This is a genomic window from Pedobacter sp. CFBP9032, from assembly GCF_034045265.1.
GTDB lineage: Bacteria > Bacteroidota > Bacteroidia > Sphingobacteriales > Sphingobacteriaceae > Pedobacter.
On sequence record NZ_JAXCWE010000002.1, the window covers coordinates 461,374 to 576,716 of the forward strand.

At 39.6% G+C, this 115,343-nt stretch carries 98 protein-coding genes and 1 tRNA gene (2 of these 99 only partly in view); 47 read left to right on the top strand and 52 right to left on the bottom strand.

From position 1 onward, the window contains the following. The 4 genes in view from SOM16_RS05780 to SOM16_RS05795 are tightly spaced (at most 43 nt apart) and all read right to left on the bottom strand, a layout consistent with a single transcriptional unit that may run on beyond the window. Positions 1-994 carry the 5' end (the start) of a metallophosphoesterase gene (locus tag SOM16_RS05780; RefSeq protein ID WP_320463038.1) on the bottom strand. It extends 2,615 nt beyond the left edge of the window, so the window shows 994 of its 3,609 coding nt (coding positions 1-994); the start codon lies at positions 992-994; its stop codon lies off the left edge, out of view. A 43-nt stretch (positions 995-1,037) separates the two neighbouring features. After that, positions 1,038-1,952: an SdiA-regulated domain-containing protein gene (locus SOM16_RS05785; RefSeq protein ID WP_320463039.1), complete on the bottom strand. Its 915-nt coding sequence runs from the start codon at positions 1,950-1,952 to the stop codon at positions 1,038-1,040. An 11-nt stretch (positions 1,953-1,963) separates the two neighbouring features. Beyond that, positions 1,964-3,994, bottom strand: a complete 2,031-nt coding sequence (gene ppk1, locus SOM16_RS05790) for a polyphosphate kinase 1 (protein ID WP_320463040.1) — start codon at positions 3,992-3,994, stop codon at positions 1,964-1,966. Positions 3,995-4,005: 11 nt separating this feature from the next. Then, on the bottom strand, positions 4,006-5,229 hold the full coding sequence (locus tag SOM16_RS05795; protein WP_320463041.1) for a Pycsar system effector family protein: 1,224 nt from the start codon (positions 5,227-5,229) through the stop codon (positions 4,006-4,008). 342 nt (positions 5,230-5,571) lie between these two features. Here SOM16_RS05795 and SOM16_RS05800 point away from each other — a divergent pair. Both SOM16_RS05800 and SOM16_RS05805 read left to right on the top strand, forming a co-directional pair. Then, positions 5,572-5,645, top strand: a tRNA-Ile gene (locus SOM16_RS05800). A gap of 171 nt (positions 5,646-5,816) precedes the next feature. Then, positions 5,817-5,957, top strand: a complete 141-nt coding sequence (locus SOM16_RS05805; protein WP_320463042.1) for a hypothetical protein — start codon at positions 5,817-5,819, stop codon at positions 5,955-5,957. Positions 5,958-6,049: 92 nt separating this feature from the next. Here the strand turns inward: SOM16_RS05805 and SOM16_RS05810 are convergent, their stop codons facing one another. The 4 genes from SOM16_RS05810 to SOM16_RS05825 form a co-directional block, all read right to left on the bottom strand. Further along, positions 6,050-6,733, bottom strand: a complete 684-nt coding sequence (locus SOM16_RS05810; protein WP_320463043.1) for a hypothetical protein — start codon at positions 6,731-6,733, stop codon at positions 6,050-6,052. A 216-nt stretch (positions 6,734-6,949) separates the two neighbouring features. After that, positions 6,950-7,474, bottom strand: a complete 525-nt coding sequence (locus SOM16_RS05815) for a hypothetical protein (RefSeq protein ID WP_320463044.1) — start codon at positions 7,472-7,474, stop codon at positions 6,950-6,952. Continuing rightward, complete coding sequence (locus SOM16_RS05820) at positions 7,471-9,102, bottom strand: hypothetical protein (RefSeq protein ID WP_320463045.1); 1,632 nt, start codon at positions 9,100-9,102, stop codon at positions 7,471-7,473. Before SOM16_RS05820 ends, SOM16_RS05815 begins: the two co-directional genes overlap by 4 nt. 241 nt (positions 9,103-9,343) lie before the next feature. Further along, on the bottom strand, positions 9,344-10,234 hold the full coding sequence (locus tag SOM16_RS05825) for a winged helix-turn-helix domain-containing protein (RefSeq protein WP_320463046.1): 891 nt from the start codon (positions 10,232-10,234) through the stop codon (positions 9,344-9,346). A 183-nt stretch (positions 10,235-10,417) separates the two neighbouring features. Here SOM16_RS05825 and SOM16_RS05830 point away from each other — a divergent pair, with 183 nt between their 5' ends. After that, positions 10,418-11,572, top strand: coding sequence for a ligand-binding sensor domain-containing protein (locus tag SOM16_RS05830; RefSeq protein WP_320463047.1), 1,155 nt, complete (start codon positions 10,418-10,420; stop codon positions 11,570-11,572). A 1,479-nt stretch (positions 11,573-13,051) separates the two neighbouring features. Here SOM16_RS05830 and SOM16_RS05835 read toward each other — a convergent pair. Further along, positions 13,052-13,732 (bottom strand): aspartate/glutamate racemase family protein, encoded by a 681-nt coding sequence (locus tag SOM16_RS05835; protein WP_320463048.1) that lies wholly within the window; start codon positions 13,730-13,732, stop codon positions 13,052-13,054. A gap of 529 nt (positions 13,733-14,261) precedes the next feature. Between SOM16_RS05835 and SOM16_RS05840 the strand changes: the two genes are divergently transcribed. The 3 genes from SOM16_RS05840 (at position 14,262) to SOM16_RS05850 (ending at position 17,374) form a co-directional block, all read left to right on the top strand. After that, a complete protein-coding gene (locus tag SOM16_RS05840) occupies positions 14,262-15,065 on the top strand; it encodes a porin family protein (protein ID WP_320463049.1) in 804 nt (267 codons plus the stop codon). A gap of 29 nt (positions 15,066-15,094) precedes the next feature. After that, positions 15,095-16,525, top strand: coding sequence for a hypothetical protein (locus SOM16_RS05845; protein ID WP_320463050.1), 1,431 nt, complete (start codon positions 15,095-15,097; stop codon positions 16,523-16,525). 471 nt (positions 16,526-16,996) lie between these two features. Continuing rightward, positions 16,997-17,374 carry a hypothetical protein gene (locus SOM16_RS05850; RefSeq protein WP_320463051.1) on the top strand — a complete coding sequence of 126 codons (378 nt, stop codon included), beginning with the start codon at positions 16,997-16,999 and terminating at the stop codon, positions 17,372-17,374. Between the two features lie 313 nt (positions 17,375-17,687). Here the strand turns inward: SOM16_RS05850 and SOM16_RS05855 are convergent, their stop codons facing one another. The 4 genes from SOM16_RS05855 to SOM16_RS05870 form a co-directional block, all read right to left on the bottom strand. Further along, positions 17,688-18,449 carry a DUF72 domain-containing protein gene (locus SOM16_RS05855; RefSeq protein WP_320463052.1) on the bottom strand — a complete coding sequence of 254 codons (762 nt, stop codon included), beginning with the start codon at positions 18,447-18,449 and terminating at the stop codon, positions 17,688-17,690. Between the two features lie 151 nt (positions 18,450-18,600). Further along, entirely contained in the window at positions 18,601-19,803 is a 1,203-nt protein-coding gene (locus SOM16_RS05860; RefSeq protein WP_320463053.1) for an efflux RND transporter periplasmic adaptor subunit, read from the bottom strand. Further along, positions 19,803-24,176, bottom strand: coding sequence for a CusA/CzcA family heavy metal efflux RND transporter (locus SOM16_RS05865; RefSeq protein ID WP_320463054.1), 4,374 nt, complete (start codon positions 24,174-24,176; stop codon positions 19,803-19,805). Before SOM16_RS05865 ends, SOM16_RS05860 begins: the two co-directional genes overlap by 1 nt. 72 nt (positions 24,177-24,248) lie before the next feature. Further along, positions 24,249-24,575, bottom strand: coding sequence for a hypothetical protein (locus tag SOM16_RS05870; RefSeq protein WP_320463055.1), 327 nt, complete (start codon positions 24,573-24,575; stop codon positions 24,249-24,251). 103 nt (positions 24,576-24,678) lie between these two features. On the opposite strand from SOM16_RS05870, the gene SOM16_RS05875 reads away from it, so the two are divergent. Together SOM16_RS05875 and SOM16_RS05880 are read left to right on the top strand one after the other, a co-directional pair. Beyond that, on the top strand, positions 24,679-25,539 hold the full coding sequence (locus SOM16_RS05875; RefSeq protein WP_320463056.1) for an alpha/beta hydrolase: 861 nt from the start codon (positions 24,679-24,681) through the stop codon (positions 25,537-25,539). Positions 25,540-25,869: 330 nt separating this feature from the next. After that, a complete protein-coding gene (locus SOM16_RS05880; RefSeq protein ID WP_320463057.1) occupies positions 25,870-26,346 on the top strand; it encodes a GNAT family N-acetyltransferase in 477 nt (158 codons plus the stop codon). 249 nt (positions 26,347-26,595) lie between these two features. Here the strand turns inward: SOM16_RS05880 and SOM16_RS05885 are convergent, their stop codons facing one another. Next, positions 26,596-27,603 (bottom strand): AraC family transcriptional regulator, encoded by a 1,008-nt coding sequence (locus SOM16_RS05885; RefSeq protein WP_320463058.1) that lies wholly within the window; start codon positions 27,601-27,603, stop codon positions 26,596-26,598. 172 nt (positions 27,604-27,775) lie between these two features. Here SOM16_RS05885 and SOM16_RS05890 point away from each other — a divergent pair, with 172 nt between their 5' ends. After that, the gene (locus SOM16_RS05890; RefSeq protein WP_320463059.1) at positions 27,776-28,432 is read left to right on the top strand and encodes a class I SAM-dependent methyltransferase; all 657 of its coding nucleotides are present in this window, start codon (positions 27,776-27,778) and stop codon (positions 28,430-28,432) included. 327 nt (positions 28,433-28,759) lie between these two features. Here SOM16_RS05890 and SOM16_RS05895 read toward each other — a convergent pair whose 3' ends face one another. The 3 genes from SOM16_RS05895 to glf are packed head-to-tail and all read right to left on the bottom strand — an operon-like array spanning position 28,760 to position 32,321. Further along, positions 28,760-30,025 carry an amine oxidase gene (locus SOM16_RS05895; protein ID WP_320463060.1) on the bottom strand — a complete coding sequence of 422 codons (1,266 nt, stop codon included), beginning with the start codon at positions 30,023-30,025 and terminating at the stop codon, positions 28,760-28,762. Further along, on the bottom strand, positions 30,025-31,170 hold the full coding sequence (locus SOM16_RS05900) for a glycosyltransferase (protein ID WP_320463061.1): 1,146 nt from the start codon (positions 31,168-31,170) through the stop codon (positions 30,025-30,027). The genes SOM16_RS05895 and SOM16_RS05900 overlap by 1 nt, the downstream gene beginning before the upstream one ends. 14 nt (positions 31,171-31,184) lie before the next feature. Then, positions 31,185-32,321, bottom strand: a complete 1,137-nt coding sequence (gene glf, locus SOM16_RS05905; protein WP_320463062.1) for a UDP-galactopyranose mutase — start codon at positions 32,319-32,321, stop codon at positions 31,185-31,187. A gap of 357 nt (positions 32,322-32,678) precedes the next feature. Between glf and SOM16_RS05910 the strand changes: the two genes are divergently transcribed. The 4 genes from SOM16_RS05910 to SOM16_RS05925 all read left to right on the top strand — a co-directional run bounded on the left by SOM16_RS05910 (position 32,679) and on the right by SOM16_RS05925 (position 36,501). Further along, positions 32,679-33,167 carry a CinA family protein gene (locus SOM16_RS05910; protein WP_320463063.1) on the top strand — a complete coding sequence of 163 codons (489 nt, stop codon included), beginning with the start codon at positions 32,679-32,681 and terminating at the stop codon, positions 33,165-33,167. A gap of 8 nt (positions 33,168-33,175) precedes the next feature. After that, a complete protein-coding gene (locus SOM16_RS05915; protein WP_320463064.1) occupies positions 33,176-33,853 on the top strand; it encodes a DUF6766 family protein in 678 nt (225 codons plus the stop codon). Positions 33,854-34,011: 158 nt separating this feature from the next. Then, entirely contained in the window at positions 34,012-35,550 is a 1,539-nt protein-coding gene (locus SOM16_RS05920) for an FAD-dependent oxidoreductase (protein WP_320463065.1), read from the top strand. A 96-nt stretch (positions 35,551-35,646) separates the two neighbouring features. Continuing rightward, positions 35,647-36,501: a cyanophycinase gene (locus SOM16_RS05925; RefSeq protein ID WP_320463066.1), complete on the top strand. Its 855-nt coding sequence runs from the start codon at positions 35,647-35,649 to the stop codon at positions 36,499-36,501. A 94-nt stretch (positions 36,502-36,595) separates the two neighbouring features. Here the strand turns inward: SOM16_RS05925 and SOM16_RS05930 are convergent, their stop codons facing one another. Then, positions 36,596-37,246, bottom strand: a complete 651-nt coding sequence (locus SOM16_RS05930) for a response regulator transcription factor (protein ID WP_320463067.1) — start codon at positions 37,244-37,246, stop codon at positions 36,596-36,598. A 236-nt stretch (positions 37,247-37,482) separates the two neighbouring features. Here SOM16_RS05930 and SOM16_RS05935 point away from each other — a divergent pair, with 236 nt between their 5' ends. Genes SOM16_RS05935 through SOM16_RS05945 form a run of 3 tightly spaced genes read left to right on the top strand, consistent with a single transcriptional unit; the run spans position 37,483 to position 41,154 of the window. Next, positions 37,483-39,258, top strand: a complete 1,776-nt coding sequence (locus tag SOM16_RS05935) for a carbamoyltransferase family protein (protein WP_320463068.1) — start codon at positions 37,483-37,485, stop codon at positions 39,256-39,258. Next, positions 39,200-40,171: a glycosyltransferase family A protein gene (locus SOM16_RS05940; protein ID WP_320463069.1), complete on the top strand. Its 972-nt coding sequence runs from the start codon at positions 39,200-39,202 to the stop codon at positions 40,169-40,171. The genes SOM16_RS05935 and SOM16_RS05940 overlap by 59 nt, the downstream gene beginning before the upstream one ends. A gap of 2 nt (positions 40,172-40,173) precedes the next feature. Next, positions 40,174-41,154, top strand: a complete 981-nt coding sequence (locus SOM16_RS05945; protein ID WP_320463070.1) for a glycosyltransferase family 9 protein — start codon at positions 40,174-40,176, stop codon at positions 41,152-41,154. Here the strand turns inward: SOM16_RS05945 and SOM16_RS05950 are convergent. Genes SOM16_RS05950 through SOM16_RS05970 form a run of 5 tightly spaced genes read right to left on the bottom strand, consistent with a single transcriptional unit; the run spans position 41,146 to position 47,175 of the window. Continuing rightward, positions 41,146-42,204 carry a glycosyltransferase family 9 protein gene (locus tag SOM16_RS05950; RefSeq protein ID WP_320463071.1) on the bottom strand — a complete coding sequence of 353 codons (1,059 nt, stop codon included), beginning with the start codon at positions 42,202-42,204 and terminating at the stop codon, positions 41,146-41,148. The genes SOM16_RS05945 and SOM16_RS05950 overlap by 9 nt on opposite strands. A gap of 15 nt (positions 42,205-42,219) precedes the next feature. Further along, complete coding sequence (locus SOM16_RS05955) at positions 42,220-43,707, bottom strand: PfkB family carbohydrate kinase (protein WP_320463072.1); 1,488 nt, start codon at positions 43,705-43,707, stop codon at positions 42,220-42,222. After that, positions 43,661-44,266, bottom strand: coding sequence for an HAD family hydrolase (locus SOM16_RS05960; RefSeq protein WP_320463073.1), 606 nt, complete (start codon positions 44,264-44,266; stop codon positions 43,661-43,663). The genes SOM16_RS05955 and SOM16_RS05960 overlap by 47 nt, the downstream gene beginning before the upstream one ends. After that, positions 44,256-46,187 (bottom strand): glycosyltransferase, encoded by a 1,932-nt coding sequence (locus SOM16_RS05965; RefSeq protein ID WP_320463074.1) that lies wholly within the window; start codon positions 46,185-46,187, stop codon positions 44,256-44,258. Before SOM16_RS05965 ends, SOM16_RS05960 begins: the two co-directional genes overlap by 11 nt. A gap of 10 nt (positions 46,188-46,197) precedes the next feature. Then, positions 46,198-47,175 carry a glycosyltransferase family 4 protein gene (locus SOM16_RS05970; protein ID WP_320463075.1) on the bottom strand — a complete coding sequence of 326 codons (978 nt, stop codon included), beginning with the start codon at positions 47,173-47,175 and terminating at the stop codon, positions 46,198-46,200. Positions 47,176-47,198: 23 nt separating this feature from the next. Here SOM16_RS05970 and SOM16_RS05975 point away from each other — a divergent pair, with 23 nt between their 5' ends. Further along, positions 47,199-47,444, top strand: a complete 246-nt coding sequence (locus SOM16_RS05975) for a hypothetical protein (RefSeq protein WP_320463076.1) — start codon at positions 47,199-47,201, stop codon at positions 47,442-47,444. On the opposite strand, the gene SOM16_RS05980 is transcribed toward SOM16_RS05975, so the two are convergent. The 4 genes from SOM16_RS05980 to SOM16_RS05995 form a co-directional block, all read right to left on the bottom strand. Continuing rightward, complete coding sequence (locus tag SOM16_RS05980; RefSeq protein ID WP_320463077.1) at positions 47,409-49,610, bottom strand: hypothetical protein; 2,202 nt, start codon at positions 49,608-49,610, stop codon at positions 47,409-47,411. The genes SOM16_RS05975 and SOM16_RS05980 overlap by 36 nt on opposite strands. A 93-nt stretch (positions 49,611-49,703) precedes the next feature. Further along, positions 49,704-50,405, bottom strand: a complete 702-nt coding sequence (locus tag SOM16_RS05985) for a DUF421 domain-containing protein (RefSeq protein WP_320463078.1) — start codon at positions 50,403-50,405, stop codon at positions 49,704-49,706. 1 nt (position 50,406) lies between these two features. Beyond that, complete coding sequence (locus SOM16_RS05990; protein ID WP_320463079.1) at positions 50,407-51,102, bottom strand: DUF421 domain-containing protein; 696 nt, start codon at positions 51,100-51,102, stop codon at positions 50,407-50,409. 35 nt (positions 51,103-51,137) lie between these two features. Next, on the bottom strand, positions 51,138-51,563 hold the full coding sequence (locus SOM16_RS05995) for a BON domain-containing protein (protein ID WP_320463080.1): 426 nt from the start codon (positions 51,561-51,563) through the stop codon (positions 51,138-51,140). A 476-nt stretch (positions 51,564-52,039) separates the two neighbouring features. Here SOM16_RS05995 and SOM16_RS06000 point away from each other — a divergent pair, with 476 nt between their 5' ends. Both SOM16_RS06000 and SOM16_RS06005 read left to right on the top strand, forming a co-directional pair. Further along, the gene (locus SOM16_RS06000) at positions 52,040-52,798 is read left to right on the top strand and encodes an SDR family oxidoreductase (protein WP_320463081.1); all 759 of its coding nucleotides are present in this window, start codon (positions 52,040-52,042) and stop codon (positions 52,796-52,798) included. A 76-nt stretch (positions 52,799-52,874) separates the two neighbouring features. Further along, complete coding sequence (locus tag SOM16_RS06005; RefSeq protein ID WP_320463082.1) at positions 52,875-53,942, top strand: zinc-dependent alcohol dehydrogenase; 1,068 nt, start codon at positions 52,875-52,877, stop codon at positions 53,940-53,942. Between the two features lie 175 nt (positions 53,943-54,117). On the opposite strand, the gene SOM16_RS06010 is transcribed toward SOM16_RS06005, so the two are convergent. The 4 genes from SOM16_RS06010 to SOM16_RS06025 form a co-directional block, all read right to left on the bottom strand. After that, positions 54,118-54,996 carry a manganese catalase family protein gene (locus tag SOM16_RS06010; RefSeq protein ID WP_320463083.1) on the bottom strand — a complete coding sequence of 293 codons (879 nt, stop codon included), beginning with the start codon at positions 54,994-54,996 and terminating at the stop codon, positions 54,118-54,120. Positions 54,997-55,087: 91 nt separating this feature from the next. Continuing rightward, entirely contained in the window at positions 55,088-55,321 is a 234-nt protein-coding gene (locus SOM16_RS06015) for a hypothetical protein (RefSeq protein WP_320463084.1), read from the bottom strand. 7 nt (positions 55,322-55,328) lie between these two features. Next, complete coding sequence (locus SOM16_RS06020; RefSeq protein ID WP_320463085.1) at positions 55,329-55,598, bottom strand: hypothetical protein; 270 nt, start codon at positions 55,596-55,598, stop codon at positions 55,329-55,331. A gap of 9 nt (positions 55,599-55,607) precedes the next feature. Further along, positions 55,608-56,138, bottom strand: coding sequence for a DUF4142 domain-containing protein (locus tag SOM16_RS06025; RefSeq protein ID WP_320463086.1), 531 nt, complete (start codon positions 56,136-56,138; stop codon positions 55,608-55,610). Between the two features lie 566 nt (positions 56,139-56,704). On the opposite strand from SOM16_RS06025, the gene SOM16_RS06030 reads away from it, so the two are divergent. Further along, positions 56,705-57,082, top strand: coding sequence for an SPW repeat domain-containing protein (locus SOM16_RS06030; protein ID WP_320463087.1), 378 nt, complete (start codon positions 56,705-56,707; stop codon positions 57,080-57,082). Between the two features lie 79 nt (positions 57,083-57,161). On the opposite strand, the gene SOM16_RS06035 is transcribed toward SOM16_RS06030, so the two are convergent. Together SOM16_RS06035 and SOM16_RS06040 are read right to left on the bottom strand one after the other, a co-directional pair. After that, entirely contained in the window at positions 57,162-58,115 is a 954-nt protein-coding gene (locus tag SOM16_RS06035; RefSeq protein ID WP_320463088.1) for a TIGR03885 family FMN-dependent LLM class oxidoreductase, read from the bottom strand. Between the two features lie 357 nt (positions 58,116-58,472). Further along, entirely contained in the window at positions 58,473-59,087 is a 615-nt protein-coding gene (locus SOM16_RS06040) for a hypothetical protein (RefSeq protein WP_320463089.1), read from the bottom strand. A gap of 355 nt (positions 59,088-59,442) precedes the next feature. Between SOM16_RS06040 and SOM16_RS06045 the strand changes: the two genes are divergently transcribed. After that, entirely contained in the window at positions 59,443-59,901 is a 459-nt protein-coding gene (locus tag SOM16_RS06045) for a MaoC family dehydratase (protein WP_320463090.1), read from the top strand. 113 nt (positions 59,902-60,014) lie between these two features. Here SOM16_RS06045 and SOM16_RS06050 read toward each other — a convergent pair whose 3' ends face one another. From SOM16_RS06050 to SOM16_RS06060, 3 genes are all read right to left on the bottom strand, one after another. Next, a complete protein-coding gene (locus SOM16_RS06050) occupies positions 60,015-61,346 on the bottom strand; it encodes a PAS domain-containing protein (protein ID WP_320463091.1) in 1,332 nt (443 codons plus the stop codon). A 239-nt stretch (positions 61,347-61,585) separates the two neighbouring features. Further along, on the bottom strand, positions 61,586-61,975 hold the full coding sequence (locus SOM16_RS06055) for a hypothetical protein (protein ID WP_320463092.1): 390 nt from the start codon (positions 61,973-61,975) through the stop codon (positions 61,586-61,588). Between the two features lie 606 nt (positions 61,976-62,581). Continuing rightward, positions 62,582-63,520 carry an alpha/beta hydrolase gene (locus tag SOM16_RS06060; protein ID WP_320463093.1) on the bottom strand — a complete coding sequence of 313 codons (939 nt, stop codon included), beginning with the start codon at positions 63,518-63,520 and terminating at the stop codon, positions 62,582-62,584. Between the two features lie 236 nt (positions 63,521-63,756). Here SOM16_RS06060 and SOM16_RS06065 point away from each other — a divergent pair, with 236 nt between their 5' ends. From SOM16_RS06065 to SOM16_RS06075, 3 genes are all read left to right on the top strand, one after another. Beyond that, positions 63,757-64,116 carry a hypothetical protein gene (locus SOM16_RS06065; RefSeq protein ID WP_320463094.1) on the top strand — a complete coding sequence of 120 codons (360 nt, stop codon included), beginning with the start codon at positions 63,757-63,759 and terminating at the stop codon, positions 64,114-64,116. Positions 64,117-65,023: 907 nt separating this feature from the next. Then, positions 65,024-66,511, top strand: a complete 1,488-nt coding sequence (locus SOM16_RS06070) for an alpha-amylase (protein WP_320463095.1) — start codon at positions 65,024-65,026, stop codon at positions 66,509-66,511. A gap of 52 nt (positions 66,512-66,563) precedes the next feature. Beyond that, positions 66,564-66,773, top strand: a complete 210-nt coding sequence (locus SOM16_RS06075) for a hypothetical protein (protein ID WP_320463096.1) — start codon at positions 66,564-66,566, stop codon at positions 66,771-66,773. A gap of 128 nt (positions 66,774-66,901) precedes the next feature. On the opposite strand, the gene SOM16_RS06080 is transcribed toward SOM16_RS06075, so the two are convergent. From SOM16_RS06080 to SOM16_RS06090, 3 genes are read right to left on the bottom strand one after another with little or no spacing between them, the layout of a single operon-like run. Further along, entirely contained in the window at positions 66,902-68,296 is a 1,395-nt protein-coding gene (locus SOM16_RS06080; RefSeq protein ID WP_320463097.1) for an arylsulfatase, read from the bottom strand. Positions 68,297-68,327: 31 nt separating this feature from the next. Further along, a complete protein-coding gene (locus SOM16_RS06085) occupies positions 68,328-69,818 on the bottom strand; it encodes a RagB/SusD family nutrient uptake outer membrane protein (protein ID WP_320463098.1) in 1,491 nt (496 codons plus the stop codon). A gap of 11 nt (positions 69,819-69,829) precedes the next feature. Further along, a complete protein-coding gene (locus SOM16_RS06090; RefSeq protein ID WP_320463099.1) occupies positions 69,830-73,219 on the bottom strand; it encodes a TonB-dependent receptor in 3,390 nt (1,129 codons plus the stop codon). A gap of 545 nt (positions 73,220-73,764) precedes the next feature. Here SOM16_RS06090 and SOM16_RS06095 point away from each other — a divergent pair. The 3 genes from SOM16_RS06095 to SOM16_RS06105 all read left to right on the top strand — a co-directional run bounded on the left by SOM16_RS06095 (position 73,765) and on the right by SOM16_RS06105 (position 77,920). Continuing rightward, complete coding sequence (locus SOM16_RS06095) at positions 73,765-74,145, top strand: hypothetical protein (RefSeq protein ID WP_320463100.1); 381 nt, start codon at positions 73,765-73,767, stop codon at positions 74,143-74,145. After that, positions 74,117-75,511 carry a YihY/virulence factor BrkB family protein gene (locus tag SOM16_RS06100; protein WP_320463101.1) on the top strand — a complete coding sequence of 465 codons (1,395 nt, stop codon included), beginning with the start codon at positions 74,117-74,119 and terminating at the stop codon, positions 75,509-75,511. Before SOM16_RS06095 ends, SOM16_RS06100 begins: the two co-directional genes overlap by 29 nt. Before the next feature lie 75 nt (positions 75,512-75,586). Continuing rightward, on the top strand, positions 75,587-77,920 hold the full coding sequence (locus SOM16_RS06105) for a mechanosensitive ion channel family protein (protein ID WP_320463102.1): 2,334 nt from the start codon (positions 75,587-75,589) through the stop codon (positions 77,918-77,920). A gap of 93 nt (positions 77,921-78,013) precedes the next feature. Here SOM16_RS06105 and SOM16_RS06110 read toward each other — a convergent pair whose 3' ends face one another. Together SOM16_RS06110 and SOM16_RS06115 are read right to left on the bottom strand one after the other, a co-directional pair. Continuing rightward, complete coding sequence (locus tag SOM16_RS06110; protein ID WP_320463103.1) at positions 78,014-78,541, bottom strand: hypothetical protein; 528 nt, start codon at positions 78,539-78,541, stop codon at positions 78,014-78,016. Continuing rightward, positions 78,542-79,528: an AAA family ATPase gene (locus SOM16_RS06115; RefSeq protein WP_320463104.1), complete on the bottom strand. Its 987-nt coding sequence runs from the start codon at positions 79,526-79,528 to the stop codon at positions 78,542-78,544. It abuts the gene before it with no gap. Positions 79,529-79,895: 367 nt separating this feature from the next. Between SOM16_RS06115 and SOM16_RS06120 the strand changes: the two genes are divergently transcribed. Genes SOM16_RS06120 through SOM16_RS06135 form a run of 4 tightly spaced genes read left to right on the top strand, consistent with a single transcriptional unit; the run spans position 79,896 to position 84,358 of the window. Beyond that, the gene (locus tag SOM16_RS06120) at positions 79,896-80,366 is read left to right on the top strand and encodes a (2Fe-2S)-binding protein (RefSeq protein WP_320463105.1); all 471 of its coding nucleotides are present in this window, start codon (positions 79,896-79,898) and stop codon (positions 80,364-80,366) included. Next, positions 80,359-81,378: a xanthine dehydrogenase family protein subunit M gene (locus SOM16_RS06125; RefSeq protein WP_320463106.1), complete on the top strand. Its 1,020-nt coding sequence runs from the start codon at positions 80,359-80,361 to the stop codon at positions 81,376-81,378. The genes SOM16_RS06120 and SOM16_RS06125 overlap by 8 nt, the downstream gene beginning before the upstream one ends. Positions 81,379-81,397: 19 nt before the next feature. Continuing rightward, on the top strand, positions 81,398-83,635 hold the full coding sequence (locus SOM16_RS06130; RefSeq protein WP_320463107.1) for a xanthine dehydrogenase family protein molybdopterin-binding subunit: 2,238 nt from the start codon (positions 81,398-81,400) through the stop codon (positions 83,633-83,635). Positions 83,636-83,659: 24 nt separating this feature from the next. Further along, complete coding sequence (locus SOM16_RS06135) at positions 83,660-84,358, top strand: DUF2490 domain-containing protein (RefSeq protein ID WP_320463108.1); 699 nt, start codon at positions 83,660-83,662, stop codon at positions 84,356-84,358. 99 nt (positions 84,359-84,457) lie between these two features. On the opposite strand, the gene SOM16_RS06140 is transcribed toward SOM16_RS06135, so the two are convergent. The 4 genes from SOM16_RS06140 to modA form a co-directional block, all read right to left on the bottom strand. Further along, the gene (locus SOM16_RS06140; RefSeq protein ID WP_320463109.1) at positions 84,458-84,976 is read right to left on the bottom strand and encodes a hypothetical protein; all 519 of its coding nucleotides are present in this window, start codon (positions 84,974-84,976) and stop codon (positions 84,458-84,460) included. A gap of 318 nt (positions 84,977-85,294) precedes the next feature. Further along, a complete protein-coding gene (locus SOM16_RS06145) occupies positions 85,295-85,912 on the bottom strand; it encodes an ATP-binding cassette domain-containing protein (protein ID WP_320463110.1) in 618 nt (205 codons plus the stop codon). Further along, a complete protein-coding gene (modB, locus tag SOM16_RS06150) occupies positions 85,909-86,580 on the bottom strand; it encodes a molybdate ABC transporter permease subunit (protein WP_320463111.1) in 672 nt (223 codons plus the stop codon). The genes SOM16_RS06145 and modB overlap by 4 nt, the downstream gene beginning before the upstream one ends. Beyond that, complete coding sequence (modA, locus tag SOM16_RS06155; protein WP_320463112.1) at positions 86,581-87,324, bottom strand: molybdate ABC transporter substrate-binding protein; 744 nt, start codon at positions 87,322-87,324, stop codon at positions 86,581-86,583. A 200-nt stretch (positions 87,325-87,524) separates the two neighbouring features. Between modA and SOM16_RS06160 the strand changes: the two genes are divergently transcribed. The 14 genes from SOM16_RS06160 (at position 87,525) to SOM16_RS06225 (ending at position 101,548) form a co-directional block, all read left to right on the top strand. Beyond that, positions 87,525-88,709, top strand: coding sequence for an XdhC/CoxI family protein (locus SOM16_RS06160; protein WP_320463113.1), 1,185 nt, complete (start codon positions 87,525-87,527; stop codon positions 88,707-88,709). Next, positions 88,709-89,293: a nucleotidyltransferase family protein gene (locus tag SOM16_RS06165; RefSeq protein WP_320463114.1), complete on the top strand. Its 585-nt coding sequence runs from the start codon at positions 88,709-88,711 to the stop codon at positions 89,291-89,293. Before SOM16_RS06160 ends, SOM16_RS06165 begins: the two co-directional genes overlap by 1 nt. Further along, positions 89,293-90,273: a GTP 3',8-cyclase MoaA gene (moaA, locus tag SOM16_RS06170; protein WP_320463115.1), complete on the top strand. Its 981-nt coding sequence runs from the start codon at positions 89,293-89,295 to the stop codon at positions 90,271-90,273. Before SOM16_RS06165 ends, moaA begins: the two co-directional genes overlap by 1 nt. Then, positions 90,273-91,451, top strand: coding sequence for a gephyrin-like molybdotransferase Glp (gene glp / locus SOM16_RS06175; protein WP_320463116.1), 1,179 nt, complete (start codon positions 90,273-90,275; stop codon positions 91,449-91,451). Before moaA ends, glp begins: the two co-directional genes overlap by 1 nt. Before the next feature lie 155 nt (positions 91,452-91,606). After that, on the top strand, positions 91,607-92,104 hold the full coding sequence (locus SOM16_RS06180; protein ID WP_320463117.1) for a molybdopterin-binding protein: 498 nt from the start codon (positions 91,607-91,609) through the stop codon (positions 92,102-92,104). A gap of 1 nt (position 92,105) precedes the next feature. Beyond that, complete coding sequence (locus SOM16_RS06185; protein ID WP_320463118.1) at positions 92,106-92,339, top strand: MoaD/ThiS family protein; 234 nt, start codon at positions 92,106-92,108, stop codon at positions 92,337-92,339. Positions 92,340-92,343: 4 nt separating this feature from the next. Then, positions 92,344-93,450, top strand: a complete 1,107-nt coding sequence (locus tag SOM16_RS06190; protein WP_320463119.1) for a ThiF family adenylyltransferase — start codon at positions 92,344-92,346, stop codon at positions 93,448-93,450. 1 nt (position 93,451) lies between these two features. Then, positions 93,452-93,895, top strand: a complete 444-nt coding sequence (locus SOM16_RS06195) for a molybdenum cofactor biosynthesis protein MoaE (RefSeq protein WP_320463120.1) — start codon at positions 93,452-93,454, stop codon at positions 93,893-93,895. Between the two features lies 1 nt (position 93,896). Next, complete coding sequence (moaCB, locus tag SOM16_RS06200) at positions 93,897-94,805, top strand: bifunctional molybdenum cofactor biosynthesis protein MoaC/MoaB (protein ID WP_320463121.1); 909 nt, start codon at positions 93,897-93,899, stop codon at positions 94,803-94,805. A gap of 216 nt (positions 94,806-95,021) precedes the next feature. Beyond that, positions 95,022-95,417 (top strand): hypothetical protein, encoded by a 396-nt coding sequence (locus SOM16_RS06205; protein ID WP_320463122.1) that lies wholly within the window; start codon positions 95,022-95,024, stop codon positions 95,415-95,417. Positions 95,418-95,504: 87 nt separating this feature from the next. After that, positions 95,505-96,200 carry an ATP-binding cassette domain-containing protein gene (locus tag SOM16_RS06210; protein WP_320463123.1) on the top strand — a complete coding sequence of 232 codons (696 nt, stop codon included), beginning with the start codon at positions 95,505-95,507 and terminating at the stop codon, positions 96,198-96,200. A 13-nt stretch (positions 96,201-96,213) separates the two neighbouring features. Then, entirely contained in the window at positions 96,214-98,721 is a 2,508-nt protein-coding gene (locus tag SOM16_RS06215; protein WP_320463124.1) for a TonB-dependent receptor, read from the top strand. Further along, a complete protein-coding gene (locus SOM16_RS06220) occupies positions 98,721-100,166 on the top strand; it encodes a DUF3526 domain-containing protein (protein ID WP_320463125.1) in 1,446 nt (481 codons plus the stop codon). Before SOM16_RS06215 ends, SOM16_RS06220 begins: the two co-directional genes overlap by 1 nt. A gap of 5 nt (positions 100,167-100,171) precedes the next feature. Next, positions 100,172-101,548: a DUF3526 domain-containing protein gene (locus tag SOM16_RS06225; RefSeq protein WP_320463126.1), complete on the top strand. Its 1,377-nt coding sequence runs from the start codon at positions 100,172-100,174 to the stop codon at positions 101,546-101,548. Between the two features lie 109 nt (positions 101,549-101,657). On the opposite strand, the gene SOM16_RS06230 is transcribed toward SOM16_RS06225, so the two are convergent. The 7 genes from SOM16_RS06230 to SOM16_RS06260 all read right to left on the bottom strand — a co-directional run bounded on the left by SOM16_RS06230 (position 101,658) and on the right by SOM16_RS06260 (position 112,678). Next, on the bottom strand, positions 101,658-104,756 hold the full coding sequence (locus SOM16_RS06230; protein ID WP_320463127.1) for a glycoside hydrolase family 2 TIM barrel-domain containing protein: 3,099 nt from the start codon (positions 104,754-104,756) through the stop codon (positions 101,658-101,660). Positions 104,757-104,935: 179 nt separating this feature from the next. Beyond that, on the bottom strand, positions 104,936-106,204 hold the full coding sequence (locus SOM16_RS06235) for an NAD(P)/FAD-dependent oxidoreductase (RefSeq protein WP_320463128.1): 1,269 nt from the start codon (positions 106,202-106,204) through the stop codon (positions 104,936-104,938). Between the two features lie 1,117 nt (positions 106,205-107,321). Beyond that, positions 107,322-108,467: a PepSY-associated TM helix domain-containing protein gene (locus SOM16_RS06240; RefSeq protein ID WP_320463129.1), complete on the bottom strand. Its 1,146-nt coding sequence runs from the start codon at positions 108,465-108,467 to the stop codon at positions 107,322-107,324. A 2-nt stretch (positions 108,468-108,469) separates the two neighbouring features. After that, the gene (locus tag SOM16_RS06245; protein ID WP_320463130.1) at positions 108,470-110,791 is read right to left on the bottom strand and encodes a TonB-dependent receptor; all 2,322 of its coding nucleotides are present in this window, start codon (positions 110,789-110,791) and stop codon (positions 108,470-108,472) included. Between the two features lie 531 nt (positions 110,792-111,322). Continuing rightward, positions 111,323-111,691 carry a hypothetical protein gene (locus SOM16_RS06250; protein WP_320463131.1) on the bottom strand — a complete coding sequence of 123 codons (369 nt, stop codon included), beginning with the start codon at positions 111,689-111,691 and terminating at the stop codon, positions 111,323-111,325. Next, a complete protein-coding gene (locus SOM16_RS06255; RefSeq protein ID WP_320463132.1) occupies positions 111,673-112,029 on the bottom strand; it encodes a hypothetical protein in 357 nt (118 codons plus the stop codon). Before SOM16_RS06255 ends, SOM16_RS06250 begins: the two co-directional genes overlap by 19 nt. Before the next feature lie 19 nt (positions 112,030-112,048). Then, positions 112,049-112,678, bottom strand: coding sequence for an outer membrane beta-barrel protein (locus tag SOM16_RS06260; protein ID WP_320463133.1), 630 nt, complete (start codon positions 112,676-112,678; stop codon positions 112,049-112,051). A 656-nt stretch (positions 112,679-113,334) separates the two neighbouring features. Here SOM16_RS06260 and SOM16_RS06265 point away from each other — a divergent pair. Together SOM16_RS06265 and SOM16_RS06270 are read left to right on the top strand one after the other, a co-directional pair. Continuing rightward, the gene (locus SOM16_RS06265) at positions 113,335-114,822 is read left to right on the top strand and encodes an aldehyde dehydrogenase family protein (RefSeq protein WP_320463134.1); all 1,488 of its coding nucleotides are present in this window, start codon (positions 113,335-113,337) and stop codon (positions 114,820-114,822) included. Positions 114,823-114,934: 112 nt separating this feature from the next. Continuing rightward, positions 114,935-115,343, top strand: partial view of an NAD(P)-dependent alcohol dehydrogenase gene (locus tag SOM16_RS06270; RefSeq protein WP_320463220.1) — the 5' end (the start) only. 635 nt of this gene lie beyond the right edge of the window; the window shows 409 of its 1,044 coding nt (coding positions 1-409); it begins with the start codon at positions 114,935-114,937; its stop codon lies beyond the right edge, outside the window.

Consider the following 115,343-nt stretch of genomic DNA (forward strand, 5'->3'; position numbering starts at 1 on the left):
CAACAACATAGCCTTGTTGCATTTCCTGAAACAATGAATTCTTTCCCTTTTTATTTGGAGAAACCTTCGAGCCTGAACCACTGATAATCTGTAACTGTTTGCTCTTAATTAATTGCAAACCATGTTCATGACCTGCTACATAGGTAACATTTGGATAATCGCCAAAAACTCCATTTACCGACCTGATCATATCTTTATATGCTGGATGATTCAAATCTTCCGGACTTAAAAATGTAGACCTTAGGAAAGGATATACTGAACCTAAAACAGGCATTGGAATATACAGATTCTTCTTTAACGAAGTAAGTGGGAAAAGGTGATTTCGGAGGTTAAAATATCCGCCGTGCGGGCCATAACTTTGAAACGGATGGTGTGATGCCAATAGAATAACCTTATTTTTATTTTGCTCCAGCAATTCTTCCATTTTCACCAAGACATCATCTTTAGTAAGGCAATCGCACTCTCCTTGCGGATTAGACTTATTGTAAGGAAATAACCACCATTCACTATCATAAGCAATAATGGTTAATTTATCGGTTAGGTTTATGGCTACCGGATCAGGGCATCCATTAGCAGGGAGCAATTTTAACAGTGGATCATTCTGTGCTTTTAAATAATCATCCTGAGCTTTAATTTTTGCCAGGCCATTTGGTCCTGATTTATCCCAATCGTGGTTTCCTGGCACAAAATAAACCGAAGCACCCATTTTGCGCATCGGTTCGAACTGAGAACGTAAAATTTTCCTAGTATCTTCTTCATTTGCACTTCCAGGCAAACCCATCCCTGTTGGATAGATGTTATCGCCCAGGTAAACTACTGTCGTTTTTTTTGGAATAATTTGTTTCGCTGCGTTTTTCAGGTCCTGCATTTGCCCCGGATTCATCTCTCCGGCATCGCCGAAAAGAATGACACGGTATTTCACATCATTTTGAGCGAACGAATGAAAACCAAGCAAAAAAAAGAATGCAGCAATAAGGGTAAACGTCTTTATCATGTTTGTAGGTTATTGCTGATAAAGATAAGGAATTTCAATATCCCTATTTAGACTTGAACATTAAAATATTTCCGGCAGATAGTGTTCCACCTTCATTTGAAATGTACAAGTTATTATTTTTATCGAAAGCAATCCCTTCGGGCTGGTTAAAAGCACTTCCCTTTAATACCTGTGTTGATTTGATTTTGAAGTTTTCATCTGTAATAACCAATAGCTTATTCATAGAAGAAAGTACATACCACTCTCCCGTTTTAGGGTTTTTAGCTAAGGCAGAAGGACGGAAATTCATTTTTGATTCACCACCTACTTCAGCAATCATTTTGTGCGATAAGGAAAAAGTTCCGGCTGGTGTATAACTTCCCTCATTAAACTTAAATGCAAAAATTTCGGTTTCTCCTTTTTTACCTTTCTTCACCTCTTTGGTGAGCACATAAACAGTAGCCGTTTTTTCATCTACGGCAAGGCCTTCATATTCTGCTTTGGGTACCAGATCTTTAGTTTTAATTACATCTGTTACTTCTGGCTCATTAATTTTTGATATGGGAAAAGTATGTAATTCTCCGTTACTTTTTAAAACGATTACCTGATCACTTAAGATCGCGAGGTCTTCATAATCGCCTTTACTACCAAATTTGGTGTATTTTGCTTCTTTATCTCCTAAGCCTAGACGGAATAAATCACCATCTTCATCCTGAATCGCAAAAACTTGTTTGGGGTCGCCGTTATGAAAGGTAATTCCAGAAATTTCAAATAAGTTTTGGGGCATGTTATACTTTACAGGATTGTCAAGATCGTAAGGGAAATCCGTTTTTTCATTACTTGACATCGTATTTTCGGTAGCGGTTTCGGTTTTATCTGTAGCTTGATCATCATGTTTTTCATTTACACAGGATACGCCGATAAAGGCGATTACGAATGCAATTGTAATAGATGTCAATTTTATTTTATTATTATTCATAAACTAAAAATTTAATACTTGTCTTTTAAATATTGGTAAATCCCTTGTTGTGATGATACGGTATTTTTGCCTGCCGTAACGGGGATGTTATCCATTTTTTCATCAATTAAAACAGCCTGTACGTTATCTTGTTTCTGGATCTCGATAAGATTCAGAATTTCTGTTTTGATTTGTTCATCATAAATTGGAAAACATACTTCTATTCTTCGATAGATATTCCTGTTCATCCAATCTGCAGATCCTAAATAAAGATCTTGTTTACCCAGGTTATGAAAAACAAAAATCCGGCCATGCTCCAAATAACGGTCTACAATTCTCGTTACCTTTATATTTTCACTCATTCCTTTTACCCCTGGAATCAGCCTGCAAATACCCCTTACTATCATTTCTATTTTCACCCCGGAATTTGAAGCCTCGTAAAGTTTATTAATTAAGACTTTTTCCTCTAGGTTATTCATTTTAATGGTTATACCTGCTGGTTTCCCCTTTACGGCATGTTCAATTTCCCGATCAATTAAATCCAGAAAGCTTTGCTGCAAATTAAACTGCGCCACAAGCAAATGTTTAAAAGGAATCAGATCTGCTGAGCTTGGTTTAACGCGTTTTGCAAGGAAAATAAACAACAATTCTACCTCCCGCAGCATTTCCTTGTGTGCGGTCATTAAGATATGATCGGTATAAAATGAAGCTGTAGTTTCATTAAAGTTTCCGGTAGCAAACAGACCCACATATTGCATTCTGCCGTTAATTTTCCGTTTTACCAAGGCCACCTTTGCATGAACCTTAAGCGCAGTAACGCTATAAATAATCTCCACCCCGGCCGATTTCATCTTTTTAGCCCACTTCATATTGTTGGCTTCATCAAACCTGGCTTTTAGTTCCACCAAAACAGTTACTTTCTTTCCATTTTTTGCGGCACTAATTAAGGCATTAACAATTTTAGAATCGCTTGCTACGCGATAAAGGGTAATGTAAATTTCTTTTACCGTTTCATCTACGGCAGCCTCATTAAAAAACCGGAGCACACTTTCGTAGCTTTGATACGGGGTATGGATAATGATATCTCTTTCTGCAATGGCATCAGTAAGGGTGCCGGCTGCAAAGTCGGTATTACAAATTTTCCCCCAGGATTGATTAGAAAGCTGATCATTTTTTACCGGAAAGCCCATTAAATCTTTTAAATTATGGTACTGACCACCTTCTACCATGTTTGCTTTTTTGAGATTGAAAAGTTTTTTAACCACCTCAAAAACATTAGCTGGAATGCCCGGCTGATGAAGGAAGCGGGTAGCTAAACCCAGATCACGTTTCATCAGTTGCTTCTCCAGCTGATCGGATAAACTCCCGGAATATTCATCCTTTAAATCGATTTCGGCATCCCGGGTAATTTTAAAGCTAAAGCAACCTAAAACTTCATCATGAGGAAATAAACGATTTAAATGAAAGCGAACAAGATCATCCAGGAAAACGACAAATGTTTCCCCAGCATCTTCTACCTTATAAAATCTAGGCAATTCGTTTGATGGAATATTTAAGATTACAGCTTTGATATCACTTCCATTTTTCAACGTAATGAGGAAGTACAATTCATTATTTGCTGGAAAAAAATCAGTTTTATCATTCAGATAAACCGGCTGCAAAAACGCCATCACCTGACTGAGGAAATAACGTGTTAATGTTTTTTGAATCTGTTGTGGAAAGGGCTGACCGTAAAGCAGGTTAATATGATGCGTTTTAAGTTGTGGAATAATTTCCAGTTGTAACACCCTTCCATATTGTTGTTGCTGGCGGGAAATCATGTCATTCGCACTTTGAAGTAAATCTTCTTCGATGCGAATATTGTTACTCTCTTTGTTGCTTAATTTTTCCAGCGCGAGTAATACGGGCATCCTTACACGGTAAAACTCATCAAGGTTAGAAGAAAAAATCGAAAGAAATTTAATGCGTTCCAATAAAGGAACGGTATTCCGGCCAGCTTCAGTTAAAATGCGTTCATTAAACTTCAACCAGCTTAAATCCCTGTTAAAGAATGCTGTTTCCATCACCTGTTCCATTAAAGTTTTCCGTAAGCAGCGTAGGCAATAACGAAGGCAAATACCGCAGCTATTAATCCAAACATAAAAATATTGTAAGCCAAACGGATAAGTTTATATTTTCGTCCGAGTACAACACCCTGAGAATAAACATCGGTAATGAGCGTACCATAAAGAAAGTCCTTATCATTCATTACCTGGATCATTCCATCAGTATAGCTGGGTAAACTCATTTTATAGAAGTTACCAAAAAACAGCAGGTTCACTTTTTTATTGTCCATATCTTCCTGGGTAAATTCTCCCTTTGGGATGGATGGACGCGTTGATAAGATGGATACCACCACACAGGTTAAACTCACAATTAATAAAATAAACGTGGGAATAATCAGGTTGCCATGATCTTCCAGTCTCCTTAAAAGTAAACTTACAATTAAAGATAGCATGATGGAGTTTACCGTGATCAGAATATGCGCTTTGTTATCTGCCATATCGCTTAACCGCTGATTATTGGCTGATGTAATCCTGAACATGGTCTCTATGCCTTTTTCCGGGCGATCATCTTTACCTTTCTTTTTACTATTTTCAGGCACCAAATTTGGGGCGAAGTTCTTGGGTTCTTCCTGTTCTATTTTAATTTCTTCCTGCACGGTCAGTTTACGCTTTAGCTTACTGATGTTGGCTTGTTTCTGATCGCTCAGCAGCAACACCACATAGTCTGTTTGATAGCGGTGAGATTCCATAAACTGAATATCACGCTTGCGCCAATCTTGTTTGCTGATCTTTTTATCATAGATTAATTCCACTTCTTTATGCATCAGCTTGCCTTTCTCGCGAAAATCCGGTAAACCCAAATGGAATAAATCGGCATCACATAAAATTTTGTCGAGCTGATTTTTTGGGTTCTGTGGAATCTTTGTTGCTAAAATGGCACTTTTTACATTGTCTCTAACCTCTGCTCCTACCTGGTGTTCGCTTAAAAACTGGTCTGCCAGTTCTGCTCCTTTTTCTTCATGCTTTAATGCATCTTCGAAGTAACCCGTATCGTGAAAATAAGCAGCAACTGTGATGGTAAAAAAGTCTTGCTCATTTATTTGATAATGATTAGCGATTTGCTGTGCAGCATTTACCACTTCCTGAGTGTGTTCGAGGTTATGATAAACCAACCGCGGATCGTGATGCGTGCGGAAATAATTGCCAACATATTTTTCTACCTCTTGTTGCAATTGTTTATAGTCTGTAGGCATAGTGTGTGATATGATCTTTCTTTATGAAATGCTGAAGCAATTTTTTGATCGTTTAAAGCTAAAAATTTACCGTAATAACGGATATAAAACTACACTTATTTTGAATAAAAATTAGCATTTAAGCAGTTGGGTTAAATTTTGACTTATTGATTATACAACCATGAATTTCAATATTTTTAACATGCCTTAATGCGATGCTCTGTTAATGTTTACCTATTTAAGAAAATACATTAACCTGAAAACAAGGCTGATGCCAGATTTACGGAAATTTTTATTAAAAAGTTTTCAAAATTGAATGCAAATTAGTAACATTGCACTCGCAAAAAACAACTGTTTTTTTCGGGGCCTATAGCTCAGCTGGTTAGAGTAGAAGACTCATAATCTTTTGGTCCCTGGTTCGAGCCCAGGTGGGCCCACTGCTTTAAACCCCTTTAAGGATAACTTAGAGGGGTTTTTTGTTGCCTGAAATTTCATGAAGCATCATAACCCACTGGCTGTCAGCTCACCCACCAGCCTAAGTTTTACCTGGTTAATCTATAAGAAAAATTGAGTTAATTGATGATATGTTAGATGTTCCAATACATGATATGGGACGGACATTTGGCAGCTATCAGGCCATAAGTGGTGCAAGTTTGCCGATAATTGGTAAAAGTCTGGGGCCAAATCAGCGCAACGCCAGACTGAATGTTGACGCTGTACGGGAATTAATCAACAGAAGTCATGCTTAGTTTTTGATTTCTTTTTAGAAAGCAGAATATTCTAGAATAAAAACAAGAGGCTTTAATATTTTACAATAAGGCTTTAGAAAGTTATAATATTACTATTCTAACATTGGTGTATTAGACCATTTAAATAGCAACTCTTTACCATCTTTAGTTTTTAAGACAAACTCCTTATTAGAACTAGTTTTTATTACAAAGTTGCTTACGTAATTAACATCCTCGTCTGATTTTTTAACTTCTCTTAATGAAACTCCTATTGTAGCAATATTGCCTTTGATTTTAGAAATAGGAATTTTGACTGTTTGATAACCAAGACTGCTTATCATGATTGTTTCAAATGGTTTTAAATCATAAATCATAAGATTTACTTTTCCAAGAGCATCTGAAAAATTTGTTAAAATAGTACTTCCTTCCGAATTTGTTAAGCTACAAAATGCATTATTCATAGGCAGACTATTATTTTCTAGATCAAGAATAATTATCTTTAATCCTAGCGTATTTGGGTCTCGGATTTTATCCAACTTTAATTCGTATCTTGATGTATCTGATTCATTTGTTTTGCCAAAAAATAACGTCAGATTTTTATCTTTAAGTTCATAAGCACCGCTTCCTTCTGTTCTACTAATATTGCTATCTATATTTACCTGATGAAAATGGTCCCCCCGAAAAGATAACTTAATACTTCCACTTGTTGATTTGTGTATATATGTTCCATTCAATGTCTGTGCCTTAATTTGGAAGCTTATAAAAAACACAAATAAAATAATATATAATTTTTTCATCTTTTTCTAATCTATTTACAATTGGAACTATTTCCTCGTTTAGCTTTATAATTACCTTCAGAGTCTTTATTATATTGCTCGGCGTTTAATGTATCTTATATTCTATTTTTATTTATAGTTTCAAGTTGTTAAAATACAGAAGTTGCTTCTAAACCTCTAAAGCCATATTACAATAAAATTTATCTTTCCCAGATTGATTAGAAAATGTATTAGACGTTAATCAAAAAAAGGGATGTAATGAGCCGCCTGTGTCCAATTACCATTTTTCTTTTCAAAGAAAAAGAAAACGGTTGATTGTGCAATATTATTAGAGGTTCTACTATAAACCACAAATGCCTTATTATCATCTGGGGAAAACTGAACCGGACTAAAACGAACATCCTCACCTTTCTTTTTATTACTGATAATTTTCTTACCAGTAACAAATTTTGGAAGCGAAATTTCTTTCCAGTCTTTGGAGTATGAAACCCGTTTTTCATGCTGCAAATAATTCCATTTACCATTTATAAGTATAGTTAAAGAATCGTTCATTTTTTCACCTGTAAAATTCGTTAAATACCGATCAAAATTTGATAATAATTGCTCACCAATTAAAACAGATTTAGGTCGAACTTCATTTACATATACTATATCAATAATTTTATTGATAATTATACTCTGATCCTTTAATTCACCTTTATTCTGTATTGCTGTGCAGTAGAAACATGAGGCTATTGCTATACTATAGATTAAAATTTTCATAGACATTCTTTTTTACCCGTTGAACCGGATTGATTTTTATATTCCCTTTCCGAATTGGATTTCGATCTCGCCGCATTAGGCGAATCAAGTCCCGAAGTCTGTTGTAAACTACCCCAAAAGATATCACGACAGTATTCTTCGAGGCTAATAGACGTATCGGGAGAAGTTCCTATACCTTTAGAAGTTGCTACATTTACTAACAGATTCGCCATTGAATTTACATAGGTTTCGGCCATCTGCATATGTTGCATCGCCCCAAGCTCCGGGTAATTATAAGGATAAGCAGCTCCAGTTTCTTGGCTAAATAGATATCTGTTCAAATCACTAAAAGCCATCGCTTCTTCTCCTGAAAGATTATTAGCACCCCAAACAAAATAGGAATGCATCATTTCATGAATAAGTGTTGCTGCGATAGCGAGGTCTGATGCCTCATTCATAGTAATTGTGTTAAGTTTGATATTGCCTGTAATAGGATTAGTTTCACCGTGTGTTTCCTTTGCGATGGTTGATCCATCAGGATTTGTAATGGTTTCATACGGTATATTTTTTTCCCCGATAGTTATTGTCCGATCTGTATTATTTGCTAAGGCTAATACAGCATTTTGTGCTTTTGTATGATCGTTATTCACTTGTTTTAACAGATTAGCCATTGTAACAGAAAATTGAGCTGCATTCACTATTCCGTTTTTTAGACTTTCCAAGCATGGACGTGTGGTTGGTTCCATTGTTATCAAGGGATCAATGACAACTGGGCTAAACTCTCCACTATCTCCGCCACCAGTGCCATTTCCTGGATCTGGTGGATCAGGAAACCAAACATTTTCGCATACTACTGCTTCATCAGAATCTGTTAAGGAAAATGGATATCCACACATGGCCTGTGGCCATTGGCAATCAGCGCTAAAAGTAACCACTATACCACCACCAGCACAGGGAGGCACAGATAGTGTAGAATATGTACAATTTCTTACGATTGATTGACAGTTTTCTTGCCAATATGAAATGATACCCTTGTTCGACTGCAACTTTTTTACCGCCAAAACTCCTTTCTTCAAATAAGAGTCGCTAAGGTGACCATTGGTATAATCTAATAAATAATTCTGGCCATTTTGAAGACTAGATAATAATAAATTGCCAGTGAATTGATTCATATCAAATTCTTTTACTCCTTTATCACTCTGTGCATCATTATCTTTATAGTAAAAAGCTTTATAGAAATCTTTTTCATTTTTAACCATCAGGAATAACTTTCCATTCGTCGATTTCACATTTACATTTTTTCCGTCTACTTTTCCTAAAAACTCATAAAAAACATAAGAAACACTATCGTTTACAACCTGTATTTTAGGGTTTTCCCAGTCCGGATACCACAATAGCCTGTCGGTTTTTTTTGGTTTAATCTTTTCATCTAGCTTTTCCTGATAGAAAGATTTTTTAATTGCTTCTAAACGGGCTTGTAAATCAGGGGAATTCGTAGAAAGTGTTGTTGTGATACCTGGGTCTTTTATCAACGAATCTTTTGAGCAATGGGATAAAATTAAAACAATTAATAAAAGCGTAAAAACCTTTACTAATTTAAACTTTCCTTCGTTTTTACGATTAATGGAAACTGCGTTTAATTTCTTCATAAGATTCAGTTGTTTTATCGTACCCTTAAATATACAAACAACAAAATAGAAAAAATACCCTTAATAAAATTATAACATACACTAAACAGCATATTAACATGATGATTTATGTCTACCATTCTTTTAAATCAGCGCAAATAACGAAAATTCGCCAAACTAAATTTCAATGCGAATCGCTCAACACATCAACGGAAATTATGCTTAACTTTTAATTGCTCTAATTTTATAAAGCAGAATAGGCTTAAACGCTAATTTCAAGCTTATACCCTTTTCCACGGATCACAACAATATTGATGTTCGGATCAGATTCCAACTTTTTTCTAAGTTTTGAGATAAACATGTCCAGACTGCGGCCAACGATAACACCTTCATCTTCCCAGATCTCTTTTTGCAATCGGCTTCGCGCTATGGTCTCGTTGGGAGACCATGCAAAAATGAGCAATAAACGGGATTCAGTTCCAGTTAAGTCTATTGTATTTCCATTTACATTGAGCTTCCGATTCTTTGCGTCGAAAAACACCGAACCCAAAGTGAACATATCCGTATTTTTATACGCAGGTAAAGCTTTTCCTGGCTTAATAGATCTAAAAAAAATAAAACCAACAAATGCTAAAAATGGCAGACTGCCCAAAAGATAACCATTCTTTGCTGTAGCTATTCCTGTAGGTTTGAATTTAATATTAACCCGATAGCATGCACTGGGCTGCACTCTTCCTAAGCATGCTACAATATCATCTTTTTTATTTTTGGATATCGCGTATCCATAGGTGACACTGCTATTGCTACAGTTTACTACATTAACTACATATTCATTAGCAAGCGGATCATGAATTAACAAACGCTGTGTAGTATTCACGAGGGAATCTGTTTGAAATGTTAGATCATGCTCAAACCTGATCTGGTATTCATTTTCGGCGATCTTTTCCACCGGAAGTACTCTTGATGTACTATCGCCCGATTGTAAAAGTAGTTCATGTCCGATTCTGCGAAGTAAAACTTCCCTTCTGGAAATATCGAAATCGTCATTATCCTTCATGCTGAAAGCTGCACAAATTACAGCAGTAAACAAGAGTAAAATCAATCCGAACAAGTATTTACCATTCCCGGAGAGGAGATTTCGGCTAAGATGCATAGTGTCAAGTTTTTATTTACAAAGTTTACATTTTTATTTACAATCCAAATTCCTCAAGCCGAAAGTTATCAAAGTAATTTCGCTGCATCAATTAGACACGATATGAAACTATCAGGAGCAAACATCCATAAACAGTAATGGATATTGCTCCTGATGCTTCACCACCGTCAAAAAAAATATATAATGATGAAAAATAGAAGAAATGTTTTGTACAGCCTCATGATCATGCTGACGGGAATAAGCAACTTCCCCGTAGTGGCCCAACAAAAACATGGCACTCAGCAGGCCGTTGAAACCAAAGAAACATCCACTCCTCACGGCCCCAACGGTATTGTTCGTACCATTAAGCAAGATCGAAAGGGCAATGTTTGGATTGCTTCATGGGAAGGGGTTTTTAAATATGATGGAAAATCCTTTGTCAATATCACCCGCAAAGTGAGTTCAGCACGTTTCTTTTCTGTTTTAGAGGATAGAAAAGGAAATTTTTGGTTCGCCTCTATTGGCTCTGGTGTGTACTACTATAATGGAAAATCTTTCCGACATTTTACTACCAGAGAAGGACTTATCAATGACCGGGTTACTAATATTTATGAAGACAAAACCAGCCACATTTGGTTTGGTACTGAAGGCGGAGCAAGCCGTTATGATGGGAAATCCTTTCAAAATTTTAAAATGAACGAAGCCCCTTTCGTTACCGAGGCTGATTCTGTCTATACCGGCGCTGAACCTATTCATAATGAAGTCGACTCTGTCCATGTTTCATTTTACAAACATCAGCTTCCAAAAAATCATTGGTCGCATAATGATATTAACGCAATCATTGAAGACAAAACTGGAAAGCTCTGGTTTGGTACCAGGGGCTACGCTACCGTTTATGACGGAAAGACATTTACCACTATCAATAAAGATGGTAAACCTTTTACAAACGTTCGTTCGATAATCAGCGATAAAAAAGGCAATATCTGGCTTGGCGGTGCTGATGGCCTTTGGCGCTATGACGGCAAAACATTTACCAATTTCACTCAAAAATTTGTTGGTTACATCTACGAAGATAAAGAAGGCAATATTTGGACGAGTTCAGAAAGTGATAATAAGATTGGGAAGATACCTTCTGGTAATAACACCACATCTTGGACACTTTCCCGTTATGATGGAAATTCCTTATTTAATAAAAAGCCAAAGGTAACTGAGATAACAATTAAAGGAATGATCTTCGGGATTTTAGAAGATAATAAAGGAGGTATTTGGTTTGGGTCTATGAACGGAGTGCATCGTTACGATGGAAAGACGATCAAAGACTTTAACGATCCTAAAAGTGCATGGTTGGACGCACAATAGTTCGGTATACCGAGGCTTAATGAAATAAAATTTAGCCTAACCTTACTGGTTGGTGGCTCATCAACCAGCATAAGTTTTTATCTCTTCAATCTGTTAATAAAATAGAATATATAGGTGCGAATTTTTCGGTTGGTGAGACACCAACCGATACATGAAAAAAGTCTCTAATAACAAGGTATAGTTTAACTTGAGCGATATTATTACCTACAACTATTGTAAATCTTTAAGCGATTGTAAATATGGGATTGTCCCGCAGATCTAAATGATCACCGCTGATTTATTCCTGGATCAGCGGAATCACCCGGATCTGCGGGAAATTATTATCCTACAAGTTGCTGTTTAACCTACTCTTAATGGTTCAGGAGGATTATATTGATTTAATGGAATTGGCCAGTGTGATTATACAGCATTTAACCTACTGGTTGGTGTCTCACCAACCAGCTCAAGTTTATCTCGCTGATCTGCCAATGCCATTGAATATAGTCATGAGTTTTTCGATTGCTAAGACAACTGATACATGAAAAAAGTCTGATACAGCAAGGTATAGTGTAACTTGAGCGATATTATTACCTCCAACTATTGTAAATCTTTAAGCGATTGTAATATAATGGATTGTCCCGCAGATCTAAATGATCACCGATGATTTTATCCCCGGATCAGCGGAATCTCCTGGATCAGCGGGAAGTTATTATCCTGCAAGTTGCTGTTTAACCTACTCTTAATGGCTCAGGAAGATTATATTGATTTAATGGAATAGCCAGTGTGATTGTACAGCATTTAACCTACTGGTTGGTGTCTCACCAATCAGCTCAAGTTTATCTCGCTAATCTGTCAATGCCATTGAATATAGTCATGAGTTTTTCGATTGCTAAGACAACCGATACATGAAAAAAGTCTGGTACAGCAAGGTATAGTGTAACTTGAGCGATATTAATACCTCCAACTATTGTAAATCTTTAAGCGATTATAATATATGGGATTGTCCCGCAGATCTAAATGATCACCGCTGATTTATCTCTGGATCAGCGGAATCACCCGGATCTGCGGGAAATTATTATCCTACAAGTTGCTGTTTAACCTACTCTTAATGGTTCAGGAAGATTATATTGATTTAATGGAATTGGCCAGTTTGATTGTATAGCATTTATTCCTCCTATTCTACTTAACTATTATTGATATATGGGGCATTCCGAAGGGCATGCTGTTGTATGATCTAATACTTTTAATGATATTTTCTTTTAGGAATAAAAGATAAAAAGCATGCAGAGACAACAATGAAATGTAAGCACTGCTTCAAGGATTTAATCCTTGCTTGAGAGTTGATTAAGTACAATACAGTACCTGCAATAATAATATATGGCTTGCTGGTTTGACTAAGCTCTAAAACATTTTTCGTTGAATCAAACTGATATTTTGTTGTAAAAACGTAGCTATCTGTGCTAATCAAATAACATTCTTTTCATTTCAAGTTGCCCGATTTTAGGAAACTATATAATCAACAATCGCTTGCGAATGTATCTCTGTTGTATCAAAAACAGGGATATTAAAGTCATCCTGGTTTATCAGCATAGGTATCTCTGTACAACCCAAAATTATACATTCGGCACCGCTGTCTACAAGATCTTTTACAATAGAGAGGTAATTAGTTTTTGTTTCCGGATTAATAAAACCTATTCCTAATTCTTCTTTAAGGGTTCGTTGAATATAATCTCTGGTTTCCTCTTTTTCAGGTATCAGAACCTCAAGACCATACTTTTCCAATTTGTCGCGGTAAAAATTCATTTCCATAGTGAATTTAGTACCCAATAAGCCTACTTTTTTGAAGCCTTTGTTGTTAACAGCTTTTGCCGTTTCTTCCACAATGTGAATGATAGGTAAACCTATTGTATCCTGAAGTTGATCAGCAAAAAGGTGAGCCGTATTTGCACATAACACAATACTTTCCACTCCGGAATTCTTTAAACTTTCACAGGCATTTAAAAATAAATCATAAGAATTATCCCAGCCTTTGGAATGAATATCCCCAAAATTTAGCGAGTAAATGATACATTCTGCAAAATTCAACCCACCAAGTCTGGCGTTTACACCATCGTTAATGAACTTGTAATAATCCATTGTTGATACCCAGCTTATTCCCCCAACCAGTCCTATTTTCTTCATTAATATTTATTTTGTCGTTATGCTAATCACCTGCAGTCTAAGCGCGTTGCAGTTAATAAGGCATCGTGTTAATCGAGATGTATTGATTACAACATCACCTTAAATGCACGCGTACAAATTTATTCTTTAACGCCCTACAGAACCAAATTTAAGAAAAAGCCTATTGATTAGGATATTAACACTAAGCCTAAGTTTTATATCGGTAATACGATTGATTTACAAGCATGAACAAATAAAATGGTGCACGATAAATACTGCCTGTGCAGTTTCAGATTATTAACTCATTTATCCATACGATCATTTTTATAAACAACTAAAATATCAATAGAAGTCACATTAAATTTTTCCAAAAACTACAAAAATGTCGTTTTTATAAGTCACTATTCAAGCTTATGGAGATCTTCAATCTTAATACAACTTACTGAAAATTAGACATTTAAACAGATTTAAAAATAAATTACACAAAAAGTGATTGCGGATTATAATATTTATAAAAATTTATTACTTTTGGCGAACAAACAAATCATTAATGCGCCCTCTATCCTTAATGTTGCAATTTTTTGCAATTTGCAAGCTACATGCTATTTCTATTGTCGGCTTCGCGATACTCTTTTTACAATTAAACACTACTCAAGCCCAAACTAAGATTGATACAGCTCATGTTGAGGCTACTACTTCGAAATTTGAGATTGGTATTGCTGGAGGATTAACAGTAAATAAATTTAGTAGTGGGCAGCCTCAAACAGGAATCAATACCGGATACGATGCCGGATTATTGCTTACCTATAACGTTTATAAGCAATGGAGTATCCAGTTAGAGGCAAGCTTTACTCAACAGGGTGGCCAACTCCTAACTTTTAAAGATGATACCAGGTATGGTTTACCGGAGAGTTTTACAACCAAAAATGTTAAAAACAGCTCCGTGCATTTGAATAGTCTGAACATCCCTTTACTGGTAAGATACACCATTCCGTTAAGAAAAGATTGGAAACCATCACTATACCTTGGCGGGAGTTATGCCTATAACTTCAACGCAATTGATCGTTATCAGAAGACTGGTGATTTATTGCCGGGAGAAGATATTATCACTACCGCATCAGACACAGAAAATGTGACCAGCAGGTATAACCGGGATAGGTTGAACCTGATTGTAGGAGCAGATCTGCGTTTACCATTATTCAGCAAAGTGAAATTGTTGTTAGACTTCAGGTACATGGCTGGCGCAACCCCGGCAAGAGAAAATTATACTTACACGGAGAAAGTAGGTTTCGGAAGCGACATCAAATCCAACGCTTTTGTATCTAAACTGGGCCTTATTATTCCGGTACAGTAACTTAAAAATCTTATCCAGAATTAACTCATATGAAATTAAAATTTACCAGACTATTCTTAGTTGCCCTGGCTCTCTTTGCCGCAGGGTGTTCAAAAGACGAATTCTCAGAGGCAGATGCAATTGCTGCCCAGAAGGAATTATTAACGTTAAAATACCAGCATGAACTGGATTTAGAAACGTTGAAACAAAAAGGTGCAAACGCGCTGCAACAACTTGTTAATACCGCTGCGCTTCAGCAATTAAAACTGAACGATAGTTTAGCGCGTACAAGTGCGGTTGCTGCTGCTAAACAAGATTATAGTGTTGCCGTTACGGATGTAGTTACCAATGCGCCGATTGCAGATGCTGATGTTATCGTTTCATCAGAAGGAAAACTTTTCTCTACTAAAACAAGTGCACAAGGTATAGCAACGTTCTCTTCATTATATTTGTTCCCTACCAGTACTTTCTTAATTACCAAAACTGGCTATGCAGCAACGCAAATTATGCGTAAAGACATTACTTTAGGAACAGCAAAGTTGTGGAATACTGCAGAGTTATCAAACGAAATTTCCGGAACCTTATATATTGATACTGATCTAACCAATTCTACACCAGAAAAAGTTGGCGGAAATGTATTGGTTACGGCTTCTACATCTGTCCCTAACGGCTTTAATGGCTCATATAGCGTACAATTTCCAACATTTACTACAGCAACGGGTACTTATTCATTAAAATTACCTGCTGCACCGGGAGGGTATTCTCTTCAGTTTGCACAAATCGAAGCCGATCAAAAATTATATATTTATGCCACAGAGGATACCGAAACCAGTTCGGTGCCGTTTCAATTGCCTTACGTAGCTTCAGTTAAAACTTATTTTAATGTAAATTCTTTTGCTGCAAATATTCCAAGCATTATCAGCCCTATTTACCTGAAATTTCCAAAAGATAAATCAGGCAGAGAACTTTACCTGCCGTTAAACGGAAATTCCAATAGCGCGGCTTACCTGAGCGTCATTACCGATGGTTATCAGATAGAGCGTCTTAATGTATCTAATTATAATTATTACAACGGTTTTTATTACGATTTAAATCAAAGTACATTTGATGCCAACACAAAATTAGATGTTTCTACTGTCGACATTACAGGTAATCTTATCAAAAGCCAACCGCTTTTAGGTGCTACCACCAATAGTGCAGGAAAAATTATAATCACCAGCTCTCCAGAAGGAGGTTATGGATACGTTCACTTAAGAAGAGACGCTGCCGGAAGGATCGTGACAAATGCCAAGGGTGTAATTTCAAGAGCTACAATTTATGATTCTTCTCAGAACTTATACGTTTTAAATTTTAGTTCAAATTTAAACTTCGCCACTAGTTTAGTTACCAATTTAAATTACTTGCTTCCAAATAAAGGCGATAAAAGAATAGTTAACTTCTATTATGGCGCTGGCGAAAGCAGATTAAAAAGAGTTTTTTAATAAACAATTTCCGTTTTAAAACTTTAAGAAACCCCTGTAAGTGTCAACTTGCAGGGGTTTTTGCTTAAACACTATTTTATCAAGTAAGCTACGAACACTATCTCCTTTTTAATACCATATTTCCTATTCTCCAGTGCTTTGGATACCTTTCCAATGCTAATCAGCTAATGATTTTTTGAACTACAGATGGACATGAATTTTATATCTGTGTCCATCCTTTTTATCAGTGGTTAATACTTTATTGCCAGGCAGTTAAATATTGATAGCAAAATTTAACCCAAGATAAACCAAGGCAAATATAGATCTGATATCTGTTCCTTTCATTTCCAACCATGGTAATGATTCATCTCCACGAAACTAAACAAACCAATTGATATTTGTCAATCTAAAACTACATACACACAACCTTGTGTAACTTTTTAGATATACTTTTGCCGCTTGTTAATTATTCAAACAGCATTAAAGAATATTATGAAAAGTTTTACGTATCTATTTACTGGTATTTTGTTAATACTAAGCCTATCCGTATCAGCTCAACAATGGGGTGTATCTACATCTGCAAATGGATATTATATTTATGATCGAAACAATAATTTAATCTCCAGCCAAAATAGTTCGCTTTGTAAATATGTAGCAACAGGTAATACCAGAACGTCAACTAATTTTGTTTGTGATATTAAGTGGTGGTTCGGAGGTTGTTTTATCGGACACAATGAAACTTTTACTGAGCGTGAATATCGAACAGATTGCCCGTTAGATGATTATATCTGGATTTTAATTTTACCGGTCAGTGTATCTGGCTTTTATTCTACCAGGTTGGGAAAAAAATCTACCCAAAAAGCTATCTAAAAATTATATTTTACCACTTAAGGAATTTCAAATGCCTGTATACCCATTACTTTCGAAAATTTTGATAACAATACCATAAAAATCCGACGTATTTTCAACAGAAAAGGCCACCAAAGCTTCGCAAATTAATCTTCCTACCTGAACTTTAGGTAGCTTCTGAGATAATACAAATTAAAATCTACATGGATAAAGCGTTAAAATGTCTAACTAAAAAACAATCAATTCTACCTGGATAAGGCCATAAACAGTTTTAGCAACTAGCAATCAGAAAATCAGCATTAAAAGTGGGTTTGATTGAGTTATAGCAATCTGTTTAACTCATGTTACTAACATACTCACGAAGTGTATTCAGGTTAGCATGTGCCGTGCCCATCGTATTATTAAAGTAAGTGAACACTTTTTTTCCTTCTGCAAGCCATTCTGAAATGTAACCAGCATATTCATATAATACATCGTCCTGGTAACTTCCACGGTAATTTCCTCCCGGACCATGAAAACGAAGATAAATAAAGTTGGGCGCTGATGCTTTAAGCGGTGAATTGGCTGGAGATTTATCATGGATCACCATGCCCAATTTATATTCCGCTAAAAGTTCATCTATTTCGCCAACATAAAGGGAAGGATGCCTAAACTCCAGCGCAATATTCCATTCCATATCCGGATCATTTTCCCGAAGCACTGACATCAGGTAACGGAGGCGTGTAAAATGAGCGATCCGGATACTCGGCGGGAACTGCACTAACAGACAGGCTTTTTTATCCTTCACATGACCGATCACTTCGAAAAATCTGGCTACGCGTTCCTCATCGAAAGCGAGATCTTTATTATGCGTAATTTCTTTTAAGAGCTTAAAAGTAAACCGAAAATGGTCTGGTACATCTGCCGCCCATTTGGTTACCGTCGAAGAAAGCGGAATCTTATAAAAACTACTATTAATTTCAATTGTATTCATCAACGAAGCATAATAACACAGCCTCGATTTATCCTGAAACGCTTCAGGATAATGGAGTTTATTGGGAACAGGCAGCAAAAGGCCACTTGTTCCTGAATAATAGTTTTTAAATGAAGCATCCATCTCCAAAGAACAGTGAAGGCATCCATATTGTTATGAAAACTATCGGTTTGGTGTCTTCACCAACCGAAACGCCCCATTTGGAAAACGTTTAGGCTTTAAGCAAATCATCATTTCGGCCAGTGAGACACCCGACCGAAATTCAAATACTTAATTACTCTTCCTCCTCGCCCCCATTGGCTTTTGATTCCAGATAGAAAGCACCTTTTATGATTACCCGAGCATTTTCAGGAAGTTGTTTTAAAGGCGTTACCTGTATATAACCCAGTTCTGCAACACCTGTTTTTACTGCTGTCTTTTCAAAACGGATGATGGTAGCATTATTTTTCTTTTCTTCGCCCGTAACTAAAAAGATATACTCTTTGCCTTCAAACCGGATCACTGCATCAATGGGTAAAGTTGGCATTGGCTTGTTTCCGGTGTTAATTAATGCTGTAACGTACATGCCCGGTATCAGATTTTTTTTCTGCACATTATCAATTACCGCGTGTACGATTACGCCTTTACTTTCATTCTCAAAAGATTTGTTTATCCCGTTAATGCGCCCATTAATCAGTTCATTTTCCTGATTGGTTAATTGAAAGCTCACCTTTTGACCAACTTTTACCTGCATAAGGTCTTTTTCAAATACAGTAAGGTCGCAATGTATTTTGGAATTATCTACAACCTCCATTATGGACGTTCCAGGCTGAACAAATGCACCCGTATTTGCAGAGATTTGCCCTACTGTACCACTAATTGGGGATAACACAGGAAACTGTGAAATAAATTTACCCTGTGCTATGCGGGCGGGAGATACACCTAATTGTATAAGCTGGCTTTCAAGAGCAGCTAGCCTGGATTTCTCTGAATGGTAAGTGGCTTCTGCAGCCTGAAATGATTTCCCGGTTCCTGCATCCGCAGCCTGAAGCTGTTTTTGCCTTTCATACTCTGCCTTTACATATGCAAAATTATTCTTGCTCCCAAGATAATCCTGTTGTATTTTCAATAGATCCTGGTTATTGATGGTTGCCAGAACCTGCCCCTTTTTAACCTGTTGTCCTTCCAATACATTTATCCTGGTAATAATTCCACCAGAAAGAATACTTACATCTGCTTTATTTTGTGGTGGTACGGCCAACTGACCATTTGCTTTTACCACAGCGGATAAATTACGATCTTCGATTTTACCAATCGTAATTCCAACGGTCTGCATCTGTGCAGCAGTCAACTCGAGGCCACCGGCTTCTTTCCCGGTTTCTTCTTTCGGATCATTTTCTGCAAGAGATTTTTTATTTTCATTTTTACACGCAATAAAAAAAGAGGTACTCAGAAGAAAAAAGATTATGGATTGTTTTATTTTATAGCTGTATATCATTATTTGGTCTTTAAATATTCAATTGAGATAATGGATTGGTTAAGCTGGCCGACCAGTTCGATATAGGCTAATTTTGCTTGCGTGGCGGTGCTTAGATGCTGGATATATTCCAGGTAACCAATTTCCCCCAGGTTGAAAGCTACCTGGGCAATCCTGGATTGTTCGTCAGCTAGTTTTAAACCTGTTGTTTGATAATATTCCAGCTGTTTGCGATAGGTTTTAAAGTGTTGATATTCCTGATCGTAAGACAGTTTAATCTGAGACTTTACCTGATCGAGATTAGTTTTAGCAATCTCAACGGCCACTTTCTCTGCATTTACCCTTGAACGGTTGGCTCCATTAAAAATAGGCATGGCTACGCCAAGCTGGAATCCTGCAATCCTTGTTCCCGGTGAATACGTTCGGGATATGTTAGCGGGATTAAATCCGGAAACTAATAATTGCTGACTATAACCAATGGTAAAATCAGGTAAGCCTTTTGCTTTTTCTACAGCCAACCGGGCATTAGCCACTTCGATATTTTGCTGTTCAATCTGCGACTTAACATTCGATTCTGCTTCAAAGATTGTTATTTGCTGAAAGGGAATGATTAAATCTTCTTCAGCAATATTGAGGTTACCCTCAATGTTCAGTAACTGTTTAATCGCCGCTTCACTATTAATCAGTTCAGCTGCTGCCTTTGCACTTATTGAATGTACTTCCTGAAATTTCGTTGTAGCGCTGATCAATTCAAGTTTTGAAGTTTCACCTGCTTTTAATCTGATCTCTGCCTTTTTTATAAAATTGGCATAAATGCTATCCTGAAATTTAAGAACCCGGAGGGTTTCCCTGTTTAATAAATAACTGTACCAGGCCATTCGAACATCTCTTATCATATCTGCCTCTACAGACTGATAGTTTTTTTGGGTCAGAACAGCTTGTTGGTTCAGCAGTTTTCTGTTGTTTTTATAAAGCCCGGGCCAGGCTATATTCTGTGTAATCCCAAGGGAGTTATCCATATTCCCCCCGCTTGTTGGATCCTGGGTAAGCAGCAACTCGGTTTTTGAAAGATCTACTGCTGACTTCTGAAGAAGCTTAGCCTGGTAAACACCTAAACCTGAAGATTTTAAATGTAAATTGTTTTTTAGGGCAATTTTCACCGCGCTGTCTAGGGTAAGGGCTTGGTTCAATTGCTGCGCACTGAGCCTGGATGGACTTCCAAAAATCAGCGTTCCTAAAAAGATTAACAGGATTAATGGCTTTAAGTTCACGACAGCTGTTTTGTCCTTCTTATGAAAAAGAAGATACAGACACGGAAGAACAAAGAGTGTAAGAAAAGTAGCACTAATCAACCCACCAATTACCACCGTGGCAAGCGGACGTTGTACCTCAGCTCCGGCGCTGGATGACAGGGCCATTGGAAGAAAGCCTAAAGAAGCTACACTCGCAGTCATCAGTACGGGCCTCAGCCTGGTCCTGGTTCCTTCAAGCACTCTTTGGTAAACATCAGTCACCCCTTCATCCCTTAATTGATTAAAATAACCAATGAGTACAATTCCATTTAAAACCGCTACACCAAACAAGGCAATAAATCCAACGCCAGCGGATATACTAAATGGCATCCCTCTTAGCATTAAGGCGGCTACGCCACCCATTGAGGCAAGCGGCACTGCGGTAAAAATCAGAAGACTGTCTTTTATAGAACGAAAAGTTACATATAGTAGCAATAAAATAAGAATTAATGCAGCAGGTACAGCGATGGAAAGCCTGTTTTTTGCGGCCTGCAGATTCTGGAACTGGCCACCATAGGTAATATAATAACCAATAGGTAACTTTAACGCTCCATTAAGCTTCGCCTGAATTTCTTCTACTGTCGTTTCCACATCTCTATCTTTCACATTAAAGCCGACATAAATTCTTCGCTTTCCATCCTCCCTGGAAATTTGTGCTGGCGCATCCCTGAACGAAATGGAAGCCACCTGGTTCAGCGGCACTTTGTGCCCGGATGAGAGTGGGATTAATAAATTTTCCACTCCTGAAATATTTTCCCTTAGATCACGATTTAGCCTGACTACCATATCAAATCTTTTCTCACCCTCAAAAACAACACCTGTTACGCTCCCTGCAAAGGCTGTCTTTAAAATCATGTTTACTTCACTGATATTGAGCCCATATTGAGCCATTTTATCGCGGTTATACTCCACTTGTATTTGTGGAAGTCCGTTAACTTTTTCAATAAAAGGCTCGTTTACCCCATTTACCGGAGCAATAATTTTGGCAATTTTATTCGCCTGCTGCGCTAAGATATCAAGATCGCTTCCATAGATTTTTATGGCAACATCTTGCCGGATCCCGGTCATCAGCTCATTGAATCGCATTTGCATAGGTTGCGATATTTCCACATTAATTCCCGGAATCAGGGAGAGTTCTTCTTCCATCATTTCCATCAGGGCTTCTCTGCTGGAGGCAGAGGTCCATTCCGCCTTAGGCTTCATCGAAAGCATCATATCTCCCCGCTCCATAGGCATAGGGTCTGTCGGAATTTCTGAACTCCCAATCCGGGTTACGGCCTGTTTTATCTCTGGAAACTTATCTTTCAATAATTTTTCAGCTTTGCCGAATGTGCTCACCACCTCTGTAAGTGAAGTTCCCTGAGCCATCGCTATTTCAACGGTAAGATCTCCTTCTTCTAATGTAGGAATAAACTCTCCGCCCATATTAGAAAAGGCCCACATTGATGCAGCAAAGAGAAAAATAACCAGCACAATAACAACTTTTTTAATCCTGAGTATGTTAATTAATATCCGCTGATAAATCCTTTGTAGCGATGCAATCAGTTTATCAGAGAAATTTTCCCGATGTACCGTTTCTTTGGATAAGAAGAGGGAACTTGCCATGGGCACGTAGGTAAGGGAAAGAATGAACGCACCAATAATAGCAAATACTACGGTTTGCGCCATAGGCTTGAACATTTTGCCCTCAATGCCAATTAACGCTAGTAAGGGCAAATAAACGATAAGTATGATGATTTCCCCGAATGCTGCACTACTCCTGATTTTGGAAGAGGCTTCATACACCGCTTTATCCATCTGCTGGCGATTAAGTTTTTTGACACCAGGAAAAAGATTGTTTTCTGTTAGTCTGAATATAATGGCTTCCACAATGATTACCGCGCCATCTACAATGAGTCCGAAATCAATGGCACCCAGGCTCATTAAATTCCCGGAAACTCCAAATAGCTTCATCATCGAAAAGGCGAAAAGCATAGCTAAAGGAATTACCGAAGCAACCACAAGACCAGCCCGCCAATTGCCTAAAAGCAAAACCAATACCAGGATCACAATCAATGCCCCCTCTACCAGATTCTTTTTAACGGTTCCAATGGCACGGCCTACCAGTTCAGTTCGGTCAATAAATGGCTCAATGATTACGCCTTCTGGCAGAGATTTTTGCACCTGTACCATTTTTTCTTTTACATTTTCAATTACCTCACTAAAATTTTCACCCTTCAGCATCAGTGTTACGCCCGCAACCACTTCACCCTGTCCGTTGCGGGTTACTGCACCGTAACGTGTTGCACTTCCAAACTGAACAACAGCAACATCACGAATAAGTATCGGCGTGCTGTTGATATTTTTCACCACAATTTTGCGGATGTCATCCAGGTTCTTAACCTGACCGATGCCTCTTATGAAATATGAATTCTTTTGTTGTTCAATATACGAGCCCCCGGTATTTTCATTATTTTTTTCCAAAGCGGCGTATACTTCTGGAATGGTGAGCCCAAGAGAATTTAATTTATCATTATCAAGCGCAATCTCATACTGCTTTACATATCCACCCCAGCCGCTAACTTCAGCCACACCGGGAGTTCCGGCCAGCTGGGTACGCACCAGCCAATCCTGTAGCGTTCGAAGGTCGGTAGCCGTGAATTTGTTTTCATATCCTTTTTTAGGATGGATTACATACTGATAGATTTCTCCAAGTCCGGTAGTAATGGGCGCCAGGATGGGCTCACCAAACCCTTTTGGAATGCTGCTTTCTGCCTCTTTTAATTGGGCATTAACCTGATTCCTGGCCCAGTAAATATCAACATCATCCTTAAAAACCAGCGTAATTACAGAAATACCAGATCTGGAGATAGAACGCTTTTCTATCATGCCGGAAATGTTGGCCATTGATAATTCAATTGGTGCCGTGATAAACTGCTCAACTTCCTGCGCGCCTAAACTGGGCGCCTGGGTGATAATCTGTACCTGGTTGTTAGTAATATCAGGCTGGGCATCTATTGGTAAATGGTAAGCGGAATAAATGCCTGCCAAAACCAGGGCAAGCGTAGCAAACCCTATAGTGATTTTGTTCTGAATAGAGAACGAAATTATTCTATCAAACATAAAATATTATTAATACGCACAAACAATGCTCACCAGGTATTCCTGATCAGCACAACTAATAAAAAAAACGTATTAAACTATCTGCGGCGGCTGATAGATTTTGATAGATTGCTCAGCAATGGCTGGCATTTGGTATTGATGGTATGGTATAGAGATGCTGTCTATAAAAATAACTTTTTCTATAGAAGCGGTAATATCTCTTGAAACGGAACAACAGGCGCAGGTGCAGAATGGTGGACAGTTATCTTCATTGGAATGAGCTGTAGAAGATGTTTGAGAAATAAATGATTTTGAATTACCATTAACAGACATCACATCTTCTTTGTCCTGGCAAGGTGCTAAGGTCAAAAAAGTCATGTAGAGACTAAAAATGATCATAAAATATTTCATTCCTGCCAAATGTACAAATATTACATCACTTTAGGCACCTCCCTATTTCATTCATTCAACGATATTGATAACATGATCGGTAATATTATATTTGCCGTTTATTGCAATAACTATGAAAATACTGTCGCCCTTTTTTCTTTTATTCTTCGCTATCTGTGCCCATGGACAAAGCATTGCTCAGCCTACAACCAATAGCATCATTCTTGGAAAAGCTGAAGTTTTCCATTCTGCTATTTTAGGAGAAGACAGGACATTAAACATATACCTGCCGGATGGATATAACAGTAATGAGAAATACCCCATTATTTATTTATTAGATGGTTCTGCAGATGAAGACTTTATTCACGTTACAGGCATTGTTCAGTTTAATACCATTCCGTGGGTAAACAGGATTCCAAAATCGATTGTTATTGGTATTGCCAATACAAATCGTAAACTTAATTTTACCTCGCAAAGCGATAACGAAAATGATCATAAATGGGTTCCCACAAGTGGTGGGTCTTCTCAATTCATTTCCTTTATAGAAAATGAACTTCAGCCTTATGTTAATAAAAAATTTGGTGGTAATAAGGGGAATACAATAATTGGTCAGTCGTTAGGTGGGTTATTGGCTACAGAAATATTATTTACTAAACCGCAGCTTTTTAATCAATACATTATTATTAGCCCAAGTTTATGGTGGCGAGATGGGTATCTGCTTCGGGAAAAGCCATTAATTCTTGATCAGGCTTACACCATTCCTATCCAAATTTATATTGGGGTAGGAAAAGAAGGATCTATAGATGGCTCTAAAAATCATATTATGGAAAAAGATGCTGAGCTACTGGCTAAAAAAATAAAAAATGGCTCGTCTAAAAATGTGAAAGTTTTTTTTAATTACCTGCCAGACGAAAGTCATGCCACCATTACTCACCAGGCCGTTTTTAATGCTTTCAGATTCCTCTACCCTAAAAAAGACAATAAGTCAAAATAGGGATTTATCTAACAAATAATCCTACGCAATTTAAATCCAAATTAGCTCTTTTTGGTTTAAACCGCTTAGTACAAATATTGCTGATTTTCTAAATTAATGGTTCTTATTTGCTTCAAACTAAATTTCCAGACTTATGGTATCTAATATGTTTTTTGGGGATAAACTCCCCTTTAAAATGATTAGGATCCTAAGCTATAAGCTGCTGGTGGTAAAATTGAACTGTGCATGAAATTCCTCAAACTTTTAAGGATCAATTGAAGTTCTCTGATCTGAATCATATCTATACAATTTTGCTCGACACCTAAAAAATCAATTAAACTGAAAAACATAATGAATAATTATACCGAAAATCCTGATTATCAATATCTGCTTGATCCTGATTTGACAAGCATAGATTGGCAACGCGTTCTTCTTTTATTTCAGGAAATAAATTGGAAACACCGGGTTGCTGATGAAATAGAAAAAGCTTTCAAATTAAGCACAAACACAATTTTCGTTTTTCACAATGATGAAATGATTGCATTCGGTCGTACCATTGGCGATGGCCGGTATTATGCCATGTTGGCCGACATTGTAGTAGCGCCTGCTTACCAGGGACAAGGATTAGGTAAATACCTGGTCACGACTTTAAACAACCAATTAGAAAACTATCATTTCGTTAATTTGAGTGCAGCGCCTGGCGCCGATAATTTCTATAAAAGCATGGGCTGGAAAAAACAAACCACCGCATTTATATGGCCTCAGGGTCCCAAACAATTGAGGCAACATTGTGAAAAAGATGATGTTGAAGTCGGTGTAAATCAGTAACGCTTTCCTTGTTGAACAGAAGCTATAGGACAAATTTTGATAATGTTTTTTCAGAAAAATTACTGTCGAAAGTATTTTAATCGTCAAAAAGTAATAAATAATTTACAAAAGACATCAAAATGTTCCAGATCATCTTATATTTGCTGCCGTAGGGGGTGAGAGTCCTACATCACAGTCTGCAAAGATTGAGAGCGTTAATTTAGATAAAAGGTTACAACAGCGATTGTTGTAGCCTTTTTTTGTTATCAATTAAGTCCTCATCTTCCCTGGCGAAACCGCAAACTTTTGCTTAAACGCATTGCTGAAATGTTGCACCGAAGAATAACCGAATTGAAAAGCTACGGACTTGATTGGCGTTCCTTGAAGAAGTAACGCTTTAGCCTGGTTTAATTTATGATCGCTCAGGTAGCCAAAAACACTTTTATCAAACAGCCCTTTAAAACCTTGTTTAAGTTTATATTCGTTAATGCCACAAATTTTTGCCAGTTCTGAAAGTGAAGGTGGTTGATGAATATGCTGAATAAGATAATCTCTTGCATGGTAAATACAATCTTTATCATGCGCTGATGGTAGTACCGCCTGATTATTCCTGGCCGTTGCGTTTTCGAAACACGCTGCCTGAAGCACCAACAATTCGGTGCATTTCGATTCAATAAACAGAAGCTTTAACCCACCTTCATAGGTACAATTAAGAATTTCCTGAATACAATTATGCATGGCCCAGGAAATTGGCAGATCCTGTTCAGCCATTTGTGCATAACGTCCGGCATCAAGATGATCAGCTAAAGCCTGAAGTGAACTACTAGCATTTTCTGCAAGCTGCAGAAACTTTTCTTTAGCAAAATGAACTTCAAAGAAACGGTAATTCTGGCTGGTATCATACTCACCTGTTCCATCCAGCTCTGGCATGTAAATGATGTTTTGCTGGTTAGCATTAAAGATATATTGCTTCTTATTTACCTGATTATAAATGGTACCATTTCCTGATAAGGTGAAGCGCAATTTAACCATATCCGGCACCTTATTACTAGGCGTAAAAAATAGCTGATGCTGTTTAAATAAAATATCTCCATATACAATATAGAAATTCGGCGTTGTAATTTGAAACAATTCAGCCTCACTAAATGAGAAACTGTACTTATCCCTGCTTTCTTTAATAAACTGTTTCTGATCTGGAAATTGCTCAAAACTCCCTCCTACGTTTTTCCAGGCACCATAATCTTTACCAACATTAATACCCATGGGGGCAATATTCATAAAAAAATGGAACTATACCTAAACGATTTTGGAAATTTACATTTCTTGTAAAAAAAAATCCTTTTTATGTAAACCGCTTCCATAACCATTTTCCACTTTTGCACCAGGATAAACTTTCAGAAAATTGACGCCTTCAATTAACATTTTCTCGAAAGAGATTTAGGAAAGTATTATGGAAAAGCCAATCGACTTTAAAAAAAGCAGCACACCTACTCAAAACCTTAAGCATGACAAAAGGCAAAAAATAAAACGTGAGATTTTATCGGCACCACAAAATATTACCTTCAAAACAATAAAAGAGCTGGAGCTTTCTGCGCATTCTTTTGTCTTAGAAATCGGCATCGAAAATAAAAAGCATCTTCCTACCCTATTTCAAAAGGCCCGGGGCATTGGTTACCATGGCCTCAACTTCTCTAATGCACTGGCAGAGGATGTTTCAAATCAATCTTTAAAATTAAATGAAGGTAACGCTGAATTTAGCCGAGTAGTTGAAAAAGAAAAATTAAATTTTGAAGATAACTTTTTCGACTGTTGCTTTACCATAAACAACATCTATTTCTGGAAGGCACCTAAACTAATTTTTGCAGAAATATACCGCGTACTCAGAACCGGAGGAACATTTAACATCGCCTTTATAGTGCAGAAACATGGAAAAGATCTACCGTGGACCCATGCAGACTTCAATTTTTACGAGACAAATCAGCTGAAAGCATTTTTGAGAACGGCTGGATTTGACAGTATAGAAGTGAAAGAAATAACGGAAGAAATACTAACTAAGGATGGGCAAAAAGTTACCAGGCCATTTGTGTATTTAACCGGAAGAAAGTAGCCCCCTATCCGACTGGCTGCACCTTTCCCCAAACGGGTTAAGGGAAGTGAAAATATTTCTCGCGGCTAGTATATTAAATGACAGGAGCAGCTTTCTAAATCAGATTCAGTTCAGCACCTTATTCTATTAATAACCTTAAACGGTAACTACAAATGTTTAAATAATTCTGCCGCAGATTAAAAGATTTTCGCAGAAGCGAGTAGTAAAATCTGCGGTGATCATTTTCATCTTCAGGACCAGCGTCTGCATCATGCTCACCGAGTCTTTTTTTTGCCTTTTTTAATCAGGTAAAAATTAAAAGCCCTTCATCAGCAAGCCCGTTCATCTTTATATTAAAGTTTCCGGTGCCAGCGCAATCATCGTTCCGCGGGTTTCTCCCTCCGCTTCTGCTACCTGTTCCAGGTAAACAAAACCTTCATTTTTGCCAGCATTGATAGCTGACTTATAAACGGTCAATGTATCTTGTGCTTCCACAAGGGCCTTTGCATAAGGAACACATAGCCTGCGCTCTAAAGGATTTTCGCCATCTGCATCCCACAAACCAGCGTGATGCCAGATATGTAGATGATCCCAATCCGGCCGGTCTATAATTGGATAAAGGCAAATACCCTTCAGCGGAACGCCAGCGCCAATCGCTTTCATACACTCGCGGGTAATCAGTTCCAGCCAATTTGGGCGATGCTCGCCGGAGTGACTCGTTTCGGCCAGCACAACTGGTTTCCCATAACGGGTATAAGCTTCCAGTAAGAGTGAAGAAAGTCCGCGCCAGCGTGGATCCAGCTCTAAATTAGCCCAGGGAAGAAATGTAAATTCGCCGCAAATCCACTGATTATTATAATAAAAATTGAAACCCATAAAATCTACCAGTTCACTGCTCCCGCCCAGTTCAGGACAAATTAAACCGGTTAACATATCAGTTGCCTGATATTGTAACTCATGTTCTTCTGCTGCTTTCAGAACCATCTCCGGACTGGCATTTAGGGGTGGTACAATATTTACAAGTGGCTCGGTAGTCATGATTTTAGTAGTTGGACTGATGGCTTTCATTGCTTTAATGCCTTCTATATACGCACCAATCAAAGCATACTTAATGTCCCAGCCAATCCCTTTTGCATAAGGTGTTGTACTTGCCTGTTCGCCCCCAAGCCAGGAAATAAAACCTACCTCATTAATGGGGGTAGCAATTAAATCTGTATCGGGGGCATAATTGCGGTGAAATTCTGCAAAGGCAATGCACAGACTTACAAAGCGATTCCTGAAATGTGGATGCAGTGGTGTTAAGTCGTCGGGATAACCAAAATGGCAAATATCCCAAATTTGTTGAATGCCATGGAGCCTTGCAGCATCAATCATGTTGCGTACAGCAGAAAAATCATATTCGTAAGGTCGTGTTTCAACCTTACTCCAACGAATTCCTTCTCTTACTGTAGAAATCCTCACTGTTTTCAATAAGGCATAATCTCTTTCCGTATGCTGAAGATGCCCGGTTAAGGCCAATAAATCTACGCGATTACCATAGTGATTGAGCTGATCTGTACATTCAAAGCCACCCATCCAGAAAGAAGAAAACGGTGTAGAAGAATCGGTCATCATTAACTCGCCAATAAAGTATCCGGGCGTTTCATTGCAGACAACATCTGAAATTTCATAGCCGAAAAAGTATGCTCCCAGGATTTATCATTCAGAAAACGATCCACTTTAGAAAGCCAAACTGCATCATCAGCAGCATTTAACTCATATTCAACTGCCTGAACAAAATCTTCAGGATGTTCAGCAATACTCACCAAACGCTGCGTTCCATAGGGTTTTACCACATCGCGGATAGGTGTAGAAACCACCCGAACCCCGGCGGCAAGATATTCAGGTGTTTTAGTCGGACTGATAAATCGGGTAGATTCATTGAGTTTGAACGGAATTAACGCTACATCCCATCCTGATAAATAGGCAGGAAGTTGCTGATAAGATTTTTGTCCGAGGTAATGGATATTTGCGCGTCTCGGCAATGTATCAGGAGAAATTTTAACCACCGGACCAAGTAAAATTAATTGCCAGTCTGGCCGTGCAACAGCAATATGCTCAATTAACTCAATCTCAAATCGTTCATCAATCACACCGAAAAACCCAAGCTTAATTCCTGAAATTTTCGCCTGATCTTCAGGTTCCTCAATCTCTTTACGTGAAGAAGCAAAATGCATTTTATCTATACTGCTAGGGAAAGCATATATATTGTTATGTTGATTTTTTTTGGCTTCGTAGAGAGAATGTCCCCCCGTAAATACCACATCAGCAATATCCATTAGCTTTTTTTCCAGCATCACCAGTTCTTTTGGTGCAAAATCAAAAGCTGATAACTCATCCATACAATCGAAAATAACCAATGCGGGTTGGAACATCAGGGAAAATTGTAGCGCCATTGGGGTGTAGTACCAAAACATCCAGTCGCACATTGATTGGCCTGCCAATACCTCCGAAAGCAAATTACTCAATGCCAGTTGCACCTCTTCCCGGCTTTTACCAGCGGCAAGATGCGGAACCAGTAACGTTACATTTCCATCCCTTTGCGCACGCTCCAGATAATCATGCCCCTGTGCATCAAAAATAGGCTCCTCTAAAAAATAGACTTGTTGTTCCCTGGCAAATCGGGTCATTAAATGTTGTGGCCGCTGAAAAACAAAATCCCAGCGAAGGTGTGAAAAACATAAAAGATTTTTTGGCAAAGCGGATATTAACTTACTCATATATGTTTAGTGGTTTAATTTTGTTGGTTAACAGGTTTTTCATCAAAATGAACAGCTACAGCATGTAAGGCCGCAGCAATTACCTGGTGCATATCATAATATTTATAGGTGGCTAATCTTCCACCGAAAAGCGTGCGGGTTTCCAGTTTAGAAAGCGCATTATACTCGTTAAAGATCTTCATGTTGCGCTCATCGTTTATGGGATAATAAGCTTCTTTTTCTGGCGTCCATTCTTCTGGATATTCTGCTGTAACTACCGTTTTAGGCTGTTTTCCAAATTCAAAATGTTTATGCTCAATGGTTCGGGTATAAGGAATATCACGTTCAGTGTAATTAATAACCGCATTGCCCTGGTGGTTTGCCGTATCGTAAACCTGATGCTCAAAACGGAGGCTCCGGTACTCCAGCCTTCCAAAACGATAATTATAAAACTGATCAATGTTACCGGTAAACACTACACGGTTGGCAATCTGATCCCATTTTTCGCGGGCGGAGAAATAATCTGTTTCGAGCTTGACATCAATTCCCTTAAGCAAACCCATGGTTAATTTATTATAACCACCAATGGGTACGCCCTGGTATTTATCATCAAAGTAATTGTTATCATAAGTAAAGCGCATAGGCAGCCGTTTAATAATAAAGGCGGGCAATTCTTCTGCTGGCCTGCCCCATTGCTTTTCGGTATAACCTTTAATAAGTTTCTCGTAAATATCTGTACCTACCAGCGAAAGGGCTTGTTCGCGGAGATTGGCCGGAGCGTCTACCTTAGATGCTTCTACCTGAGATTGAATTTTATCCATCGCTTCTGCAGGGGTTTTCACCTTCCAAAGCTGATAAAAGGTGTTCATGTTAAAAGGAAGGTTGTAAAATTCGCCCTTATAATTAGCTACGGGACTATTTGTATAGCGATTAAATGCCACAAACTGGTTTACATAATCCCAAATCCCCTTATCATTAGTATGAAAAATATGCGCGCCATATTGATGCACATTAATTCCTTCTACTTCTTCACAGTGAATATTTCCGCCAGAATGTTTTCTTTTATCAATGATAAGACACCGCTTTCCCCTCTTGTTTGCCTCATGTGCAAAAACGCATCCGTAAAGGCCACTTCCTACTATCAGAAAGTCATATTGTTTATTTTCTATCATAACTAATGGAGTGAGGGATGTTGGCGTGGATTTACAATCGGCTAAGTAGTTTCGATTGTCCATTACGCTCGCCAGCTTAGAAGAGGCAACACGCTTTTTAACTGGCTTGTTTAGTTAAAATAGCAGCCAAATGTAAATCACGTATAACTACTGAAAGAAATCACGTAATTAAAACCCGATCCAAAATTATACGCTTTAAAATTTACCCTTTGTGCCTCAGCAGATTTTAAAATCGTCAGTAAAGCCCTATAATATTCCTAAGGGTTTTAAAACACTTCACAAAACAAGTGGTGATAAACTTGTGTTCTGGAAATTAAGACTACAGATTAATCACTATTAGTAAAATATTTTTCAATAATGACGAGCGAAATCATGAAAGAAGTGGGCAATATGCTCATTGAAAAGCAATTAACTGTAGCTTTTGCAGAAAGTGCAACAGCTGGCCGCCTCACTGCTGAGTTCTCGATGATTACAGATGCAGGAAAATTTTTAAAGGGTGGCATTGCCTGTTATGATGCCTGCGTAAAAGAAGATCTCCTCTATGTTGAACATCAATTGATTGAAGATTTCACACCCGAATCAATGGAGGTTACCAAAGCCATCGCAGTTGGATTAGCAAAGGCAATTCCTTCCGATATCCAAATTGGAGTAACAGGATTAACCTGTCCGGGAGGCAGCGAAACAAAGGAAAAACCAGTAGGCACCATGTTTATTTGCGGTACCAGGAATAATGACACCATTTTTAGTGAGCGATTAAATTTCGATGGAGAAAGAGAAGAGATTGTGGAGTGTACGGTAGAAAGATGTGGTGAATTGCTGAAAAATTACCTTCAATCCCTCAATTGATCGATATTATGAATAACGTCGAAAATATAAAAAAGAAAAAATGGTTCTACAGAAATGGTTTGTCGGTTTGTTTTATTTTGTTATTTCTGATTACCCTGGGCGCACAAGCCGTTACCGGATGGAAAGTCCATAATTCAGAATTGGAAGATTTGCATACTGCTGCCGTTCCATTCTCCACTTATCTATGCAGTGGTCACTTCATATCTGCCACCTTTGAAAATTTTGAAAGTGAATTTTTACAAATGGCACTTTATGTAATGTTAACCATTTCCCTCCGACAAATTGGCTCTGCAGAATCTAAAAAAATAGAAGGTAAAGAAGCGGTAGACCGTGAACCTACACCATCTCCAGCGGCACCCTGGCCGGTAAAAAAAGGCGGTTGGATTTTAAAAATTTACTCCAATTCACTTTCTATTCTATTTGTAATTCTCTTTCTCTTTAGCTGGGGGTTGCACTTCTACGGAAGTTGGCAGGATCACAACGTGGCCCGTGGAATTAAAGGAGAAGTTCGCCAAACGGTAATGGCCTATATCGGCGAGGCCGATTTCTGGTTTGAAACTTTTCAAAACTGGCAGAGTGAGTTTTTATCTGTTGCCTCCATCGTTATCTTTACTATTTTTCTCCGGCAGAAAGGCTCGCCAGAATCCAAGCCAGTAGATGCACCCAACCTGGAAACCGGAAAATGACCACACCTTAATTTACTGATAAACAGCGCTATTAAATCCGAAACCATAGAAATGCTAAACCAATGGAAATATTTACCTGTTTATTAACACACAACCTGTAAACATGGAAGAGGACGGATTTCCTTTTACTCTGCCTCTGATAAAAATCAACTAATAAAATGAAAACAGATCAATTGGAGAACAATAAGCGCGACGGTTTCAGGGAAAGTCTTTGGCAGTCGGCATCTTTATCACAGCCCTTTCAAAGCCAAGGTATCGAAAAAGTGTATGATGTTTTGATTATTGGTGGTGGCATTACAGGAATCACTACAGCGCTGACGCTTCAGCGCGCAGGAAAGCAATGTATCCTGGTGGAAGCGAAAAACCTGGGTTATGGTACCACAGGAGGTACCAGTGCACACCTGAATACTTTTCTCGATTCCACCTACCCTGAAATAGATAGCGACTTCAGCCAGGATGCTTCGAAAATGATTGCAGAAGCTACACGAAATGTAATTGAAAATATAAAATTGAATATTGATGAGCTAAATATTGATGCCGATTTTGAATATAAGGACGGTTATCTTTTTTCGCAAAACGATGAGGAAGATGAAGAATTGCAGCAAATTTTAGAATCTTCTCAGAAAGCGGGTGTAGCAGTTAGCGAATCAACTACCAACGGATTACCAATTGACTTTACACGCGCATTGAAGTTTGATCAGCAAGCACAGTTTCATCCGATTAAATATATTAACGGGCTTGCCAGCGAATTTCAACGTCTGGGCGGAAAGATCATCAGTGGCGCAATGGTAGAAACCACAACCTTTACAGATGGAGTTCATCAGGCTACCGCCGGAAATCTAATTATCCATGCCAAGTCGCTGGTTTGGGCCACTCATATTCCGCCAGGCATTAATTTACTTTCCCTTCGCAATGCGCCCTACCGGAGTTATGTCCTGGCGCTAACCCTGCAGGATGGGAACTATCCAGACTGCCTTTCTTATGATATGAAAGAGCCCTATCATTATTTCAGGAGCCATGAAATTGATGGGAAGCCATATTTATTAATTGGTGGAGCTGATCATAAAACAGGTCATGAAGATCCTGTAACAGCATTTAGCGAGTTGGAAAATTATGCCAGAGCAAATTTTAAGGTTGCAACGATTGATTATAAATGGTCGTCTCAATATTATGTTCCGGTAGATGGTTTACCTTATATCGGTCAGCTTCCCGGTGGCGATGAGCATACTTATGTGGCCACAGGATTTAACGGGAACGGCATGATATTCAGCAACCTGTCTGCCCGGATTATTAGTGATTTAATCTTAAATAAAGAAAATGAATTGGCTAAGTTATTGAGCCCTTCCAGATTAAAACCGATATCCGGATTCACTGAATTTGTAAAAGAAAACGCAGATGTGGCCTATCGTTTTGTAGCTGATCGTTTTGGGGCAAAGCTTATTGAATCTACCAGTGAACTCAAATTGGAGGAAGGCAAAATAGTAGATTTTGATGACGAAAAGCTTGCCATTTACAAAGATGCAGACGGCGCAGTTACCGCGCTAAGACCTGTTTGCACACATGCGGGATGCATCGTGAACTGGAATAACGTGGAAAAATCGTGGGATTGCCCTTGCCATGGTGGTCGTTTTTCTGTTTCTGGTGAAGTCATAACCGGCCCGCCAACAAAAGAACTAGAAAAAGTGGATTTGTCTTAACCGATTCTGAATAGAATAGCCAGCTTAGCAGTTACCAGATAAACTGTAATTAATATTTACCGCTCTGCTTTAAAGAATATTGAGATCATCTATCTTATGGATAAAACAATTGAAGAAAACTGTGCCGTTCCTAAAGGAAAATTAATCATTATTGGTGGTGCCGAGAACAAGACCGATACCGCTATAAACAATACCAGCGAACCTGGCAAGAAGGTGCTGGAAGAATTTGTGAAGCTGTGCGGAGAAGCACCGGTCATTTTGATTATCACAACCGCGGGACAAGAAGCAGTGAATGAAACTTTTGACGAGTACACCAGGTGTTTTTTAAGCCTGGGCGCCAAAGAAACAAGGCACCTTCACCACGATTCCAGGGATCCGGAAGACATGCAATTTCGCGAAAAAACGGATGAGGCGAATGGCATCTTCTTTTCTGGAGGAGACCAGCTTAAACTTACAGCTATTTACGGCGGTACTGAAATGATGACTGTGCTCAAAGAACGCTATATAAACGATGGCCTCGTAATCGGTGGCACCAGCGCCGGCGCAATGGCGATGTCTACTCCGATGATTTTTGAAGGCAGCGGTGAAGCAGAAATGGTTGCTGCAGACGTAAAAACCACAACAGGTTTCGAATTTCTAAAAAATGTTTGTATTGATACGCATTTTGTTCACCGCGGGCGTTTTGTAAGGATGGCCCAGGTAATTGCTACAAACCCAGCCTGCATAGGGATTGGGATTGAAGAAGATACAGCCATCGTCATCAGCGAAGGAAGAAAAGCTAAAGTAATTGGTTCTGGAGTAATCATCATCGTAGATGGTAAACAAAGCTACGGCAGTAACATCACTAACTTCGACCATGAAAAAAGAATCACCATCAGAGACCTTAAAGTATCAATTCTCTCCAGGTCGGAAGAGTTTTTGATCCCGGTACGCAATCCTCCTCATATTTAAATTGTTCCCGTTTACAGGGAGAAAACTATTAATTTAAAAAATTATCAAACAGAAGTAAGATCGCTGATTTAATTAAGATAAATCCCGGAATGCCCTACGCCGTCAGCAAACCAAACCGATACGAGAAACCAACCAGCTCAGCGGTATTTCGTGATTTTGTTTTATCAATCAGGCTTTGGCGATGTCCTTCTACCGTTCGCCGACTGATAAAAAGTCGTTCTGCAATTTCATTATTGGTACATCCTTTTGCAATCAGGTCCAGTATTTCCAGCTCACGCGAAGTAAATACAATATCACTAACTGCTCGTAGACTATGCATACTGTTGTTTATTTTGTTATCCAGTAACATATTGCTTAGTTCCGAACATAAATACCGGCCCTCCTTCGCTACATGTTTTAATGCAAAAGTAAATTCCTGGGCACTTACAGATTTTAACAGATAGCCTGTCGTTCCGGCATCGAAAGATTTAAATAAGTCAGATTCATCAGGCGTTTCTGCCAGGACTACTGTTTTAATAACGCTTCGGGCAGCTTTAAAAGAAGTAATTAATTCAAATCCCTCCGTAATCAGGATTTTGAGATCGATAATTACCATGTCAGCCTCAACCCCTCTAGCTAGTAAATCCAACACGCCTCTTCCATTTACTGCTTCCCCGACCACATTAAAGTCTTGTATGGTATTAAGAAGCAAACTAATACCGTTTCGAACCAAATTTTGATCATCAGCGATAATAATCTTTACCATATATTAATCAATCTATTTTATAAAAAGTTCCATTTTGAAATCTCCGTTTCTAATGGAAATCTCTTTGAAAAACATGAAAATAAGGATAAATGTTTAAACCTTTAAGGAGTACAATACTATTCAGGTAAAAATACGCATGGCTTTTGCGTTTATACGGGTTTGCCAAAAAAGTAAATCTCATCTCCTTACTATCCTGTTCTGATAGCATTACCATTCCTTCAATCAGACGATTTACTATGTATACACTTGGAATTAATGCGGTCTTTCATGACTCATCTGCCTGTATTATTAAAGATGGCAAACTTCTCGCAGCAGCAGAAGATGAACGTTTTACCCATGTAAAACATGGCAAGCGACCAATCCCCTTTAATACTTATGAACTGCCTTTTCACGCCATTGATTATTGTTTAAAAGTTGCAGGCATCCATCTCAAAGAGGTAGATCATATTGCTTACTCGTTCGATCCTGCCCTGGTGATAAGCGAGCAGGCAAAAGGTTCTGCTACATGCGAAATTCCTTTTTATCCCCAAACAGCAACACAGCAAGGAGAAAAAAATCCATGGGAAAATCTTTTTATATCTTCTATTTTAAATGCGCCCGCGCAACTGGCAGACGGCTGGCCTCACCATTTGCAAAAGCGTTTTTTTGGCGCTAAGACAACCGATTGGGAATGGCATTTTGTAGATCATCATACGGCACATGCCGCCAGCGCTTTCTTCCCTTCACCTTATGATGAGGCTGCAATTTTAACGCTCGATGGACGTGGTGAAGTGGCCTCAACCACCTATGGTATTGGTCGTGACACAGAAATGCTGCGCATCAATCAGGTAGATCTGCCGCACTCACTTGGCCTGCTGTATGAACGCGTAACTACACATCTGGGCTTCCTGCATTCTTCTGATGAATATAAAGTAATGGCGCTTGCATCCTACGGGGAACCACGGTTTATAGACCAATTTAGAGAAATTATTAAGCCAGGACCAAACGGACAATACACAATCGAAAATGAAAATTTAGTCGGCAGATTTGGTTCGATGCGCTTAAAGGATGAGCCTTTTACCGCTTTCCATTTTGACCTGGCAAGATCTTTACAATTTGTGTTGGAAGAAACAGTATTGAAACTGGTAGACTGGCTTTACCACGCCACCAAAACCCCTAACCTGGTTTTAGCAGGCGGAGTGGCGTTAAACTGTGTGTTGAATGCCAGGATCCGCGATTTAAGCAAATTTGACAACGTTTGGGTTCAGCCAGCTGCAGGAGATTCGGGTACCGCTTTAGGTGCCGCCTTATATGTTGATATTAATGAGCGGAAAGTAACCGCGAAAGAATTTGTGATGGACCATGCCTATTGGGGGCCGGAATATAGCGATCAGGAAATACAACATTTTCTGGAATGGGCAAAGGTACCTTATCTTAAAATGGAAGATGTGGCTACTGAAACAGCAAATCTTCTGGCCCAAAACCAGATTATTGGCTGGTACCAGGGCCGAATGGAATTTGGGCCTAGGGCGCTTGGCAGCCGGTCTATTCTTGCTTCGCCCATCCACCCGGATATGCAAAGCAGGTTAAATGAAGTGAAAGACCGCGAAGATTTTCGCCCTGTGGCACCAGTGGTGCTGGAAGAAGACGCACACCTTTGGTTTAAAGATGCAAAGTTCTCCCCTTTTATGTTGTTCATTTACGACGTACTAGAGGAAAAAGCGTCGCAAATCCCAGCGGTGAAACACACCGATGGAACAGCAAGAATTCAAACCATTAATGAACAACAACATCCGCAATATTACCAGCTGCTGAAAGCCTTTAAAGCGATTACCGGGGTGCCGGTTTTAGTTAATACCTCTTTTAATACGCTCGGAAAGCCAATTGTATGCAGCCCCAGAGATGCGGTGGAATGTTTTTGGACCTCACCTTTTGATGCTTTAATTATTGGTTCTTATTTGATTACAAAAAAAGATGGAAAAGAAAATCTCCGTAGTTATACCAACTTACAAGCGGCTGAAACTATTATTTAACTGCCTGAATGCCCTGCGGAACCAAACCATTTCTGCATCTGACTTTGAGGTTATCGTGGTGAGCGACGGCCCTGATGAAGATACAGAAAGTGCTTTACGAAATTATAGTACACAGGTAAATTTTGATTTGCATTACCGGTTTACCAAAACAAAAAAAGGCCCGGCAGCTGCCCGGAATATCGGCTGGCTCTCTGCAAATGCAAAACTAATTGCTTTTACAGACGATGATTGCTTGCCGCAAAAGGAGTGGCTTGCAGAGTTTTTAAGCCGATACCGGACCCAGCATCTGGTAGCCTATACCGGCCGTACCATCGTACCGATCAGTGATCGGCCCACAGATTTTGCGTTGAATACTTCACGGCTTCAGGATGCCGATTTTATTACCGCAAATTGTGCCTGCAGTAAAAGCGCCCTGATTGCTGCAGGTGGTTTCGATGAGGATTTTAATATGGCCTGGCGCGAAGATTCTGATCTGGAGTTTAAACTGCTCCTGCTGGGTGTACCTATTTTCCACAACGATGACGCAATAGTGGTGCACCCAGTGCGGAACGCTCATTGGGGCGTAAGTTTAAAAGAGCAGAAAAAAGGTGTTTTCGACGTATTGCTCTATAAAAAACACCCTCAGTTATACCGTCAGAAAATTCAGCCACAACCGATTTGGTTTTATTATGCAATAGTTGCACTACTGGGTTTATCTGTTATTACTGCGTTGTTTGGTTTAAGAACATCATCTAAAGTCCTGGCTTCGGCCTGCCTTTTATTACTCGCTTTTTTTGCAGTAAAGCGTTTGCAAAATACCAGTAAATCTGCTAAACACGTTTCTGAAATGATTGTTACTTCACTTCTCATTCCATTTGTTTCTATTTATTGGCGCATTTATGGGAGTATTAAATACCGCAAGCTTTTATTTTAATTATGGCACTACCTCAACAACTCCAAAAGATTTGCATTTTTCGGGCACTCCAGCTAGGCGACATTTTATGTTCCATTCCAGCCCTGCGAAACCTCCGTCTTACTTACCCGAAAGCAGAAATAAGTTTTATCGGACTATCTTCCAGCCAGGCCCTTATTGCACGTTTTCCAGAAATTATTGACCGTTTTATTGCTTTCCCAGGCTATCCCGGGCTACCGGAACAAGAATTTAGCCAGCAAAAGTTTGATAAATTCTGCGAAGCAATGAAAGCAGAGAATTTCGATCTTCTCATTCAAATGCAGGGAAACGGCACTGTAGTGAATGAGATGTTACTACACCTGCAGCCGAAATTGCTGGCGGGTTTTTCCATATACGCACGTGAACGCCTGGAAAATAAGTTGTTAATGGATTATCCCAATTATGGCCATGAAAGTTTACGCCACATTAAGCTAATGGATTTTCTTGGAATTCAAATAGACGATGCCCGAATGGAATTTCCCCTAACCCCCGATGATGAAATGGAGTTTGAAAAATTAAATTTCAACTTAATGGATAAATACATTTGTATTCACGGCGGTTCCAGGGGAAAATGGCGACAATGGCCACCTTTACATTTTGCCACCATTGCAGATTTTTGCGCATCAAAAGGTTTCCAGATTGTGCTCACCGGAACGGAAAGTGAGCTGGAAATTGTGAATGAAATTGCCGGTTTGATGCGGAGTGAGCCTGTAATTGCTGCTGGAAAAACCAATTTGGGCAGTCTTGGCGTACTGCTTCTGCATTCAAAAGGCCTTATTGCCAACTGCACCGGAATTTCGCACATTTCGGCAGGATTGAAGGTCGCAAGTGTGATTATCAGTATGGATGGTGAGGCGGAAAGATGGGGGCCGCTTAACCAGTCGCTGCATACCACGCTAGACTGGAAAAAAACACCGGATTATCACCTGGTAACCCAGGCGGTTAGTGAGATGTTGTTAAGATAACAACGCGCCTAAAGCTTTAAAAACCCGGTCTGCATCTGGAAAATCTGGCGAATCTCCATCTAACCGCTCATTTACATACCTCAATACCTGGTTTAAACTTCGCAGTTTTGTATCTACTTCGAAATAAAGTACTCTGCTTTTTACCATCCAAGGATAGTGTTGCGGATTGGTTTTGGCATATAAAACCACTACAGGGGTTTGAAGTGCGGCCGCAAGGTGTACCGGTCCGGTATTTACGGCCACCATCGCTTTAGCATTTTTAATCAAACAGGCCAGCTCATTTATATTCAACTTACCAGCCAGGTTATGGCTTTTTGCCACCTGCTTTTGCACCATATTGATTAAGGGCTCATCGGCTGCACTACCGGTAAAAAAAATGGGTAGTTTATAGGTTTCTAAGACCATTTTACCCAAGGCTACCCATTCGCTTACCGGATATCTTCGCTTTTCTTCTGATACCGCTATATGAAAAATAAAGTATCGCTGATGGCTAACTCTGGAATCAAATAACCGGTTTATTAACTGCTTAAATTCGTTTTGTATCTTAATTTTAATGGTTTTGTCTGCTGTCTTCGCACCAATAAATTCAGCTAGTGCGAGGTCTCTATTTACCTGGTGCCGGATGTAGAAATAGGGCTCCTCATCTATCAGCCAATGGCTAAGCAAAGCATAAAGATTTTCTCTGGAGTAAGCTGCCCGCAGCGGAATACCCGCTAAAAAAGCCAGCATCATGCAGGGTGCCGGATTCTGACTGAACACATTAAAAAGCAGGCATCCATCAAAATTTTTCGCTTTCAGCGTTTCCACAATTTCGAAAAAATGTTCGTGCGTTTCTGTTTCCGCTAGTTTCAACCAGGGTAAATTGATCATGATTACTTCATCAATTTCTGGAATTAAGCCAGCTACTGCTTGCCCCATGCTGGAAGTGAGGACTGTAATCCGGCAGCCAAATGTTTCTTTTATGGCCCTGATTGCCGGAGATGACATGAGCAAATCTCCCATGTTATCTGGCCGGATAATTAAGATATTTTTACAGTTCTTCCAGTTCATGCTAATTAATACCGTTCACTGTTGCAAAAGCAATGTTCTACTGATTACATTGGTTGTAGACTGATTGGCAACCATTGGCAGGAATACAATTTCGCAGCCAATCTTTTTCAAGAACTGCTCTTCAGGTAAAAATTTGCGTTTATAATCTCCACCCTTTACAAAAACATGCGGTTTTATCTTCTTCAATACAGCAATTGGCGTATCATCACCTTGTTTGCCGAAAGGGATAATGTGATCGATACAACTCAGTTCAGACAGCACCTCGATTCGATCATTAAGCTTATTAATTGGCCTTTGCAATCCTTTTAACCTTCTGATACTATCATCATTATTTAAGCCTACTATAAGTACATCGCCCCGCTTTTTTGCACCTTTAAGGTAGCTTACATGGCCACTGTGCAGAATATCGAAGCAACCATTGGTAAACACCACCCGCTTGCCCATCTGCTTGTATTTAGCTACTACTGCATTAATAATTTCTGTGTTATCCAACAGTTTGCCCCCTGTAGAAAACTGTAGTTGCAGCGTTGCCAGGCTACAAACTGCAGTATGTTCTTCCTGAATGGCACATAAAGCGGCTCTTGCAGCAATTTCCAATGCCTGTTCAGCTTCTGCTCCGGCAATCATAGCCATTAAACCTGCAGCGAAAAAAGTGTCGCCGGCACCACTTACAGATGGCCGGTCTACCGGGGGTACATTTTGGTGAAACCTGAAGTTTCCCTGTTCAAAATAGGCAACTCCATCACTATCCATTGTTAAAGCAATGTGTTTCGCCGCAGTGCGTTTATACAATAATTTCCCCCACTGGGCTACCTTCTCCTTCCGGTTGAATAAGTCGGGAATTGCAGCAGCCAGCACAGCAGCTTCCTGGTAATTCGGCTTAATAAAATCTGCACTCAACCCGGCATAACGGCTTAGGTCTTTCGCATCTGCCGCAATAACTTTTTTGCCTGTTTTATTCAATTTTTCAAGATGATTAATCACCTCACGGGTAACTGTTCCTTTATCATAATCCGAAACCAAAATAGCATCAACCTGATCAAAATATGTAGAAATTATACCGCACAGCTGTTGTGCTATGGTTGTAGAAATGGTAGATGTCGTTCCTTCGTCAATGCGTACTATGGTTTGAGAATTTGAATTCACACGGGTTTTACTGAGCGTTTTCCGAGTGGGACTCTGAATTATCAGGCCATCAGAAACACCCAACTCCCGCAACAATTGCTGAATATGCCCTGCTTGTTCGTCATTGCCCGTTACTGAAAGAAAAAAAACTTCGGCACCAAGGGCTTTCAGGTTGGCAACCACATTGCCTGCACCGCCCAAACAAGTTTTACGTTTAGTTAAATCAATTACCGGCACACTAGCTTCAGGGGCAATTCTGCTGCAGGTTCCCTGCAGATAAACGTCGAGTATCACATCGCCGATAACCAACACTTTCTTTTTTCTAAAAGCCTTAAAAAGAGCGGAATATTCCTTTGACATGTTGTATTTTCCCTTCATGTTTTAAGATGTAAGTAGTTGCTTCTTCAAAATTTTTACAGATGTGGTTCGGAATGCGGTTTTGATTTCCGTTAACCAGCCACTCTGTTTCGTTTCCGTTATTGATGAGGATAGATCGGCAACCCGCTAACTTCCCTGCTTCCACATCGTTTAAAATATCGCCGATCATCCATGAATTTGCAAGATCAATCTGATAATCATCTGCAGCTGTAAAGATTAAACCCGGCTTGGGTTTTCTGCAATCGCATTCCTTTGTATATTCGGGGATATGCCCTTGAGGATGATGCGGGCAAAAATAATAGCCAATAATGTTCACGCCGTGGGCAGCTAATAATTGATTGAGCCGGTTTTCTACATGGTTTAACGCAGCAATCTCGAACTTCCCAAAGGCTACACCAGATTGATTGGAGATTACAAACAAGAGATATTCTTCTTGTAACTGAGTTAAGCCGTTCGCTACGCCATCGGCCAGAACAATCCGATCCGGATCTACATTATAAGAAACATCTGGAATCAATGTTCCGTCTTTATCCAGAAATATTGCTCTCTTAGCTACCATAATTGCTATTTAATTCTGCTGATGGGTAATATCCCGGCCTTGAAACGGTTTCAGCCAGTTTGTAAGGAAGTGTTCTTTCTTTCGCCGCAGTTTTGTTGGTGTAGCGCTCGTTAAACAAACGGTTTTCGATGATGGTACAAAGCAAGTGGACCAGGTGGAGGTGCATTTCCTGAATCCGCTGTGTACTTTGAGATGGAATGACCAGATTGATATCTCCATAGGCAACAGCTACGCCACCTTCTTTACCCAACATACTGATGCAAAGCATTTCTTTCTTTCTCGCCATCTGCATGGCTTTTATAATATTATCTGAATTGCCACTGGTACTCATGCACAATAAAATATCTCCCTCGGTACCGTATGCCTGTACCTGCCGGGCAAAAACATCATCATAGCCAAAATCATTGGCCCATGCAGTGATGATCGCCATATCAGAATTTAGCGAAATGGCCGGCAAGCCTTTACGGTGTGGAATTTCAAATCTTCCGACAAGCTCTGCTACAAAATGCTGACTTTCTGCTGCGCTGCCGCCATTTCCGCAAACTAAAATTTTATTACCTGCTTTGAGGGCCTTGCTCATCATGTCCCCCGCTTTAGCAACGAGTTCTCCAAGTTCAAGTGCAGTTTGCTCAAATGTGCGCGCGCCTTCAGCAAATGCTTCCCTAATCATGCTCAACTCCTGCTCACGCATTTTTTCCTGGTTAATCCAGATGTTTTCGTAGCAGTTGTGCATTTGGCTGGCAACGTTTTCCCATGTGAAATTTTCATTCACGTGCTTAAGCGCCTGTTCGCTCATCTGCAGTAGCAGGTTACCGTCATTCAGCAGTAGCGATAGTTTTTCTGCGAGTTCATCCGGCTGATCAGGGTTTACTAAAAACCCGGTTTCACCATCTTTCACCGTATATTTTATGCCACCAACCTTCGAACCAATAACTGGCGTACCGCAAGCCATAGCTTCCAAGGGGGTAATGCCGAAAGGCTCATACCAGGGTGTGGTAATGAAAACATCAGCTGCGCTGTAGTAATAACGCAATATGTCGCGGTTTTTCCTCCCCACAAAACTAATTCGATCAGTAATTCCTAATTGGTCGCTTAATGCCTTTAAACGCTCCAGTTCTGCATCATTTCCCTTGTTATACTGCTCACCTCCTACTACTATTAAACGTACGGGTTGCTTGCATTGCGTTTTTGCAAAAGCCTTAATTACATTGTCGATTCCTTTGCGCCGCACCATTCTACCTAATTGCAAAATGATTTTTTCATTGCTGTTGAGCGATAGCAATTGTTTGCACATGGTTTTCGCAACCGGATAAAAATCTTCAGCATTAAAGCCACAAGGAATCATGGTTATCTTCTGGGGATCTGCCTGATAATAATTGATCAGGTCCTGCTCATCCTGTGGACATTCGGCTATAATTTTATTGGCATGCTGAACAATAGACCTTTCAATATCCACCCTTTCCGGTGGAAAACGATCCAACTCTTTCTGATGGATTTTCCGGATATGACCGAGCGCATGGAAGGTAATTACGAAAGGTAAGTTTAACTTATCTTTAAGTTCCATGGCCACCAAACCAGACATCCAAAAGTTGGCATGAATTACACGGTATTCTACTCTGGTACGACAAATAAAACTTTCCATTTCCTTTCTGAAAGTAGTCATAAACGGAAGTAGTTCTTCTTTTGCTACTGGTTCTGCCGGACCAGCGTTTACCAGAATCACCCGAACACCTGGTGTAAGTTGGGTAATCTCCGTAGAAACCAGATCATCTCTCCTTGTAAATATATCTACCTGATAACCTATTTTTGCCAATTGAGTGGCTATTTCTGCTACGTATACATTCTGTCCGCCATTATCCGTTCCGCCAAGTAGTGCTAAAGGTGAGGCATGCTCACTGATAAACGCAATTTTATTATTCATAGGTTTTTAGTTAGGTAGTGGTTAAATTGGTAATTGCCTTAACGGCAACTTCCCGAAACGCGTTTTCCCAATCGGTAACAAAACGGGTAATGTTAAATCTGCCCTGAGCCGTTTTTTTAGCATTCTGCCCCATTTTTGCAGCTTTTTCCGGTTCATTCAGCAGCATTTTCATATCGCTAACAAGCTGATCAATATTGGTATTGATAAATCCGGAGTAGCCGTTTTTAATGGTTACCGCCATCTCTGTAGTGGCCAAGCCAACTATCGGCATACCCTGCATCATGGCTTCGCAAACGGCTAAACCTAAACTGGTGTACCTGATCGGATTGAAAAAGAAGCGGTATTGTGCAATAAAATCCGGAAGCTGAGGATGTAAAATTTCCCCAATTCCATACTTCTCTGCACCCATCCCTACCAAATCAAGCGGAATTTCTTTCCGTACCTTTTCAAAAATATCAAGGCCAAGCAACCGCCCACGCAACGGCAGGTTATTGATTACGACAATACCTTTATCTAATTTTCCCTGATAGGGCATGGCAGACGGCATTACCCCATGTTCTATGACACGACTATCCAGGCCTGGCGCATCCCACATCAGTTTATTAAAATGGGTAACGTGCACTAACATCACTTCCGGGTCAGTTACCGGATGAGGTGCGTTTGTGGGGTGCCCCCAGGGAGGATCATGTTCCACATATATTCTAGGGAGCGTACGCTGGGATTCGGAAAGCACATCGTACTGATCCTGAAGATAATTTTCATCTGTTTGAAACAAGATGACATCAAAATCGAGGTTTCTCACTTCACCAGCTTCCACCTCAATCACATTATCGCCGAAGGGAAACGTTTCGCCACGGCCTACATAGCCTTCCGTTTTTTCGGCATTCACCGGAATATAGATATCGTAATTTCCCTGAGAAAGGTAATAGAGATAACTTCCATGAATATGCCAGGTAAAAATTTTTAGTCGCTTGGTAAACGTGTCCATAGATATTAACATTTAGTAATTGAATGTCTCGGCTCATTGCTGGCGCAAACAAGCATTTAGAGAACTGGCAACGAAAGGCTTTTGTTCATTGGTTAACTACGGGTTTTATCTTCGGGAATTACGCCACCGAACTGTTAAAATACGGGAACAACCCCAGTAAAAAAGGTAAAACAACCGCTTTAGGGGCAATGGATGCCACTATCCAAGTAAGGAAGATCCATAGCCCCGGCATATTAACAGGAGATTTCTACTATACAATCTCCGGTTAGCTGATAAGCGAGTTGATGATTTGTCTGCTGTTGTGCAGCGAGGACCTTAGCTTTCTTTTGAGGTTGTTGCCTTAAAGCAACTTCCCATCTAGCCGGCTCTTCCGGATTAAAAATAATCATACGGCAGTTCATTTTGGCATCGCCAAGCACCCTGAATTTGACCGATTTACCCTCTTGTTTCTCGATGTCTGTGATTGGATAATCGATAAAAATAGTTGTTTCACTACCAAGTATTTTGACGTACTGGCGCGGTACGATTCCAAAGGCGATGCAGGCGCCATAAACTTCCTGGCCAACTTCTCCGGAAAGTTCCCAGCCGTCATGGATGTCTTCCAGCGGAACCCATAAAGTAGGGTCGATCTCTCCTGTTTTTATCTCTTCAGCAAGAATTTTCTCAGGTAACATTGGCGGGAAATAGTAAGGCATTCTGCCGATGGCGTGCCGCACAAACTCTGCCAGGAGCAACCTTACGGCCGGAAGGATTTCTACATCTGCTGACTCTAACAGATAACCATAGAGTGTGGAGTAGACTTCCTGTTCTTCATAAGCTGCTGTATATGGTGCATCGCTAAGGGGGAAAACCGCAAAAAAGGTAGGGAAATGTTTCGCATTGCCGTAATTACAATCCCAAAGCTGTACGTTTTTAAATATGCTGGCCAGGCAGGCGTAACTTAAATCCAGATAAGATTTATCCTTCGTATTTTTATATAACCTTAGCAAAGCTACAGCCGCAAATGCGGTGTTATTGGCCTGGTAAAAAATATCAAAAGCCAGGCCTCTTAAATGCTCAACGGCCTTTTTGGCCTCATCCATGTATTTTTTATCACCGGTAAGCTCCCACATCTCCAGTAACATTTTTGCATAAGCACCCGGAACATCCTTTTCTCCACCTTCGCCTGGTTGTGTTTCTGCTTTAAGCACTTCGAAGGTTTTCATATCATAAAATACCGGCCAGTTGTAATCAAAATGTTTAGCCACCCGGATGGGGTAATCAATTGATTTTTCGACCAGGTCTTTCGCCAGATCATCTCCCCTAACGGCCAGCCGGATTAGGTTGGTTAAGGGGTGGTGCAGATACCAGGAATCCATTACTCCCTCTTGTTTTTGCTCTTCGCTTTGATCCAGATTACCAGCTGCTGCCGGCAACCATCGCACAATTGTGCCCAGCTCTTCAGAAAAGAAAGCAGGTAATCCATCCCGGATAATGCCTGTCATCTTATGCATTTCACCCTTCCAGTCGCAATATTCGAGCAGCGGCAACAACACTGCCAGCTGAACCATCACTTCTGGCGGCGTTTTATAATCGCACAGGTAGGCATTTAAGTATGGGCGGCCATCGGCAAAAGCCCAGCAGCCTTTATGTTCTGCCACTCCATCCATCCCTTTCTTTGCGGTTTCCCGCCATTCATGGTATTCTGGTTCTGGCTTAGGGATTTGCAGATAAAGTGCGGCAAGATGATTGAGGAAACCCTGCGTAATTTCTATATCGCCTGCAGGAATTTCATCAGACAACTTTACAAAGGCATCAGAAATTACGAAATCCTGGTTCGCCGGCAATGCTTCTTCGGTAAATACCGGAAGAGAAAATCCAATTTCAGGCCATTTGCCACCTACCACCTCCCCGCCGGAGGTTTTAGTGGCTTCGAAAAAGGGATTTAGTGCCGTTAAGTTCTGGAAATAAAAAACAGATCCTGTTTTAGGCTTCGTCATGCTTAAATAAAGGATTGCAGAACGCGTACCCACCTGTGCGGCATGAACCTCTCCCTCCTTTTGCAATTTTCCAGCCTTGGTGAGGGGAAGCATATCCTTCGGCCAGAAGGGAATCAACATCGGAAATTTCGCCTTTACAGTTGTGGTGTAGCGAAATTCAGGTGCATCGGGATGGAGAAACTGTAAACGAACTTCATAATTCATCGAAAGGGATTCCAGCAAAAAAACAACTTCTGACCCGCTTTCTTTAACATTTTGTACCGAAGTGGAATCAGAAGAAAAAAAGGCCATTCTAAAAGCCATTTTATTCCCTCCCTTGAAATTTGCTTTGAGCCAGAGGGAATCTGTAGTGAGCGATACGCTAAATTTGTAACCTGCGTGTTTCCTATCAAATAATGAAGTAGAATGCGACAGCTCCTCTGCAGCTGCAGCAGTCCATAAGGATATTGCATTCATAAAACGAAATGATTTAGTTTAATTGATTCAACATTTAATGCCGGTTATTTTTTGTAAAAAGCGAGTTGACTATGAGCAATGGATGAAAATCATTTATTCACGGCACTTAACGGCTATTGTCCACTGCATTCGGCCACAATTGTTACAGCTCGGGTCTCTTCCTGTTACTACCGCTGCCCTTGGGGCACCGCAGTGGCCGCAAATTTCCGTTCCCGCAGATTCATGAAGGTCGGAAGAAAGGGATTTATCCCAGTTCGGAAGAATAGACAAACCCGCTATTTCTCCCGGTTCTTTCAAAATACTGAAGCTTCCGGCGGCTTCAAAATAAAGACGTTTGATCATGCCCAGGTGGCTTATGCCTTCCGATCGCAATTGGGCAAAAACCCGATCTCTGCTTATGCGGGTTTTGAGCATGGCACTGGTATTCAAAATACCATCTTTCACCAGCATGTTGTATTTATCCTGCGTAAGGGATTCGAATTTTTCATTTGCCGCAGCTATTTTGGAAATCACGAATTGGAAACCAATAATAACCATGGCAATCACTACGGAGAGTAGCAAACCCCTTTCAGGATTCATGAGGGGTACCCCGATTGCCGCAGCCAGTGACACCACCGCAGCCATCTCGTTTCTACTGAGTTGTGTAGACATCCGCTTGCCCATCAAGCGCATGGAAACCATCAAAATGAGGTAAATAATTCCTAAACGGAAAAGTGACTCTACATAAAAATGAACCGGTACTTCTCCGATAAGCATTCTATAAAAATCGCTGAGCTTAATTTCGTACTCTTTCATATTACCTGGAAGTTATTGCTGAAGTCCATTCATTAGCATTACAATTCTGACACGCAGACCGGATGTCGTTTTCCGGTGTTGCTATCGTACCGCAACGGTTACAAACAGCTATCCCCGTATAGGTGCTGAAGGTAGTGGCTGCATCTGCATCCCCCGGTGGCAATAAGGCTAAACCAGGCTTTGGCTTGGAAAATTTGAAAACAGAAAACAGCCCGCATGCTTCAAGATACACCCGGCGAACTTCGCCGAGGTTGTAAATCTTCTCATTCCGAAGCACTGCGAGCATCTGATCCCTTGAAATTCTCAGGTCGTGCAATTTATGGTATAATAGCACACCATCTTTAACCAAAATGGATTCCCGACCTTCCGTAACCCGCTCCACTTTGATATATTTCACCGAGAGGTAGGTAATCCCTCTCTGAAAAAGCAGCGCGCCTAACAAAATCAATACGCCCTGTAGCACACCTTTCTCCGGCACTTGCATCGGAACAGAAATAATGGCACCAAGTGTAAGCATTACGGCAAGCTCGGAAATGGTAAGTTGCCCACCCATCCGCTTGCCGAGAAACCGCAACAGAACCAGCAAAACAAGGTACATGATAACGGTTCGGATCAGTACCTCTAACAAAAATTCTACCGGGGTGGTTCCTATTAAAATCCGGTGCCAATCTGCCCAGTGTATTTCTTCTTTTTTCATTATATCTCGTTTAAATCTTTTTACAGACTCCTTTCTCACTGATCAGCGCGCACCTGATTAGACAATTCTCCCAGTGAACGCAACAGCTTCCCACGCTCCTGATCTTTTACTTTCCCCTTGATGACGACGATGCTATCGGTAACCAATGCCGTAACCGTCGGATATTTAGAGAGTATACTATCCACATCCTGCTTCAACCCAAATGTTGTTGTTAAAACAACAGGTGCAATTTCCAGGTTATTAATTATGGTATCTACCACGTGGATAGCCTTTATTTTCTGAATGAGCAAGGCGCGGGATTTAAGCGTAGGACAGCTCCCAGAAAGGGTAACCTGGGCATTTTCTACATAAAATTGCACCCCGGCAAAATTCAGATCCTCCTTTGCTTTCATGGTAAGGTCTGCCTTAATTTCTTCATCGCGTATGCCTTCTCTGCAGCCAGACATCATTAATGCTACCATTAGCAATAGGCATGTTAAAAACCCAATGTACTTTAGAACATTCATGTTATAAAAATTTATGATTAGCCCCTCCCATCAGGCAATGCCATAAACAAACACATCTTCTTTTAGGGTAGTTTAGCTGCACTTCACAAACAGGTATTTTTCAAATCTGCCAGGTACTTACCGCATCATGATTTTTGAAAAAATATGCCTTACTTAACCGCTTTTGAGAATTCTTCAACTGGTTAAGGCCTGAATAATCTGCATAGTTTTTTCACCCTATCTTCTGAATTTACTTATTCACTAAGTAGAATTTATTTCTATTTATTTGAGTACGCATTTTGAAGTCGGTTTATACCCAATTAATGGTTAGATCAAGCCAAGAAAACCGCTCAGAACCTTTAGAACATGCTTTCTACACGAGCATCTGTTTTTTCGCAAAACCTATAGTGCGTTCAACTTTGTTTTATCAATACAATTAAACTTTAAAGAATATGAAAGATTTAAATGCGTACTGGCAAGATAGCCTGGCAGGAAAAAAGGTATTAATTACAGGTGGCACAACAGGTATTGGACGAGAACTGGCCGTTTTACTAACTTCATTTGGCGCAAACTGCCTCATTTGCGGGCGAAACCAGGAGCAGATCGAAGAAACCATTGCTGCGGCAGAAGAAGATCAGCCAAGCGGCACCTGCGCTGGCGTGGCATTAGATTTATCAACTGGAGATGGGATTTCGCACCTTTTCGATGTTCTAGACCAAGAACTCGGGCAGTTAGATATACTCGTTAATAATGCGGCACTAGCCTTTGGTGCAGTAACCGAGGGCAGCTATCAGGAACTTAGTTATATTGTACAAACTAACCTCACTGCCTATTTAGCTTGCAGTCGTGAGGCCATTAAGCGCATGGAAACCACAGGCAAAGGGCATATTGTAAACATTGGTTCAATGAGCGCCGACGTTCGCGAGCAGGGAAGTTCGGTTTATGTAGCCACTAAAGGGGGAATCCAGGCATTTTCTGAAGCGCTTCGTAAAGAAGTTAATGAAAAGCAAATTAAGGTTACACTCATTGAGCCAGGTGCTGTTGACACTGATATGCAGGACGGAACAGCTGAAGAGAATGCTGAACAAATCAAAAATCAGGAGATGCTTCCGGCATCAGACATTGCCATGGCGGTTTCCTTTTGCCTCATTCAACACGAACGTTGCGATATAGTAGAACTTCGCATCAGGCCGCACCTGCAGATGATCTAAAACGCGGCGCTTTATTGCAGTCTCTCAAAGGAAAATTCATTGGTAAATTGAATAATGACGTTAACGTATTAGAAGCATGAAAGACAGTATGACTGCTGCGCTGAAAACCAGCGATGGCAAATTTGAAATTAAAGAAGTAGACCGGGTAACCTTACCGGCGGATGACTGGGTATTGGCGCGAATTATGGTTTCCGGCATTTGCGGAACAGACCTCAGGCACTGGAAAAAACACGAGCCAGATTTGACCTGCAAAATTATGGGCCATGAAATGGCAGGAGAAGTAGTAGAAATAGGATCTGCGGTAAAAAATGTAAAGCCGGGAGACCGCGTAGTAATCGAAACCTTGCTGGGTGACGGAACCTGCGATTGGTGCCGTGTTCAGCAGTATAACTTATGCCCAAATCTTTATGCGGTACGGATGGAAACGGTTTCCAGGGCTTTTGCAGAGTATGTTGCCGGACCAGCGACAAAATTCCACCGCTTACCAGAAAATGTAAGTTTTGAGGAAGCAACTGTTTTGGATACTTTTTCTGTTTGCTTACATGCACAACAGCAGAGTGGATTAAAAATTAACGATCAGATTTTGATCGTCGGCGCTGGCCCTATTGGTATCGGACAACTCCAGTTGGCCAAGTTATCTGGTGCTGAAGTAATGATTGCAGATGTGGTTGAATCTTCATTAGCGATTGCGAAAGAACTGGGTGCAGACCATGTGATCAATACCGCTAAAGAAAATCTAATAGAAAAGATTTTCGAACTCACCGGTGGCAGAGGTGTAGATATTGCTTTTGAATGTGTTGGCGGAGAACATATGCAGGAAACGCTTCAACTTGCCACGGAAGCAACACGGATTGGTGGTAAGGTAATTATTGTCGGTGGATTTGAAAAAGGTAAAACGCCGATATCGCTCGACTGGCAAAAACTGCAGATGGGACAAATCCAAGTGGTTTTTAGCGCGAGTTATGCTTTTTGGGATATCTATCCGGAAATGAAAATGTGCCTGGATTTACTGGCCAAAGGGAAGCTCAACGCAAAGAAAATGATTACGCACACTTTCCCTTTAACATCAATTAATGATGCTTTTGAAACGGCTGAAAAGAAAGCGGAAACCGGTGCATTGTTTGTAGCACTGAAACATTATTGATTTTCTTCCCGAACCTAACTCAGGATCTTTTTAGGTTAAAGCGCCAGAAAGTGATGAAAAGAATCAACAACATTTAATCAATTGCTTATTGTTTATCAAGATTACCAATAAACAAAAACCTCCCTCCGGTATGCCAGAAGGAGGTTTTTTTATCTCCAATTATAATGATAAGGCACTAAGGAAGAATGGTATCCTTAATGTTTTCCAGAAGGCCTTTATCGCCAGTGGTCATTTGCTCTGCCTGCGCATAGCCCTTCACATCTGGAATACCAAGATCAGGAATAGGTGCACCTGGTTGTGCCGTAACTACACTAAATTCGCTTTTTCCATCAATGGAAGTTCCGCTGGTCCAACGGCCCTGATGGTTTGCCGGCGTTTCAATATTGGTAGAAACAAAGGCATAGTCAAATTCAGGAATATGCACGCTTGATGGAAAAGTATTCGGGATCGGCAGGTTATTACCAACACCTCCCAACTCTTCCAGCACCGCTAACCACTGGTTTTGGTGCATGGCATCACGGGTAATTAAAAATGCCAACATATCTTTCATTCCGGTATCATCAGTAAGTTCGTATAAACGCGTGGCCAATACCCTTCCTGTAGATTCTGCCATTACATTGGCATACATATCGGCAGCAATATTACCGCTCCCAACTACCCACGACCCATTAAATGGCACGCCGTTACTATCTACAGCCATAGCAGAAAGACCTGAAGAAATTACATGCCGTGGATCCATGCCGCCGAGGATATTGCTTACAATTGGATTCTCGCCTGCTATTTTATCTTTAAGTTCATTTGTTGCGCCATCGAGGTTTAAGGCAACGGCTGTACACAACATTTCAATATGCGAAATTTCTTCCGTTCCGGTATCTAAGAGCATATCCCTGTATTTATTTGGTCCTCTGTTACCCCAGGCCTGAAATAAATATTGAAGGCAAACGCGGATTTCGCCTTCAATGCCACCAATCGCTTGCTGTAATAATTTGGCGAAGGCCGGATTTGGTTTGTCTACCCGTACTTTGTACTGCAGATTATTGTCATGATAAAACATAGTTTATTGTTTAAGTGATTATTAATAACTGTTTATTGCTGAGCTATAGATCTGATGACTATCCTTTAAACCAACTTATTGGTTATCGCAGCTAAGGCCAGGATACCGACCTTTTATCAGAACGACCTGCACTATCACCATTTTGGTTATCATCTTCTGATGTAGCAGGCCGATTTCGGAGTGCTTCCTTTTTCTGATCTAAAGCTGCTTCCGTTTCATCTTTCAGCGAAAATGAATTGCCCTTTGCGGGCCTAACATTCTTATTTTCTTCATCAGTGCCTTTATCAAACAACTGATATTTTGAAGGTTGATCTTCCCCTATCATTTACTGCCTAACGTTTTCTGAAAGGCGTTGCTTTGCCCTTCTGTTCCCAATGGTCTTTAATGGTGGCGCCCGCCCTATCGAGTTTTAAGCGCCTGCTAAATCTATCGCCTCTTATTTCTCCGTTCGCAGCACGGGTACCTATAAAAAACATAATCGCCCTTCCCTGCTCATCTGTTTTAATGGTGAGGTCATATCTTCCAAATTTGAGGTCGATAAGAGATGATGGCTCAAAGTTTTTCCCTAATACTTTCTCCAGCGGTGGATTAATTTTAGTCATTGGCATGAGTTATGGGTTAAATCTTGCGTTTAAAGTTGTCGCATCTTTTAAGTGTGTAGTCAGAGATGGAATTTTACCTGCGGCAAATGCCCTTAAGTCTGCATCGAATACACCATTTTCACTCGCTGCCGCAGAAAACAAATTCACAGCATCCTGATGAGAGACCACCATAATCCTGGCAAATTCCTTATCAAATGCAGCCCCGGTAGCGGCCATAAGTAAATTTAAATTCGCCTGATCTTTAGCAGTGAGCGAGTTGGGAATGGTCCATCCTTTTCCATTCGCCAGCGCTTTCATTTCATTTCCAACAGCACTATGGTCGCTTACCATATGCTCACCATAATGTTTAATGGCATCATCCTGCCCTTTCAACACGGCCATCTCGCCTGCGGCGATTTCAAAACTATTACTGCTCGATGCCTGGGTAACAAAACTCTGGTTATCCATTTGGTAATTATCCTGATCATCTTTACTGCAGGACTGGAAAACGGTTACAAAAAGGCACATTGATAGTAGTGCACTGGTCATTCTTTTTTTCATGATTATTTTTTTTAGGTAAATACTATGAAGAATCAACCCGATTAAAACGCGACTGGTTTAGCAAAGAAATACGGGTTTTATAAAAAAAACACGGGTACAAACGTCGTATAAACCTCCATTTTCCAAAAATATCGGAAGCTTAAACAATGGCGCAGGTATAATGATGATGGGTCCTGATGACCACAGGTGGCTTTAGATACTCCTCATTTACTGGCATTTAAACGAAAGCGCCGGAGAAACTTATTTAAATACCGTATATACCCTTGGCTTTGCAAGGATTATACTTCCTTCTGGTTAAAATTGTTGTGGCTTACAAAATTTCGGTGCATTCCTTCGCAAATCCTCATGAAATTATCTACAGCATCTTTTCAGGTTCTTACACTTAATCGCTACGTTCTCTAAGAATCCTACCTTAAAAGAAAGAATGGATTAACAATTGTCAGTAAAACCGGCTTTTACGGGTGTAACGATATACCATGTTTGACTGTAATGTAGACTAAACCATCTCAAAGCCTGTACTGTTCTTATTATGGATTAACTATTATTATTTACCTAAAACGATAAACATGATTAAGATTTTCAACCGAACCTTTCACGCTGTACTTGATTATGGTGTAGCCATTCTGCTTTTTATTTCCCCATGGATTATTGGAATTCCAGCCGACGGCGGGCCATACATTGTTTTTTTATTGGCAGGAGTATCCATTCTGTTAATGTCCATACTCACTGATTATCCTGGCGGAATATTTAAACGCCTGCCTATGCAAATGCACCTGGAGGCAGATTTCTTTTTGGGTTTATTCCTAGTCATTTCCCCCTGGGCGTTTGAATTTGCGGATGTTACCTGGGTATATCACGTTGGCGTTGGGGTTTTCTCCATGCTCGCTGCTTTGTTCACTAAAACAGCGAAAGATGATTTAAAGCAACAGTTACAATCTAATTAAGTTTAGTGTACGATAACAAAAAAGCTTAGCGACTTGGGTTCACTAAGCTTTTGTTTATAAATGAAGTGGCTGCCAATTACTATAAGAATGGCAATACCTGATCACCAAAGTCTGCTATAAAGCGTTCTTGCTGTCTATTTACGTTATGCAGCACAATGCGATCTATGCCAAGATCGAAATCGGCCTTAATCCAGTCGATGTGTTGTTGTGGATCATTGGATATTCTCACAAATTCTTTCATTTGTTCTGGTTTTACCAAACTGGCTGCAGCATCAAAATGTGCCACGGTGGGCAGATCACCCAGTATGCTTCCCTGAAAAATGTTGGTACGCCACTGGTCATATGCACCTTCAGTGGCTTCCTCCATGGTCTGCGCATAAGAAAGCTGAACTTTAAGGTAAATGGGCTTTCCAGCCCCCCCATTTTCGCGGAAGGTTTCCACAAATTTCTTGAGCTCCTGATGTGGCTTATGGGTAGTCATAATTCCATCCGCCCACGGAGCGGCCCATTTTGCAGTCTCCGTTGTCACCGCGGCACAAAGCAGCATAGGTTCCTTTTCTGGCAAGGTATATAGCTTTGCCTTTTCAACTTGTACCAAACCATGATGGGTTACTTCTTTTCCTTGAAGCAAATCACGCATCACTTTAAAACATTCCAGCAAACGACTGTTCCGAACTGATTTTTCAGGCCATTTCTCTGCGGTAATACTTTCGTTCAGTGCTTCCCCACTTCCGAGGGCAACAGATAGACGATCCGGAAACATCTCATTTAACGTGGCAATTGCTTGTGCTACAATTGCCGGGTGATAGCGTTGACCAGGCGCACAGACTAAGCTAAAAGGTAATTCACTCTGAAGCATCGCTGCACCTAGCCAGGCAAATGACTGGCCGCTTTCACCTTGTCTTTCGCTCCAGGGATGGAAATGATCGGAAGAAGAAATAGAACTGAACCCAGCTTGTTCGGCTAATTTGCAATAGGTTAAAAGTTGGCTGGGCTTAAATTGTTCATGTGAGGCGTGATAGGCAATTTTCATTAATTTTATTTTTTCCGTTAACGGATTCAGTTAAAGGCCTTGTGAAGGCATATTTAGTATGGCAAGAACCTCACTTCAACGGCCAAAGTTTATAAAGCGATAAGATTTTTACAGTGTTATTTTTCGCGCCAGTGCTTCAGGATCTATCCGATAAAAAAATCAGATCCGACCTAATCCATCTGCTACTTGCCACTCAACGTTTCATTTCGGTCGGTGAGACACGCGACCGATAGATAAGTGTTTTATGCACCTTGCTAACTTATTGTAATTAACTTGTAATCTAATTTAGCGGTAACTAAAAAAGGTGCTAAGGCAACTAAGATATTGCCTATTCAATATTTGTAAAACCCAACCTTCTTAACTTTCACCAATAGGCGATAAACCTGGTTTGGTATTTAATCTTACAATAATAAAATAGGGATTATCGATACGTTTCACTACCAGATCCAATAGCTTAGAAAAGCCGATCAAATGATCTACTTTTTCTTTTAATAATTTCGAAAATGCAACGGTATCTACTCCAGGTTTCAGAATAACCTCGAGCGTTTCCGATGACTTCCATTCCGTTGCCAAAATTTCAGAGAAATTACCTTTAAGTATCAGGGAAAAGTTTGGTCTGGAATTTAATTCACCCGCTTCCTGGTTAATTCTTTCCAAATGCGGAGAAACTGCCTGATCTTCGCTTCGCCATTGTGCTCTTGCTGAATCTCTTGTAATTCCACCTAATTTCTTACGGTCAGCCAAAACCTCGATTTTACCTTTTCCAAATAATAATGCGAGTTGAAAACTACCGTTATGACTTAGATTAAACTTTTCTACGCCAATTTGTTTAGGATCTAATTGATGGCTGGTTTTGCCACGGCTAACGCGCCAAAGTGCGTAAACAACGCCAAAGCCTGCCATTAAGGCAACGGATAGCGCTATACCCTTATTATTTTTTAATCTGGTGATCTCATATTCTAATTTTTTCATATGTATAATTTGTGCAACGGGTAGAATAAACTTGAAATTTTAATTCAGTTTCGCTGTGGGTTTCACCTAAAAAGGCCCGAACGCTCTCTCATTAATATTTTTATATAGGACAGTATAAGTTGAAAAAATGTTTCGCTAAAAAAAGATAGACTAAGATTTGGTACATTTTAAGATTTACGACGTACAATCACCTTGCTAATGCTGATCCGCTTGAAATTGAACATATAAAATGCATGAAATAGTTAAGGAAATTTGTAATTTCATTAAAATTTGTGATCCAGATTTTTATTTTTGCCGTTACAAAAGTTCAACTTAGCGTTAACCGATATTAAAACTAAACTTTAGACATTTTAAGATGCTTATCATCAACAGTTTCAATGAATATAAAGCGTACCTGGGCAAAGAATTAGGTACTTCAAATTGGCATGTAATAAGTCAGGAGCAGATTAATAAATTTGCAACGGCTACGCAGGATGCACAATGGATTCATACTGATCCTGAAAAATGTAAATCAGAAAGCCCCTTTGGGGCTACCATAGCCCATGGATATCTGACGCTTTCACTCATTCCTTATTTATGGAAGCAGATTGCTGATATTAGAAATGTAAAGATGGAAGTTAACTATGGGATCGAAAGCTTTAAATTTGGTCAGCCTGTTCTTGCCGGCGAAGAAGTTCAGCTCCACGCCAAACTTACAGCTATCAGCGATCTGCGTGGCATTACCAAGGTAGTAATCCAGGCCATCCTGACCACCAGAGCGGGCAAGAAACCTGTATATACCGGAAACGTAGTCTTTTTATATCACTTTAATTAGCGCAAAGAATCGTTAATTTCCTAGTGCATATTCATAGAATGATTTCTACTGGAAAGCTATTGATACATCAGTAAATTGAAATTGATCGGCTTCAAAAATAATGAGATCGTCTTTTAACTGGCTTTTTCAATTATTTTGTTGAGCCCGATAATGTGTGATGCCCTTCCATATACATCATATCTGGGTTTACCGAATGCACTGATCCAATGGATAGAACCGTCTTTCCATTTCACTTCATATTCGGCTCGGTATACACCATTATGCTCAATTGCATCTTGAACAGACTTTTTAATCGTTTGCCTGTATTTAGGCAGCATAGCATCAAACAGGTCTGAATAATCGAATTCTTCGTTCACTCCATAACCATAATTTTGCTTAAACTGATCATTAGAAACCATCTTTCCCGTAGCAAATTCAACTACCGTATAGCCCATTCCTCCAGCCTCGATTGCGCTCATCAGCACTACATTAGCTTCCTGGTTAAGCTGTTTTGAAATTACATGTTCAGTGGTATCGGCCAGCATAAACATGATGTTTTTGGCACCGGTTTCCAGGTCTTTCGTAAATTGAAGTGTAATATTAATATAAAGACTCTGGAGATGATCTTTTACCCAAACTAGCAACTTTATTTCCCTGCCATGCTGTGGTACTCCGGTTTCGCGTAATTTGACAATTAACTTCAACAAATCCTGTTCTTCTAATTCTGGAACAACAGCATCAAATGGCTCTCCAGTAAAATCAGCATCTTTACCTAAAATGTCCAAAAGCATTTTATTGGCCTGAATGAGTGTATTCTCTTCACCAGAGATCACGCCAATAGCCATTGGGGCATGTTCAAAAAGCATCTCAAAATTATCCTGAAGAATTTCCAGGTCGCTGTTTGCTTCTGCAATTTGGTGTTGATAATCAATTAACCCCGCATTATCGGCAGTGATATTTTCATTCTCCTTTAGCAGCTGATCCGTTACCAATCGCAATGCAGCCTGGTCCATTACTACTTTGGCCAGGCCAAGCAATATCTGTTGTTTTGTTTCGTCGAATGCCCGGGCTTCATACCCCATTACACATAAAGCCCCAATCCGATAGCCATTATCAGAAATTAACGGTGCTCCGGCATAAAACCTTACCTTGTGGATATTGTCTGCCAATTCAGGCACACTAAAAACATCGTTAATAACCTTTACACCTTCATCAACAATTAGTTTATTGCACAGACTTTCTTTATCTGATGTTAAAGTCAAGTCTCCAAAACCAATACTTGCCTTGAAATATACCTCATCCTCTCCAAAAAAAGAGATGGTACACATTGGAAGATCAAAAATCTGAGTGGCAAGTACCGCTAAACGATTAAAACTGTCTTCTGGTGGTGTTCCAATAATTTGATAACGGTTAAGCGCATTCAGCCTGCTGGCTTCGCTTTGAGGTGGGTGGTAAGAATTTGTCATGTGTTACACTATAAAACTTTGGATACTAACAAGATTGTGCATTCATTGTTTACAATTCTAAGAATAAGATTAACTTTTAATTTTTAATTAATAATTAAATAGCTTGCTTTATATTATATGTTTAAGCTAACACTTAAAATACGCAATAAAGACATCTTTTTTATCCTTTATATATTTACAGTAACTAAATTTAATAGGATCCGGCCCTGGGGTTTTTAGCTAGAGTAAAATATATGCTGCTATGTTTTTTCGCATAGAGACTGTTTCTTTGATAGGCTATACATACTAAAAAAGGAGATTGGCACAAAAAGTATCCAGGCGGTATCATCTACCGGGCAGTTTGAAACATCTACCCATCCGCTACTTGCGGCATCAGGATATAAGGTGTAACTGCTTTCGGTATTGATATCTCCGCTATTATAAAGCCTGCAATTGCTCGTATTGCCAACCCTTTGAAATCCACAGGTAGATGTTCGGTTACCCGGCGACCTTAAAAAATAATCATTGCCCCTTCCAGATGGCTGGGTGTAAATTACATTACCAACAACACAACCTCTAACGGCCTGTTGCGCAAAGAGTGCGTCTATAGCTAAAAAGTTAAGTAATAAAAAGAATATTAAATTTTTCATAAAGAATACCCCATTGGGTATGGAACAGATATTATAAGTTTAGAAAGGGGGAAAGGGAATATTATTTACTTGCGGCTAAAAAGAAAAGGATATTAAAGTGCACAAAAATACACAAATACTCATATTTTGGACTTATTAAACATACAATAGTGTTAAATGTTGTACGTAATGACTTTCACATGAACTTCAGCATATACGCATATCATGTTATTTCAGATGTAGTTAGAAACAGTTTAATTAATTAGTCTGCCAGCATTCCAGAAAATAAAAAAGCAGGGAAGGAACCACTCTCCCCTGCAATCATTAACTAATCTAAACTGATCCAAAGGTAATCATGGAAAGATAGTATCCAAAAAATAAGCAACAATGTTGCATTTAAATGATTTATATGCTATTAACTTTCTCTTTGAAGTTAAGAATAGCATCTTGCGGCCATATTACCGCACATTCAACACGTTTCAAATACAGATAATTAAATATTGGATAATGAACAGATCAAATGAAATATATGCTTTAATGAATACTCTTGAATCAGCAGGCACTCGAAGTGAAGCACTCAAATGTCTGACCGTTATAATGGAAAGCGCATGTTTTCTGAAAAATTAATTATCGACCATTAATGATGCTACTTAAAATTTTTAAAAATTGTTCCTGCTGATCTACAAATGGATAATGAGAACAATTTGAGATGAGGTGATATTGATGATCACCAACAATTAATTTTAGATCATTTAACTGTTTGGAGGAAAAAATTCTATCATCTTCACCATAAACAGCAGCTATTTTTACACCTTTAGTTATCAACTTTCTGAGGATTGGCTTAGTATCTATATTTACTAAGGATTCGTTTCGATAAAATAACAAAGGCGCATTATCATTTCGAATGTTCTGTTTGGAGAAATCACTATTTAAGTACTCCTTACTTATTCGTGCAGATTCTTTAGTAGGTGCAGACATTTTAAAGTAACCAAAGCGACTAGCTAAATCATACACTAACTTACGGTAAGCTGCGCTTAATGTATCCATTGTATTTACATTGGCCAAATCTTTTATGGATATTTCATCCTGCTTTAATGCAACGGTTTCTTTAACCTGAGAAAGTATATAATTATAACTTTCCTGTTGGGCAAACAGCGCATCTGCCAGTATTAGATGATCAACTTTTTCAGGGTATTGATTAGAAAAAAGTGTTGAAATGATACCACCAAAGCTGTGCCCGATGAGACTTACTTTAGTCAAATGATATTGCTTCATTACTAAATTCAGATCTGAAAAAGCTTCGTCGAAGGTAAATCTGGCAGATAAATCGTTAGATCTACCTTCACCTCTTCTATCATAAACGATAACATAAAAACCCATGGCGGCTAGTTTTTCTGCAGTTGTTGCCTCAAAAAGCGTCGCATTTCCTCTTGGCCCTCCGTGAATAAAAATCATAGCCGGATCATGAAGGTTTCCGTACGCTTTAGTGTAAAGATTTTGTCCGGAAACCTCCGCAGAATAAAGGAAAAGAAAAGCGACTAAAATCGCTGCATAAACAAATTTCAAAATGAGAAAATTTTGGATGTGGATAGTGTTTGCTAATTACTAAAATAGGTAATTAGAAAGCCACATTTCAAGCTATTATATTGAAATAGTAGTAGCTAAAAACCCTGGATTTCATTCTACCTTTTAGATCGCGGGTAACAACAAACAGTCAAAATGAATAAAAGGAACGGCTTATTCCAGCCTTCCTGCCAGTAATTTTGTAGGCACTTAGATACGATTAAATTTAGCCCTTGCTTATGAAATTAGCCATTATAACAGGTAGTTTTTTATTACTTTTATTACTATCCAAACCTACATATGCTCAGCTGATCGGCTGTCAGGCACCAAATTCTACTGTTATTTATACAGAAAATCTATTAGGACTCTGGGGAGGAACACCTTTAAACACAATCTGCAGTCGGGGATCAACCAGAACAACCCCTTACGCTGCCAATGTCAGGGTAAGGGCAAACAGGCCTTGTAACATTAATTTATTAGGAGCTGGTAACGAGGTTTATTACAATATCGCTTATTGCCCCTTAGATGATTATTTAATGCTATTTGGTGGTGGCCTTAGTATCCTCGCACTTCGAACAATTTCCAGAAGGTTTGCATAGATGGAAATGCCTTCAATTTTATGCCATATCAAATACAATTTCATCTCTAAAATCGGAAATTTTGTTCCTGTTTATTGAATAATATAAGGCTTAAGGTTTATAAAACCGGCAAATTATGGGCATAATAAGCCAAGACCAAGCTTGTTATGACGATGTTTATTTAGTGCTTATTCTTTTTGTTCAGCCAATGGAAAATGAAAAAAATACAGTAAGATCTCCATTTTAATAGAGTTGTGGATTTAGCAAAAACAGTGTGTTAAAACGCTCTTCCTTTCTGAGATTTATCGATTAAAATTTTGTTCTTTTTGAATCTGCTTTCGCTCAGCGGGGGTAATTTATTTCACAAAAATTAATATGATTAACACTAGCTTCTGTAGAAATTAGTCTATAAAATGCAAATGCGATAAGACAGGCTTATCGCATTGCAAAAACACTATGGAGATGTTTATTTTGAGAGCTATGTCTTTTTACTAATTCCTAAATCTTCAGCTAATGTAGTATTTACATTATTAAAAAACAACACCTCCTATAAATAAGACGTAATCATAAAAATACAAACAGAAACATTTTAACAGCTTTTGAAATTCCAAAAAACGTAATTAATTGTCTAACTAACATTTAAACCAGAATTTCCTTTTACTTAACTATAAAAGTATTGACATTTATCAAATACAAAATTTTAAAACTTTCAAATTATAGCCTCCGATTCTGCTAAATATTTATTCCGATGCAGATCCAGTAGTTCAAGAATTACAAAAACTTTAGTTTTTAAAGCGAACTGGTGTTATCACTTCATTTTTAAACAGCTAACACCCTTATATGATACGCTTATAGTCCATTTAAAGAGATTTATTGAATCCACCAAACAAAGCCAAACTTTTGGAGTTGTATTCACAAATAAAAATAAATGGAAAATCATACAATGCTGCAATACTTCGAATGGTACTATCCAAAAGATGGTAGCCTCTGGAGAAAAGTTCGTGACGATGCAAAAGGCTTAAAAGAAATGGGTATCGACTCCATTTGGTTGCCGCCTGCACATAAGGGAATGGATGGCACTGAATCTACCGGGTATGATTCTTATGACTTATACGATCTTGGTGAATTCGATCAGAAAGGAAGCGTAGCAACCAAGTATGGTACAAAAGAAGAATATATTGAGGCTGTAAATTCTGCCAAGGAAGCTGGGATTCAGGTTTATGTAGATATCGTACTTAATCACCTTGGTGGTGCCGATGAACATGAGCCCGTGATGGTTAGAAAAGTAAATCCGGATAACCGAAACGAATTCATTTCTGAACCTTTCGAAATCGATGCTTATACTAAATTTACCTATCCGGGTAGAAATGGAAAATACTCTGAATTTAAATGGGATTTTCAATGTTTTACGGGTGTTGATTACGATGCCAGAACAGAAGAAACTGCTATTTACAGCATCCAAAATCAATATGGTGAGGGTTGGGAAGATGTAATGGATGACGAAAATGGTAACTACGATTACCTGATGTTAACCGATATCGACTTCAGAAACCCTGCAGTAAGAGAAGAGTTGAAGCGTTGGGGAAAATGGTTTTATGAAACGGTGGGTTTCGATGGCTTCCGCCTGGATGCAATCAAACACATGCCACATGCCTTCTTTAATGAGTGGCTGGACTATTTACGTGCGGAGTTAGGTAAAGAGCTTTTCACTGTTGGTGAATATTGGTCACCTTATGATTTGCAGGCGATGCTTAATTACCTTGATGCTACAGAAGGACGTATTTCTCTTTTCGACGCTTGTTTACAGGCAAATTTCTCGCAAGCTTCAAAAGCAGGTGAAAGTTACGATATGGCTTCCATTTTAAATGGCAGTTTGGTACAAGCTCGTCCGGAATTTGCCGTTACATTGGTAGAAAATCATGACACGCAACCCCTTCAATCTCTCGAACAAACAGTAGAACCGTGGTTTAGGGCACATGCTTATTCCATTATTTTACTTCGTGAAGCGGGCTACCCATGCGTATTCTATTCTGATGTTTACGGTTCTGCTTACACGGATAAAGGCACAGATGGAAAAGATCATGAGGTAACTATGCTTTCCCTACCGCAACTTCCACAGTTGTTAAGTTTGAGAAAAGATAAAGCTTATGGTCTACAACGTGATTATTTTGATCATCCAAGTTGCATTGGCTGGACCAGAGCGGGAGACGAAGAACATCAAGGTTCAGGTTTGGCAGTGGTTTTATCTAATGGTGAAGCAGGAACTAAACACATGGAAATGGGTGCGCAATTTGCCGGACAGGTTTTCACCGACTACTTAGGTCACCTGGAAGGTGAAGTTACCATTGATGAAAATGGATGGGGCGAATTCCGTTGCAATGCTGGCTCGGTATCTGTTTGGGCAGTACGCGGTTAATATTTAGCAAAATAAGATTGAAAAATTAGTTTTAAATAAAAAAATAACATACATGGAAAACTTTGAAATAAACGTGAATGGTTCTACTTATTCAGTAGCACCACAGGATAATGGAACTTACAGAATTTTAAAAGGTGAAGAAAAAATTGGCGTAATTTATGCCGAGCCAGGAGAAAATGGTACTGACTGGAAAACGCTTGATGACTTAGATACACAATTAGTAATAAATTTGGGTCAAGCGATAACAGATCATAATGCCTAAATTTTTTCAACTTGCGAAGTCTCAAAGGCCATGAGCACGGAAAGACTTCGCAAGTTTTAACAAGCATCTAAATTCACGATTAAACTGACGAATTTCCCCTTCCACACAAGCCAATTAAACTTCGTAAATCAAAACTCTTTATTTACTGTCCAGTAAGGAGATTCAGTTCTGGCGGTTGAAAGGTAACCCTCAATTTTTTTAGTAACATCGGGATAATTTGCGGCTAAATTACTTGTTTCGCCAATATCTTTACTTAAATCATAAAGTTCAAGTTTGCCTTTACGCTTTACCCCTTTCCATTTACCGTAGCGAACGGCCTGTTCAAAACCTAACTCGAAGAATTCCCAATACAAGAAACGATCAGATTTAGCCTTTTCACCTTTAATGGCAGGCAAAATGCTGATGCCATCGGTATGGTAACCAGAATTTTTACCAGCCAGCGCAGCGAAAGTTGGCATAATATCAGGAAAATAGCCAGGAACGGCACTCGTTTTAGGTACATTTTTAATAAACGGTGCCCAGGCAATAAATGGAATTCTGATGCCACCTTCATAAAGATCTCTTTTGTAACCTTTCAATTTTCCATTAGAACCAAAAAATTCAGAAACTGCTTTTAATCTCGTAGTAGGTTCAGATCTTGGTCCGTTATCAGAAGAGAAAAATACAATCGTATTCTTCGATAAACCACTTTTCACCAGATAATCTTTCAATCTCCCTACCGATTGATCCAGATAATGCACCATGGCCGCATAGATTTTCATATCCTCCGGCCAGTCTTTATTTTTGTATATCGCCAGGTCTGGCACTTCCAGCGGAGAATGTGGATTGTTATAATTCAGCATCAGAAAGAAAGGTTTGTCGCCTTTTTCCTGTGTTTTCAAATATGCCAGTGCCTCATTGGTACACATATTTGCCTCATAATAACCTTTTTGACCATTTGCATTCGACATTACCGGCACCAGTTTACCATTTATTATTCGATGATCAGGCCAATACGTACTTGCGTAGGTAGATGGAACATTAATCAGCCAGCCCGAAAACTGATCAAAACCCCGCTGCAAAGGTGTAGCCAACGAATCATAACCATCAACGTGCCACTTTCCTACCAATGATGTTCGGTAGCCTGCATCCTGCATCAGGTTGCCAATGGTATAATCATCTTTGGTGAGGTTAGCACGATAAACAACATTTTTACCTTTTTTACCTGCAATTCCACCCTGATCAGTCGCATTACCTCTGATCGTGGCATGACCAGTATTTAACCCCGTTAGTATCGATCCCCTCGATGGAGAACAAACTGGTGCACCAGCATAAAAATCAGTGAACCGGGTTCCCTCTTTCGCCAGCTGATCGATATTTGGCGTCAGGATTTTCTTTTGTCCGTAAACGCCAACATCACCATAGCCCAAATCATCCGCCAGGATAAAAACAATATTTGGTTTTTGTTTGGATGTTGATTGCGCAACACTGAATCCACTCCAAAAAAGTAAAACGCCTGCTATTAATATATTTTTACAACTCATGTATTTAATTAAAAGTCATTTAACATCTGTATTAATTATAACCGGGATTTTGAGTGTACAAACCTGGTGCAGTTTGAATTTCTGCAGCTGGCACCGGGTAAATAATATAATTGGGTACCATTTCATTGATCTTCGTAATGGCATCAGCCGTTCGCCAGGCATTCATTTGCGTAATGGCCAAACCCGATCTTACCAAATCATTCCAGCGAAGTCCTTCGCCTAGAAACTCCCTTTGTCGTTCCTGCATCAGTGTAGCAAGGTTTACATTCGTTAATGCGCCTACTCCTGCTCTTGCACGTACCCGGTTTACAATCGCATCTACATCAGCCTGCGCACCGGGCGCTCCGCGAAGAATGCATTCTGCCTTCATCATCAAAATATCGGTATAACGCAAAACTATAAAATTAATCGACCAGTCGCGCCCGGATAAACCTCTTTTAGGTACATCAATATATTTTTTAATAAACGGACCGGGAGCATATGTTGTAGCTACATTAAAAGGATAGCGAAGATCTGTTCCGCTTACCGTATTAGTGGTATATGAGTTAACCAGGCTTTTGGAAACCGGAAAGGTACTCGCTCCATAACCATTCCCAAAGCTGTTAGAAATGCCACTGCTCGTCCAATAAGCTACAGGAGCCAAATGAGAAGGGAACCCCGCACCGTTTAAGCTCGAAGCAAATTGAATATCAAAAACCACCTCACTATTATTTTCATTGGTGTAAGAAAATATATTCGGGTAGTTGGCACCGAAACTGAATGGGCTTCCGCTAATGACCTGATCGAAAAGTGCGGCGGCTTTGTCATATTCATTGCTGTTTAAGCCGGGGCCATTAATGCCATAGGTAGGACCAGATTTAGTTAAATAAACCAAACCCAGTAAACCACGCGCTGCAGAAGCGGTAGGTCTGCCGAGATCAATACCCGTAAATGTTGTCGGCAAATTGGTCGCGGCAAACTGAAGATCCGATTCGATTAAAGCATAAACATCTGCCACCGGACTGCGTGGAATCGAAGCCACTTCAGCAGCACTTTTTACAGTTGAAATTAACGGTACCTGCCCAAAGGTTCTTACCAAAGAAAAATAGTAAAATGCCCTTAAAAAACGTACCTCAGCTGCATAGCGGATAGCATTGGCAGGGGATAAAACACTTGCTTTAGTTTGCAAGGCTTCGAGCACAGTATTTGCATTGTAGATGCCGTTAAAGTTTGCCCGCCAGGCAGTGGTAATAAACCCGGTGGTGGTAATATTAGGCGTAAGATTATTGATTCCGTCCCAATCGCGGTTGCCATCAGAGGTGGCATTAAGGTTATCGCTTCGCATTTCGCTCAGCCATAGCGCCTGACTTGGATAGTTATTTAATTGTGAATAAACGCCGTTTACGGCTTGTAAAAAATCATTGTTGTTGGTGAAAAAGTCATCTGTAGCCAAACTCGATTCTGGCGTTTGATCCAACTGTTTTTCGCAACTTACTAAAATCAACAAGAAGGAAAAGAGTACTAAATATATTTTTGTTTTCATTTTAATTTATACTAAAAACCAATGTTTAAACCGATGGATGCTGTTTTACTAAGTGGCATCGAGCCATAATCGCCAGATACGGCATAACTGCTGTTCCCGCTCACATTCGTATTTTGCGCCTCAGGATTGGCACCGCCTTTGTATTCATCATGCGAGAAATAATTTTCTAAGGCCACAAATATTCTGGCAGAAGATATGGCACGGGTTTTAAAAATGTGTTTCAGGTTATAGCCCAATGTGATATTTTGCACGCGGAAGAAATCGCTCGAATAAACCCAATCTGAAGTAACATTTGGATAGGTGTAATTAGCTGCTAACCTGCCTCTCGGTGCATTTGGATCTGGATTTGCAGGCGACCAACGATCTCTCCATATCCCAAGCACATTGGCTGTAGTACTTCCGGAGAAGTCTATTGCACGGCCCAGGTAAGATAAAATCGAACCTCCATGTTGACCATAAAGCTGAATACCCAGGTCGAAATCTTTGTATTTAAAGGTATTGGTCCAGCCCCAGGTATATTTAGGATTGGCTTGCCCGGCTACAACACGATCGGCCGCACTAATTCTTCCATCGCCATTGGCATCCAGGTATTTTGCATCGCCCTCGCGTTGCCCGGAAACCTTCGCTACCGCAGGATTGGCAATATCTGCAGCCGTTAAAATGCCATCGGTTTTGGTAATATAATAGCTAAATGCAGGCAAACCTTCTCTTAACAAATAAGGAGCATTGCTTCCGCTGTATGCAGATGCCACCTCGATATCGGCATGGCTCGGCCCAAGATCTGTAACCTTATTGCTGTTGAAGGCAATGTTGGCATTCATCGTCCATGAAAAATCGGTGGTTCTGATATTGGTAGCGCTTAAACCAAATTCTAGTCCTCTGTTTACCACGGCACCAATATTCTGAAGGCTGCTGCTAAATCCGCTCGCAGATAATACCGGTAAATTCAGTAAAAGATCGGTGTTCTTTTTATGATAAGCATCGAAGGTAAAATTAATACGGTTTCCAAATAAGCTAAGATCCAAACCAATATCATAAGTATCAGATGTTTCCCACTTTAATGCCTTATTGGCCAGACCAGAAACAACTTGTCCGGTTGCCGTAGTTGGGGTGTTTCCACCAAAAACGTAGTTCGAATTTATTAACGTGCTAATGGCGTTGTAATCCCCAATGTTGTTATTGCCAGATTTACCCCAACTCAGTCGTAATTTTAGATCGCTGATGGCTTTAACATCTTTCAGGAAAGACTCTTCCGAAATCTTCCATCCGGCAGATAAAGAAGGGAATGTTCCCCAGCGGTTTTCCGCGCCGAATTTCGAAGAAGCATCACGCCTGATGGTTCCGGAAAATAGATATTTATCTTTAAAAGCATATTGTAAACGACTGTAATAAGAGAATAAGGTATTATTCGAAGCTGTAGATGTACCGGTGGTGGTCACGCCTGCCGCATTCGCAATGGCATTACTTAAGGTCTTAATAATGTTATTAGCAAACCCTCCGGCAGTGGCCAGCCTCACTCCTTCCGAATGTACAATGTTATATGATACACCTGCGATGGCAGATATTTTATGAACGCCCGCAATGGTGGTACTATAGTTTAAGGTATTTTCGTTCAGAAAGTTCTGTTTTTTATTCACAATATAGGCACCTGTTGAATATAGCCCGGGATTGGTCAGTAATGATGAAGCCACGCCAACCAAAACCTGATCTGATGTATATTGCGAAGTATTGCGATCTATATTATCATAGTTTACGGTAGACCTTAAGGAAAGTCCTTTTATAATTTGATAATCTCCATAAACAGAAGCCAGTAACCGGGAGGTTTTGATCTTATTTATCGCTGTTTCAATATAGGCGTAAGGACTGATAGACCTGGGACTAGACCAGGTATAAACGCTATTACCATATGCACCGGTATTTAAGCCGGCAGCACTTTCCACCACGGGAACCATAGTAAGAGCAGTCATCAACTGATTATCTTTCCCTTCCACCGGCGGTGCGTTATTGATGGAATATGAGGGTGCTAGGTTGAGACCAAATTTCAACTTCTTACTGGCGTTTGCCTCGATGTTTGCTCTTAACCCATAATTTTTAAAATTAGAATTAATGAGCGTTCCATTTTGATCCAGGTAATTGGCAGAGATAAAATAATTTACATTTTCTGATCCGCCGCTGGCTGAAACTTCATAATTCTGGTAAGGAGCATTTCTAAAAACGGCATCCTGCCAATCTACGTAATCCAATCCTGGATGACCGGGTTGAGCCCACCTTGGATCTGTCATCAAACTAGTATTGATGGTTCCGTCTGGTAAACCGAGAATTGTGGCCCTTTCCGCATTAGTTTGTACGGTGGTGCGGCCAGGACCAGAAGCTACCCAGGCATTGTTCGCCAGTTCAGTTGCTTGAGCAACCCATTCTTCGGCACTTAATATATCTACTTTTCTAGCTACCGAACTTATGCCCGCATTGGCATTCACACTAATCCTTGCTTTGCCGGCCAGGCCTTTTTTGGTGGTAATAATCACGACACCATTCGCTGCACGAGATCCATAAATTGCTCCCGCGGCTGCATCTTTTAACACCTGCACACTCTCAATGTCGTTAGGATTTAAATTATCCAGCGGGCTATTTGAAATTCCACCTGCAGCATTTTGACTGGCTACGTCTAGTGGAAAGCCATCTAACACATAAAGTGGTTCATTCCCTGCGGTGATTGATCCCGCACCGCGTACCTGAATACTTAAACCTGCACCAGGCAAGCCACTTTGTTGCCGTACCTGCACACCGGCCATTTGTCCGATTAAAGCCTGCTCAATTCTCGCGATTGGTTTTTCTTCGATTCCTTTAGTGTTAAAAGTAGCCACGGCACCCAAAACATCACTTCTTTTTTGAGTACCATAGCCAACAACAATAACCTCGTCTAGTTTACTTTGATCCGGATCGAGTTTAATGGCCAATGGCTGCCCATTAAATAGAACTTCTTGTGTTTTATAACCAATAAAAGTGAAGACCAGAGTGGGTTGTTCTTCCGCTGTGATGAGCTGAAATTCACCTTCATTATTTGTAGAAACTGCTTGTTTACTGCCTTTAACCCTGATACTAACCCCCGGAAGCGGCTGATTTTTTTCATCAGTAACCTTTCCCCTGATCGTCGTCGCTTTTGATACGTTAACTCCTGCAGTCAATTCTGCATTTGCTTCACGATTAAAAAAATCGCGATGTAAACTGGTTATACCGTTTGAAAAGAAAATGTGGTTCATTTTTGATTTTTCGCCAATTCCCTTCGCAGATGTTTGGAAGACATTGGATAATAAAAAAATCCCTGTGAATCCGGTGAGCAAAAAAGTTTTAGGCAAAAGTGAGCTATGAGAGTCCTTCCAGGACTTTCCGCTTATTTTCATAATTAATTAGGTTTGTGTTAATCATGAAATTGCAAAAGGATCAGCTACGATTAGCGATTACCCAACAGATTTCATAAATTTAACATGATTATTGAATAGCTTGACCGGATGCAACGCCAATTGAACTCCGGTTAATAGTTTTAATCTGGGAGAATGCAGTAATGCATTTTCCCTTTTTTTATATTTAGTAAATTATTATCTCTTCTTATCCTCCTTTCTAAGTGTTGCCGCTTGTATCGGCAGTTCGTCTGTAAAGATTTTGATAGCTGATCAATTAATGATTTTTTTCTTCAATGATTAGTTAGTGTCAAATATACATTAAGTCTATATATCTAGTAGTCTTTTTTTAAAAAAATAAGTTCCGCTTAACTTCTTCATTTTTAAATTAATGGATCCGCAATGCGCATTAATTCGATAAAAATAAAACAATGTAAAGATGCCAGCGGTTGCTATAAGAGCAGTAACTCAAATCATTTTGTTGCATCTGTATAAAATTTAATGTAGCAACGCTAAATATAAACCACTGCATACCAAATGAATAGCCTATGTTTGAAGACAAAATACGAGAAGCTGAAATCATATTTGAGGAGGTAAAGAAAAATGCAACGCTAAGACTTGAAGTATTGAAACTAGATGCGGTGCATCATGTTGCTAAACTTAGTGCAAACCTGATTACCAATACCTTTACTGTTATTTGTGCCGCGCTGGCTTTCCTCTTCGGAACCGTTACGCTTGGTTTCTTTTTTTCAGATCTGTTTAACAGTTTTGCACTCGGCTTCGGTAGTGTTACTTTATTTTACATACTGGTCGCGGTTCTTGTAAACATGACAAAATCGAGCTTCATAGAGCCAGGGCTGATTAATTTTACCATCCGAAAATTCTTATCGACAACGCATAATGGAGACCAAAAAGAACAGGGACATTAACGATATTGTGGCTTTCGGCGAGCGACGTGAGGATATAAAAAAACAGATTGAGCAGAGCAACGAACGCCTGCAAATTTCAGCTAAAAAAATAAAATCTTTAGACCTCAAACCAATTAAAGATAGTTTTACCAGGCCCTCCTGGCAAAGCGATCTGGAAGCAGTAAATGATGTACGGCAGAAATTTTTGCCCCGGATGACTTCGAAAATCTTAAATGCGACCATCCTGCGTAAGAGCGGATTTATAACGCGAACGATTTTATCAACAGCAGCCAGCCTGACCGTTAAGAAAGCATTGAAAAAAAAGCCTGTTAATACCACCACTATCCTGAAGGCACCCATAGATCAACCTAAAAAGCAAGTTGTTTCTCAAGCAGCAGAACCGTTGAAATCAGCGCCGGTAAAGAAACCAGAGCAGAAAGTACAGGAAAAAACAAAATTAAGCTTCAAAGGAATTTTTGCTGTTCTTAAATCTGCATTTGTTGGATTTAATGATCATAAAATTACTAAGCTTAGTGGATCCTTGGCTTACTACACCGTTTTTTCGATGGGCCCCTTACTGGTGGTAATTATTTCTCTTTGTAGCATCTTTTACGAAAAAGAAGCGGCGCAGGGAAAAATTTTCGATCAGCTTAAGGGCTTTCTGGGAAGTGAAACCGCGCTTCAGCTTCAAAGCTTAATTGCCAGTGCAGCCATAGGCGATAAAGGAACCATTGCTTTTATAATCGGAATCGTTACGCTGCTGGTTGGTGCAACGAGTATTTTTGCAGATATCCAGGATTCCATTAATACAATTTGGGGTATCAAACCCAAGCCTAAACGTGGTTGGCTTAAGTTATTGCAGAATAGATTTTTATCCTTCTCTGTAATCGTTAGTCTGGGCTTTTTATTGGTGGTTTCACTTGCCGTTACGGCTGTACTCGATGGTTTTAGTGAACGCCTGCAAGCCAGATTTGAAGGCATATCTATTGTGGTTTTTTACATCCTTAACCTCGCTATAACTTTTGGGGTAATCACCACCATTTTCGGTGTAATTTTTAAAGTTTTGCCAGATGCTGATATTAAATGGCGGGATGTTGTGGCCGGCGCAGCAGTAACCGGAATCCTTTTTATGCTAGGGAAATTTGGCATTTCATTTTACATCTCTAAAACAAATGCCGGGGGAACTTATGGTGCAGCTGGTTCTTTGGTTATTTTATTGCTTTGGACGTATTATTCGTCCATCATTCTTTATTTCGGTGCCGAATTTACAAAATCTTACGCCCTGGCCTACGGCTCAGAAATTTATCCCAATCACTATGCCGTCGCAATAAAAGAGGTTGAAATGGAGCAGGAGAACAGTTCGCTGCAACAAACGCAAAGTAAATAAAACCAGGTTATAGTACCAAGCCGGCCGTTTAAGCCAGCTTTTTGAAATAAATTGATCCTAAATATGAAATTTGCTGTGAGAAAAATATATCTTTTCTTTAGTCTGATGTTCTCTTCGCTTGTGTTTACAGGTTTACCATCCTTAGCTCAGGATACAACAACTAAAAAGGTTGATTCGGCTAAAACCATTCCAGATACCTTACTGTTCAGAATCCAGACTGCGCAATCTGCCATCACAGAGATTAATGCAGCCAATAAAAAGGGTTATGATATTGAAGGAATCAAAAGGCAGATTGATGCGGTAAAAGAAAATGTAAATCCGTTAGAAAGAACTTTTAAAGCAAAGGATGAACTGGATACCAAAAATCTATTAAGCTTTGATCTGATCCTGAGGGATGCAGATACTAAGTTGAAGAGCATTACGGCAATTTTGGTACAACACAGCAACGCACTTCAAAAAATGTCTGATCAGGTAATATCGGTAAGCAATGATACCCTGCTTAAAGATGATGTAAAGGCGCAGCAGGGAAATAAATTATACCAGCCACAGATCGGTGAATTAAAAACCCGTTTGCAGGATGCCGGCAAATTAACAGGCGAAAATCTGGAGCAGATAAATGTACTCTTAGCCAGTGCTTCTTCGCTAAATGTAGTCGTTAATGATTTAAGGGCACAAACCGCAGAACGCCTGGAACTATCGGGTAAATTGGCACTAAAAAAACGCGATTCTTACCTTTGGGAAGCCCCACTTAGAAACCCGGCAAGTAAAACCACCGGAAATCTGATTTCTGCTTCCTACCAGGGGCAGCAGCAAATTTTGAAATACTTTATTCATTCCACCTGGGATAATCGTTTCCTGGCCATCATACTGTCTATTGCCTTCTTTTTTTGGGTTCGCCGGAATTTCAAGAGTGCTAAACGTGCTGCAGTGAGGCGCCAGCTGGGCGAAATTAAATTCGAATACCTCAAGCCGCTCCCTATTTTTTCTACACTGATTGTACTGCTTAATATCACGCCACTGTTCGAACCAGATGCCCCTTCCCTATATGTAGAATTAATTCAGTTTTTATTATTGATCGTGATGACGGTTCACCTCTGGAACATTTTGGAGAAGAAGCAACTTCAGTTCTGGATGCTGCTCATTGCCCTCTACGCAGTGCTTATTATTGGTAATGCAGGCGTAGATGATACCATTCCACTCCGAGTGGTGTTAATCGGGATCAACGTTTTCTTTATCTGGATCGGGATAAAACTTTTTAACCAAATCATATTTAAAGAGTTTTCTAAAAGATATGTTAAAGCAGTGCTCATTGTACTTATCTTAATGAATGGGCTTGGCATATTATTTAACGTATTTGGAAGAGTGGATATGGCTAAAGTAACCAGTGTTACTGGCGTAATCGGCCTCATCCAATTAATTGGTTTAAGTGTGTTTATGCAGATTATGCTCGATGCACTCGATCTGCAAATGAAAATCAGTTCGTGTAACAAAGGTCTTTTTTCCAGAATTAATCACAATAAAACCAAAGAGAAATTTAAAAAGGGGCTTTCTATAATCTGTGTTTTATTATGGGTAATGGTATTGCTAATCAATTTAAGTCTAATCGGCGGCTTATGGACATGGGTAAGCGATGTATTGGCTAAACCAAGGGTTTTTGGCAGCATTCATTTTAGCTTTGGGAACATTTTATTTTTTGTAACCATCGTTTACATCGCCAATAAATTGCAGAAACACGTTCCTTTACTTTTTGGCGAAGAGCGCATTACCTTTAACGAAGGTAGCGGTCATAAGGGATCGAAAGTAGCTTTGGTACGTCTTGTTATTATTGTTGCCGGTGTATTGCTTGCAGTAATGGCTTCCGGGCTACCGATGGATAAATTAACGGTTGTATTGGGTGCATTTGGTGTAGGGATTGGTTTAGGGATGCAGAACATTGTGAACAATTTCGTTTCCGGAATCATCCTGATCTTCGAAAAGCCATTTCGCATCGGAGACTACGTAGAACTTGCTGATAAAAAGGGAAAAGTGCGTGATATTGGTATCCGCTCGAGTAAACTCCTTACGCCGCAGGGATCGGAAGTAATTATTCCAAATGGCGATTTATTATCCGGCAGGCTGGTAAACTGGACGCTTAACAATGATTTTATCAAAACCGAATTAATATTTAAAGTAAGTTCCGATAGCGATTTCGAGGCCATTGGCAAACTCATTACAGACATGTTAAATGAGGCAGATAATACCGTTAAAAGACTACCTCCTGAAGTATTGTTGAACAACATTACGGCTGATAGTCTGGAGATTAAAGTGTTATTATGGATTAATAATATTTATGTGGAAGCAGAATTTAAAAGTCAATTTTTGCAGCAACTGGTTAAAAAACTTAAAGATGCAGAGGTGAAAATTATGTAGGAAATTATCAGGACTTAAGCGTATTTAATTATTGATAAAATACAGTAACCAGCAAATTATAAATAATTAAAACAGGAAGGTGCTTTCGCTTATTTAAAGCAATTGAATTTCTTTGATAACAACATCATAATTCTTTTCTTTTAAATAAGTTATCCATGCAGTTAGTCTTTGTATCTCCTCTGCACTATTTTTTTTGAAGAATTTAAAAAGGTTATTAAAACGTTTGTCGTTTTTACTGTTGATAGTTTTAGACTCCTTTTTCAAAAGGTTAAGATCAATTGGAAGGTCAAAATCTTTTAATGAAATCCCGAGAGTATCAGCAGTATTCATGATAAATCTTTCCATAGCCGGATAGATCTGTATTATATAATGATGTCGTTTTTGGTGCTTATGTAAAATTAATGATCCTTTAGAACAAATTATCTCAAATTCTTTTAAATAGTCAACTTCCTTTTTGTCTTTATCGATAATACCAAGTGCAAACCGATCAGTAAACCGTTCTCGCATTACCTTGGTAACCGTTCCACATCCTTTTTGATGATTGTATTGTTTTTGAGGCGGAACTAAGGTTTCTATTAAGTTTGTATCAACAAAGCATTCAGGTATAACAGATTGATCCATCTATATAAAGCTTTCACTATTTGTAAATAAATCTATGCCGTTTTGAAATACTTCATAAAGCTCTTCCTCACTTAATCGTCTTACATTTGTTTCATTATCTTCATAGTGAACCATAAAAACAGAAAGGTCATCCCTTCCATTTTCAAGCAGGTCATTAAGAATAAAGGGACTGTGTGTTGCTACAAAATATTGATTATCTTTCCTGTAAATCATTTCCTGTGTTAAATGAGTCATGTACGGAGGGAAAGAATGAGCCTCTGGCTCCTCAAATAACAAAATGCTATTGGTATTAGAAGTGATAGCTGATTTATAGAAGATAATGCGCTGCAAGGTATCAGCAATTGAGTTATATGGGATCAGGAATATCTCATCGTTTATCTTAGAAGGTTGCATCACCTTAAGGCTTTGACTTGCTTTATCAAACACAAGGTTCAGGTTATACTCCTTAAACATTCTTACAATTTGATCTTTCAAATCAAGATCCCTTTCAATTACACTGAGCAGATTATTACCAAAAGGTGGTAACAGGTATCTCAATGGCGAATTGGCAAATTCAGTTCTTCCTGAAAAAGTATATTTCTTAATGGCTGATTCAAAGTAATTCGAAGCTGGTATCTTGATATTTAGTTTTTCATCAACCTGATAAGAACCTGTACCATCTTTTGTATCTAAAAAAAATTTTATTCCTTCGTGTCTGTCAAAAATAACCTTTGCTAGTCCGTAATTTGTTTTTACTTCAATCGGCTGTTCAAAATTTCCACTTCTAAAAAGTTCAGTTTCATGTTCAATCCTAACAAGGCTGGATAAATTTCTGAATTTATTTTCTTTTAGGTATGGAGCGGAAAATAATGATAAAGCTTCTAGTATATTAGATTTTCCAACGTTAGGCCTTCCGATAAATAAATTAATCCTCTTACAACCCTCAATTTTTAAGTTTTTGATTGATTTGAAATTGGAAATATTTATATAATCTAAAAAGTTGGACATTATTCTGTTGATATTAAGAAATGTAGCTGTAATATAAATATCCTGGTATCTATGTTACAGATACAAATGTACAGATTAACACCATGAATAAAAAGCTTTGTATATAGCTGAATTAATGTGATAATTATTATAAACATTTTTTCTCATTAGGTCAAATCAGCCGAGAAAACATGAAAACTTTCATCCTGTATATTAAGTTACTGTGGGCATCATTTATTAATCAATACAGAGAAAAACTGATCAAATAATAGGGTGAAACTTAAATCTGATGATGCTTCCATATTATCAAATTCATTTACCACAAAACCTTTTCCGAATGTAGGTAGTTGTATGAATGCGGGTTTCCGAACTACAAAACATATCTACAATGACAAAAACAACACTAAACGTTAATCAACAGCGTTATGAGCTGAATCTGCTTCCGTGGGTTTCACTGCTTGATGCTTTAAGGGAACACCTGAAGCTTACGGGTACAAAAAAAGGTTGCGATCATGGGCAATGCGGTGCATGTACTGTAATTTGCGATGGCAAAAGAATCCTAAGTTGCATGACGCTTGCCGTGATGAAAAACGATTCGGAAATTACCACTATCGAGGGCATTGCCGGAGATGAAGGGCTTCACCCGATTCAACAAGCTTTTATAGATCATGATGCTTTTCAGTGTGGTTATTGTACCCCTGGTCAAATCTGTAGTGCTGTGGGGATGCTTCAGGAAGGCCACGCCCATACACGCGAAGAAGTGCAGGAATTAATGAGTGGCAACCTTTGTCGATGTGGTGCAAACGTTGGAATTATTGATGCGATTATGGAAGTTAAAGACGGAGGCAATCATGAATAATTTTAAATACCAACAGGCCAGCAGTACCAAAGACGCGCTTGAATTGGTTAATCATCAACCAGAAGCGGCCTTTGTAGCCGGAGGAACCAACATCATCGACCTTTGGAAATATGACCTCACCCATCCATCCAGCCTAATTGATATTAACCACCTGAATGAAAATGCAGATATTGTAACCCTTCAGGATAAAAAGGTTCGTCTTGGTGCAGCTGTAAAAAATGCTGATACGGCCTATCACCCGGTCATATCAGCAAGATACCCCTTACTTTCGAAAGCCATTCTGGCGGGCGCTTCTGCACAAATCAGAAACATGGCCAGCAATGGCGGCAACCTGCTACAGCGTACACGCTGTTATTATTTTTACGATGCTGATGTACCTTGCAATAAACGAGAACCTGGATCTGGCTGTCCTGCAAAAGATGGTTACAATAGAATTCACGCCATTTTAGGAACGAGCGAAGAATGCATTGCCGTTTTCCCTTCGGATATGTGTATTGCCCTTGCCGCTTTAGAAGCTGTGGTGAATGTTAGCGGACCAAATGGCAACCGAAGTATAGCATTCGCAGATTTCCACCGTTTGCCAGGCGATCGTCCGGACTTAGACAATACGCTGGAAAAAGGAGAAATCATCACCTCTATCGATTTACCCGAAGAAGGTTTTTCGTCAAACTATTCTTACTTAAAACTTCGCGATCGCCACTCTTATGCCTTTGCATTGGTTTCGGTTGCTACCGCATTTAAATTAAATGGAAATACAATCGAGTCAGCCCGAATTGCGTTGGGCGGTGTATCCCATAAACCATGGCGTAACACAGAAGCAGAAGAATTTTTAAAAGGCAAAGAAGCAAATGCAGAAAATTTTGCAGCTGCTGCCGATTTTATTTTAAAAGGCGCAAAAGGGTATGGATCAAATGATTTCAAAATTCAGCTCGCAAAAAAAGCAATTATTAGAAATGGTTTAATGGCGTTGAACCCGGAAAGTCAGTTACCAGGTGCACTTCCATCTGCATAATATTACGAAACACATGAAAATGGATACAAACAAAAATGTAGGGCAACCGATTAGCCGTTTGGAAGGCAAACAAAAGGTAACGGGAACTGCAAAATATGCCGCTGAATATGAAGCAAATAACCTGCTTTATGCATATGTGGTAAACAGCACCATCACTAAAGGGAAAATTTTAAGTATCGATGTAAGCAAGGCACTTGCCCTACCAGGCGTTGTTGAAGTGCTATCTCATCAAAACAGAACAAAACTTGCCTGGTTTGATTTACAGTATGCTGATATGGATGCGCCGCCAGGAACGGTTTTCAAACCTTTCTATGATGAAAACATTCTATACAATGGCCAGCCTATTGCGCTGGTTGTTGCAGAAAGCTTTGAAATGGCCAGATTTGCCGCTACTCAGGTTACTTTCAAGTATGAGGAAGAAGAATTTAAAACATGCCTGAAGGACAACCTTGAATTGGCGAGGATAGCGAAGAAGGGTTTTGCAACTGCTCTAAAACCACCACCGCCGCCACCAACCGGCGATTTTGAAAAGGCTTATGAAAGTGCCGCCGTAAAAGTAGAAACCACTTACAGCCACGGCATTGAGCACCATAATCCGTTAGAACTTTTTGCTACTACAACCATATACCAGGGCGAGGGGAAATTAACCATTTACGATAAAACACAGGGAACTATTAATAATCAATTGTATGTGGCCAATATCTTCGGCCTTAAATACAAAAATGTAAGGGTTCTGGCGCCTTTTGTAGGTGGAGGCTTTGGATCAGGCCTACGCCCGCAGTACCAATTATTTTTGTGCGTAATGGCTGCGCTTCACCTTAAACGTAATGTTAAACTGGTTTTAGAACGGAAACAAATGTTTTCTTTTGCACACCGTCCGCCAACAATTCAGAAACTACGTTTTTCGGCAGATGTTAACGGTAAACTAACTGGCTTAAATCATTCTGCAATCAGCGAAACTTCTTCATTTGAGGATTATTTCGAACCCATTGCATCCTGGAGTCATCGGCTTTATCCGGCTCCAAATACCTTATTCGAGCAAGAATTGGTTCCGTTGGATGTGCATACGCCATTGGATATGCGTGCGCCGGGTGGCAGTACATCGCTCCACGCCATTGAGTGTACCATGGATGAATTGGCTTATAAATTAAATATAGATCCGCTTGAACTGCGATTAATAAATTATTCGGAAATGGATCCGTCAGCCAAAAAACCCTATACCAGCAAGGCTTTAAGGGCTTGTTACTTGGAAGCGGCAGAAAAATTCGGCTGGGATAAACGAAATCCCGAACCTGGAAGTATGGTGCGCGGAAACAAACTGGTGGGTTATGGAATGGCAACCGGAATCTGGGATGCGTTTCAGTTTCCCTCACGCGTGGAAGCCATGATTAATGCGGATGGAAAAATGGTGCTGAATAACGCGGTTACAGATATTGGCACCGGAACCTTCACCGTGATGACGCAGATTGCTGCAGATGAACTTGGCTTAAATATGGACGAGGTAGATTTTCAATATGGCGACAGTAAAAAACCTTTCTCCATGTTTCAGGGTGGCTCTGCAATGACCGCTTCAACTGGTGTTGCCATTGTAGTTGCCGCAAAAGAGCTGCGAAAAAAGCTTTTAAAGAAAGCAAAGGAAATGACCAACTCACCCTTCAAAAAAGCCGAGAATGATCAGGTTACTTTTAAAAACGGAACAATATTTCTAAATAGCGACCCAAATGTTTTGGTAACCTTTAAAGAGTTGATTGCTTTTAATAAAGGTAAAACAATCAAAACCACTAATATGGGGAAACCGCATTTATTAAAACTTAAAGATTACAGCCTGGCTACCCATAGCGCATCTTTTGTTGAAGTAGAAGTGGATAAAGATCTTGGTGTAGTGACTGTAACCAGATCGGTAACCGCAGTGGCGGCAGGAAAAATCATCAATCCGAAAACTGCAAAAAGCCAGATTTATGGCTCTATGGTTTGGGGTATCAGCAAGGCTTTGCATGAGGAAACCATTATGGATCCTAATCTTGGAAAATACATGAACAGCAATTTAGGCGAGTATCACTTACCTGTTCATGCCGATATCAAGCAATTTGACGTTATCTTTGCTGATGAACCTGATGAATTGATTAATGAGATTGGCGTAAAAGGTGTTGGCGAGATCGGTCTTGTAGGTATGCCGGCAGCCATTTCGAATGCGATATTCCATGCCACGGGCAAACGTATTTATAAATTACCGATCCATTTAAACGACTTAATTTAAGATAGCTAATTGCCCTCATCAAAAATGATTATCCGAAAAATACTTCCCATAATACTCTTCTGTATTATTGCCTTAAACACAGCCGCCCAAACCGAAAACACCGGGTGGCTGTTTATTTCTCATACCCAAAAAGTGAGTGAAAAATTTGATGTTTTAGCAGATTTCCAACTCCGTTCTTCTGATCAACTGAATGACTTTTCTGCCCTGCTTTTTCGCACGGCCTTAAATTATAACATCAATAAAAAACATGCTGTTGCAGTAGGCTATGCTTTTCTTGGAAAACGGGAAGAAAACGAAATGGAGGTAAAGGTTTTTAATCCGGAGCACCGGATTTATGAGCAATACCTTTTCAATTTCAATACCAAACGCACAGAGTGGACTTTAAGGTTCCGGTTAGAACAACGTTTTATTAACCAGGAAAATCAGACAGATTTTTCACAACGTGCCCGCGGGTTCCTGGCAGCTCAGATTCCACTCATCGCCAATGCTGATTTTAGCAAAGGTGTTTATACCGGTATTCAGAATGAACTTTTCCTTACCGTTCAAAATAAAAATAAGGTAAACGGAAGGATGTTTGATCAGAACCGCTCCTTTGCATCATTAGGTTACCGCTGGAGTAAAAAAATCGATACCGAATTTGGTTACCTGTTTTGGTCGCAAAAAGATGATGAAGGTTATGCTAAAACGAACGTTTGGCAGTTGATGATTACAACGAGTTTTTAATTTTCCCGAAGTGAAATTCAAGTCCGGGTTTCACCAACCCTACCCCTCTTTGTTAGTAAATCGACAAGAACGCTACACCGATTTTGGCAAGTTTGCAGATTAATCAAACAAAGTCAACAATAGCGTTTCATGTAGGCCCCATACATTATCTGATTTTTCAAAGAAAGCGGATATAATTGCACCACCTGAGCCGTTACTGAAATAATTCAGGATACATATTGCCTTATCATTACTATTGTTGAAAATTATAGGAGAGAAGGTTACGATAATACGGCTTTTAGTAGCTTTTTTGGTAGTGCCAAACCACTTTTTATTATTTATTTTAAGCGCGTAGTTTTTAAGATTCGATGTATCAATTTTAGTAAGGAAGTCAGTCCAATCTTTTTTATGCCAGAATTTTGTACTTGTCGTATCCAAAGTATTATAAGACGGATTGGCCAGATGAATATTGTTAAAAAGATTTCGATCAGTTAGCGATTTGACCGATATTTTTGATTTGGGTAGATCGACAGTTTTTAATATCTTCTTATAAACTTCAAGCGTATCCTGACGACTTTGGGCAGTGGCGATAGTTATTAAGCATAGTACCAGCACTGATAGTAATAATATATTTTTCATTATAAGCAAGATTTAATATTAGATGATCCAAAGGTATTATTTTGTTCTTTCATTATATTTGCTTCAACATGAATCTTGTTTTTTACAAATCCTTATTCTTTATAATCCATCATACATCAATAGGTTATATCGAGACAATAATCCATTAGGCTTATTTAGGATTGGAACTCTGTATACCTTTCGACTGAGCATAAGCATACAACAAATAGCCTATTTCATCAACATAACATGACGCTATTAGATTGTGTTGCTCTATTCCACAATATAAGCATTATAGTTGATGAGCGAACAACTACAGAGATAAGACCAGATGCCACGCTACTCCCCCATACAAAACAGTTTAGAACTTCCCTCCAGTTCAGCTTCATGATGTGTAACCAGCAAAACTGTTGTACCCTGTGCTAAAAATAATGCTTGAAGTTTCTCCAGCAATGAACTTTTCAACTTTTTATCAAGTGCAGAAAAAGACTCATCCATTAACAATAAAGCAGGTTTGGTAGATAAAGCACGCAAAATGGCCAGCCGTTGCTGTTGTCCACCAGAAAGCTGATTGGGCAAATGCTGCCTGAAACTTTCCATTTCACCAATCGCTAATAATTGATCGATATAGGGATGATTATTTGTTCCAAATTTCAAATGTTCTTCCACAGTCATGTTCGGAAACAGGGCATAATCCTGAAAAACAAAACCAACATTCCGTTCCTGAATCCGCTTTGAAAATCTGCTTGCAGAATCAAACCAAACTTCCCCATTAAATTTAATCAGGCCCTGCTCTGGCGTTACTAATCCTGCTAAAACTTTCAGTAAGGTAGTTTTTCCAACACCAGAAGGACCGGTAATTCGCGTAACTTTCCCGGTTTCAAATACGGTATTTACCTTTAATTCCTCCCAGCCTTTGTAGGTTTTGATGCGCTTTGAAATGTCTATCTCTATCATTCAAAAGGATTTTTAACAGCTTTTTTATTAAAAATAAAAACGGTAAGCACTATCGTAAAAGTGATCGCAAATAGAATGAGTGCATAATGATTGGCACTGGTATAATCCATGGTTTCAACCGAATCATAAATGGCAATAGAAGCAACTTTTGTTACACCAGGAATATTTCCCCCAATCATTAGCACCACGCCAAATTCTCCAAGTGTATGGGCAAAAGTCAATACTGCGGCAGTATAAACTGATGCTTTAATATTGGGCAACAAAATATAAATAAAAGTTTGCCAACGCGTTTTACCCATAGTGTAGGCGGCCTGCGCCAGATTTCCTGGCAAGTGACCAAATGCCGATTTCACCGGACTGATCATAAAAGGTAAACTGTAAATAACAGAAGCCAGGATCAATCCCTCGAAAGAAAAAACAAGTTGAAGATTCAAGTGATTAAGCAACCACTTACCAAAGCCATTGTTCGGACTGAAAGCTAAAAGCAGGTAAAAGCCTAAAACCGATGGAGGCAATACCAATGGCATCGTAATCAACGCTTCGACCAGTATTTTTGGCATGGTACTTTTTCCTGAAAGCCAGTAAGCCACCGGAATTCCGATCACCAAAAGTATAATTGTAGTAATCAGGGCAAGCTTAAGGCTTAAAAAAATCGGTTCAAAATCCATTTAACTTTTCTCTACTACAGGTAAATGATAGCCACTTTTGCGAATGATGTTTCGGGCGGAGGATGATGAGAGATATTCGTAAAATTTTGTCGCTTCCTTTAACATGCCTTTTTTCGCATAAGCTAATAAAATCGCACCCTGTTCAATTTTTTGATAACTTTTAGCGTCTATCCTTGCCCATTTTAATTTAGATTGATCTACGTTTTCATACAAAAATGATTCCGTCGTAAAGCCCAAACCAATGGCGCCAGTTTGAATGTAGGTATTTACCTGCGAAATGCTTTCAGCATATACCAGTTTTGAAGTTACTTTATCCTTTAGTTTATAGTAGGCCAAGGCCTCTTCAGCAGCTTTGCCATAAGGAGCAGTTTTCGGATTGGCAACAGCCAACCTACCTGCTTTCGTATTCAGTAATGTATTTTGCCAGTTCTTCAGATCCACGTTAGCGTTTCCACAGATAATTAAACTGCCCAGGGCGTAAATTTTAGGTTTTTGCAAACCAAATCCTTTTGCATATAACTGGTCGGGAAACTCCGTATCTGCAGACAGAAATACGTCATAAGGCGCGCCATTCATAATCTGAGTAGTAAGTTTTCCAGAGGCACCAACAATAGCTTCTATCTTAATTCCTGTTTTCTTATTAAAATCTGCCTGAAGTTTTTTAATTAATGTTTGTGCGTTTGCGGCTACAGCTACGCGTAATGTTTGCGCAGAAAGCGGGGCATCAACCACGAAACAAATCATGACCCATAAAATTAATATTTTTAAACAAAAGGGATTTTTCATGAAAGAAAACTTATCATCTCAATTTTAAAAAAGGCTAATCTAGCTAAAATAACAGGGAAATGTTACTTGGGTTTGGGTGATCTATAGAAAAAATGCACAAAGCAGCTTTTTAAATTAACCAAAAAAAAATAAAACTTTCGCTACCTATATTGTTACTAATGGAGGCAAGTGTTAAACAATTTTTTAGAAATATAGTGGTTAACTTGCATTACCGGAAAAATGATGAGATGAAAGAGATTGCAGATATTTTAAAAGCATACGAAAAGGCTAAAAAGGAAGGGAAGAAAACCGCCCTGGCTACGGTAGTAAAAGTGGAAGGATCATCGTACCGCAGGCCGGGCGCAAGAATGCTCATCACCGAAGATGGCCTTTTAACTGGTGCGATTAGTGGTGGCTGTTTGGAAGGTGATGCACTAAGAAAAGCACTCAGCGCCATCCACCAGCAAGAAAACAAATTGGTTACTTACGATTCTATGGATGAAGATGATGCCAAATTTGGCGTTCAATTGGGGTGTAATGGAATCGTTTACATTCTTTTTGAACCAATTTTTGATGACATACAGGCCAATCCGATTGCGATTTTAACTGCATTACAGGCCAAGCGTGAAAATGCTGCCGTAGCCGTACTATTTTCGCTGGAGGGAAAAGAACAAATTGGCACGAATGCAGTATTAAGAAAGAACGATCAATATACTAAGCTAGAAAATGAGCATTTGCAGTTCTATAGCCATGATTTACAACATGTTTTAGAAACAAAAAAATCAAATTTCATAGATTACTCAATAGCTGAAAAACCTGTAAATGCATTTCTCGAATTTATCAGTCCACCGATTTCGCTGATTATTGCCGGAGCCGGAAATGATGCACAACCACTTGCAAACATCGCCGATTTACTTGGTTGGACGGTCATCATCGCCGATGGCCGACAAACACATGCTAACCATCAGCGCTTTCCAAACGCCAACCAAATTTTAGTTGCAAAGCCAGCGCAATTGCTTCCGCAGGTGGAGATTGATGGAAATACGGCTTTCGTTTTAATGACGCATAATTATAACTATGACCTCGCCCTACTCAACCTCCTGCTACCTACAAACGCGCCATATATTGGTACTTTAGGTCCAAAAAAGAAGTTGATCAGAATGTTGGATGAATTGAACCTGAATACAGATGAAAATCAATCGAGGGTGCATGGACCGATTGGATTAGACATTGGTGCAGAAACTGCTGAAGAAATTGCAATTTCTATTGTAGCCGAAATTAAAGCGGTTTTATCACGCGCATCTGCAGGGCAATTGAAAAAGAAAAATGCGCCTATTCATGTTCATCAAACTGAAAATAATTAATGAATACCGGAATCATCATTCTGGCTGCAGGGAATTCAAGCAGGTTAGGTAGACCGAAGCAGCTATTGATTTTTAAGGATAAAACCCTGATCGAATGGACCATTGAAGCTGCTTTGGCAACCAAATTTAAGCCTGTTGTGGTGGTGTTGGGTGCCTTTGCAAATCAGGTTAAAGAAAAAATCCCTTTAACTGTCGCACACATCATAAATGACAATTGGAGCGATGGGATGGCTTCCAGCATCGCAGCCGGACTCGCAGAAATACTAAAACATTCTCCAGATCTGGAAAACCTCATTATTACCGTATCCGATCAGGCATTCATCAACGAGACAATTCTATCAGCATTGCAACAAAAACACATCAGTACCAAAAAAGGCATCATTGCAAGCAGTTATGCTAAAACAACTGGTACCCCGGCACTGTTCAATAAAAGGTATTTCTCTCAACTTTTATCCCTTACCGGAAATAATGGTGCCAAATCTATGTTAAAATTACACGATAATGATGTAGAAACTGTTGCTTTTGCGCAAGGTAATATTGATATTGATACCGAAACCGATTACCACAATTTAATAAACAATTAATGATAGCAGATTCGTTCGGAAGAGTTCACGATTATTTAAGGATATCCCTAACAGATAACTGCAATTTCCGCTGCTTTTATTGTATGCCAGAGGAAGAATACGACTTCACTCCCGCTTCCAGGTTAATGCAAACCAATGAAATTATTCAACTGGCTAAAGTTTTTGTAGAACAGGGCGTAAAAAAAATCAGGCTTACCGGTGGTGAACCCTTAGTTCGAAAAGATGCCGCGGCCATTATCTCGGCATTAGGAAAGCTTCCTGTAGAATTGGTAATTACCACCAATGGAACCCGGATTGCAGAAATGCTTCCTACCCTAAAAGAAGCTGGAATAAAAACGGTGAATATCAGTCTGGATACCTTGCAGCCAGAAAAATTTATGCTCATTACCCGTCGGGATGTTTTCCACCAGGTACGCAGTAATATTGAATTATTATTGCAAGAAAAAATTACCGTCAAAATTAATATGGTGGTAATGAAAGGCTTAAACGACAGCGAGATTAAAGACTTTATCGACTGGACGAAGCACAATCCTATTCAAATCAGGTTTATTGAGTTTATGCCTTTTAGCGGCAATAAATGGACGAGTAATAAAATGTTTTCACTTCAGGAAATTTTGACGGAGGTTGAAAAAGATTTCACGGTCTTACCAGTGGAAGGTGCACCGCACGATACGGCCAAACATTTCATGATTCCGGGACATGAGGGTTCTTTTGCCATTATCAGCACCATGACGGCCCCTTTCTGCAGCACTTGCAACAGGATGCGTTTAACGGCAGATGGAAAACTTAAAAATTGTTTATTCTCTAATGGTGAGACTGATTTGCTTACTGCCCTGAGAAATGGTGAAGAAGTCTTACCGTTGATTAAAGCCAATATCTGGAGCAAGAAAAAAGAATTGGGTGGTCAATTGATCAGTCACTTCGAAAAGCTTGATGCTGATGCGATTAACAACAGAAGTATGATCACAATTGGAGGATAATGATTACTGTAGACCAAGCCAAAAAAATTATCACCGATAACATTACCACTCTTCCACCCGTAACTATTCCACTTAACCGTGCCGCCAGACATACTTTGGCTGCTGATATTTATGCAAAGTTTGATATCCCTGCTTTCAGGCAATCATCTATGGATGGTTATGCAATTAAATTTGAAGCATCCTCGAAAACTTATACGCTGGTAGGCGAAATGGCTGCAGGAACAAGTCAGTTAATAACGATCAGAGCTGGCGAAACAAGTCGGATTTTTACCGGTGCACCACTTCCTGAAGGGGCAGACACCGTAATCATGCAGGAAAAAATTTCGAGGTCTGCTGATGAGATCACTATAGAAGATCTTAAAGCAACAACCGGACTAAACGTAAGGGAAAAAGGCGCTGAAATAAAAACAGGTGCATTGGCCATGCAGGCTGGAAGTTTGCTTACACCTGCAGCCTTAGGCTTTTTAGCCGGAATCGGCATCAGTGAAGTTGCCGTTTTTCCGACGCCTAAGGTGAGCATCATTCTTACCGGAAATGAATTACAACAACCAGGAAAACCTTTGTCTTTTGGACAGGTATATGAATCTAATTCCTATTCACTTTCGGCTGCATTAAAATATGAAGGCATTGAGGAAGTTGAGGTGCTTTGGATAAATGACAATCTCGATGCGTTGGTTGAAACGCTCCAAAAAGCCATGAATCAAAGCGATGTGGTACTACTTACCGGAGGCGTGAGTGTAGGCGATTACGATTATGTAATTGCTGCCGCTGAAAAATGTGGCATTGAGCAGAAGTTTCATAAAATAAAACAGAAACCGGGAAAGCCTTTATATTTTGGCACCAAAGATAGGAAACTTATTTTCGGTTTGCCTGGCAACCCATCATCCGTGTTAAGTTGCTATTACAACTACGTTTTGCCAGCAATTAAAGCGCTTTCCAAACAACAAAGCAGCGTAAAAGAAATTGAGGCAGAACTCGACGTTGATTATGATAAACCAGCTGGACTTACTCATTTTTTGAAAGGAGTCTATTCAGGAGGAAAAGCAAAACCGTTAAATGCGCAGGAATCATTTCGCCTAAGTTCTTTTGCCCAATCCAACTGCCTGATTTGCTTAAATGAAGATCAGCAACATTTTACAGCGGGAGATAAAGTAACTGTAATGCTGCTTCCTGAATAATTTAAACTGTTTGACGCTATGGGAGTATTAGGTATCAAGTGGAGAGTATCAAGTAGAAAGTATCAGGTATCATGTAGCAGGTATTAAGTATCAAAACCAATTAACCATTTACTTTACAAATTATTAGTATCTATTATCAAGACCTTATAGTCAATATGAAGTATCTATTTTCCATTTTAATCTTATTTTGCATCAAAAGTCAGGCGCAAGAAAGCAAGCAATTTACCGTTGAAGGAAGTGTTAAGCAAAAACTCACCATCAATCTGGCATCGCTTTCAGCTTACAAAACAGTGAACTTAGATAGCCTGGTAATTTATAATCACCTTTTCCAGCGCAAAAGCAGCATCAAAAATATTAAAGGTGTTGCCCTCAAAGAAGTGCTTGGAAAAGTAGAAATTAATGAAACCTCGCCTAAAAAACTGAGTGAATATTACCTGGTTTGTACCGCTACTGATGGATATAAAGTTGTTTTCTCCTGGAATGAAGTCTTCAATTCCAAATCCGAAAACAATATCCTAATTTTGACAGCTTTTGATACTGATCCTGCGAAAGCAGAAAAAGGAAACATAGCCATGATTGTCACCACAGATGTTGCAACAGGCAGGAGATTTGTTAAGGGATTGAATAAAATAAGTATTCTTAAAACGAACTAATATGAAATTAGAAATCATCAGTTTTGGTCAAATTTCTGAATTCATTGCCAATCAGCAAATTGAATATCCAGGGATGGAAAATACAGACCAGCTTCAACAATATCTGGAAACATCATTCCCGCAATTAACAGGGATGAAATATAAGTTGGCGGTAAATCAAAACATCATCCAGGCCAATCAGCTACTTACAGAAAATGATAAGGTGGCAATTATGCCACCATTTTCGGGAGGTTAAATCAATGGATCAGGAGCGATACAGCAGGCAGCTTATCTTAAAAGGCTTTGGAGCAGAGGCACAGCAAAAACTCATTGAAGCCCGTGTACTGGTACTTGGTGCAGGTGGTTTGGGTTGCCCGATATTGCAGTACCTTGCCGCAGCAGGTATTGGGGAGATAGGAATGGTAGATGATGATACGGTATCACTATCTAATCTTCACCGGCAAATTCTTTTTGATACAACTGACATTGGCAAACCCAAAGTTCAGGTCGCTGCTCAAAAACTGCGGGTGATGAACCCTGATATTTCAGTTAAAGATTATTACATCCGCCTGGATAAAAATAACGTGCTCGACATAATAGAAAGTTATGACTTGGTTATAGACAGCACTGATAATTTCGAATCGCGGTATTTAATAAATGATGCCTGTGCATTACTGCAAAAACCATTGGTGTTTGCAGCGGTTTCAGGTTTTGAGGGGCAATTGGCTATTTTTAATGTGAAAGATAAACAAGGAGTTGCCACAAATTACCGAGACCTGTTCCCTATTCCTCCAAAGGCTGGTGAAGTTCAAAACTGTGCAGAAAACGGCGTTCTGGGTGTGTTACCAGGAATCATCGGTACCATGGCTGTAGCAGAAACAATCAAACTAATTACCGGAATAGGCCAGCCATTGATTAATAAACTACTTCATTATCATTCGCTTACCCATTCACAATACGAACTCAACATTTTAGCAGGTAGTAATTATGATTTATCAAAAAGCAAAGCCGATTTTTTAATGATGTATAATGAGCAATCTGGTGCTACGGCATCTGTTTTCGAAGAGATAGATGTGGAACAAATGCAACTTTTACAAAAACAGGAATCCGTGTTAGTAATTGATGTAAGAGAGAAACACGAATTCCCGATCCTAAATAAAGAGATCTATCAGCAGGTACCCATGTCTGAATTTGGCACTTTCCTGCAAAACAATATAGAGGCTAATCAGATTGTATTGCTTTGTCAGCATGGAATTAGAAGTGTAACCGCTGCTGAATTACTACATGAAAAATATGGGCACACGAAGAAAATTTATAGCTTAAAAGGTGGCATTTCAAAATGGAGAAATCACTTTCTAAAAAAATAATATGAGTGAAAAGAAGATAAAAAATATTTTTGTGGAAGGCGTAATCAGTCCGGCATTCATTGCCGACAGCATTGCAAAGCACGCTACAAAAACCGCTATCGGTGGCCATAGTATATTTATGGGTCAGGTGAGGCGCGATGAAATAGACGGAAAGTTTGTTGCTGCTATTGATTATACCACTTATGAAGAAGTTGCTTTGGCTAAAATGCATGAAATCAGAGAAGCAATTTTTGAAAAATACCCGTTAAGCTGTATGCATGTACACCACAGTTTAGGTAAGGTAAAAGCTGGCGAAATCTGTTTGTTTGTGTTTACCTCCTCAGCACACAGAAAGCCAGCCATTGAAGCCTGTAACGAATTGGTAGAACGCATCAAGGCTGAACTGCCAATTTGGGGTAAAGAGATATTTGAAGACGAATCGCACCAGTGGAAGGAAAACATATAATATGGTAAACATTACAAAAAAGTCAAATTCATTAAGAATTGCCATCGCCACTGCTACCGTGAAGGTTTCGAAACAAGAAACGATAGACGCAGTAGTACAAAGGAAAATACCCAAAGGTGATGTTTTCGAATTTGCCCGTGCAGCAGGACTATTTGGTGTCAAAAAAACAAGTGATGTCATCCCGGATTGTCACCCGCTTCCCATCGAATTTACTTCTATTACCTATGACATAGAGGGTTTAAATATCATTATTTCTGTAGAAGTGCATACCATTTATAAAACCGGAGTTGAAGTGGAAGCCATGCATGGTGCATCTGTTTCTGCACTTACCATGTACGATATGCTGAAACCTATTGATAAAGGTGTAGAAATTCAAAACATCCGCCTTCTTAAAAAATCCGGAGGTAAATCTGACTTTAAAAACCTCAAATTCCCTGAATTAAAAGCAGCAGTCGTAGTGTGTTCTGATTCTATTTTCGGGCAAATGGCTGAAGATTTTTCAGGCAAAGCCATTATGGCAAGACTGGAAAAATTTGAGATCGAAACAGAGAAATACGCAGTAGTTCCTGACGAAGTTGAGGCGATTAGAAACACTGCATTAGAACTGTCTGAAAGTGGCATCAACCTGCTCATTTTTACTGGCGGCACGGGATTATCTCCGAGAGACGTTACTCCTGAAGCGATCAGTCCATTAATTGACCGCCAAATTGATGGGATTATGGAAACCGCCAGAACATACGGACAAGAACGCATGCCTTATGCAATGTTATCGAGGGGCATTGCTGGTTTTATTGGTGATACTTTGGTATTAACCTTTCCAGGATCTAAAAATGGTGTGGAAGAGTACATTGATGCGTTGTTTCCCCAGATTTTACATCTTTTCAAAGTGAATAAAGGTCAGAGACATTAGAATAATAGCAGGTTAAATCAATAATTTTCAAGATAAAAGAGCCTAGCAACTTCGCCAGTCTTATAAAAAGATTCAAAAAATTTTGACATGAAGAAATTAAGGTAAACAAGTCCACGCTCAAAGTTTGGATCCCTTAATGTTTCAACTAAACGATAGGTCGTAGCGAGACAATACGACCAGGGCTAACCAATAAATTTCAAAAAAATTGTAGAAAGCTTGCTCATAAATGTATCTTTGTTGCAATTGAAGCATTCGGGCAAATCATATCGCAAGCAAATACTCACTCAAATTTGGGGGTTACTTTTATTGGTATTATTTACCAGTGCGTTATTCATTCAGGCCCTTCATCACCATGATCAGGAGACTTCTGATCACTGTAAAACTAAGTCAGAGCAGGTACAATCAACTACTCAACTTAAGGCAAGCAAAGTAAACTGTAAACTTTGTGAGGTTTTAAAACACCAATCTCATATCTATACACTTCCAGGTAACTGCGAAACAACCTTGGGCTTAAATGAACCATCTGATTACCAGTTTATTTATCTGGGGAAACACCCTGTTGTTTACATTCTTTCTGCGGCCAATAAAGGGCCACCAAGTGTAATCGCCTAACACCTCACCAGAGGTTTCTTTTATTTTTACAAGGATTTTCATACAATGTAACCGCTTGCGGTAAACATTCCATTTACTATATTTTTTATGCTTCAAGCCATTTCGCTATCCAAAAATTACGGATCGTATCAAGCCCTCAATCAATTAAATTTAACTGTTAATCCAGGAGAAGTGTATTGCCTGCTCGGTCAAAACGGTGCCGGAAAAACCACCACCATCAACTTGTTTTTAGGTTTTATCGAACCCAGCGCCGGAAAAATCCTGATCAATAATGAAGAAATTTCTGCAAGCGATGATAAACGGAGAAAGCATCTTGCCTATATCCCTGAAGTAGTGATGCTTTATGGCAACCTGTCTGCTATTGAAAACCTCGATTACTTTTCTAAGTTAGCTGGTTTCGATTATAGCGAAGCAGAACTCATAAACTTTTTATCCAACTGTGGTTTACAGGAAGCTGCACACCATAAACATTTGGCAGGTTTTAGTAAAGGAATGCGTCAGAAAGTAGGCATTGCCATCGCAGTTGCAAAAAATGCGAAGATCATTTTAATGGATGAACCCACCAGCGGACTTGATCCAAAGGCTACTGCCGAATTTACCGAGCTGGTTAAAAAACTCGCTTCAGAAGGTAAATCCATCCTGATGGCTACACATGATATTTTTAATGCTGTGAGTCTGGGTACACATATCGGTATCATGAAACAAGGGGAGCTTATTCACACCTTATTGGCAAGCGAAATCTCTGCTACAGATCTTCAGGAATTATACTTACAAACCATTTAATCGAACATTTTTAATGTACCAACAATATAACGTCCGCTGGATATGGCAGACAATTTTATTTTTTTTAATTATAAACACCATCAGCATTACTTCCTTTGCACAGATTAAAGTATCCGGTAGCATAAAAGATGTACAAGGAATAGCTATTAACAAAGCCACCATTAAATTTAAAAATGGTAAAGATCTATTGAACCTCAGCAGCGATTCGGCCGGAAGCTTCTCTATTGTATTACCAAGAGCTGCTACTTATACCATCACTGTTTCGGCTATTGGCTACAGCACATTTTCTAAAAACATCCCCTTTAATGGTTTAGGTGATTTCAATCTGGATCCGATTATTTTGGCAACAGCCAATGAAGAGCTGCAAACCGTTGAAATCGTTGGCACCAATGGTAAAAAATATTATGGAAACTACTCATTTTCGGCGACCAAGACAGCAACTTTAAACAAGGATATCCCACAGGCCATTTCTTCTGTTTCTAAAGAATTAATTGCCGATAGACAGGCAGCCGTATTAGCCGATGCGGTTAAAAACGTAACCAGTGTATCTCAAAGCAGTTTCTATAATCAGTTTTCTATTCGCGGTATTAATCAAAACGAAGAAGGAACGATCATTAATGGAATGCGTACCCGTCAAAATTATTTCAACCAGCCACTCACCAATAACCTCGAAAGAATAGAGGTCATTAAAGGTCCGGCGAGTGCTACCTTCTCTAGCGTAGACCCTGGCGGAAGTATCAATCTGGTCACTAAGAAACCTTTAACCGAAGACCGGAAAGAGATCAGTATTTCTGGTGGAAGTTTTAGTACCGTTCGCGGTGCATTGGATTTTACTGGCCCCATTAATCCCGAAAAAACCTTATTGTACAGATTGAATGTAGGTTATGAAGACAGTAAAAGTTTCCGTGACCTGCAATTTAGAAAAGGATATATGATTGCCCCATCTTTTTCCTATATCCCAAATGATCAGACGAGTTTGAACGTAGAGATGGTGTTAAACAACAGTAATTCTAGGCTGGATCGCGGACAGGCGATTTTCGGCGCTGTAGCCGGGCAAACCGATTTAAATAGTACCCCAATACGTTTTAACATGGGTGCGAGTAATGATAAATTTAATACGCAAGACCTGATGCTGATGGCAAATTTCGTCCATAAATTTTCTAAAAGCATCGCTTTCAATGTGGCCTATATGCAACAAAACTGGAACGAAGACTTGTTAGAGCATCGTACTAATAATGCTTTCGCTATCGATGAGAACAATCAACCCATTCGTAGCCTTGCGGGAATGATTGCCGTTCAGCGCCAGCAAAAATATTCTACAGAAAATATCAGTTCTTATTTCAATATCAATGCAAGCACTTTTGGCCTCGGGCATAAACTGGTAGTGGGCTACGATCGCATCACTACTCAAAAATTAAGAGGTGGCGGAATCAATACTGCCCAGGGCTATCGCTTAAAAGACGGAACAATTGCAGCAAGATATGATGTGAATAAAAAAGATCTTTACCAGTTTCGCGTAGTGAACGGTATAAATGCCCCTGTTACAAATGTAGAGCCTTTTAACCTGGCTAATCCTAACTACACCTTAAAGAACATCAGCGATTATGTGTTTGCGAAAGTAGAAATACCACCTTCGTATTACCTCATCAATGGGGTTTATCTTCAGGATCAAATCAAATACCAGCAACTTACCGTAACACTAGGCTTACGCCAGGAATGGTATGAAGATTATGGCAATTACAGGCTTACCAACGAAACTAAAATCAGTCAGCACAAGCTTTTACCGAGGTTAGGAATTACTTATGCCGTAAATAGTCACATCAACGTATATGGAACTTATCTTCAAGGCTATCAACCACAAAGCAACACCGCCGCTTTAGTGATTGTGCCACCTCCGGCAGGTACCAGTTTCAAACCCCTGGAAAGTGATTTAAAGGAAATTGGTGCAAAATCTGAATGGCTTGGTGGTAATTTGATGGTCAATGTTGCCCTATTCGAAATCAATCAGAAAAATTTATTAATAAACGCCAATGATCCTTTTGATGTTAACCGTTTAATTGAACGCGGCGCACAGCGAAGCAGAGGAATTGAGGTAGAATCATCTGGTTTCATTAAACCAAACTGGCAGTTTAACGTAGGCTACAGCTATATAAATGCCGTTGTTACGGAAGATTTTAATCCTTTAGTAGTTGGCGAACGGGTGCAAAATACACCAATGCATAGCGCCAGTTTATGGACACGTTATAACCTGGAGGCCAGAACATTAAAAGGGCTTGGTTTTGGTGCAGGCGTACAATATAGCGGAAACAAACTTCCCCTATACATCAGAGATTTTACCCTTCCTGCTTATACCGTTATAGATGCGGCCATCTATTATTCGCCAGCTGCATCTAAAGTTCAGCTCGCCATGAATATCAATAACATCCTGAATAAAACCTATTGGGTGGGTGCACAAAATTATTTACGGCTTTTCCCTGGTACCCCCAGAAATGTTATGTTTAATGTAACCTATAGAATATAATGCCAAATATCACCGTTATAATCGCCAAACAAACCTACAAATCAACCTTTGGTAATCGGGCAACTTTAGTACTCACTATTTTATTGGGACTTTCGCTTTGCCTGGCCACTTATGTAGGCTGGCAAAATTTTAAAACACAAAATAACCAACGTCTACATTACAAAAATCTGGTGCGGGAGCAATGGCTTTCCAAACCGGATAAGCACCCGCACCGGATGGCTCATTATGGTTACCTGGCTTTCAGGGAAAAGCATGAGTTAAGTTTCTTCGACTTTGGGATTGAAAGTTTCGCTGGCGTTTCTATATTTCTGGAAGCCCATAAGCAAAACACCGTGAACTTTAGTGAGGCTGGCTTCTCTAACGGCATGTTACGCTTTGGCGAAATCAGCATTGCAATGGTATTGCAGTTATTGGTACCACTGCTTATCTTTTTCCTGGGTTATAACAGCATTTCCGCAGAGCGGGAATCAGGAACGCTGAAAATTTTACTATGCCAGAATGTAAGCTGGAAAAAGCTGCTTTGGGGAAAAACCTTCGGAATTATTGGCGTGGCCTTAACCATTTTTATTCCGCTGATTCTGCTTACAGTTCTGCTCTGGGCATCTTTAAGCCATTGGGAAATCAGCACCCATTCAGCCTTGCGCCTTTTAATTCTGATTACCAGCTACTCGGTTTATTTTTTTGTGGTTTCTGCCATTACCGTGCTGGTTTCTGCATTTCAACGCAGTTCCAAAACAGCTTTGATTACGTTATTATCCTGCTGGATTTTCTTTGCCGTGCTGATGCCGAGAATCGTTCAGGCTATAGGTTCAAAGATTCACCCTACGCCATCAAAAATCGAATTTGCCGATGCTGTAACTGCCGACATTCAAAAGCAGGGAGACAGCCACAATCCAAACGATGCGCATTATGCGGCCATCAAAGATTCGTTACTGCGTAAATACAGAGTAACAGATGTGAAAAAACTACCTTTCAATTATGGTGGATATATTATGGCTGAAGGGGAAAAGATTACTTCGAATATTTACAGCGACCATCAACGTAAGTTGAATGAAACCTTCGGGAAGCAGAACAGCTTTACCATAGTTGCAGGCTTGCTTAACCCCTACTTATCGCTGAAACAAATTTCGATGGCTTTAACTGCTTCCGATTTCAAAACCTACGTCGATTTCCAAAACCAGGCGGAAGCTTATCGCTACGGATTGGCGCAGAAAATGAATAAGCTTCAAATTGATAAAATCAGTAATATTTCGCCAGGTGAACATGAAAAACCTTTATCCATCAGCAAATCTAACTGGGCAGAGCAGCCAGATTTTAATTACAAATTTAACCACCTAAACCACGTTTTAACGCACGAATCGCTATCCCTGATTTCCCTTTTAATCTGGTTATTTGCATCACTTTTCTCGCTGCAATATGCCTCCAGGTGGATTAAAACAATATAAGACAAATGAAAAAAAGCACCTATTATTTAGAAACCAAACTTTTCTTCAGAAATCATTCTGCCTGGATTGGCATTGTTGTATTGCTCCTTACTGGCTTTGCAGGTTTATATTTCGGAAAAACATTTATTGCCAACCAAAAGGCTGTGATCAAAAAGGCGGCAGTGTTGCAGAAAAAACACACACTCGAAAATATTGAGCATTTTAATAAAGATATCGGACTAATTTTCTTCCACAATAAATTTTCTTCGGCAAACCTGCCAGATCAGTGGGCGGCATTTGCCAATGGACAAAGAGATGTAAATCCATATTTAATTTCGGTTACCATGCTGGCTTTAGAAGGACAACTCTACGATACCGATATTACTAATCCAGTAAGCATGCTGCTGGGAAATATGGATCTTAGTTTTGTATACATCTTTCTGTTCCCACTGGTAATTATTGCTTTTACGTACAACTTAATTTCCGAACAGCGGGAAAATGGCGTGTGGTCACTATTAAAATCACAAAGTAATGAATTAGCAAAAGTGATCTGGCAAAAATTTCTAATTAGGATTCTAGCTGTATTTGCAGTAGCATTTTTACTCCTTGTGGTTGCCATGATCTACCTGGAATTGCCAATAGATACCACATTGTTTGCAGTTGTCGGAATTATTGGGCTTTACCTTGCGTTTTGGTTTGCCGTTTCCATTTTTATTATTTCATTGGGTAAATCTTCCGGTTATAATGCATCAGCACTTATAGCCATTTGGGTGGCCATTTGTATAGTAATTCCAGCTTCTTTAAATCTTTTGCTTACCCAACGATATTCCGTTCCCGAAGCTTTACAGAATGTAATTAACCAACGCGAGGGCTACCATGAAAAATGGGATATGCCAAAGGATGTAACCATGAAGCCTTTTTTTGAACACTATCCGCAGCTAAAGAAATATCCTTTTCCGGCAGATAAAAGTTTTAGTTGGTTCTGGTATTATGGTATGCAACAAATGGGCGACGATCAGGCCTTAAAAAGCCGATTAACTGTTGCAAATAAGCTCGCCGCCAGACAGCAATTTACCGATATAGCCGCCTTGTTTTTCCCTACCATTCAAACGCAACTGGCCGTAAATGAACTGGCCGGATCGGATCTAAGTACACACCTGGGATTTCAACAGGCGGTGCATGATTACCATGAGCAAATCCGCCTGCACTTCTATCCGGCTATTTTTCAGGAGCAGGATATAGCTTCTACAAACATCAAATCAATTGGATTGAAAACCTTTAAAAGTAAGAAGGTGCACGATTGGAGCAAGTTGCTTCCACTCCTGATCTGGACGTTGATTTTCGCGGTAATTGCATTTCGAAATCTTAAAAGCAGTGCTTTGGTGAGAAATACTGCTACATAATTACAAGTTAGAAAGAGGTTTAAACATTAAGGTACTATGAAGATTGCCGATGGTCGTAGTGTTTCGCTACGACCATATCAAGCCTTAACGCTGTTCGAAATAAGGTAATTTACAACGGCCTGATCACAAAGCCATAATTATACGCCTTACCTAAAAAGCGATATTTGTTTAAGGGTTTAGCACCCCACGAATTTAAACCTCCAACTCCCCTTTGAAACGAGTCGACCGCTAAGATAGCATCTGAATTGGGAACAACATCAGATGCATGTTGCTGTTTTTTCGTCAACCCAGGATCCAGGTCTTCCGGCAGGTTATTCGTAGCACTAACCGAAAGCGGCTGCAAACCAATAATTTCTACACCTTTACCTTCTTTATTTAACAATCTCAACCACCGGGTATCCGTTCTATTCCCCGATTCTTGCGGACGATAATAAGGGTGTAGCTGATCCTTCACTTTACCGTTCCAGATTTTCATAAACGAATCTGCATTTCTGTCGACATAATTTTCACCGGGCCCGCGGCCATACCAAGTAAATTGATCGTGATCGCCGGATAAGTTCATCAACATACCAAACCGCATCATTTCCGGAAGATCATCTGCCAAAGCCTGGTAAGCAGCCGCCACCGTTAAGCTTCCATCACCCTTTACGGTATAAGTAAGGTTTACCGCGGCTTCAATGCCACGAAGTTTGGCTACATACGCAATGGAAACATTCTGATCGCTCTTTTGTGTTTCCTTGTAATTGTAAATCACATTGTATCCGGCAGCATCCCATAAGCGTAGGGTGCGTTGCGCACCTTCACCAAATTCATTATCAGTTGGTGCACGCCAGAAATTAAGGCGAGGTAGCTCATTAAAAATGTTTTTCCCGTCTTTACTCATTTTCAGCAAAGCCTGACCATTCTTTTGTGAAAATTCATACGCTACCTGATTGGCTTTTACGATGATTTTATCTGCTTTCTGTTCTGTAATGATTTCCCCAGCTTTAGTTTTAACAGGTTCAAAATAATGATTAGACTCAAAAGCAAACTCCTCTTTTGCTACTTCAAAACCAATTGGAATGAATTGATTGGCCTGCCTGGTATAGGCAAATACCTGAAGAAAATATTCTACACCAGCTTGCTTTTCTATCTTGGGTAAGGCGAGCTTAACATCTTTTTTGGCATCTGTAGGAATGGTCACATTAAATTTGCCCTGAGCCACTTCCGCTCCGTTCTTTAATAAAACCCATTTATAATTGTAATTTTTAGCCGTTAAATCAGTAAACTTAAAATCATTAATTACTGTAATTACTCCATTTGAAATGTCTTTTGGTTTGAAAAGAATATTCTGATAAACCTTTTTAACAATAGGTGTATGTGGCAGATAATGTTGATCTGGTGAAATAATTCCATCCATACAAAAATTCTCACTGTTCATTTTTTGGTAACCGTTTAAGTCACCACCATACGCCCAATAAGCCCTACCCTGCTCATCAACGGTTTTAAATCCATGGTTATACCATTCCCAGATAAAGCCACCCTGCATGTTTTTACTCGATCGCATCAAATCCCAATAATCCTGAAAGTTCCCCATGCTGTTGCCCATGGCATGAGCATATTCGCACATAATGTAGGGGCGGCCGAGGTCTTTTTTGGCATCATTGGTCATGCTCTCCCAGGATGGATACATGGGGCAAATGATATCTGTATTTCTATCTTTTTGATGTGCCTGCTCATATTGCACGGGTCTGCTTTGATCCCTTTTCTTGGCCCAGTCATAGAGGTCGAAAAATGCTTTTCCATTGCTGGCTTCATTCCCTAACGACCAGAAAATTACCGAAGCATGGTTTTTATCCCGCTCCACCAAACGCACCATCCGGTCTAAATGTGCGTCATGCCATTCGGGGAAATTTGATACATTCTCTGGGCCATAACCCAGGCCATGCGATTCGAGATTAGCTTCATCCACCAGGTAAATTCCGTATTTATCGCATAATTTATACCACAAAGGCGGTTGAGGATAGTGAGAGGTACGAACTGCATTGATATTTAATTCCTTCATTAACTGAATATTCCGCATCATCACTTCTTCAGAAACCACCTGTCCCGTTTGGGTATTAAACTCATGTAAGTTCACGCCCTTGAAATAAATTTTCTTCCCGTTGATAAAAACCTGCCCATCCTTAATCTCAATTTTTCTAAATCCAATCTGGTGCGAGGTGGCCTCAATCACTTCCCCTGAACTGTTTTTCAACACCAAAACCATGTTATATAAATTTGGTGTCTCGGCTGTCCATTTTAAAGGAGCAGGCACCATACCTGATAGATTGAGGTTAGCTTCCTGTTCAGCAGGTAGCGCTACTGTGCTTTGTTTTTTGAAAACCGGGTGATTGGAATTGTCCATTAACAACACTTCAATGGTTTGCTGTTCGGCCTTTTTACTATAATTTTTCAAAGTAAGATCAACATTAAACAAGCCGTTTTTATAAATGGCATCCAATGTAGGGTGTGCAAAAAAATCGAGGATTCGGGTTTGAGCTGTGCTATATAAATAAACATTTCTATTGATGCCACCCATGCGCCACATGTCCTGATCTTCGAGGTAATAACCATCACTAAATTTATGAACCTCGCAGGCTAATGTATTTACACCTGGTTTTAGATATGCAGTGATATCAAATTCTGCCGGACTTTTTGAATTTTCCGTATAACCCACCTTTTGTCCGTTCACCCAAACATACATGGCATTTGTTCCACCTTCGAAATGGATCATCACCCTGCGTCCTTTCCAACTATCATTCACAGTAAACTCCCTGCGATAGGCACCTACTGGCGAATCATCGCGATCGATAAAAGGTGGATTTGGCTTGAAACCAAAACCCTCACTTACATAGATTGGCGTACCAAAGCCATTAAATTCCCAGGTGCCGGGAACAGGCATAGCGGACCATTGTTTATCATCAAAATCTACCTTAAAGAAATCTTTAGGGGTTTGTGCCACCTTTGGTACCCATTTAAATTTCCAGAGGCCGTTTAAAGATTGATAATAACTGGAAGATTGATACTCGTTTTTTAGCGCCTGGTTTTGGTTGGCATAAGGGATAGAAGTTGCACGGGTATTTTCCTTATTAATGGCATAAACCTTCGGATTTTCCCAATCGGGGGTTTCCTGTGCGTAAAGATTGATGCTGATGAAAAGTAGCAACAAAATCAAATATTTATTCATTTGCTGAAATAGTTTAAAAGCCGTGATTATTTCATCCCAATATACAGCGGATGTTTCCCACTTCTAACTATCACTTAAAAAACGGCAAAATCAAATCAACATTTGTTAAAATATGGTATTTGAGCACAAACAATCATTGCGCTGATTCATCACCAATAGTTGAACCAGCGCAATAATTTTTACTTATTATTTTTATCGTCTTCGCCATCCGGGCGGATGATTAAGCGTAAAGTAGGATCATTGGTGATAAAACTCCACAACCAGTTGAAAGCCAGTTTTGCTTTATTCCGGAAACCAGCAATTGGAATAATATGGATAAATAACCAAACGAGCCAGGCGAAAAAGCCCCTGAAAAATCCTTTTGGAAGATCAACAACCGCTTTGAACTTGGCAATAATAGCCATAGAACCTTTATCATTATATTTGAAAGCTTTCATAGGTTTAGCTTGCTCTACAGCCAGCAAGTTTTCGCCAAGCAAATCACCTTGTTGAATGGCCACTTGCGCCAGTTGTGGATGGCCATTGGTAAATGCTGCATCAGTAAGCTGCAAACATTGATCACCTATAGCATAAACCCCTTTTACTCCTTCTACCTGGTTAAAGGCATCAACCAAAACGCGTCTTCCCTTACCAACAGCCTCTTTTGGTAACCCTGGTACTTCTCGGGCAATAACCCCCGAAGCCCAAATTAAAGTAGTTGCTTCAATCTCTGTACCGTCAGAAAGCGAAACTACATTTCCATCATAATTTTGAACCAGCTTACCAAGCATAATTTCTACACCCAGGTTTTTAAGCACTTTAATGGCTTCATTCTGGCTTTTCTGACTCATCGGCGCCAGCAAAGTTTGTAAACCATCAACAAGATAGATTTTACCAAGACCAGATTTGGCTTCAGGATAATCTTTTTTAATAATATGGCTTCCCATTTCAGCCATCATCCCGGCAAGCTCTACTCCTGTCGGGCCACCACCGGCAATTACAATACTCGAAAGTCTTTTTTTATCACTATCCTGCTCAGCCCTTACCGCTTTTTCCAATTGAAGGAGAATGTGATTCCGCATCCGCAGCGAGTCATCAATGCTTTTCATTGGTAATGCATGTTCCTTAATCTGGTTATTTCCAAAGAAATTGGTCTCTGTACCCATGGCAAGCACCAATACATCGTAATCCAATATTCCGTTATCAGTTACTACCTGTTGCTCGGCAGGAAGAATCTCTTGCAACACACCCATAAAAAAACGGGTATTTCTATCGTGAAACATCTTGCGGAAAGGGTAAATAATATTGGATGCTTCGATAAAGGCTGTTCCCACCTGATAAAGTAGTGGTGGAAAGAAATGATAATTATGCTGATCTACAAGAGTAACCTGATGAGATGTGCTTTTGGATAGCTTTTTAGCAAGATTTAGTCCTGCAAAGCCTCCGCCAATGATGACAACTTTTTTCATAAAATATTTTTAATTCGATTCGCAGTAGGGTTCAAATTGCATAGCTTAAATAAACACTACTGCCCTTTTTTGCCTGTTACCAACAGAACAAATTTAAAGGGATAAAGTTAGCATTTATTCATTTTATCTAAAGGAGGATGTGATAAATTAACAATGTTTATACCGAGTTTAAAAGATTTCCGAATAATGTACGTTCTACAACGAAACAAAAATTCTTTGGCTGGAGAATTTTATTTTTTTTCGAAGTGTGAATAGTCTTTGAATTGCCTAAAAGGCTCATGCACCAAAACTATATGCTCTCATATGCCTATATGGCTAAAAACTCAACATAAAATATTTTATAACCATCTAAGACATATAGGTAAGGAAGCTCGATTGCCTAAAAGGCTAAGTACCAAAAACTATATGTTCTATATGCCTATATGGTAAAAAAATGCAATATAAATTTTGTTCTCACCATCTAAGACACATAGGCATGAAAGCTCGATTGCCTAAAGACTCATACACCAAAAACTATATGCTCTCCTATGCCTGTATTGCCAAAACTCAACATAAAATTTTTTCTCACCATCTAAGACACATAGGCATGAAAGCTCGATTGCCCAAAAGACTCGTGCATCAAAAAACTATATGCTCTCCTATGCCTATATGGCTAAAAACCCAACATTTTTTTTTTCTAACCACCTAAGACACATAGGCATGGAAGCCCGATTGCCTAAAAGTCTATGTACCGAAAACTATATGCTCTCATATGCCTATATGGCCAAAAAATCAATATAAAATTTGCTCTCACCATCTAAGACATATAGGAATGAAAGCTCGATTGCATAAAAGGCTATGTACCAAAAACTATATGTTCTTATATGCCTATATGGCCAAAACTCAACATAAAATTTTTTCTAACCATCTAAGACACATAGACATGAAAAGCTCAACTGCCTAAAAGGCTCATGCACAAAAAACTATATGCTCTCCTATGCCTATATGGCCAAAAAATCAACATAAATTTGTTCTCACCATCTAATACACATAGGCATGAAAGCTCGATTGCCTAAAAGGCCTCATGCATCAAAAACTATATGCTCTCCTATGCCTATATGGCTAAAAAATACAACTCCTATTTCCGTTTCTTTTTGGGCTTTAATTTATTATACCACATGATAAACCCAGTAATTGGCATTGCGGCACAGATTAGCGAAACGATAAATGCAAAAATTTTTGTTGGTATTCCAGCAAAGGCACCAGTATGCAGGTCATAATTCATGCTCCTGAACTTTTCGCCTCCATTAACATTACGGTCATTATATCGCATCAGCAATTTCCCGGTATTACGGTCAAAGTAATACCATTCAAAAAGGTGGGTTCTATTCTCAGCAAGCCTAACCTGTACATCCAGCGGATCCGTATCTTTTTCCCTGAAACGGATAGAAAATACATCCGCCTGCGGGTATTGTTTAAGCAGCCCCGCCACTACAGCATCGGTTGCAGTAACCGGATAAATCTCATTCGCTGTAGATTTGGGAATTTCTCTTTTTTTAACTGTTTTAGCACCGTTTGCTAAAAATTGCACAGTGGTATCAGCCCACGGAAAGGCAAAAACAAGGCCGGTAACTGTTATCAGCATGGCCGGAATAAGGATATAAAAGCCAAGTATATTGTGTAAATCGAAATTCAATCTTTTTAAACCTACTCCAGATTTAAAGATTAAACTCCTTTTAAATGCCCTCACGCTCCATTTTCTCGGAAACCAAATGATAAAACCACTGATCAGTAAGATGAAAAAGCACAGTACAGAAATACCAGTGAGGGTTGTGCCAAGTGCATCACCAAGTAATAGGTTCATGTGCAGATTCAGCATCACCTGAAAGAATTCGTTTTTTGTATTCTCTACATGAATAACCTTTCCGTTGTAGGGATTTACGTAAACCCTGAAATAGTATTTATATTGATTCCAATAACCAATGGCTTTCTTATCAGTAAGCGAAGCACGGAATACCCAACTGCGGTTTTGGTGCGGATAAATTTCAGCTCTTGATATTTTAACACCAGGTCCAAGCGATTCTTGTGCAATATTTTTAAGTCTACTAAAACCTATTGTTTTGGCATCAGGCGCTGGGGTAATATAATACCTGTCGTGATAAAAACAGGCTTTCAACTCATCTGAAAAAACAGTAATACATCCCGTCAGACTCACGATCAATACAATCAGGCCAGTAATCAGGCCCAGCCATTTGTGGATCCAAAAGAATAGCTTACGAAACATTTCTAAAAATTATAGGATAAATTTAAACTCATCGTAGCACCGTTGCCATGCACATATTCTGCATCTATAGCACGATATTGACTCACTACCGGATAATAAGAATTGTTAAGGAGATTTTCTACACCTAATCCGGCCGACCATTTCTGACTGAAACGATATGCCGCAGAAAGATTAAACAGATTCACCTCTTTCACCTCCCCTTCGCTATTCGCAAAAAGCCCGTTGGCCCTCACATCAAAACGATCACGGCTGCCCGTGTATACCCAGAATAATTTTAAATCCAGTGCAGAAACCGGACGGTAGCCCAGATAAGCAGTGGCCTTTGGTGGCGCAATGCGGAGCCCGTTCATGTAAACTTTATTTCCATTAGCCTGCTCGGCACGCCCTTCTACATAAGCATAACTTCCACCTAGCATCCATTTGGGGCTCAAGTTCAAATCTGCCGTAATCTCATATCCCTTAATTTTTTCCGGTTCACGCTGCGGCACCAGAAAGCCGCCAACATCTACCAGGTTAGCACCCAGTTTTGAAGTACTGATAAAATAAGCCGCGGTGAAGTTTAGTATTCCAACCCTGCTGCTAAAACCCGCTTCATAGTTATTGGTGATGATTGGATCTGTGGCAATACTTTCCAGGGTACTGCTGGTGGCAGTCCTTAAAATCCGGCCCAGTTCATTAATTGCGAAGCCCTGAGAAAAACTAACAAAGGGGTTAAAAACTTCATATTTATTGTACCGGAGACCCGCATTGAAGGTTGTTGCCTGATAAGGAATTTCGCCTCCACTAACTGGTATGCTCCCTTGGCCATTTGGCCCCCTGGCAATGGTATTAAAATCTTTCACCTTCACCCTCGCATTTTCATACCTGATGCCAGCCTTTAGTATAAAATTGGTGAGGATATCAAATTTCATTTGCGCATAAGGCGCTACATTGAGCATGTTCATATCTGGAATATAAACCCGTCCGTCCGTAAGTACCTGATTTGTACGATCATTTAACAGATCAAGGCCATAGGTTAATTCTCCATTGCCCAAGCTTCCAGCCTTCCAGGGAGTATTTAAAGTTAACCGTACACCTTTTTTGAAAGATTGTATTTTGGTTTGTCCGGGTCCGAACCAGGCAGTGCCTTGCGCAACATACCTGTTCATAGAAACAAAGCCGTTATAATATGCCGAAACATCAAGTGAACTCGATAATGGCAAAGCGTTATGGTGATAGGAAATTAATGCATTATGGTTATAAGGCGTTCCCGCAGCCTCACCCGGATCTATACCTTTCTCCCCGATGGAGGGTGTAACACCATACTTCCCAGCTATATTTACATAATCAGTATTTTGTACACTTCGGAAAAGATTGTAGGAGGCCACAATTTCACTATGTTCGTTAGGCTTGTAAGCCAGTTTTACAAAGGCGTTATATAAGGCATTCTCACCAAGTCCATCTGGTTGCGCATTTACATTACCCTTTGCATCGCGCTGTACGCCAGTATAGTTATATGTTCCATTTACCACATAAGAAAATTTATTAAGTGTTCCGGTAAAAGTTTGAGAGAAACGATAGCCCAAAGTATTTGATGGATGAGCAAGGTTGCCAGTCAAACCCACGCTTGTGGTTCCACCAATCGCTTTATTGCCAGAAGGCTTTTTGGTAATGAAATTGATGATTCCACCTGCAGAACCGTTTCCATAGATGGAAGTTGCTCCTTTTATTACTTCTATTCTTTCAATAACCGATGGATCTAATGTTCTGATATCTCTGCTGCCATTCATTAAAGGAGTTGACTGCGGAATTCCGTCTATTAATACCAATACCTGTCTGCCCCGCAACGTTTGACCAGCATTGGTAGCCTTATTATTAGCAGTTCCCAGCCCCGGCACAGTATTTCCCAAAATTGCCGACACCGATGGATTCACATTTAACTGCTCCTTCACATCGCGGGCATTTAAAATGGTAACAGAGGAAGGCACGTCCTTCAAACTTTCCGCTTTCCTGCCTGCAGTAACGATAACCTCATTAAGTGAATTACCAGGCTGAAGTATAAAGGAAACATCAATGGTAGAATCCCCGGTTAAAACAACTTCTTTAACCAGTGTTTCATAACCCACCAAACTCACCGAAAAACGTTGCAGTCCGGAAGATAGATTTTTAAACAAAAATTTGCCCTCGTTATTAGAAAAGCTACTCTTACTTCCAGAGATACTGATTGTGGCATTAGGTAGCGGTTGGCCATCAACATCAGTAACCAAACCGGATATTGCCGCAGTACCGATATTTTGAGCAACAGAATTTAAAGGTAATATTGCAAGTGTAAATGCGACGAACAAACATAATAATATAACAACTTTCGCTTTCATGAACAGGGAATCTCTCTAATGGCATCTTAAGGTATATTTTCCAAATACCTATTAATTAAACTTAAAATTAGCTGCAAATATATCCTTATTTAGACTGAATACTATTAATTACGCAAATTATTCCATTCTCCTTTATCAATCTTTCTCAAGCCTGAATAATCGCAAACCCTAATAATAAGAAGGTCAAGACTGTTAATTTTGCCAAAATAAAACCCTGCTAATCTTGCGATTGCAGGGTTAAAAGTATTGATCGTAAAAATGTTTAGTTACTTGCTTCTGTTATTGCATTGTACCGTTTGGTTGCCTACAGACTACATAAAGATTTAAAATTTTACTCAAAGTAATTAATGTCCAAAAGTCTGTAATTCTCCTTTTCCATTGCAATCCAGCTCATAGTCAATCCCTGTTTTTCCTACACCAGCAGGATCAATCTGAAAAGAATTTGGAGTAATTTCAAAATTCTTTCTGGTTTTTAAATTTAGGATAGAATAAGTAACTTTCCTACCTTGCGGTAGAGATCGATAGAGATTTTTTTACAACGGTTTGTAAACGCTCCGGTAACACATCAAAAGTATTTTGGCTGCCTGATAAACCATCTTTATCGGTGAATATCCTCGTTGTACCAACAGGCACTAGAAATATATTAGCCGCATCTCCTTCTTTAGATACCAAGTAATGGCTCCAAATTAAATTTTTCATAGATCCGCCTGCTGCTTCCCCACTAATTACATCAAGCGCCACATAGTTAACACTGCCCGACTTACCCTTCACTTGCGAAAAAACGGTGAATAAATTGTTCTCGCCAGAAATATAAGTAGCATTATTATCACCACCACTATCGGTACCATCACTCACATCTTTGTATTCCATACTAACCGTATAGTTGTTGGTGTTCTGATTTTTAAACTGTAGTTTGTAATCATTAAAATAACTGCCCTGAAGGTTGTTGCCCGAATTATCAAATGAGCATAGGCAGGACTAAATAAAAACACGCCATTAAGGGTTGGTGGTGTTGTGCCACTATTAATGGTCATGCCATTCTTTTTCAGGCTTTCCATAATCTCTGGCGTAATCACGTTATTAATTACCTGTGGGTATTTAGGACCCAATGGACCAGTAGGCACCTCATCTTTATTTTCCTTTTTACACGCCACAAATAGCAGATGAAATAAAAATAACAGCGATGAAAATTTTAGTGCACTTTTCATAGGTTATATTTTTTAGAAGTTAAAGCTTAAATGCGATACCAACATTCAGCACAGCAAGACTTTGATAGCCCAGTTCTGCAAACAAGCTGGTATTTTTAGCGAAATAATACTTCCCTCCTGCAAACAAACCAAAACCTACACCGCTGCCTGTAGTCCCATTGAAACCTTGGTTATTGCTCACACTGGCAATAACATAGCCAAGGCTGGCGCCTCCATAAACATCAAATTTTGGATCTAGCTTAAACAGTTCATTAAGATGATAGGAACCACGGGCACCAATATAAAATGCAGACTGTTTAAAGCTATAGTTTGCACCTGGCACGTCTACATTGTACTTAGAACTGGCGTATGCCACTTGTCCGCCAACACTAATTTCTTCAGTTATCCCCTTTTCAAAAGAAACACTTGGATTTACGGGCAATGACGAAGAGTAACCAGAACCAAAAAACGGACTCCCGATACCAATTCCCAAATTAAGCAAATTATCACCCTCGCTATAAGCCCTATTGGAAGAATTGTTGCTTTTGGAAACCACAGCCTTTGTTTCTGTTTTAGCCTTCGGTACAACCTTACTTTTTGATTTAGACTGGGCTGCTGCAATAACGCCAATAGCCATAAAAAAGGACATCACTAATAATTGTTTTTTCATTGAGATCAATTGAATTACGGTAAAAAAATAGATGTATTTTAGATTAAAACAGGCCTTTTAAAACCATTTAAAAGGTTTGTCAAAGATAAAGCCGTGGCAATTGCCCATCCTATACCATGTTTTAGGTAATTTTTTATCACCAAAAATCGGATGATTAGCTGTGCATAATGGAATGGTAGATTGGAATAATTTTAAAAAAAAGCCAGTATCTGCATTCTTGAATACGTAATCTGCCCAAAGTCCCCATGATCGTAAAGGAACAAAATCAGGACGCTTAAAGATTTTCGGATACGCTAGTATTAGCGCACATCATGATGACGGAATAACTGATTCTAATATTGACTCGCGAATTGGCATTTATAGCGGTAGAATAGGAAATAACTTTATAACCCTCATCTGCAACTTTATTGACTTCAGACACTTTCGCATTCAATTTAAAGGCGATTTGCAACTCAAGTAAAGTAAAAGCTACCTAAACTCTGTTATCAAACTTGTTGAGTTCAACGCTTGTAGATTAACAAAGAGTTCAATTCTAGACGGCTGCTAGTTCCCAGAGATTTTGATGGCCACGGTCTGGATTAGCATTACAGCAGTTTGGATAAGGCTAGAAGTGCTAAAGTGCCGATTTTTGTGTTCTAAAGTAATTATAACGAATCATGGAAAATCTTCAGAAAACAAAAAATGTAAATCAACTTGTTGTTGATTATCTGAACAAGGACACTAAAAAGTTATTAATAAATGGCAAGTGGGTCCCGTCAATCTCTGGCAATACTTTCGAAAGCATTAATCCGGCAACCGAGGAGGTTATTGCTACAGTCTTCGAAGGTGGAAAAGCAGACATCAACCTTGCGGTAGAAGCTGCCCAGAACGCCTTTGAAAGGGCAGACTGGGCCAATATTACGGCGCATCAGCGGGAGGTATACCTGCACAAAATTGCCGATCTCATTGCACAAAATGCTGAAGAGCTTGCTTTACTTGAAACATTGGATAATGGAATGTCTCTTTCCACAAGTGCATGGCTCGTTCAAGGTGCAATAGATACCTTTAGATACTATGCCGGATGGCCAACCAAGATATATGGAAAAACCAATCCGACTGATGGCGGTTCTTTTAATTATACCTTGAGGGAGCCCTTAGGGGTATGCGGAGCCATTGTGCCCTGGAACGGACCAATCCAATCCGTAGCTTGGAAAATTGCACCAGCAATCGCCTTTGGAAACACCATCGTAGTTAAACCATCGTCGTTCACTTCACTAACCTGTATCAGGCTGGGTGAGCTTATCGTCGCTTCTGGTTTGCCAGCAGGGGTTGTCAACATCGTTACCGGGCAGGGTTCTGTGGCTGGCTCGGCCCTGGTAGAACATCCCGGAGTAGCAAAGATCGCTTTCACCGGATCCACACCGGTGGGCAAAAGTATCCTTAAATCGACCGCAGATACGATGAAAAAGGTAACCTTAGAACTGGGAGGCAAAAGTGCAAACATCATCTTTCCCGATGCCGATATGGACAAGGCAATTGCCGGCGCGTTAACAGGTTTTACTGCCGGTGCCGGTCAAGGATGTGTGGCCGGATCGCGGGTGTTTATTCATGAAGAAATATACGAAGAAGTATCGACCAAAATTATCGAACTGGCGAACAATGTGTCCGTCGGCCCCGGAATCGATCCTGCTAACGGAATGGGGCCCATCACTACCAAGGGCCAGTTTGATAAAATTCAGACCTATTTTGAAATCGGTCTCAAAGATGGCGCTACACTCGCTGCCGGGGGAGAAAGATTGCCAACTAAAGGCTACTTCTTGAGACCTACCGTATTTACCAACGTACACAATGGAATGCGACTGGCACAGGAAGAGATTTTTGGTCCGGTAGTGGCCTTGATCCTATTTAAGGATGAGCACGATGTAATATTCCAGGCCAATGATACCGAGTTTGGCCTGGCCGCAATGGTGTGGACCAAAGACATCAATCGTGCCCACCAGGTGGCAAGGGCCATGAAAGCGGGTACGGTCTGGATCAATACACTCTTCGAACTTGATCCCATCACCCCATTTGGGGGCTATAAACAATCTGGACTTGGTCGGGAATTGGGCGCTGAGTCAATTGATGCTTATACACAGATAAAATCGGTTGTGGTGAGATTTTAGATACGTGAATTACCAATCGCCATAACCTTCAATATGGATAAGTAATAACCCAAATTGGATAACTTCAAGATTGGGTTATTTTAAACCTTTGTTCAAAATAAAAATTAAAGAAATGATTCAATCTTATGGATATGCAGCTCAAAGCCCAACGAGCAACCTGGCCCCATGGGCCTTTAAAAGAAGGGCGCTTGCCGATAATGATATCTTAATCGATATCCTCTACTGTGGTGTCTGCCATTCGGACCTCCATTCTATCAGAGACGATTGGTTTCCGGGAATGTTCCCCATGGTTCCTGGTCATGAAATTGTTGGAAGGGTAGCCAAGACAGGAAACAGCGTAACCCGTTTTACTATAGGAGATTTGGTGGGCGTAGGTATAATGGTAGATTCCTGTCTGGAGTGCGAAAGCTGCCGTAATCAGCAACAGCAATTCTGTGCCACTTGCGTGCAAACCTATAATAATCTGGACCGTGACGGACAGCCGGTTTATGGTGGCTATGCAGACAATATCGTGGTAAGGG

What these genes read in the sequence shown, in the direction of transcription:
- SOM16_RS05900 (WP_320463061.1), bottom strand. Translation starts at nt 31,170, where the DNA reads ATGAGTAAGTTAATATCCGCTTTGCCAAAAAATCTTTTATGTTTTTCA.
- SOM16_RS06210 (WP_320463123.1), top strand. Translation starts at nt 95,505, where the DNA reads ATGCTTCAAGCCATTTCGCTATCCAAAAATTACGGATCGTATCAAGCC.
- SOM16_RS06145 (WP_320463110.1), bottom strand. Translation starts at nt 85,912, where the DNA reads ATGATAGAGATAGACATTTCAAAGCGCATCAAAACCTACAAAGGCTGG.
- SOM16_RS06070 (WP_320463095.1), top strand. Translation starts at nt 65,024, where the DNA reads ATGGAAAATCATACAATGCTGCAATACTTCGAATGGTACTATCCAAAA.
- SOM16_RS05830 (WP_320463047.1), top strand. Translation starts at nt 10,418, where the DNA reads ATGATGAAAAATAGAAGAAATGTTTTGTACAGCCTCATGATCATGCTG.
- ppk1 (WP_320463040.1), bottom strand. Translation starts at nt 3,994, where the DNA reads ATGGAAACAGCATTCTTTAACAGGGATTTAAGCTGGTTGAAGTTTAAT.
- SOM16_RS06140 (WP_320463109.1), bottom strand. Translation starts at nt 84,976, where the DNA reads ATGAAAAATATATTATTACTATCAGTGCTGGTACTATGCTTAATAACT.
- SOM16_RS05990 (WP_320463079.1), bottom strand. Translation starts at nt 51,102, where the DNA reads ATGAAAAAAGAAGAAATACACTGGGCAGATTGGCACCGGATTTTAATA.
- SOM16_RS06225 (WP_320463126.1), top strand. Translation starts at nt 100,172, where the DNA reads ATGAAAAAAAGCACCTATTATTTAGAAACCAAACTTTTCTTCAGAAAT.
- SOM16_RS05885 (WP_320463058.1), bottom strand. Translation starts at nt 27,603, where the DNA reads ATGAATATTGCCCCCATGGGTATTAATGTTGGTAAAGATTATGGTGCC.
- SOM16_RS06265 (WP_320463134.1), top strand. Translation starts at nt 113,335, where the DNA reads ATGGAAAATCTTCAGAAAACAAAAAATGTAAATCAACTTGTTGTTGAT.
- SOM16_RS05825 (WP_320463046.1), bottom strand. Translation starts at nt 10,234, where the DNA reads ATGCATCTTAGCCGAAATCTCCTCTCCGGGAATGGTAAATACTTGTTC.
- glp (WP_320463116.1), top strand. Translation starts at nt 90,273, where the DNA reads ATGATTACTGTAGACCAAGCCAAAAAAATTATCACCGATAACATTACC.
- SOM16_RS06055 (WP_320463092.1), bottom strand. Translation starts at nt 61,975, where the DNA reads ATGAAAAATTTAATATTCTTTTTATTACTTAACTTTTTAGCTATAGAC.
- SOM16_RS06260 (WP_320463133.1), bottom strand. Translation starts at nt 112,678, where the DNA reads ATGAAAAAACAATTATTAGTGATGTCCTTTTTTATGGCTATTGGCGTT.
- SOM16_RS06250 (WP_320463131.1), bottom strand. Translation starts at nt 111,691, where the DNA reads ATGGAATACAAAGATGTGAGTGATGGTACCGATAGTGGTGGTGATAAT.
- SOM16_RS05930 (WP_320463067.1), bottom strand. Translation starts at nt 37,246, where the DNA reads ATGGTAAAGATTATTATCGCTGATGATCAAAATTTGGTTCGAAACGGT.
- SOM16_RS06005 (WP_320463082.1), top strand. Translation starts at nt 52,875, where the DNA reads ATGAAAGACAGTATGACTGCTGCGCTGAAAACCAGCGATGGCAAATTT.
- SOM16_RS06065 (WP_320463094.1), top strand. Translation starts at nt 63,757, where the DNA reads ATGAAATTAGCCATTATAACAGGTAGTTTTTTATTACTTTTATTACTA.
- SOM16_RS05895 (WP_320463060.1), bottom strand. Translation starts at nt 30,025, where the DNA reads ATGATGACCGATTCTTCTACACCGTTTTCTTCTTTCTGGATGGGTGGC.
- SOM16_RS05965 (WP_320463074.1), bottom strand. Translation starts at nt 46,187, where the DNA reads ATGAATAATAAAATTGCGTTTATCAGTGAGCATGCCTCACCTTTAGCA.
- SOM16_RS06165 (WP_320463114.1), top strand. Translation starts at nt 88,709, where the DNA reads ATGAATACCGGAATCATCATTCTGGCTGCAGGGAATTCAAGCAGGTTA.
- SOM16_RS06190 (WP_320463119.1), top strand. Translation starts at nt 92,344, where the DNA reads ATGGATCAGGAGCGATACAGCAGGCAGCTTATCTTAAAAGGCTTTGGA.
- SOM16_RS05940 (WP_320463069.1), top strand. Translation starts at nt 39,200, where the DNA reads ATGGAAAAGAAAATCTCCGTAGTTATACCAACTTACAAGCGGCTGAAA.
- SOM16_RS05840 (WP_320463049.1), top strand. Translation starts at nt 14,262, where the DNA reads ATGCGCCCTCTATCCTTAATGTTGCAATTTTTTGCAATTTGCAAGCTA.
- SOM16_RS06030 (WP_320463087.1), top strand. Translation starts at nt 56,705, where the DNA reads ATGATTAAGATTTTCAACCGAACCTTTCACGCTGTACTTGATTATGGT.
- SOM16_RS05815 (WP_320463044.1), bottom strand. Translation starts at nt 7,474, where the DNA reads ATGAAAATTTTAATCTATAGTATAGCAATAGCCTCATGTTTCTACTGC.
- SOM16_RS06235 (WP_320463128.1), bottom strand. Translation starts at nt 106,204, where the DNA reads ATGAAAAAAGTTGTCATCATTGGCGGAGGCTTTGCAGGACTAAATCTT.
- SOM16_RS05960 (WP_320463073.1), bottom strand. Translation starts at nt 44,266, where the DNA reads ATGGTAGCTAAGAGAGCAATATTTCTGGATAAAGACGGAACATTGATT.
- SOM16_RS06025 (WP_320463086.1), bottom strand. Translation starts at nt 56,138, where the DNA reads ATGAAAAAAAGAATGACCAGTGCACTACTATCAATGTGCCTTTTTGTA.
- SOM16_RS05860 (WP_320463053.1), bottom strand. Translation starts at nt 19,803, where the DNA reads ATGATATACAGCTATAAAATAAAACAATCCATAATCTTTTTTCTTCTG.
- SOM16_RS06185 (WP_320463118.1), top strand. Translation starts at nt 92,106, where the DNA reads ATGAAATTAGAAATCATCAGTTTTGGTCAAATTTCTGAATTCATTGCC.
- glf (WP_320463062.1), bottom strand. Translation starts at nt 32,321, where the DNA reads ATGATAGAAAATAAACAATATGACTTTCTGATAGTAGGAAGTGGCCTT.
- SOM16_RS06015 (WP_320463084.1), bottom strand. Translation starts at nt 55,321, where the DNA reads ATGATAGGGGAAGATCAACCTTCAAAATATCAGTTGTTTGATAAAGGC.
- SOM16_RS06040 (WP_320463089.1), bottom strand. Translation starts at nt 59,087, where the DNA reads ATGAAAAAATTAGAATATGAGATCACCAGATTAAAAAATAATAAGGGT.
- SOM16_RS05850 (WP_320463051.1), top strand. Translation starts at nt 16,997, where the DNA reads ATGAAAAGTTTTACGTATCTATTTACTGGTATTTTGTTAATACTAAGC.
- moaA (WP_320463115.1), top strand. Translation starts at nt 89,293, where the DNA reads ATGATAGCAGATTCGTTCGGAAGAGTTCACGATTATTTAAGGATATCC.
- SOM16_RS06130 (WP_320463107.1), top strand. Translation starts at nt 81,398, where the DNA reads ATGGATACAAACAAAAATGTAGGGCAACCGATTAGCCGTTTGGAAGGC.
- SOM16_RS06115 (WP_320463104.1), bottom strand. Translation starts at nt 79,528, where the DNA reads ATGTCCAACTTTTTAGATTATATAAATATTTCCAATTTCAAATCAATC.
- SOM16_RS05995 (WP_320463080.1), bottom strand. Translation starts at nt 51,563, where the DNA reads ATGGTAGCATTAATGATGTCTGGCTGCAGAGAAGGCATACGCGATGAA.
- SOM16_RS05985 (WP_320463078.1), bottom strand. Translation starts at nt 50,405, where the DNA reads ATGAAAGAGTACGAAATTAAGCTCAGCGATTTTTATAGAATGCTTATC.
- SOM16_RS05795 (WP_320463041.1), bottom strand. Translation starts at nt 5,229, where the DNA reads ATGCCTACAGACTATAAACAATTGCAACAAGAGGTAGAAAAATATGTT.
- SOM16_RS06000 (WP_320463081.1), top strand. Translation starts at nt 52,040, where the DNA reads ATGAAAGATTTAAATGCGTACTGGCAAGATAGCCTGGCAGGAAAAAAG.
- SOM16_RS06135 (WP_320463108.1), top strand. Translation starts at nt 83,660, where the DNA reads ATGATTATCCGAAAAATACTTCCCATAATACTCTTCTGTATTATTGCC.
- SOM16_RS06215 (WP_320463124.1), top strand. Translation starts at nt 96,214, where the DNA reads ATGTACCAACAATATAACGTCCGCTGGATATGGCAGACAATTTTATTT.
- SOM16_RS05865 (WP_320463054.1), bottom strand. Translation starts at nt 24,176, where the DNA reads ATGTTTGATAGAATAATTTCGTTCTCTATTCAGAACAAAATCACTATA.
- SOM16_RS06195 (WP_320463120.1), top strand. Translation starts at nt 93,452, where the DNA reads ATGAGTGAAAAGAAGATAAAAAATATTTTTGTGGAAGGCGTAATCAGT.
- SOM16_RS06160 (WP_320463113.1), top strand. Translation starts at nt 87,525, where the DNA reads ATGGAGGCAAGTGTTAAACAATTTTTTAGAAATATAGTGGTTAACTTG.
- SOM16_RS06095 (WP_320463100.1), top strand. Translation starts at nt 73,765, where the DNA reads ATGTTTGAAGACAAAATACGAGAAGCTGAAATCATATTTGAGGAGGTA.
- SOM16_RS05950 (WP_320463071.1), bottom strand. Translation starts at nt 42,204, where the DNA reads ATGAACTGGAAGAACTGTAAAAATATCTTAATTATCCGGCCAGATAAC.
- modA (WP_320463112.1), bottom strand. Translation starts at nt 87,324, where the DNA reads ATGATTTGTTTCGTGGTTGATGCCCCGCTTTCTGCGCAAACATTACGC.
- moaCB (WP_320463121.1), top strand. Translation starts at nt 93,897, where the DNA reads ATGGTAAACATTACAAAAAAGTCAAATTCATTAAGAATTGCCATCGCC.
- SOM16_RS06010 (WP_320463083.1), bottom strand. Translation starts at nt 54,996, where the DNA reads ATGTTTTATCATGACAATAATCTGCAGTACAAAGTACGGGTAGACAAA.
- SOM16_RS06045 (WP_320463090.1), top strand. Translation starts at nt 59,443, where the DNA reads ATGCTTATCATCAACAGTTTCAATGAATATAAAGCGTACCTGGGCAAA.
- SOM16_RS06090 (WP_320463099.1), bottom strand. Translation starts at nt 73,219, where the DNA reads ATGAAAATAAGCGGAAAGTCCTGGAAGGACTCTCATAGCTCACTTTTG.
- SOM16_RS05955 (WP_320463072.1), bottom strand. Translation starts at nt 43,707, where the DNA reads ATGAAGGGAAAATACAACATGTCAAAGGAATATTCCGCTCTTTTTAAG.
- SOM16_RS05970 (WP_320463075.1), bottom strand. Translation starts at nt 47,175, where the DNA reads ATGGACACGTTTACCAAGCGACTAAAAATTTTTACCTGGCATATTCAT.
- SOM16_RS06035 (WP_320463088.1), bottom strand. Translation starts at nt 58,115, where the DNA reads ATGAAAATTGCCTATCACGCCTCACATGAACAATTTAAGCCCAGCCAA.
- SOM16_RS05910 (WP_320463063.1), top strand. Translation starts at nt 32,679, where the DNA reads ATGACGAGCGAAATCATGAAAGAAGTGGGCAATATGCTCATTGAAAAG.
- SOM16_RS05975 (WP_320463076.1), top strand. Translation starts at nt 47,199, where the DNA reads ATGTCTCGGCTCATTGCTGGCGCAAACAAGCATTTAGAGAACTGGCAA.
- SOM16_RS06100 (WP_320463101.1), top strand. Translation starts at nt 74,117, where the DNA reads ATGGAGACCAAAAAGAACAGGGACATTAACGATATTGTGGCTTTCGGC.
- SOM16_RS05945 (WP_320463070.1), top strand. Translation starts at nt 40,174, where the DNA reads ATGGCACTACCTCAACAACTCCAAAAGATTTGCATTTTTCGGGCACTC.
- modB (WP_320463111.1), bottom strand. Translation starts at nt 86,580, where the DNA reads ATGGATTTTGAACCGATTTTTTTAAGCCTTAAGCTTGCCCTGATTACT.
- SOM16_RS05835 (WP_320463048.1), bottom strand. Translation starts at nt 13,732, where the DNA reads ATGAAGAAAATAGGACTGGTTGGGGGAATAAGCTGGGTATCAACAATG.
- SOM16_RS05845 (WP_320463050.1), top strand. Translation starts at nt 15,095, where the DNA reads ATGAAATTAAAATTTACCAGACTATTCTTAGTTGCCCTGGCTCTCTTT.
- SOM16_RS06240 (WP_320463129.1), bottom strand. Translation starts at nt 108,467, where the DNA reads ATGTTTCGTAAGCTATTCTTTTGGATCCACAAATGGCTGGGCCTGATT.
- SOM16_RS05915 (WP_320463064.1), top strand. Translation starts at nt 33,176, where the DNA reads ATGAATAACGTCGAAAATATAAAAAAGAAAAAATGGTTCTACAGAAAT.
- SOM16_RS05890 (WP_320463059.1), top strand. Translation starts at nt 27,776, where the DNA reads ATGGAAAAGCCAATCGACTTTAAAAAAAGCAGCACACCTACTCAAAAC.
- SOM16_RS05875 (WP_320463056.1), top strand. Translation starts at nt 24,679, where the DNA reads ATGAAAATACTGTCGCCCTTTTTTCTTTTATTCTTCGCTATCTGTGCC.
- SOM16_RS06020 (WP_320463085.1), bottom strand. Translation starts at nt 55,598, where the DNA reads ATGACTAAAATTAATCCACCGCTGGAGAAAGTATTAGGGAAAAACTTT.
- SOM16_RS05785 (WP_320463039.1), bottom strand. Translation starts at nt 1,952, where the DNA reads ATGAATAATAATAAAATAAAATTGACATCTATTACAATTGCATTCGTA.
- SOM16_RS06085 (WP_320463098.1), bottom strand. Translation starts at nt 69,818, where the DNA reads ATGAAAACAAAAATATATTTAGTACTCTTTTCCTTCTTGTTGATTTTA.
- SOM16_RS05820 (WP_320463045.1), bottom strand. Translation starts at nt 9,102, where the DNA reads ATGAAGAAATTAAACGCAGTTTCCATTAATCGTAAAAACGAAGGAAAG.
- SOM16_RS06120 (WP_320463105.1), top strand. Translation starts at nt 79,896, where the DNA reads ATGACAAAAACAACACTAAACGTTAATCAACAGCGTTATGAGCTGAAT.
- SOM16_RS06080 (WP_320463097.1), bottom strand. Translation starts at nt 68,296, where the DNA reads ATGAGTTGTAAAAATATATTAATAGCAGGCGTTTTACTTTTTTGGAGT.
- SOM16_RS05925 (WP_320463066.1), top strand. Translation starts at nt 35,647, where the DNA reads ATGGATAAAACAATTGAAGAAAACTGTGCCGTTCCTAAAGGAAAATTA.
- SOM16_RS06110 (WP_320463103.1), bottom strand. Translation starts at nt 78,541, where the DNA reads ATGGATCAATCTGTTATACCTGAATGCTTTGTTGATACAAACTTAATA.
- SOM16_RS05880 (WP_320463057.1), top strand. Translation starts at nt 25,870, where the DNA reads ATGAATAATTATACCGAAAATCCTGATTATCAATATCTGCTTGATCCT.
- SOM16_RS06075 (WP_320463096.1), top strand. Translation starts at nt 66,564, where the DNA reads ATGGAAAACTTTGAAATAAACGTGAATGGTTCTACTTATTCAGTAGCA.
- SOM16_RS05805 (WP_320463042.1), top strand. Translation starts at nt 5,817, where the DNA reads ATGGGACGGACATTTGGCAGCTATCAGGCCATAAGTGGTGCAAGTTTG.
- SOM16_RS06255 (WP_320463132.1), bottom strand. Translation starts at nt 112,029, where the DNA reads ATGAAAAGTGCACTAAAATTTTCATCGCTGTTATTTTTATTTCATCTG.
- SOM16_RS05855 (WP_320463052.1), bottom strand. Translation starts at nt 18,449, where the DNA reads ATGGATGCTTCATTTAAAAACTATTATTCAGGAACAAGTGGCCTTTTG.
- SOM16_RS05935 (WP_320463068.1), top strand. Translation starts at nt 37,483, where the DNA reads ATGTATACACTTGGAATTAATGCGGTCTTTCATGACTCATCTGCCTGT.
- SOM16_RS06050 (WP_320463091.1), bottom strand. Translation starts at nt 61,346, where the DNA reads ATGACAAATTCTTACCACCCACCTCAAAGCGAAGCCAGCAGGCTGAAT.
- SOM16_RS05980 (WP_320463077.1), bottom strand. Translation starts at nt 49,610, where the DNA reads ATGAATGCAATATCCTTATGGACTGCTGCAGCTGCAGAGGAGCTGTCG.
- SOM16_RS05810 (WP_320463043.1), bottom strand. Translation starts at nt 6,733, where the DNA reads ATGAAAAAATTATATATTATTTTATTTGTGTTTTTTATAAGCTTCCAA.
- SOM16_RS05920 (WP_320463065.1), top strand. Translation starts at nt 34,012, where the DNA reads ATGAAAACAGATCAATTGGAGAACAATAAGCGCGACGGTTTCAGGGAA.
- SOM16_RS06125 (WP_320463106.1), top strand. Translation starts at nt 80,359, where the DNA reads ATGAATAATTTTAAATACCAACAGGCCAGCAGTACCAAAGACGCGCTT.
- SOM16_RS06180 (WP_320463117.1), top strand. Translation starts at nt 91,607, where the DNA reads ATGAAGTATCTATTTTCCATTTTAATCTTATTTTGCATCAAAAGTCAG.
- SOM16_RS06220 (WP_320463125.1), top strand. Translation starts at nt 98,721, where the DNA reads ATGCCAAATATCACCGTTATAATCGCCAAACAAACCTACAAATCAACC.
- SOM16_RS06230 (WP_320463127.1), bottom strand. Translation starts at nt 104,756, where the DNA reads ATGAATAAATATTTGATTTTGTTGCTACTTTTCATCAGCATCAATCTT.